This window comes from Cecembia rubra (assembly GCF_003014575.1).
Lineage (GTDB): Bacteria > Bacteroidota > Bacteroidia > Cytophagales > Cyclobacteriaceae > Cecembia_A > Cecembia_A rubra.
In genome coordinates, this window is sequence record NZ_PYGF01000012.1 from 1 (window position 1) to 115343 (window position 115343).

Annotated in this window: 82 protein-coding genes (1 of these 82 running past the window's edge); 48 read left to right on the top strand and 34 right to left on the bottom strand. The window is 40.8% G+C overall.

Annotation, left to right across the window (positions count from 1 at the left end; translation table 11 throughout):
• The first annotated feature begins 151 nt into the window (after window positions 1-151).
• Window positions 152-946, top strand: coding sequence for a hypothetical protein (locus CLV48_RS17025; RefSeq protein WP_106568500.1), 795 nt, complete (start codon window positions 152-154; stop codon window positions 944-946).
• A 24-nt stretch (window positions 947-970) separates the two neighbouring features.
• Window positions 971-3169 carry a peptidase domain-containing ABC transporter gene (locus tag CLV48_RS17030; RefSeq protein ID WP_106568591.1) on the top strand — a complete coding sequence of 733 codons (2199 nt, stop codon included), beginning with the start codon at window positions 971-973 and terminating at the stop codon, window positions 3167-3169.
• A gap of 119 nt (window positions 3170-3288) precedes the next feature.
• Here CLV48_RS17030 and CLV48_RS17035 read toward each other — a convergent pair whose 3' ends face one another.
• The 3 genes from CLV48_RS17035 to CLV48_RS17045 form a co-directional block, all read right to left on the bottom strand.
• Window positions 3289-4614 (bottom strand): FGGY-family carbohydrate kinase, encoded by a 1326-nt coding sequence (locus tag CLV48_RS17035; protein WP_106568501.1) that lies wholly within the window; start codon window positions 4612-4614, stop codon window positions 3289-3291.
• Between the two features lies 1 nt (window position 4615).
• Window positions 4616-5893, bottom strand: coding sequence for a sugar isomerase (locus CLV48_RS17040; protein ID WP_106568502.1), 1278 nt, complete (start codon window positions 5891-5893; stop codon window positions 4616-4618).
• A gap of 634 nt (window positions 5894-6527) precedes the next feature.
• Window positions 6528-8636, bottom strand: a complete 2109-nt coding sequence (locus CLV48_RS17045; RefSeq protein WP_106568503.1) for a bifunctional aldolase/short-chain dehydrogenase — start codon at window positions 8634-8636, stop codon at window positions 6528-6530.
• A gap of 155 nt (window positions 8637-8791) precedes the next feature.
• Here CLV48_RS17045 and CLV48_RS17050 point away from each other — a divergent pair, with 155 nt between their 5' ends.
• The 3 genes from CLV48_RS17050 to brnA all read left to right on the top strand — a co-directional run bounded on the left by CLV48_RS17050 (window position 8792) and on the right by brnA (window position 10373).
• Entirely contained in the window at window positions 8792-9823 is a 1032-nt protein-coding gene (locus tag CLV48_RS17050; RefSeq protein ID WP_106568504.1) for a GntR family transcriptional regulator, read from the top strand.
• A gap of 78 nt (window positions 9824-9901) precedes the next feature.
• Complete coding sequence (locus CLV48_RS17055; RefSeq protein WP_106568505.1) at window positions 9902-10162, top strand: BrnT family toxin; 261 nt, start codon at window positions 9902-9904, stop codon at window positions 10160-10162.
• Window positions 10134-10373, top strand: coding sequence for a type II toxin-antitoxin system BrnA family antitoxin (gene brnA / locus CLV48_RS17060; protein WP_211299966.1), 240 nt, complete (start codon window positions 10134-10136; stop codon window positions 10371-10373). Before CLV48_RS17055 ends, brnA begins: the two co-directional genes overlap by 29 nt.
• 375 nt (window positions 10374-10748) lie before the next feature.
• On the opposite strand, the gene CLV48_RS17065 is transcribed toward brnA, so the two are convergent.
• The 8 genes from CLV48_RS17065 to CLV48_RS17100 all read right to left on the bottom strand — a co-directional run bounded on the left by CLV48_RS17065 (window position 10749) and on the right by CLV48_RS17100 (window position 23088).
• Entirely contained in the window at window positions 10749-11909 is a 1161-nt protein-coding gene (locus CLV48_RS17065) for a Gfo/Idh/MocA family protein (RefSeq protein ID WP_106568506.1), read from the bottom strand.
• A gap of 104 nt (window positions 11910-12013) precedes the next feature.
• On the bottom strand, window positions 12014-13045 hold the full coding sequence (locus CLV48_RS17070) for a TIM barrel protein (protein WP_106568507.1): 1032 nt from the start codon (window positions 13043-13045) through the stop codon (window positions 12014-12016).
• 217 nt (window positions 13046-13262) lie between these two features.
• Window positions 13263-14471, bottom strand: coding sequence for a cupin domain-containing protein (locus CLV48_RS17075; protein ID WP_106568508.1), 1209 nt, complete (start codon window positions 14469-14471; stop codon window positions 13263-13265).
• A gap of 20 nt (window positions 14472-14491) precedes the next feature.
• Window positions 14492-15574, bottom strand: coding sequence for an aldose 1-epimerase family protein (locus tag CLV48_RS17080; protein ID WP_106568509.1), 1083 nt, complete (start codon window positions 15572-15574; stop codon window positions 14492-14494).
• A gap of 3 nt (window positions 15575-15577) precedes the next feature.
• Complete coding sequence (locus CLV48_RS17085; protein WP_106568510.1) at window positions 15578-16351, bottom strand: 3-keto-disaccharide hydrolase; 774 nt, start codon at window positions 16349-16351, stop codon at window positions 15578-15580.
• 200 nt (window positions 16352-16551) lie between these two features.
• The gene (locus tag CLV48_RS17090; protein ID WP_106568511.1) at window positions 16552-19209 is read right to left on the bottom strand and encodes a c-type cytochrome; all 2658 of its coding nucleotides are present in this window, start codon (window positions 19207-19209) and stop codon (window positions 16552-16554) included.
• A 37-nt stretch (window positions 19210-19246) separates the two neighbouring features.
• Complete coding sequence (locus tag CLV48_RS17095; RefSeq protein WP_106568512.1) at window positions 19247-20677, bottom strand: DUF1501 domain-containing protein; 1431 nt, start codon at window positions 20675-20677, stop codon at window positions 19247-19249.
• A 26-nt stretch (window positions 20678-20703) separates the two neighbouring features.
• Complete coding sequence (locus tag CLV48_RS17100) at window positions 20704-23088, bottom strand: DUF1549 domain-containing protein (protein WP_106568513.1); 2385 nt, start codon at window positions 23086-23088, stop codon at window positions 20704-20706.
• 394 nt (window positions 23089-23482) lie between these two features.
• Here CLV48_RS17100 and CLV48_RS17105 point away from each other — a divergent pair, with 394 nt between their 5' ends.
• Window positions 23483-26650: a PVC-type heme-binding CxxCH protein gene (locus CLV48_RS17105; RefSeq protein WP_106568514.1), complete on the top strand. Its 3168-nt coding sequence runs from the start codon at window positions 23483-23485 to the stop codon at window positions 26648-26650.
• A gap of 161 nt (window positions 26651-26811) precedes the next feature.
• Here CLV48_RS17105 and CLV48_RS17110 read toward each other — a convergent pair whose 3' ends face one another.
• Both CLV48_RS17110 and CLV48_RS17115 read right to left on the bottom strand, forming a co-directional pair.
• Window positions 26812-27663, bottom strand: a complete 852-nt coding sequence (locus CLV48_RS17110; protein WP_106568515.1) for a sugar phosphate isomerase/epimerase family protein — start codon at window positions 27661-27663, stop codon at window positions 26812-26814.
• A 124-nt stretch (window positions 27664-27787) separates the two neighbouring features.
• Window positions 27788-28825: a ThuA domain-containing protein gene (locus tag CLV48_RS17115; RefSeq protein WP_106568516.1), complete on the bottom strand. Its 1038-nt coding sequence runs from the start codon at window positions 28823-28825 to the stop codon at window positions 27788-27790.
• Between the two features lie 161 nt (window positions 28826-28986).
• On the opposite strand from CLV48_RS17115, the gene CLV48_RS17120 reads away from it, so the two are divergent.
• The 13 genes from CLV48_RS17120 to CLV48_RS17180 all read left to right on the top strand — a co-directional run bounded on the left by CLV48_RS17120 (window position 28987) and on the right by CLV48_RS17180 (window position 52735).
• The gene (locus CLV48_RS17120) at window positions 28987-30393 is read left to right on the top strand and encodes a sugar porter family MFS transporter (RefSeq protein ID WP_106568517.1); all 1407 of its coding nucleotides are present in this window, start codon (window positions 28987-28989) and stop codon (window positions 30391-30393) included.
• Between the two features lie 146 nt (window positions 30394-30539).
• Complete coding sequence (locus tag CLV48_RS17125) at window positions 30540-31940, top strand: purine-cytosine permease family protein (RefSeq protein ID WP_106568518.1); 1401 nt, start codon at window positions 30540-30542, stop codon at window positions 31938-31940.
• Between the two features lie 445 nt (window positions 31941-32385).
• Window positions 32386-34056, top strand: coding sequence for a ribulokinase (locus tag CLV48_RS17130; protein ID WP_106568519.1), 1671 nt, complete (start codon window positions 32386-32388; stop codon window positions 34054-34056).
• 126 nt (window positions 34057-34182) lie between these two features.
• Window positions 34183-34881 (top strand): L-ribulose-5-phosphate 4-epimerase, encoded by a 699-nt coding sequence (locus tag CLV48_RS17135; protein WP_106568520.1) that lies wholly within the window; start codon window positions 34183-34185, stop codon window positions 34879-34881.
• Between the two features lie 735 nt (window positions 34882-35616).
• On the top strand, window positions 35617-36939 hold the full coding sequence (locus CLV48_RS17140) for an endo-alpha-N-acetylgalactosaminidase family protein (protein ID WP_170069047.1): 1323 nt from the start codon (window positions 35617-35619) through the stop codon (window positions 36937-36939).
• Between the two features lie 438 nt (window positions 36940-37377).
• Window positions 37378-40608, top strand: coding sequence for a SusC/RagA family TonB-linked outer membrane protein (locus tag CLV48_RS17145; RefSeq protein WP_106568593.1), 3231 nt, complete (start codon window positions 37378-37380; stop codon window positions 40606-40608).
• 20 nt (window positions 40609-40628) lie between these two features.
• Window positions 40629-42272: a SusD/RagB family nutrient-binding outer membrane lipoprotein gene (locus tag CLV48_RS17150; RefSeq protein WP_106568522.1), complete on the top strand. Its 1644-nt coding sequence runs from the start codon at window positions 40629-40631 to the stop codon at window positions 42270-42272.
• A 20-nt stretch (window positions 42273-42292) separates the two neighbouring features.
• Window positions 42293-42880, top strand: coding sequence for a hypothetical protein (locus CLV48_RS17155; RefSeq protein WP_106568523.1), 588 nt, complete (start codon window positions 42293-42295; stop codon window positions 42878-42880).
• A gap of 302 nt (window positions 42881-43182) precedes the next feature.
• A complete protein-coding gene (locus CLV48_RS17160) occupies window positions 43183-44925 on the top strand; it encodes a hypothetical protein (protein ID WP_245889596.1) in 1743 nt (580 codons plus the stop codon).
• 159 nt (window positions 44926-45084) lie between these two features.
• Window positions 45085-47814 (top strand): DUF6797 domain-containing protein, encoded by a 2730-nt coding sequence (locus CLV48_RS17165; protein ID WP_106568524.1) that lies wholly within the window; start codon window positions 45085-45087, stop codon window positions 47812-47814.
• A 179-nt stretch (window positions 47815-47993) separates the two neighbouring features.
• Window positions 47994-48875: a sulfite exporter TauE/SafE family protein gene (locus CLV48_RS17170; RefSeq protein ID WP_106568525.1), complete on the top strand. Its 882-nt coding sequence runs from the start codon at window positions 47994-47996 to the stop codon at window positions 48873-48875.
• A 348-nt stretch (window positions 48876-49223) separates the two neighbouring features.
• Window positions 49224-50570 carry a M24 family metallopeptidase gene (locus CLV48_RS17175; protein WP_170069048.1) on the top strand — a complete coding sequence of 449 codons (1347 nt, stop codon included), beginning with the start codon at window positions 49224-49226 and terminating at the stop codon, window positions 50568-50570.
• Window positions 50571-50599: 29 nt separating this feature from the next.
• Window positions 50600-52735: a M1 family metallopeptidase gene (locus CLV48_RS17180; RefSeq protein ID WP_245889597.1), complete on the top strand. Its 2136-nt coding sequence runs from the start codon at window positions 50600-50602 to the stop codon at window positions 52733-52735.
• Between the two features lie 26 nt (window positions 52736-52761).
• Here the strand turns inward: CLV48_RS17180 and CLV48_RS17185 are convergent, their stop codons facing one another.
• Window positions 52762-54330 carry an L-serine ammonia-lyase, iron-sulfur-dependent, subunit alpha gene (locus CLV48_RS17185; protein WP_106568527.1) on the bottom strand — a complete coding sequence of 523 codons (1569 nt, stop codon included), beginning with the start codon at window positions 54328-54330 and terminating at the stop codon, window positions 52762-52764.
• 150 nt (window positions 54331-54480) lie between these two features.
• Between CLV48_RS17185 and CLV48_RS17190 the strand changes: the two genes are divergently transcribed.
• The 6 genes from CLV48_RS17190 (at window position 54481) to CLV48_RS17215 (ending at window position 60456) form a co-directional block, all read left to right on the top strand.
• Entirely contained in the window at window positions 54481-55407 is a 927-nt protein-coding gene (locus tag CLV48_RS17190) for an AraC family transcriptional regulator (protein ID WP_146140116.1), read from the top strand.
• A gap of 356 nt (window positions 55408-55763) precedes the next feature.
• On the top strand, window positions 55764-56012 hold the full coding sequence (locus tag CLV48_RS17195) for a hypothetical protein (RefSeq protein ID WP_146140117.1): 249 nt from the start codon (window positions 55764-55766) through the stop codon (window positions 56010-56012).
• A gap of 131 nt (window positions 56013-56143) precedes the next feature.
• Complete coding sequence (locus CLV48_RS17200; protein WP_106568530.1) at window positions 56144-57061, top strand: dihydrodipicolinate synthase family protein; 918 nt, start codon at window positions 56144-56146, stop codon at window positions 57059-57061.
• A 78-nt stretch (window positions 57062-57139) separates the two neighbouring features.
• Entirely contained in the window at window positions 57140-58525 is a 1386-nt protein-coding gene (locus CLV48_RS17205) for an aminopeptidase P family protein (protein WP_106568531.1), read from the top strand.
• Between the two features lie 26 nt (window positions 58526-58551).
• Window positions 58552-59376, top strand: a complete 825-nt coding sequence (locus tag CLV48_RS17210) for a sugar phosphate isomerase/epimerase family protein (RefSeq protein ID WP_106568532.1) — start codon at window positions 58552-58554, stop codon at window positions 59374-59376.
• Between the two features lie 270 nt (window positions 59377-59646).
• The gene (locus CLV48_RS17215) at window positions 59647-60456 is read left to right on the top strand and encodes an alpha/beta fold hydrolase (protein ID WP_106568533.1); all 810 of its coding nucleotides are present in this window, start codon (window positions 59647-59649) and stop codon (window positions 60454-60456) included.
• Here CLV48_RS17215 and CLV48_RS17220 read toward each other — a convergent pair.
• From CLV48_RS17220 to CLV48_RS17285, 14 genes are all read right to left on the bottom strand, one after another.
• The gene (locus tag CLV48_RS17220; protein WP_106568534.1) at window positions 60446-61840 is read right to left on the bottom strand and encodes a sulfatase family protein; all 1395 of its coding nucleotides are present in this window, start codon (window positions 61838-61840) and stop codon (window positions 60446-60448) included. The two genes, CLV48_RS17215 and CLV48_RS17220, sit on opposite strands and share 11 nt — an antisense overlap.
• Before the next feature lie 61 nt (window positions 61841-61901).
• Window positions 61902-62753, bottom strand: coding sequence for a sugar phosphate isomerase/epimerase family protein (locus CLV48_RS17225; protein ID WP_106568535.1), 852 nt, complete (start codon window positions 62751-62753; stop codon window positions 61902-61904).
• 124 nt (window positions 62754-62877) lie between these two features.
• Window positions 62878-63930: a ThuA domain-containing protein gene (locus tag CLV48_RS17230; protein ID WP_106568536.1), complete on the bottom strand. Its 1053-nt coding sequence runs from the start codon at window positions 63928-63930 to the stop codon at window positions 62878-62880.
• Between the two features lie 260 nt (window positions 63931-64190).
• On the bottom strand, window positions 64191-65243 hold the full coding sequence (locus tag CLV48_RS17235; RefSeq protein ID WP_106568537.1) for a proline iminopeptidase-family hydrolase: 1053 nt from the start codon (window positions 65241-65243) through the stop codon (window positions 64191-64193).
• Window positions 65244-65358: 115 nt separating this feature from the next.
• Window positions 65359-66222 (bottom strand): RnfABCDGE type electron transport complex subunit B, encoded by an 864-nt coding sequence (locus tag CLV48_RS17240; protein ID WP_106568538.1) that lies wholly within the window; start codon window positions 66220-66222, stop codon window positions 65359-65361.
• Window positions 66223-66606: 384 nt separating this feature from the next.
• The gene (locus CLV48_RS17245) at window positions 66607-67464 is read right to left on the bottom strand and encodes a ferredoxin reductase domain-containing protein (protein ID WP_106568539.1); all 858 of its coding nucleotides are present in this window, start codon (window positions 67462-67464) and stop codon (window positions 66607-66609) included.
• Between the two features lie 29 nt (window positions 67465-67493).
• Window positions 67494-67685, bottom strand: coding sequence for a hypothetical protein (locus tag CLV48_RS17250; protein WP_106568540.1), 192 nt, complete (start codon window positions 67683-67685; stop codon window positions 67494-67496).
• A 7-nt stretch (window positions 67686-67692) separates the two neighbouring features.
• The gene (locus CLV48_RS17255; protein WP_106568541.1) at window positions 67693-68271 is read right to left on the bottom strand and encodes an electron transport complex protein RnfA; all 579 of its coding nucleotides are present in this window, start codon (window positions 68269-68271) and stop codon (window positions 67693-67695) included.
• Window positions 68268-68909, bottom strand: coding sequence for an electron transport complex subunit RsxE (rsxE, locus tag CLV48_RS17260; RefSeq protein WP_106568542.1), 642 nt, complete (start codon window positions 68907-68909; stop codon window positions 68268-68270). The genes CLV48_RS17255 and rsxE overlap by 4 nt, the downstream gene beginning before the upstream one ends.
• 1 nt (window position 68910) lies before the next feature.
• Window positions 68911-69600, bottom strand: coding sequence for an RnfABCDGE type electron transport complex subunit G (locus CLV48_RS17265; RefSeq protein ID WP_106568543.1), 690 nt, complete (start codon window positions 69598-69600; stop codon window positions 68911-68913).
• Entirely contained in the window at window positions 69597-70610 is a 1014-nt protein-coding gene (locus tag CLV48_RS17270; protein WP_106568544.1) for an RnfABCDGE type electron transport complex subunit D, read from the bottom strand. The genes CLV48_RS17265 and CLV48_RS17270 overlap by 4 nt, the downstream gene beginning before the upstream one ends.
• Window positions 70603-71973 (bottom strand): electron transport complex subunit RsxC, encoded by a 1371-nt coding sequence (gene rsxC, locus CLV48_RS17275; protein WP_245889598.1) that lies wholly within the window; start codon window positions 71971-71973, stop codon window positions 70603-70605. The genes CLV48_RS17270 and rsxC overlap by 8 nt, the downstream gene beginning before the upstream one ends.
• Window positions 71957-76864, bottom strand: a complete 4908-nt coding sequence (locus CLV48_RS17280) for a 2-oxoacid:acceptor oxidoreductase family protein (RefSeq protein WP_106568545.1) — start codon at window positions 76862-76864, stop codon at window positions 71957-71959. The genes rsxC and CLV48_RS17280 overlap by 17 nt, the downstream gene beginning before the upstream one ends.
• A gap of 127 nt (window positions 76865-76991) precedes the next feature.
• Window positions 76992-77354 carry a HEPN domain-containing protein gene (locus CLV48_RS17285; RefSeq protein ID WP_106568546.1) on the bottom strand — a complete coding sequence of 121 codons (363 nt, stop codon included), beginning with the start codon at window positions 77352-77354 and terminating at the stop codon, window positions 76992-76994.
• Window positions 77355-77707: 353 nt separating this feature from the next.
• Here CLV48_RS17285 and CLV48_RS17290 point away from each other — a divergent pair, with 353 nt between their 5' ends.
• The 17 genes from CLV48_RS17290 (at window position 77708) to CLV48_RS17365 (ending at window position 101188) form a co-directional block, all read left to right on the top strand.
• On the top strand, window positions 77708-80374 hold the full coding sequence (locus CLV48_RS17290; protein WP_106568547.1) for an alpha-L-rhamnosidase N-terminal domain-containing protein: 2667 nt from the start codon (window positions 77708-77710) through the stop codon (window positions 80372-80374).
• Between the two features lie 300 nt (window positions 80375-80674).
• A complete protein-coding gene (locus CLV48_RS20790; protein WP_106568548.1) occupies window positions 80675-83887 on the top strand; it encodes a sensor histidine kinase in 3213 nt (1070 codons plus the stop codon).
• Window positions 83888-83940: 53 nt separating this feature from the next.
• Window positions 83941-84321, top strand: coding sequence for a GxxExxY protein (locus CLV48_RS17300; RefSeq protein ID WP_106568549.1), 381 nt, complete (start codon window positions 83941-83943; stop codon window positions 84319-84321).
• Window positions 84318-84464 carry a cell wall metabolism sensor histidine kinase WalK gene (locus CLV48_RS20400; RefSeq protein WP_146140118.1) on the top strand — a complete coding sequence of 49 codons (147 nt, stop codon included), beginning with the start codon at window positions 84318-84320 and terminating at the stop codon, window positions 84462-84464. Before CLV48_RS17300 ends, CLV48_RS20400 begins: the two co-directional genes overlap by 4 nt.
• 16 nt (window positions 84465-84480) lie before the next feature.
• Window positions 84481-87690, top strand: a complete 3210-nt coding sequence (locus tag CLV48_RS17305) for an ATP-binding protein (protein ID WP_170069049.1) — start codon at window positions 84481-84483, stop codon at window positions 87688-87690.
• A gap of 168 nt (window positions 87691-87858) precedes the next feature.
• Window positions 87859-89637: a patatin-like phospholipase family protein gene (locus CLV48_RS17310; RefSeq protein ID WP_106568551.1), complete on the top strand. Its 1779-nt coding sequence runs from the start codon at window positions 87859-87861 to the stop codon at window positions 89635-89637.
• Window positions 89638-89811: 174 nt separating this feature from the next.
• Window positions 89812-91227: a DUF1593 domain-containing protein gene (locus tag CLV48_RS17315; RefSeq protein ID WP_106568552.1), complete on the top strand. Its 1416-nt coding sequence runs from the start codon at window positions 89812-89814 to the stop codon at window positions 91225-91227.
• Between the two features lie 8 nt (window positions 91228-91235).
• Window positions 91236-92342, top strand: coding sequence for an acyltransferase family protein (locus CLV48_RS17320; protein WP_106568553.1), 1107 nt, complete (start codon window positions 91236-91238; stop codon window positions 92340-92342).
• A 28-nt stretch (window positions 92343-92370) separates the two neighbouring features.
• The gene (locus CLV48_RS17325; RefSeq protein ID WP_245889599.1) at window positions 92371-93357 is read left to right on the top strand and encodes an alpha/beta hydrolase; all 987 of its coding nucleotides are present in this window, start codon (window positions 92371-92373) and stop codon (window positions 93355-93357) included.
• 79 nt (window positions 93358-93436) lie between these two features.
• Window positions 93437-94051: a DUF4230 domain-containing protein gene (locus CLV48_RS17330; RefSeq protein ID WP_106568554.1), complete on the top strand. Its 615-nt coding sequence runs from the start codon at window positions 93437-93439 to the stop codon at window positions 94049-94051.
• 2 nt (window positions 94052-94053) lie between these two features.
• Window positions 94054-94443, top strand: coding sequence for a hypothetical protein (locus CLV48_RS17335; protein WP_106568555.1), 390 nt, complete (start codon window positions 94054-94056; stop codon window positions 94441-94443).
• 216 nt (window positions 94444-94659) lie between these two features.
• A complete protein-coding gene (locus CLV48_RS17340) occupies window positions 94660-94950 on the top strand; it encodes an acetylxylan esterase (protein ID WP_342748307.1) in 291 nt (96 codons plus the stop codon).
• 242 nt (window positions 94951-95192) lie between these two features.
• Entirely contained in the window at window positions 95193-96389 is a 1197-nt protein-coding gene (locus CLV48_RS17345) for a DUF5009 domain-containing protein (RefSeq protein ID WP_106568557.1), read from the top strand.
• 17 nt (window positions 96390-96406) lie between these two features.
• Complete coding sequence (locus tag CLV48_RS17350) at window positions 96407-97543, top strand: family 20 glycosylhydrolase (protein ID WP_106568597.1); 1137 nt, start codon at window positions 96407-96409, stop codon at window positions 97541-97543.
• 36 nt (window positions 97544-97579) lie between these two features.
• Entirely contained in the window at window positions 97580-99040 is a 1461-nt protein-coding gene (locus CLV48_RS17355; RefSeq protein WP_106568558.1) for an arylsulfatase, read from the top strand.
• A 25-nt stretch (window positions 99041-99065) separates the two neighbouring features.
• The gene (locus tag CLV48_RS17360) at window positions 99066-99518 is read left to right on the top strand and encodes a nuclear transport factor 2 family protein (protein ID WP_106568559.1); all 453 of its coding nucleotides are present in this window, start codon (window positions 99066-99068) and stop codon (window positions 99516-99518) included.
• 143 nt (window positions 99519-99661) lie between these two features.
• Window positions 99662-101188 (top strand): DUF1593 domain-containing protein, encoded by a 1527-nt coding sequence (locus CLV48_RS17365; protein ID WP_106568598.1) that lies wholly within the window; start codon window positions 99662-99664, stop codon window positions 101186-101188.
• Here the strand turns inward: CLV48_RS17365 and CLV48_RS17370 are convergent, their stop codons facing one another.
• Both CLV48_RS17370 and CLV48_RS17375 read right to left on the bottom strand, forming a co-directional pair.
• A complete protein-coding gene (locus CLV48_RS17370) occupies window positions 101189-102523 on the bottom strand; it encodes a Gfo/Idh/MocA family protein (RefSeq protein ID WP_106568560.1) in 1335 nt (444 codons plus the stop codon).
• Between the two features lie 228 nt (window positions 102524-102751).
• Window positions 102752-103132 carry a VOC family protein gene (locus tag CLV48_RS17375; protein WP_106568561.1) on the bottom strand — a complete coding sequence of 127 codons (381 nt, stop codon included), beginning with the start codon at window positions 103130-103132 and terminating at the stop codon, window positions 102752-102754.
• Between the two features lie 74 nt (window positions 103133-103206).
• Between CLV48_RS17375 and CLV48_RS17380 the strand changes: the two genes are divergently transcribed.
• On the top strand, window positions 103207-104226 hold the full coding sequence (locus tag CLV48_RS17380) for a Gfo/Idh/MocA family protein (protein WP_106568562.1): 1020 nt from the start codon (window positions 103207-103209) through the stop codon (window positions 104224-104226).
• 562 nt (window positions 104227-104788) lie between these two features.
• Here the strand turns inward: CLV48_RS17380 and CLV48_RS17385 are convergent.
• Genes CLV48_RS17385 through CLV48_RS17395 form a run of 3 tightly spaced genes read right to left on the bottom strand, consistent with a single transcriptional unit; the run spans window position 104789 to window position 109495 of the window.
• Window positions 104789-106660 (bottom strand): 6-phosphogluconolactonase, encoded by a 1872-nt coding sequence (locus CLV48_RS17385; protein ID WP_106568563.1) that lies wholly within the window; start codon window positions 106658-106660, stop codon window positions 104789-104791.
• 6 nt (window positions 106661-106666) lie between these two features.
• The gene (locus CLV48_RS17390) at window positions 106667-108127 is read right to left on the bottom strand and encodes a sodium:solute symporter family protein (RefSeq protein WP_106568564.1); all 1461 of its coding nucleotides are present in this window, start codon (window positions 108125-108127) and stop codon (window positions 106667-106669) included.
• 15 nt (window positions 108128-108142) lie between these two features.
• Window positions 108143-109495 (bottom strand): Gfo/Idh/MocA family protein, encoded by a 1353-nt coding sequence (locus tag CLV48_RS17395; RefSeq protein ID WP_106568565.1) that lies wholly within the window; start codon window positions 109493-109495, stop codon window positions 108143-108145.
• Window positions 109496-109786: 291 nt separating this feature from the next.
• Between CLV48_RS17395 and CLV48_RS17400 the strand changes: the two genes are divergently transcribed.
• Both CLV48_RS17400 and CLV48_RS17405 read left to right on the top strand, forming a co-directional pair.
• Window positions 109787-111073 (top strand): Gfo/Idh/MocA family protein, encoded by a 1287-nt coding sequence (locus tag CLV48_RS17400; protein WP_106568566.1) that lies wholly within the window; start codon window positions 109787-109789, stop codon window positions 111071-111073.
• A gap of 27 nt (window positions 111074-111100) precedes the next feature.
• Complete coding sequence (locus tag CLV48_RS17405; RefSeq protein WP_106568567.1) at window positions 111101-111841, top strand: 3-keto-disaccharide hydrolase; 741 nt, start codon at window positions 111101-111103, stop codon at window positions 111839-111841.
• Window positions 111842-112135: 294 nt separating this feature from the next.
• Here CLV48_RS17405 and CLV48_RS17410 read toward each other — a convergent pair whose 3' ends face one another.
• Window positions 112136-113182 carry a twin-arginine translocation signal domain-containing protein gene (locus tag CLV48_RS17410; RefSeq protein WP_106568568.1) on the bottom strand — a complete coding sequence of 349 codons (1047 nt, stop codon included), beginning with the start codon at window positions 113180-113182 and terminating at the stop codon, window positions 112136-112138.
• Window positions 113183-113309: 127 nt separating this feature from the next.
• Between CLV48_RS17410 and CLV48_RS17415 the strand changes: the two genes are divergently transcribed.
• From CLV48_RS17415 to CLV48_RS17425, 3 genes are all read left to right on the top strand, one after another.
• On the top strand, window positions 113310-114146 hold the full coding sequence (locus CLV48_RS17415) for a sugar phosphate isomerase/epimerase family protein (RefSeq protein ID WP_106568569.1): 837 nt from the start codon (window positions 113310-113312) through the stop codon (window positions 114144-114146).
• A 138-nt stretch (window positions 114147-114284) separates the two neighbouring features.
• The gene (locus CLV48_RS17420; RefSeq protein WP_106568570.1) at window positions 114285-114911 is read left to right on the top strand and encodes a 7-carboxy-7-deazaguanine synthase QueE; all 627 of its coding nucleotides are present in this window, start codon (window positions 114285-114287) and stop codon (window positions 114909-114911) included.
• Between the two features lie 4 nt (window positions 114912-114915).
• A protein-coding gene (locus CLV48_RS17425; RefSeq protein ID WP_106568571.1) for an OmpA family protein crosses the window boundary here: on the top strand, window positions 114916-115343 show its start. 1489 nt of this gene lie beyond the right edge of the window; 428 of the gene's 1917 nt are visible here — the first part of the coding sequence; it begins with the start codon at window positions 114916-114918; its stop codon lies beyond the right edge, outside the window.

Here is a 115343-nt window from a genome sequence, read left to right on the forward strand (position 1 = left end):
CTTTTTTCATTTTTGCAATCTGTGTGTTAAAGGTAAGAAATTGTCTGCAAACAGATCGGGTATTCGCCTACCGCGGGTTCCTCAAATTCCCCGTGCGATTTCTTCTAAATCACACAGAGAATTTCGAGGTATAACTTTAACTTCGTAAGTAGTGAAACCAACTTACACAGTTTTTGTCATAGTCCCTAAAAAAAATAACTACTGCTCCTTAGCAATAAATATAAGTGGTTTCATTCTTTATCCTGGCAAGGCCTTTTTTTATTACCACTGCACTGAAAATTATGAAGAGGCAATTCATCTTCTTAAGGACTCAATATATAGCCTTAACAATATTAAAGAACAAGGTTTCCCAGAAATGCTTTTAGGATCTATTGATCAATATATAAACATTTGTCGGGTTCTCATAAAACAGGGTAAAATTTCTGAAGGTTTGGTTGAACTTTCTCGGCTTTTACAGTACTTATTCAAAGCTGAAAGTAATACTAAATTTTGTAATCTTGGAGATTTAAGTTGTATTATAAAATTAGATTTTGATGAAAGAATTGCGATGATAGAATATGCAACTGATGTATTCATTGATAAGTGCTATAAGTCGAAGATTGATTTGGAGGATAAATTAAATTTACTTAAAGAAAATATTGGGCAAGGTTTAAATAATAATCCCTATTTCAACAATTACTATGGAGTTTTGGATTTCATTACTAATGATAGTTTAGACATCAATTTAGCTGACAATCCGGATTTTACGAGTTTGATATTAGACTTATACATTCTTCCTAATACTCTTCAATTTACTTTTTTGTCTAAGGTAAATACCATCTTTCAAGATACTGATATAAATAATTTTTTCATGCAATTTTCAAAGGATAAACTTGGGTTAGGAGTATTATTATCACAGGAAACTCAAACTCACTTTTACCCTGAGTCTCCAATTAGATCTTTATAAAGTTCTTTATAATGAATGCAGATTATGAAATTACCATTTTATCATCAACTAGACTCTTTTGATTGCGGGCCAACATGCCTAAAGATAATTTCAGAATATTACGGAAGAAGGTTAGAATTGGAGGAACTGAGGGAAAAATCATTTATAACTAAAGAAGGTGTCAGCCTTCTAGGTGTTAGTCAAGCAGCTGAAAAAATTGGATTTAGGACTTTGATTGTAAAAACGGATACAGAGACGTTAATAGAGGAGTGTCCACTTCCAGCAATCTTACATTGGAATGAAGATCATTTTATAGTTCTCTATTCAATCAAGAAAAAAAAAGGAAATAAGAACGAATTTATTATCGCAGATCCAGCACATGGAATTTATAGGATCGATGAAAGAACATTCAAAAACTCTTGGTTAGGAAATGATTCAACGAAAGGCATTTGTCTTTTACTTGAACCGAAGTCTAACTTTTATAATATAAAAAAGCCAGATCTTATAATTAGAAAATGGGCAGGTTTACTCCACTATCTTCGCCCGTTTAAAAAGCAAATTATCAGGGTAGCAGTATTTATTTCAGTTTCGACACTAATTGCATTCACGTTTCCTTTCATTACTCAGTACCTTATAGATGAAGGAGTAATGAAAAAAAATTATAACATTGTGATGTTGTTGATAGCTTCTCAATTAATCTTATTTGGTACAAGTAGTACCCTTAACGTCATTAGAAGTAGATTATTAATAAATGTAAATGCTAAAATAAGTCTCCATATTGTTTCCGATTTTTTAAAAAAATTATTGAGTCTTCCAATAAAATTTTTTGATAGTAAATCAGTAGGCGATGTATCGCAAAGAATAGTTGATCACCATCGGATAGAAACGTTTTTAACAGGAGACCTGATAAATTCATTTTTCTCTTTAATTCACATAGTCATTTTATCCATAATTCTTTACTACTATGGCATATTGATTGGAATAATATTCACTATTTTTAGCCTACTTGGAATATTTTGGATTTTCTTATTTCAGAAAAAAAGAAAGCAACTTGATTATATTAGGTTTAATCGAAGTAAAATAACCCAAGAAAAGCTTCACGAATTAATCTATGGAATTCAAGAAATTAAATTATACGGGAACGAAGAAACAAAGCGTTGGGAGTGGGAATATATTCAACAGAAGCTTTATGGACTAAATATAAAGAGTCTTATTTTAGAACAATGGCAACAATCAGGATTCATTTTCATGACTCATTTAAAAAATATTATTATTCTTTATTTTGTTTCATTAAAAGTAATGGAAGATAGTTTAAGCATTGGTATTATGCTTAGTATTTCTTACATAATAGGGCAGACCAATGCGCCTCTGGAACAATTAGTGGATTTCTTTAAGTCTGGTCAAAATGCAAATTTAAGTCTAGAAAGGATGCTTGAAGTTCAGAATAAAGAAAGTGAAAACAATTCCGGGGAAATTGCTGAAAATAAAAAAGACATTTTGTTGAGGAATGGTGAAATAAAATTAGAAAATGTTTCATTTCAATATAATGGTCCAAAATCATCATTTGTGCTAAAGAATTTTGATTTAACAATATATAAGGGAAAGGTTACTGCAATTGTTGGGGCAAGTGGAAGTGGAAAAACCACGTTGCTTAAATTATTGCTTGGGTTCTATGCACCTATTGAGGGAAAGATTACTATTAACGGGTTTACAATCGATGAATTAGGTCCAGCCTGGTGGAGAAGCCAATGTGCAACCGTTATGCAAGAAGGGTATATATTTTATGATACGATTGAGCGAAATATAGCATTTGACGGTAAAGAAATAGACTATAATCGGTTTAATCAGGCGACTGAAATATGTAATTTACACGAATTTGTAGATTTGCTACCTATGGGATTTAAAACAAGAATTGGCACTAATGGAATGGGGCTGAGTGGAGGTCAAAAGCAAAGGATATTAATTGCCAGAGCAATTTATAAAAATCCTTCATTCCTTTTTTTTGATGAAGCCACAAGTAGTTTGGATGCCAATAATGAAAAATCAATTATTTCAAAAATGAAAACTTATTTAAAAGATAAGACCGTCATTATAATTGCACATCGTTTAAGCACAGTGAAAAATGCAGATCAAATCATTGTATTGGATAAAGGAAAAATTAAAGAGTCTGGAACCCATAATCAATTGATAAAAAACAGAAATATATATTATGAATTAGTTAGTAATCAATTAGATATAATATGAATGAGAATTTAATGATATCATTTTGAATATTAGACTAAAGATTTGAAATAAAAATTTATCAAATAGTTTTTGTAAACAAAATAAACTTATACTGACATTTTTTTTAATAAAATTAAACCTTATAAATTCACCAACATCCCTGCCCCCAATGCCGTCCCCAAAGCAAAGTCCGTAGTTTCAATTGCTATACCTGGTAGTTTATCCCTTAGCATCTCCACAAAAATAGGATTGGCATTGAAGCCCCCGTCGATATAGAGTTTTTTGACTGAGGTGCTGCCATTCAGGACCAGGGAAAGGGATGCCACTTGCAGGTCAGTGAGTTCATGGATAAAGCTGTAATAGGCATCTTCGAAATCTGCAAAACCTTTCCAATCGGTTGCTGCTGCCTGCGTCAAGCCATAAACTTCCGGTTTGAGGTATTCAAACCTAAACCGTTTGTGGGTTTTAGATTTGGCTATATCGTAGCGCTCCTTTTCAAAAGATAATGCTTTGTAATAGCCTTTTTCCAGTTGGAAATGCACATAGAGTTTTTCGATTTGCACCTTATGCTCTTCTCCTATAAACAGCCTACTGATTTTGATGGGTCTTCCTTCCTTGCTGAGAAAGTGCAGGCAGTCCTTGCGGAGCTCGTCCAAAGTCAAAGTGGCATCATTAAAAGGATTGATGCTGATTGCCCAGGTACCTGTGGACAATAGGGCAAATGGTTCGGTATTAGTGGTCAGATATGGCAATAATGCGGAGGAAGAATCATGTACTCCCACGCCTATACTCATGCTGTGCTGGTCAAAGGTCTTGGGAAAACTGGTCGTAGTGTCCACCACCTCTGGTAATATTTTGTCTATCCCTTCGGCTTTGACCCAGTGATGATATTCTCCTTTGGCAAAATCCCATAAGCCTGTATGACAGCCTATGCTCGTATATTCTGATACTGCTTTTCCCGTAAAAAGAAATGAAAAGTACTGGGGAAGGTGAAGGCTGCGGTGGATTTTCTTAAAGATTTCCGGTTTGGCGTACTTCAACCAGTACAGCTGCAGACCGGAATTCAACATGCCCAAGGCAGGAGAAGAGGTTTCCTGGCTGAACTTTTCAGCTGGACCGTATTTGGAATAAAACTGTTCTAAAATATTCTCCGGATACTTTTTCAGGTAATTGTACAGGGGTGCGACCGGATTTCCCATTTGGTCAATATGCACAAAAGAAGCCCCGTAGGTGGTGAAATTGAGTTTGACGATAAGAAACTGTGGCAGGTCCAAAGCTTCTTTCAAGGTTTGTCTGACCCATTGGGTCAATGCCTGAATGGATTCACAATCTTCACCGTCTTCATCCTGTATATAATCCAGGCGATGATACACCTTATAGACTTCCTTCAATTCCTGGTCAAAGAGAAAGAACTTCTTATTGGTCTTTCCAATATCAAATATGGCAGTTACTTTGATGGGTTCCATGTTACAATCCGCTGGCTTTACTGTCTTTGCCTCTTTCTTTGATCAGCGTTTCCCTGACTTTCAGTTCCCGATAGCTATGAATGGGGGTAATGGCCCCTCCGCTTTGGCGGATAGATTCTCTTACCAAAGGTCTGATGTCAGTTCTAAATGCCTCCTGTAGGATTTCCTGAGCTAAGGCCACATCATGTGAAGCTTGTGCAGCATGCAGGGCATTTTGATCCACGATCAAAGCTTGGGCATAAGCCAGTTTGATGGCTTCTCCGGATTGCAACAAGTCCTCCAAAGGATCTTTCAGGTTGTGGCTGGCATCAATCATCCAAGCTGGGGCAGGATTGGAAGTTTCTTTGAAACCAGCTACCAGTTCATTGAAAATCAGGAAGAGTTGGTAAGGTTTGATGCTGCCCACAGTCAGGTCATCGTCACCGTATTTGGAGTCGTTAAAGTGAAAGCCTCCCAATTTGCCCTCTGTCATCAAGGTGGCAACAATCTGCTCGATATTGGTATTAGGCAGGTGATGGCCCAGATCTACTAAAGTAAAAGCTTTGTCCCCCAGTTTATTGGCCAACAGAAAGGAAGTGCCCCAATCCTGTATGACCGTGCTATAAAAATAGGGTTCATAAGGTTTGTACTCTACGAGCATTCTCCAATCTGAAGGGAGTTCTTTGTAAATTTCCTGTAAAGACTCATTGGTGTTTTGCAGGGCTTTGCGGAAACTGTGTTGTCCGGGAAAGGATGACCCATCCGCCAACCAAACTGTAAGGGCCTTTGAACCCAGTTTTTCACCAATTCGGATCACTTCTTTGTTATGTTCAATAGCAAGTTCCCGGATGGCTTTGTCATGATTGGCCAGAGAGCCGAATTTATAGGACAGGTTTTGGTCTGCCTGATCCTGAAAGGTGTTGGAATTGACCGCATCAAAACCGATTCCCACATCTGAAGCTGCTTGGAGGATAGCATCATAGTCCTGAGGTATATCCCATGGGATATGGAGGGAAACCGAATCACTGGACCTATTCAGTGCATGAAGGATGCCGATATCCTGTATTTTTTGGATCAGGGTAGTGGGTTCTCCACCTCCCGAAAAACGTCCAAAACGTGTACCTCCAGTGCCCAAAGCCCATGAAGGGATGGCGATCTGGAAGTCTTGCAGCTTTTTGATAAGCTGTTCTACATCAAGGCCTTTTTTCTCCAGATTTTCCGTAAGGAAGTTGAATTCCCTGGCATGGGAGATTTCTCTGGTTTTATTGGTGGATTGGATATGGTCGGTGGTTATTCTCATAATTTCTTTAACACAAAGGCACTGAGGCACAAAGTGGAGTTGGGTTGTTGTTTTTTATGGCCACAAAGGCACGAAGGCACAAAGTGAAATAGGTTATTGTTTTTATAGCCACAAAGGTACGAAGGCACAAAGTGGATTAGGTTATGGTTTTTTATAGCCACAAAGGCACGAAGGCACAAAGTGGATTATGGTTTTTGTTTTTTGCCACAAAGACACCAAGGCACGAAGCGGAGATTATTTTGATGATAATTTAAGGAATAAATGTGAAATAGACCTCTCTTTGTCATTTCGAAGGAAGTGAGAAATCTAATTCTTCTTCAAAGGCGAATAGACCTCTCCTTCGTCCCCGCCTGCAGCGGGCAGGCCCGCCTGAACGGAACGGGCAGGGAGGTGACAAGGCAAACGGCTTAACATTAGCTAACCCATAACTGATATATAGCTAATTGCTTTAACCTTTCTTTGTGTCTTAGTGCCTTTGTGGCTATTACTCTAAGCGCCTTTCCGCCTTCGCGTGAGACTTAAAATGACAAGACAAAGATCTTAGCATTAGCTTGCCTGTTTTCAATGGATAGCTACTGGTAATTATTCTCCCCTTTGTGTCTTAGTGCCTTTGTGGCAATAATCCTATGCGCCTTTACCGCACAAATGCCGCAGCCACGCCCCCATCCACATTCAATATATTCCCCGTGGACTTGGACAGTAAGCCACTGACAAAGGCAAACACCCCATTGGCCAGATCCTTGGTGCTGATGATTTCATTCATCAAGGTTCGCTTGGCGTAGTAAGCCGGCAATTCCTCTACGGTTACGCCATATGCTTTTGCCCGGCCTTCAGCCCATTTGCCTTCCCATATTTTAGAACCTTCAATCACCGCATCAGGGTTGACCACATTGACCCGGATTTTATCAGGACCGAGTTCTGCAGCCAGTAACCTGGACATGTGGATCTGGGCAGCTTTGGCTGTGCCATAGCCCACATTGTTTGGTCCGGAAACCAATGCATTTTTAGAAGCAATATTGATGATGTCTCCACCCAATCCTTGGGCTCTCATGACGGCCACTCCGGCTTGGGAAACTTTGAACTGACCCTTGACCAGGACATCATTGAGCAAATCCCAGTCAGCCTCTGTTGTGTCGGCCAAAGATTTGCTGATGGCCAATCCGGCGCAGTTGACGATGATGTCAACTCCGCCGAAGGCCAAACAGGCTTCCTTATAGGCTTGAGCAATCGTATCATTGTCCAGCACATCGAGTTTGACGGCGATGGCGGCATCTTTTCCAAAATCTTTTCTGGCATTGGTCAGACGATCCTCGTCTATATCAGAAATCACTACGCAGGCACCCTCTGCCGCGAATTTATCCGCGATGGCCTTACCAATTCCTCCCGCACTTCCGGTGATCAAAGCCACTTTTCTGGAAAGGGCTTTTTCTTTGGGCATGCGTTGGAGTTTGGCTTCTTCGAGCAACCAATACTCAATATCAAAAGCTTCCTGAAGCGGTAAAGAGACATATTCCGATACAGCCTCTGCTCCCCGCATCACGTTGATTGCGTTGATATAAAATTCAGAAGCTACACGAGAAGTCTGCTTATCCTTGGCATAGGAAAACATTCCCACTCCAGGCCAAAGGATAATCACCGGGTTCGGGTCACGTATAGCAGGACTGTTGGAGCGTTTGTGTTTTTCGTAATAGCCTTTGTATCCTTCCCTGTATTGGGCAAAAAGCTTTTCTATATGGCCTTTCAAAGCAGCTAGGTCAGATAAATCCTGATCGGCAGTTAAATCCAATACCAATGGGGCAATTTTGGTCCTTAGAAAGTGGTCAGGGCAAGAGGTACCCAATGGTGCCAGTTTTTCCAGATCATGGGAATTGATAAACTGCAGCACAGTCTCAGAATCATTGAAAGTGCCCACCATGCGGTTATAGCTGGAAGCCAATCCGCGCAATAAGGGAGCTATTTTGGCTGCCTGATCTTTCCTTTGATCCGGTTCCAGCGCTTTTATTTTCTCACCCCCGAACACAGGTCTCTTTTTGCCGTAATTGGCTTCGAGGTAAGCGGAAGCTTTTTCGATCACCTCCAAGCTGTTGATATAGCATTCATAAGCAGTATCTCCCCAGGTGAAAAGCCCATGTCCGCCCAGCATGATGCCTCGGATACCCGGATTGGCCTCCAATGCATCTCTCAATTGCAATCCCAGATCAAAGCCTGGTCTTTGCCAAGGCACCCAGGCAATCTGTCCTTCAAAAAGTTCTTGCGTGATTTTCTCTCCATCTTTGGATGCCGCGATGGCAATGGCTGCATCGGGATGCAGGTGATCGATATGTTTGAAGGGTAAAAAGGCATGTAAAGGCGTATCAATAGAAGGGGCCTTGGAGTCCAGGTCGTAGATGCAGTGGTTGAAAAGTCCTACCATCTCATCTTCATGCTCAATCCCCCGGTAAATTCCTTCCAGAGCGCGCAGCTTGTCCACATAGAGCCCGGCTAAACCGGCTTTGGTAAGGGTTCCTATATCTCCGCCGGAACCTTTTACCCACATGACTTCCACCTCTTTTCCGGTCAGGGGGTCTTTTTCTATAGTTTTACAGGATGTATTTCCTCCTCCGTAATTGGTGATTCTTAAGTCAGCGCCCAAAATATTGGATCGATATATCAATAAAGCAACTTCGTCATTGCCCAAGGCTGCGGCATTTTCATCGTCCCATAGATAGGACACGTGGTTAAAGGTTTCTTGTGTATTCTTCATGAGTTGTATAGGGAATCAAATTTCAAGTTTCAATCAAATATACCTTTCTCAATAAGATCTCCTATCCTGTACTATACTGATTTGCTCTTTACAACATTCCATTTGTTTAAATTGTATTTTGTGCCAATCTTAGCCTTTCCCAAACCCAGAAAAATATGCAGCTTGACTTAGACATTGACGAAAGCTCAAGTATTCCAAAATACATTCAAATTGTAAAGGCAATCAAAGGAATGATTGTCAGTGGCGTATTAAATTATGGGGATAAGATTCCCTCAATCAATAACCTGAGTGCGGATTATTATTTATCGAGGGATACGGTAGAAAAGGCTTATTCCATTCTCAAAAAACAGGGCATTATAGAATCTGTACGGGGAAAAGGCTATTACATTTGCCATCATTCCAATTTATCAAAATACAAAATCCTCCTGCTTTTTAATAAATTAAGTGCCTATAAAAAGGAGATCTTCAATTCGTTCCTTATAGCCATGGAAGACCGAGCGGATATTTTTTTCCATATCCATCATTGTGAGTATGATTTATTGAAAAAAATTCTTGAACAAAGGAAAGAGGAGTATGATTTTTTTGTTATCATGCCCCATTTCAAAAAAGATTGTGAGCCCAAAGCCATCGATCTGATCAATTCCCTACCGAAAGAAAAGTTGATTCTATTGGACAATAATTTTGATGAAATTAGGGGTTGTTTCGGTAGTGTTTTTCAGGATTTCAAGCAGGATATTTATAATGCGTTGAAACAACTCCATTCCAAATTGTTGAAATATGAAAAATTGATTTTGGTATTTCCTTTTCATTCTAATTATCCCTATCCTGAAAATATTCTCTTGGGATTTAAAAAGTATGCTGTGGAGGCAGGTTTGGAATATAAAATCATTTCAGAAGTAGATGCGTCCCTTACCATTCAGGATAAAGAAGCCTATATTATTATCGAAGAAAATGACCTGGTTAACCTCATCAAGATTGCCCGGCGTAGCAAAGGATTGAAAATCGGAAAAAACATCGGGGTCTTGTCCTACAATGAAACACCTCTCAAAGAAGTATTGGAAAAAGGGATTACCGTGATCAGTACGGATTTTGCAAAAATGGGCAAACTGACCGCTGAAATGATTTTAACGAGGCAGGGCAAGCAAATCAAAAATGATTTTAAGGTAATTGAAAGGGAGTCTTTGTAGCATTTACTAGAAAATTATAACAGATAATTGTTTAAAAATTAAACACTTTTTAATTAATTTCAGTATACTTTATGAAATATGTTTGAATTTGATATCCAAAAAAGCAAAGCCAACAAAATTAAGCACGGGATAGACTTTGATGAGGCAAAAAGTCTATGGAAAGATCCAAACAGAACGATAATTGAGGCAAAAACAGTAGATGAGAAGCGTTACTTATTGATTGCTAAACTAGAAGTTGCTATTTGGACTGCGGTCTTTACTTACCGAAATGATTTAGTAAGAATAATATCAGTTAGAAAATCTAGAGAAAATGAAAAAGCGATCTATTACAGCAGCTGAATTTGATGAGAAATTTGAAAAAGGAGAAGATATAACTTCGTACCTTAAACTCGATAAAGTTATCAAGCCTGGGCTAAAAGCAAGGAGAGTAAGTGTTGATTTTCCTGAATGGATGGTCGATGACTTAGATCGAGAAGCTCAAAAATTAGGGATAACGCGTCAAAGTCTTATCAAAGTTTTTATCTCAGAAAAACTAAAGGAAGTTCAATAAATAATATTGGTGCTTTTCAATTTTAAACCTGCCATGTTTTCAGTTTCCAATCCAATTAGCATGGAAATTGGCATGCTGAAACTTGGCAGGTTTCTTTTATTTTATATTTCGTGGAGGACATTTTTCTACTATATTTCCACATTATTTCAATGTCCTTATCTCAACTTTTCATTTAACCCGAATTATGCATTAGGGTTCGTAGTGAGAGGTTAAAACACAAAAGAATCAAGCATTTAGCGAATGAAGCATAGTCATCTCTATGTTGAACGAGCTAAATGCAGTGAAACGATTGATTATGTCCGCCGCGGCGGATGACCTCGTAATAGAAATTCTAATGCATATTTCGGGTTCAAACGTTTATTAATGTAGGCAAAATTATCCTTTCCAGGTAACCCCGGTATCCTTCCAACTTTTAGATGCTGCGGAATCGAGTACTGCCTGACAGACTTTTTGGGTTTCATAGGCATCCTGAAAGGTTGGTGCGCAAGGTTCACCTGTCTGAAGACTCAGGAAAAAGTCCGCAGCCTGATGGATAAAGGAATGCTCATAACCGATGGAAGTTCCGGGAATCCACCACCTGTTCATATAAGGTTGTTCACCTTCTGTTATATGGACTTTTCTCCAACCCCTTATTCTTGATTCGTCTTTGTGATCGAAGATTTCCAGCCAGTTCATGTCATGAAGGTCCCAACGGATAGAGGCATGTTCACCATTGATTTCAAAGGTGTATAAAGCCTTATGCCCCCGTGCATACCTTGTAGCTTCGAAAAGTCCCAAAGAACCATTGTCAAAATGACAATGAAATACGCAGGCGTCATCAATACCTACTTTTTGGACCTTTCCACTTCCTTGATGGACCCGTTCTTTGATAAATGTTTCTGTCATCGCAGAAACATCCTTGATACCTCCGTTCAGCCACATGGCAGTATCAATGCAATGGGCCAGCAGATCACCCGTTACCCCCGATCCTGCTGCATCCACATCCAATCTCCAAAGGGCATCCCCACCTTGTGGCAGCTCGGGATTAATGGTCCAATCCTGCAGGAAATTGGCCCTGTAATGGAAAATCTTACCCAGTTTTCCTGAATCCACCAATTGTTTGGCTAAGGTCACTGCGGGTACCCTGCGGTAGTTGTACCAAACGGTATTTTTTACCCCGGCTTCTTCCACCGCTTTGACCATGGCTTCGCCTTCTTCCAAAGTTCTGGAAAGGGGTTTTTCACAAAGTATCATCTTTCCTGCTTTGGCTGCTGCTATGGCAATTTCCGCATGGGTATCATTTGGTGTACAGATATCCACTGCATCAATATCATCCCGTGCGATGAGTTTTTTCCATTCTGTTTCATAAGAAACATAACCCCATTGCTCTGCGAAGGCCTTGACTTTGTCTTCCCTTCTGGCACAGACCACCTGTAGTACAGGCATGTATTCAAATTCGGAAAAGAAGTCCGGTATTCTTTTATAGGCATTGGTATGGATCCTGCCCATTAATCCCGTACCTATCAATCCTATTCGTATTGGTTTTTTATTGCTCATTTTTTTTAGATTTTAGATGTGAGACATAAGATTTGAGACCAAAAAAGTGTTTTCCTTTAGTCTCTCATCTTGTTTCTTGCTTCTTGTTTCTTGTTTCTATAATCTTAACTATTCCATCCATGCGCTTCCCTAACTTTTATCAAGGCTGCGAGGATGTCATTCCAGGTTTGTTGCTTTTCCATGACAGCATTGGGGAACATGCAGCCATCCCAACAAATGTGTTGCATGGCTTTGGTAAGATTCCCATTTTCATCCCTCAACCAATAACCGGCATCGTGGGTAATGTCGAGCAAGCCATTGGGATCTGTGGCCTGGCAGTGGCGGCCTGTTTTGTCATGAGAGCCCGAACCAAAAACAGTTCCGTCATTCTGGGCGACATGAAAATCTATGGTCCATGGACGGAGCGCATCAGTTACTGTTTTTAAAGCAGATTTGATGGCTTCCCGATCATTTTTGTCAAAATCAGCCGGAAGAATTCTATGTTCAGGCGCATTATATCCAAGGGTATACAAAAAGGTATGGGACATGTCTGCCTGGAAGCCAATGTTTTTCCTGTCCACCATTTCCAATAGCTCCACCATGTGTTTCCAGCTGTGCATACCTCCCCAACAGATTTCCCCCTCTGCTGCCAATCGCTCTCCATAATCGGCAGCAACATCACAGGCTTCACGGAAAGTCTGTGCTATCAGTTTGCTATTGCCTTTAGGATCCTTTGCCCAGTCAGAAACTCCGGATGCCGAATCAATCCGCACCACGCCATAGTGCCTAACCCCCAGTTCATTCAGCCGCTTGGCAATGGCACAAGACTTCTTGACCATTTCCACAAAAGTCTTTATTTGATCCGTACTTCCCATGGCTGATCCTGCCCAAATGGGCGCAACCAGTGAGCCGATATTGAGCTTGTGCTTGGAAACTTTATCCGCCAATTTTTTGATGTCATCATCCGACATGTCAATGTTGAGATGGGGATCCAGTAAGCCGATATCGACGCCGTCAAATTTTACTCCGTCTACTTCTGCAGCAGCCGTCATTTCCAATAAAGTATCAAAAGGGATGACAGGTTCTGAATCAGGACCTTTGCCCACTATGCCTGGCCAGGTCGCATTATGGATTTTGGGATAATTGTTTTGTGACATGGTTATTTTGGTATTATGATAATTGAGTTTTTGGGTATTGGTTATTAGTTGATTTAGTTATTGGTTAAATGGTCAAGGGACGCTGTTTTGATATTGGGATATTAAGATATTTGATATTGGTGCTGAAATTGACCTTAAATCCCAAGGACAGCAAAACGCCTCGATCTCTCTGTTCTTGTCTCTAGTCTAATATCTCGCATCTAAATTCTCGTCTCTATCATTCTACTTTCAGATCCGGGTTATTCGGGCCAAAGTGCTTCAGCATCACAATAGGGTCTGTTTTGGAAGGATTGCTGATCCTGACACCTGCTTTGGCAGCCTTTTCAGAAACAAAGTATTCATCATGGGTGAGTTGCCCATATCGGATCAATGCCGGGGTTTCTACATCCCATACTCCCATTTTCCCATGTCCCTGCATCATGATCATCCCATAGGCAGCATTGTCTGTAATGGTGACGGTCTGACCGGGCAATACCGTAAGTTCTTTAGCGCTGTAATCATGTGAACGGTAACAGATCCATTTTTCTTCAAATCCTTGGGACTCCATCCAAGCCTGATCATAAACCGGCTTGGGAAGCATGAAATGGTTGTCAAGGATATTTGGATTGGTATTCAGTTCCCAATCGATAACCTCTACCAAGAGGTCATAATCCCCGACTCTGTCCTTGGGTGTACCATTCCAGAGCAATTCTTCAGGAATAATCGCCTCATTGACCAAGGACTGGTACATGGCGAAAATATCCGAAGCCTTCTGTGGTTCGTAGGTACAAAGGCTACCTGGGGCATGCAGCATACCTGGAGGCACATCCCATCCGGTACCTGGCTCCAACTTAAAGGCTTGTGAATAATTGGTAATCTTATTGTCTCCTTTATTGAAATTCATCAAACATTCTTTGATCTGCGCTTTGGTGGTGCCAGGCGCAATCCCAAAAAAGGTATATGGAAAGTCTCCTCCATGATTGTTGAGCTGCGGAGGAAAGTAGTAGGCTTCTGGTTTCCCCTTCTGACCTGTCATAGCAGCATATTCATCGTTGTGGTGAATGTGGTGTGGCAGGGGGCCCATATTGTCAAAAAATTTGGAGTACATGGGCCAGCTTTTGTGTTCTTCCCAAATCCTTTCCCCGATGATTTCCCCTTTCAGTTCATCAATAGCGTCTTTCAATAAAAAGAGCTTTTCATCAGCTCCATCCTTATAAACAATATGGCTCAAGCCTTCATTTTTGCCGGTCAATAAACCGTTTTGTGCAGGAGTAGTGGAAGAAAGCCATCTTTCATCGATACCCCCTCTCACTCCGCCTAAGACATAATAATCATCGGGATGCAGTTTTATCCTTCTGCCTGGAACACAAAAAGATCGTGGTACCCAGGTCGGTGTCAATCGGAGAATTCCCTCCCCTTGTTCTAGTGCTTTTTTAGCCAAACTCATGATAATGCGGGTTATTTTGGTTAATGGTTATTGATTTTTAATAAATTTTCCAGATCATCCATTTCTGTAATGACCTTTAATTCAAGATCGTAGTTTCTTTTTTCCCCAGGGGCCAACTCAATCAAAGTACCCTCAGTTCTGGCTTTTGCCTGCCCAATTGGAGGATTGGTCGCAGGTTCCAAAGCGGTAACATACTCCCCTTTGCCCCAATGCTGCCAATTGATCAGCCATGGTAATTGAAGGGTATTGAACTTTATGGACAATCCCAGACTCAACTTTTCATTAATAAAACCACAAATGGCTGTGCCATTTGCCTCCCCATGAGGCTTGATAAAAGCCACATCTTCCCCAAATCCTGCATGTGCATCCATGGGATCAGGACATGTTTTAAAATTATTGGAAGCGTTGAAAATCCTATTGTTTGGATCTTTATCCATGGACTCCCATTGGCCTTTCCAAATAATTTCTGTGCCTTTATCAATCAAAGGATAGCCACAATTGATATGATACAATAGCATATGTGGGGCAGGAGTATTGCCTACATTGGTGACTTCATCATGAACCTTTAGGTAGTTTTCTCCAAGCGTTCCGGAAATGGTTCTTTTCAATTCCAGTTGAGGACCAAACGTGGTGGTCTCCCTGATAAGTCCTGTCATGCCCAAATTTAGGTCACCATTCCTAACATCTGGTTGCTTGACAGAAATAAGCTCCGCCGCAAGGTTACTGTGATTTCCATGAAGACCTCTTGTTCCATTTTGATCAGACTCAGGACCACCAATATGGGAGAGGCCACAAGTAGTTAATAATCCACCGGCAAAGGTTCTCAGCCAATCAATGCCTTGATTGGAAAAAGGCTGGGGATGCAACACTCCAGCATGGCTGATCCATGCCAAGCTGCTGGCATTGAAAAAGGCATCTACGATGTCCATTCCTCGGTCCAGGACGATTTTGTACCGTAATCCCCCGCCAGTATTCACCCAAGCGATCCTTACTCCTTTGCCAGGTCCATTATCCAATACAGAAGTCTCGATTCCACCCAACTGGCAAGGGTTTGAGATTTTATTCTTGGAAAAATAGATCAAAGGATTGGAGGAGTTTTCCATAGTTTATTTCTCTTTGATGTAAATGTTCTTAAAAGCTACTTGCATGGGTGGGCCTACATGAACCTGAAATCCTAAGAAACCCTCAAAACTTCGGTTGACAAGGTCTTCATCCACTACTTCACTCATCAAAATACCATTGACAAAATGTTGTAGGTGATTGCCTTTGATCACCAAGTGCATTTGATTCCAATCTTCTGCTTTGATTAGGTTTTTCAATGAATCACGGTCTCCCAGTTCTTTGGTGAGTTCAAGACCACGCCACGCATTTCTTTCCACAAAGTCCCTGATTTCACCAGGAGGATCTTGGGGATTGATTTTGGTTTGCTGCCCTCGGTAAGCCAAGGTAGTTCTTTTCCTCTCCTCATAATTCTGTCCTGTATAGGTGTTTTTACCGTCTATATCCGCCTGATAGCCCCTCAATGCAAAAGGAATATCCTCCAACCTTTCACTTCTGTAATTGATTCCGGAATTACCATTTTCCGTGATTTTAAAATCTACTTTTAATTCGAAATCCCTTGGTTCTCCTCCTTTCCAAATTAAAAAGGTATTGGATTTCAAATCTGTTTCAGCAGTTAATTCACCGATAAGCAATCCATCCTCTACCCTCCAAATGTCCGGATCCCCTTCCCAGCCTTCCATACTTTGGCTATCAAAAATGGATATAAAGCCATCATCATCTTCCTCCTTACCAGATGCAGAAGTTTTCTCTTGTCTACAAGCGGTAAAGCTGATTATTACAAGAATGAACAGGTACTTTAAATAGCTAAAATCTTTCATAGTCTGTTTTTTATAAATCAAGTACCAATAACATAATCAAACGTCACACTGACTGAAGCGAAAGCCTGCCCCGATCCTTTCGGGGGGTCTATTATCATATGGGAGATTCTTCGACTCCGCAAGCTCCGCTCAGCATGATGTTTCAATCGCTGTCATTTCCTTTTCTGTATATTTTCCAAAATGTTAAAATCTCATAATGACTATTGATATACTTCATGGTTTGGATTGCCACCTGAAATCAAATAAGCCATCAAGTCTTTTAATTCCTCTTCATTCAGCCGGTTGATCAATCCGGGCATCATTACTGAAATTTCTGAAAGTTTTTTCCTTGTAACCTCTTTCTTGGGGATTTCCCTGATGTTTTGAGAGTCAAAGGGGTTTTGGGAAATGTAGTATTTTTCTTTGTCCTCGGAGGTCAACTTGCCCAAAACTGAACTCCCGTCAGACAGGTAGAAAATAGTGGCAGCATATTGGTCACTGATGACCGCATTGGGATTGATGGTGGATTCCAAAATATCTTTAGGAGAAAAGCGTGTGCCCAATTGGGTAAGGTCTGGTCCTACCACACCACCCTCACCTTGCATGGTATGACAGGATTGACAAAGGGTGGCTGCATACATGGCTTTGCCTCTGACCAGGTCTCGGCCTTTCAGATCATCCATTAGGGCCAAAGCTTCATCCACTTTCCAGTTTCTGCCGGGCCCCTGTGGCTGAATTGCTGAAACCACAAGATCGTTACCACTGCCAGTCAGTAGGGCGGCTCCTGACATCTCATTGTAATGGTCAAAATCAGCAGGGCTGACTTTACTCAAAGCCATTTTTCTGGCCCTGTCTATAAAGCCTACATAACTTCTGCCTCCTTTGTATTGGAAGGCATCATGGATCCAAGTGAAATAAGCCTCTCTCAATTCTGGAGTCCATCCCACTTTGGCAGCACCCAAAACAGTGGCATAATAAGATTGTTGGGCAGGGGGCACATTGGCCAGCATATCCGCAATGTCAAGGCCGTACTGTGGGTTTCTTAAAATCAGGTCTGAGGAAGAAGTAAATGTTTTTTGGTAGTCAAGATCGTCCTTTGCTACCCTGAGTTGGGCCACTATTTTCTCCACCGCCTCAGGTGCTTCTATATGCACCAAAACTTTACTGAGCGACCTGTCAAGGTTATTGTTGCCAGATGGAAACTTAGGGGTCAGGATTGTAGCTAACTGAGACTTCATTGCATTGGAGGGCATGCCTTGTCTGAACAAGCTCAATTCAAGGGCTCTGAGCATATTCAGCTGATCAGAAGAGGATAATTGTTCGAAATCTAAGGCCATAAGTGCTTCCAAAATCCTGTTTTGAAGTTTTTTGTCTCCTTGACGGATAAGGGCAATCATGGATTGGATCAAGGTGCTTGGATCTTTTTCACTCAAAGCCTTTTCCTGCCATTCACTGACGGGTTGGTGCTCTATGGCAATGCGTGCTGCATATTGGATAAACCTATCCCCATCTTTTAAATAGGGCCAAGCTGTCTCAATTGCTTCTGCTTTTGGTCCACCGCTGTGATAGGCTTCCAACATCCTTCTGGTTTGATGTGCTTCAGGTAAAGCAGGGGGAGATGTCTTGATTGAGCCCGAATCATCTACTTTTCCTGTATAATACACCCGGTAGACATCTGATTCCAATCTCCTGCCACCTGTCATAAAATACATGGCACCATCAGGGCCTATGGCTCCGTCTGTAAGCGGAAGGGGAGAACCAGAAATAAATTCCTCTGCAGTGGCGGAATAAGTAGCTCCTGAGGGTTCCAGGAAAACGGCATAAATGATACCAAAACTCCAGTCAAAAGCAAAAAGGGCTTTCCTGTACTTTTCCGGGAAATTTGATCCTGTACCAAACATCACATTGGTAGGCGAACCCTGCCCAATGTTTAAAGTGGCAGGCAAATTATCAGGGTATTCGGGAGACCACTTTTGATTTCCTGTTCTCCATCCAAATTCACTGCCACTGGTGACATGGCAAATACGGGTGGGTCTGTACCAAGGCATTCCAAAATCCCATTCCATATCCGAATCATAGGTAAATAGGTCACCTGCTTCATTGAAGGCGATGTCATAAGCATTTCTAAAGCCTGCACTGATCAATTCCCAGTTTTTTCCATCCGGATCAATTTTGGCAATCCAACCTCCAGGCGCCATCCGGTTGTTGGCATGTCCCCTTGGGTCCTTGATCACAGGAAAAAGATTGTCCTCATCCCAAACTTTGGGAAGCCGGTAAGCATCCATTTCAGGAACATCCACATGATTGCCGGCAACCAGATAGATAGATTGTCCATCAGGAAATACAACCATACTGTGCGGGCCATGTTCACCTGGTTCACCCTCCAAAGATTTTATCAAAGTGATTTTGTCATATTGGTCATCACCATTGCTGTCCTGAAGGCGATAAAGTCCAGTTCCTTTATCAAAAGCATCATTGGCATTGTGGTTTACCATTACATAAAGACTGTTGAAGGCGTACAAAACTCCTTGAGCGTAACCCATCCCCAACTTGTTTTCATCCGTTCCTACTTTGAGTTTTTCGACTTTTGGACTCAGGTCTTCTGCACCGATGGCCGGGATTTCAAGCCGGTATAGTGCGCCATACTGATCAGTTGCAATCATCCGCCCTTTATGATCAAAAGTTACCCCTACCCAGGAACCCTGTTCGTTTTCTCCCGGACTGTAAATGTGTTCAGCCTTAAATCCCGAAGGAAGTTTAAGTTTAGCCAACTTTGGGTCAAGGGGAGCAGCATCTTCTTCCTTTTTTCCGCAGGAAAAAAGAACTCCTAAAGTGAGCAGTAGCGTGATGGATTTTAAAATTGAACTTTTTGTTAACATAGGGATTGGTCTTTGGGGTATTATTAAGTTTTTATTTTTAAGTTTTCAAAAGCTCATATTCCACCTTTCCATGTCCGTCTGGGGTGGTGTAAAATGGTCTTTTTTCAATCATATAATGGGTGTCCGGTGGAATGCCCAGGGCATGGTAAATGGTCTGGTGGATGCGCTCTATTTTGATCGGTTTTTCTATTGTTTTGCAAGGTCTTTCATCTGCTGTTTTGCCGTATACATGTCCTCTTTTTATACCCCCACCGAACATCAGGATAGAACAGCCATCGGTAAAATGCCTGTGCATACCGTAATTCTTCATGTCTTCGATGATTTCGGGCACATCCACTTGGTCCTGAACCTTTAGATCAGGCCTACCTTCGGTCAGCATATCCCGGCTGAATTCACTGGCCACAATCACCAAAGTCCTTTCCAATCTCCCACTTTCATCCAGGTCCTTGATCAATTGCGCAATAGGTGCATCTATTAATTTTTTCATGTCTTTCAACCGGGTATGGCCGTTGTCATGGGTGTCCCAACCAATAAAGGGCTCATATTCTGTGGTTACGCTGATGAATCTCGCACCTTGGTTGACCAGCCTTTTGGCCAATAGGCAGCCTAAGCCAAATTTGCCAGTGTTATAAATGTCATAGCTTTCTTCCGGCTCTTGGCTAAGATCAAAGGCTTTAGCTTCCGGAGAATTCAGAAGGATGTAGGCCTGCTCCATGGATCTTTTCAGGGATTCTTTTTGGTAATCACTCCCAAATTCTCCCATAGGGCTTTCCTTGATCAGATTTTCATACAATTGGTTCCTTGCCTCAAACCGATGAAGGGACATGCCTACGGGAGGCCGCACACTTTCAAGGCCTGAGATAGGGTCGGGAATCAGAAACGGACCAAATTCAGATCCCAGAAACCCTGCACTGTGAAATGCCTTGAGTTCTTCTCCTTCTCCAACTGTAAATCTTTGACCTATATTGATAAAAGGTGGGATTACTGGGTTCAAGGGCCCCAATTCTTTGGCAATCCAGGAACCTATATGGGGCACCACCACAGATTGAGGTGGTTCATAGCAGGTATGCCAATGGTATTGGTGTCGGGTATGGAGGATATGTCCTAAATCTGCGGCCACATAAGACCTTATCAAAGTACCTCGGTCTATGATTTTTCCGATGGATTCCAATCCCTCAGAAAAATGGATGCCATCCAATACGGTAGGAACAGCCGGGAAAGTACTGAGCACCTCGCTGGAATGCATCCCTTTACGGAAGGCAGTATGTTTTTTAGGGTCGAATGTTTCTGTATGCGCCATTCCACCAGCCATAAATAGCAGAATGACACTATCAGCAGTGGAAGGAATGGAGATATTGGATTGACAGGATGAAAGCAAACCTGAAAGAGGAGACCCCATGGCCATTGTAGCCATGGCCGCGGCGCTTGTTTTCTTTAAAAAATCTCTCCTCTTCAAATGCGAATTCATGTGGTTTAATAGTTTTGATTTTTCATCTAGTAAATTATCTGAAATTCAGGAAGTAACAATACCGCCCAAAAAAAATCCTGAATTTGTTCTGCTCCAGGCTGATCCCCCAAGGCATCTTTTGCGATTTTCAGTTCTTTTTGACTGGGTTTTCTAAGTAGTACTTTCCGATAAAATTCCTCTGTTATCAATTCTCCATTTCCGTATGTATCCTTCCATAAGACAGCTCCTTTTTCAAGTACTTCATATAGCCTTTCCCCGTTGGTCAATTCCAAAGCTTGAAGGAGACTGGCCTGAGAGTCCCTTGAAGTGGTCACTATTTCCCTATTGGGTCTGCCCATTGCTGTAAGAAAACTGTTATTGGCCACCAAGGAAGCTCTTACAAAAGCTGGAGGAGACTGTTCATTTTTAGCTAATTGGAATGGGTTGAATTTTAACTCTTGCTCTTCAAAAAGGGGATAAATGATCTGGCTTACAGCATCAGCAAACTGTTCTGCTGTCATTCTTCTTCTGGTCATGCCAGTAAAGATGTAATCTTCTGCCACTAATAAATCAGGACTTTTTACGCCCAAGGAAGCAGATTGATAAATTTTAGAGGTAGCGATCAGGTGGATCAAAGCTTTTAGATCATATCCTGTATCCTCAAATTCTGAAGCCAACCAATCCAATAAATCCTGGCTCCAAGGGGCATTGTCCATTTCATCTACCGGTTCTACCAATCCCCTTCCTATGAGTTGCTTCCATACCCTGTTGACAATGGTTCTGTACATTCTTCCATTGGCCGGCTGTACCAGTTTTTCTGAAAGTTGGCGGAGTTTTTCAGTTCTCGAAGCCAAACTGTCTATTTCTCCCAGTTCTTCCCATAGGATTTTTGTGGAAGCCATCTTTCCTGTGGGCTGTTCACAGCGGCTGACTTCTAAGGTGGTGTCTGCAAAAATATTGGCAAAGGCATAGGCCTGATCCAATTTCCAGTCTGAAATAAAGCTGTCATGGCAGGAGGCGCATTTGAGGTTCAGCCCCAAAATCACCTGTCCGACATTTTGGGCCGCCTGCATTTCGGTTCTTTGACTGGCATTGACAGTTCCCCTCCACCGGATGCCTTCTATAAATCCCTTGGATTTTTCATCTGGATGGAGCAGTTCTTTGACAAAAACATCGTAGGGGTTGTTGTTCAAAAGAGATTGGAACAACCAATCCGTGATGTTGTACCTTCCATTGGTGATGTAACCGGTTCCAGTGTAGTCATTTCTCAGGTGGTCATTCCAAAAGGTCAGCCAATGCATGGCATAATCCTCATTTCTGCTGAGCAATTGGGTTACCAAATTGGCTCTTTTGTCGGGATTTGGATCTTTTGTAAAGGCATCCAAGGCTTCAGGACTTGGCAGGAGTCCAATGAGGTCAAGATAAATTCTTTTCAAAAAAGTCTTATCGTCGATGGTTTGAGGCCATTTTAATCTTTTTTCCTGAAAATACTCATTGACAAACAGGTCTACTGGGTTTGTCAACCCACTTGCGCCTTTTGGCAGAGCGGGTTTCCGAGGAGCCAAGTCGGCAACCCTGTAAATGCTTGGCTGGGCAGCATTTTCCGGCCAAGGGGCTCCTTTTTCTACCCATAATGTCAGCAAGGCAATTTCCTGTTTGCTTAAGGGGTTAGCTTTAGAAGGCATTACCTCTTTGTGGTTTTTGGGGAGAGTTATTCTCCTGATCAGCTCGCTTTGATTTGGGGCTCCGGCCACTATGACTGCTCCTGATTCTCCACCTTTAAATACAAGTTCTTTGGAATCTAACCTTAAATCTCCCTCGATCTTAGCCCCACTATGGCACTTATAGCAATTATGGGCGAGAATGGTCCTTACTTCACCAATTAATTTAAGTTCTGCCTCTGAGGAAAGTGTACCTGTTTCTGATTGGTAATGGGCTAAATCAAAATTACCGGGTTGGTAAGGAGACATACCATGATTCCAAGGCAAGGTGCTGCTCAGGTAATCTTCTCCATGGGTCAAAGAAGCACCCATATGACCTGTGAGTATGACGCCAAAAGTAGTTAGGAACAGCACTCCCCTGTAAAGCTTAATGTTTTGCAGCTTTTGTTTTAATTCGATTTGCCTCCAAAACCATAACAAAACCAGGCTTATTCCGGCTGTAATAAATCCGAAAAGCTGGTGTTGATCCAATAAATCACCTGAAATATCTTCATTTTCGGCCAACTGCCATCCAAAAAATGCGGCAATCAATGCTGAAAAGACGCCACCAAGAAGGATGGCATTGATGCCAGGCCTCAATTTAGATTGGTATTTTCCAATGGTGAAGATTTCCAGAAAAGCAGCAAAAATAAGTAGGGCAATTGGAAAATGGACTACCAATGGATGTAGCCTTCCCAGGAATTGCCAAAACCAGAAAATTTCTGCCATCATAGGTTATTGTGGGCTATTTATTTAAAAACAGGAAGAGAAGAGTCAATATATAATTTTCTAAATTTTTATACAAACAACTGTCCTGTACCTACCTGTATGATGGGAAACTAGATGTTATTTTGTTTTTTGTACAATTCCCAAAATGTTAAAATCTTAGTGTGACGGTTCTGTTAATCTGTCATAGTTATGAAGCTAGAAGCCTTTTGAAACTTCTTTTAACCCTTTTTCATAATTTTTTTAAGATTTCATGGTAAATACTTAAATTCCAAAATGGTATATTGTCGCTTAAAAATAAAGTAGAATACAAGATGTCTTTGGAACGTTTGGGCGAAATTATATCCTGTCAACTTTAAGCTTAGCTCAATTACCTATTAAAAATTCTTGATCATAGAGAATGAGAAACCCTTTGATAACCCCTGCCAGAAAATTGCTGAAGACCCTTGCAATTATTGTTTTCATAATTCCTGTTTTCCAATGCTCCCAAAAAGATGGGCTAAAGTTTAAAAAAGGCGATCATATCATCCTTATTGGGAATAATCTTGGTTCCAGAATGATGGATTATGGCCTTTTTGAAACGGAAATGCATGTCCGATACCCAGATAGCCTGCTGTATATCAGGAATATGTGCGATGGAGGCAATACTCCCGGTTTCAGACCACATTCGGGCAGGATTTCTCCATGGGCTTTTCCAGGTGCTGAAGATTTTCAGACAGAGTTTGCTAATTTTTCAGACAGTCAGGGGCATTATGAGACTCCGGATGAGTGGTTGTATAGGCACAAGGCTGATGTCATTCTTGCATTTTTTGGATACAATGAGTCTTTCCAGGGTGAAGAAGGGCTGGAAAATTACAAAGCAGAATTGGATGCCTTTATCAAACATACCTTACGACAAAATTATAACGGAAATACCCCACCCCAATTGGCCATTATTTCCCCCATTGCATTTGAAGATTTATCTTCCATGAAAGATCTGCCCAATGGAGTAAAAGAAAACAAAAACCTTGAAATGTACACCAATGCCATGAAGGAAGTTGCCGGGAACAACAAGGTTTTCTTTGTAGATGCTTTCAATCCGTCCAAAAAATGGTATGCTTCTTCCAATCAGCCTTTAACCATCGACGGTTCCCAGTTGAATGAGGAAGGCTACAGGAAATTGGCAGGTTTACTGGCTGACGAGGTGTTTGGAAAAGCTAAGAAAAATGCGGAGAAACATAGGGCTTTGATCCATGAGATGGTTATGGAGAAAAACTGGATGTGGCACAATGACTATAAAATTCCAAATGGTGTCCATGTATATGGAAGGAGGTATAAGCCTTTTGGTCCTGACAATTATCCTGCTGAGTTGGAGAAAATCAGGCAGATGACCGCCATCAGGGATGAGGCCATCTGGATGGCTGCGAGAGGAGAAAGGATGGACCTTGCTGTTGCTGATAAAAAAACCATTGAATTGCCTCCCGTTGAAACTAATTACAATCCTCAGCACAATGGGAACATGAAATATCTTTATGGGCAGGATGCATTGGATCAATTGACTGTACCGGAAGGATATAAAATAGAACTTTTCGCTTCTGAGGTGGAGTTTCCGGATTTGGCCAATCCGGTGCAGATGAGTTTTGATAATAAGGGTAGGCTGTGGATAGCAACCTGTCCCAGTTACCCTCATTACAAACCAGGTGATAAAAAGCCAAATGATAAAATCATCATTTTGGAAGATACTGATAAAGATGGAAAGGCTGATAAGCAGACCGTTTTTGCGGAAGGCCTCCATCTTCCTATGGGATTTGAAATAGCACCGGAGGGGGTTTATGTTTCGCAGGGCACCCATCTTAAAATTCTCATAGATACCGATGGGGATGACCGTGCGGATAAATTGGAAATTTTGCTCAGCGGTTTTGATGACCACGACACCCACCATGTGATTTCTGCCTTTGCGGCAGATCCTTCCGGGGCGATTTATATGGGAGAGGGAGTATTTCTTCACTCCAATGTGGAGACTTCCTATGGGACTGTGCGGGCTACTAATGGAGGATTTTTCAGGTATAATCCTGCCAGACACCACTTAGAAAGGACTGCGCAATTGCCTATTCCCAATCCATGGGGCATCGCTTTTGACGAATGGGGGCAGAATTTTTTTGCAGAAACATCCGGTCCAGATGTGATGTGGATGATGCCCGGCTCCGTTTTGCCAAGATATGGAGAAGCAACCCATAAATCATACAATTTGATCGAAGATTCCCATAGGGTTAGGCCTACTTCTGGATTGGAATTTGTATCAAGCAGGCATTTCCCTGATGAGGTTCAAGGGGATCTATTAATCAATAATACCATTGGTTTTTTGGGTATGAAACAACATGCCATAGAAGACGATGGAACCGGATATAAGACCCGACATAGGTTGGATCTGGTAAAAGGCAATGACAAAAATTTCCGTCCGGTTGATATGGAATTTGCTCCCGATGGGTCGCTTTATTTTATAGATTGGCACAATGTGCTGATAGGCCATATGCAGCACAATGCCAGAGATCCTTTGAGGGACCATGTTCACGGAAGGGTCTACCGCATTACCTATCCTTCCAGGCCTTTGGTGGAACCTGCAAAAATAAATGGTGCCAGTATACCGGAACTTTTGGATAATCTGAAATTACCGGAATTCAGGACAAGGTACAGAACCAGAAGGGAGTTAAGGGGTAGGGATGCCGATCAGGTTTTGAAAGGCATAACAACCTGGACCTCAAACTTAGATAAAAATGATCCAAAGTACGAAGCTTACCTTTTGGAAGCGCTTTGGGTGAGTTGGGGTCTCAACAAGGTGGAGCAGCGTTTGCTTAAGCAACTGCTTCAGGCAAATGATTTTAGGGTCAGGGCTGCAGCGGTAAGGGTATTGAGATATTCGGGACATCAGGTAAAAGATCAGGCAGAGTTATTGATGCAGGCAGTGAAGGATCCACATGGACGGGTCAGACTGGAAGCGATAGTGGCGGCATCCTGGTTGTCCAAAGAAAAAGGATTGCCTATTTTAGCTGAGGCAGAAAAAATGCCTTTGGACAATTGGATGGTTCATGCTCATGAGGCCGCTGTTGCACATATCAACGGGGTCTCCGTAAGGGAGAAGAAAGAGGAGGATATCAAATCCAACCTTAAAGGTGGAGATTTGGAATTGTTCCTAATTGGGAAAGAAATTTATAATAGGGACGGATTTTGTTCTACCTGTCATCAGCCCGACGGAAGAGGTCTTTCCGCCTCATTATTTCCACCTATTGTTGGTACACCGTGGGTTTTGGGGAGTGAGGAACGCTTGATCAAATTGGTGCTGAAAGGGCTGATGGGACCCATAGAAGTATTGGGAAGGGAATATCCAGGGCAGGTACCCATGACTCCTTATGAGGGCATGCTCAATGACAATGAGATTGCCGCAGTATTAACCTTTGTCCGGAATTCATTTGGAAACCAGGCTTCACCTATCCGTCCGGAAAAAGTGAAAGAAGTTAGGGCTTCAATTGTTGATAAAAAAGGTTTCTATTCTCCGGCAGAGTTATTGAAAATGCACCCAATGGAAAAATAAGATACCAAAAGCAAGACTTGAGTATTAAGAAGCAAGAATCAAGAAACAAGACAAATGGAGAAGTTAAAAGGCGGATTTTGGAAGAGTGACAGGTTGTCATTCTAGGTAAGGAAAGATCATCTCCTTGATCCATCCTTTTCCTTCTATGGAGTATTACCTATCTACAACCCATGTTTTGCCATCATTTTCTTGATATGGGCAAACCCATTTTCAGCCATATCCCAGGGTTCTGAAAATTGTCTCCAAACCCCGATGGCATTGGCAAAGTCAGGGTCATTCCGTGTAAATCCTTCAATGGTAAGCCATCCCTGGTAATTGATTTCAGCTAAGGCTGCGAATGTTTCATCCCAGAGCACATGTCCCGAACCGGGTGTTCCCCTGTCGTTTTCGCTGATATGGAAATGGGCCAAACGGGGACCGATGCTTCTGATGGCATCACCCATTTTTTTTTCCTCCATATTGGCATGGTGGGTATCAAACATGGCTTTTACATTGGGGTGGTTGACTTTGCCCAATAAATGCCCCAATTGCTCCATGGTGTTGCATAGATAGCATTCGAATCGGTTGAGGGCCTCTGGGGTCAGCAGGATTCCTGCCTGCGCCGCATAATCTCCTGCCTGATGGAGCATTTCGGCACTTCTTTCATACTCTGCTTCCTGTGGGGCAGCTTTAGAAAAAGTGGCAAAGGCAGAGTGAATGGGGCCGCATAAGACCTGCGAACCCAGATCATGTGAGCGGTCAATGGTCCATTTGATCTTTTCCAGCCCTTTTTGCCGAACAGCTGCATCAGCACTGATCAGGTTTTCTTCCGGACTTAAGACAGAGACCGTGGTAACTTCCAAACCAATTTCCCTGCAATAGTTTCCTATGTTTTTATAAGCTGCTTCATCGGGAGAGCCCACAAAAAATTCGGCCCCATCATATCCGATTTTTTTGAGTCTGTCCAGGATAGGTTTGAGCTCATCTGACATGTTGGCCGACCAGGCCAGGACATTGAATCCGATTTTGTTCATTGGTTATTTTGGTTTATTTGTTCATCATGAAGTATGGGCCTTAAACTCAATCTTTTGAATACCAAGGTTGTATTCTAGCGCAAGTCTTAAGTCTAGCGTCTAGCGTCTAGCGTCTTGTATCTATTTACTTGAAATCCTCCACCTTCATTCCTTTTCTGAATGTTCCAAATCCAAACATGGATGGTTCGTATTTTCCTACAATAGAGACATTCATATCTGCTATAATTTTATCCGGCATATCGAGGGCCCAAAAAGCAGCATTGACGATCAATCTTCGCAGGTCTTCACTGACCAGGTCAACGGAAGCTCCCATAGTCGTGGTGAAGACTTTTCCTTTCTTTCCCCCTTCAATCTGGTAATCCTTGGTCCAGGCCATAGGCATAATGGATTTTTCCCAGTTGACTGGAGACTCGGGGTTCATTCCCGAAGTGGGCACGCCATAGATCAGTACTTCTGCATCTTTGGGGATGTTTTTCACAGTATATACGTCAGATGCAGCCCAAATGTCCTTCACCCCTCTAAGGATTGGGTGGTCCTGCTGCTGGGCAATCCCATCAATCAATGCCCTTGCTCCTTCTGTACCGTGGTCACCATGATGGGCCACCCAGGTTTCTCCGAGTATTTGTTGACCGAAACCGCCTTCCCATCCTATTTCTGCATTCCTCCAATGGTATTTGGCAAAAGGACTGTTTTTGTTTTTTTCATAATGGAAAGCATGGGTAGCTGTCCGCATCCCTATAATAGGCTTCCCTGCCAATATGTAATTATGGAAATGTTGTGTTTGCTCATCGGGCAATTCCCTGAATCTGGTCAGTAGAATCATCAGATCTGCTTTTTCCAAATGTTCGAGACCAGGAATGTTATTTTGGTAAGAAGGCACAATATGGCCCGATTCAGGCTCTATAGGAAATAGCACGGTACAGGTAAATCCATAATGTTGGGCCAGCAATTTACCCAGCATGGGCATGGCTTCTTCAGAACGGTATTCGTCGTCCCCGCTTACCAGTACAATGTGCCTGCCCTTTCCAGGCCCTTCTTTTCCTTCAAATCTGAGCCAGGTTTTTCCATCCTGTGCTTGACAAGTGTTAATTGTGAATATGAAAAAGGCCAAGTTGAGCAGCAGGTGGACCTTAAAAGAGAGGATAATTTTGAACGGGTTCATGTCTTGTATTTGGAACAGGCAATTAAATTATTTTTAAAAGGTTGATAAAAAAAGTTTTGCGGTATTATTTTCATAAAAACTTGCCAAAACCATTATATTGCTTCAGTTCTGCCAAATTATAGTGTTTATAAAACCTGTTCAATAGCTTAAACTTCTGATTTGTGGCCACCGAAATTAAGTACAATCAAAGATACATTTGGTTAATCAGTCTCACCGCCGCTTTGGGTGGATTTCTTTTCGGCTATGATTGGGTAGTCATCGGTGGGGCTAAGCCTTTTTATGAACCTTATTTCAATATCACACTACCCAGTCAGCAAGGTTGGGGAACCAGTTCTGCTTTGGTTGGCTGTATGATTGGAGCTGCATTGTGCATATGGGTAAGTGACAAATTTGGAAGAAAGCGGCTTTTGATCTTTGCCGGTTTGCTGTTTTCGGTCTCAGCGCTGGGCACAGCTTGGTCATATAGCTTTTGGTGGTTTAATTTTTACAGGATAATGGGCGGTGTGGCGATGGGAATTGCCCTGAATCTTTCTCCTCTCTACATTGCAGAAATTGCACCACCTGAAAAAAGAGGCATGCTTGTTACCTTTAATCAGCTCTTGGTGATGATTGGGGTCTTATTGGCGCAACTGATCAACTGGCAGATATCCTTAATCGATAATGAACTTTCGGATACGGCCACATTCGAGCAGATTGCCTCTAGTTGGGCAGGTAATTATGCATGGAGGTGGATGTTTGCTGCTGAGTTTGTCCCTGCCTTTCTCTTTTTTGTGTTGATGTTCTTTGTCCCTGAAAGTGCCCGATGGTTGGTTAAGAATAAAGAAGTTCAAAAAGCCAGAGAAATTCTGACCAAGATAGGCGGGGAGTTTTATGCAGAATTATCTATTTCTGAAATCAATGCCACACTTTCAAAGGAAAATCTTTCTAGGGTTAACCTAAAAGAACTATTCCAAAGAAACATCTTGAAATTTATAGCCATCGGAGTCTTTCTGTCTTTTCTACAGCAGTGGAGCGGGGTGAATGTAATCATCTATTATGCTGCAGATATTTTTCAGGCAGCAGGTTATACTTTGAAGCAGATGATGCTGAATATCGTAGTGATCGGTTCGGTCATGGTACTTTCGGTGTTCATCACCATTTTCACAGTGGATAAATTTGGAAGGAAGAAATTATTGCTTATCGGTACTTCCACCATGGCCTTTCTGTATCTGCTGATAGGATTGACTTTTTATCAAGACATAGGAGGGGCAATCGTAGTATTCTTGGTCTTGACAAATGTGATGTTTTACTCTTTCACCCTTGCACCATTGCTTTGGGTGGTCCTTTCAGAGATTTTCCCGACAAGGGTGAGAGGGGCTGCCATGTCCATTGCAGCCTTGGCACATTGGGTGGGTAATTTTACGCTGACTTTCAGTTTTCCTACCATCAAAGAAAATCTGGGCTGGGCCAATAATTTCTGGCTTTATGGGTTGATTTGTTTGCTTGGATTTTTTGTATTGAAATGGGTCTTACCGGAAACCAAAGGAAAAACATTGGAGGAAATTGAAAAGCAGTTTATCAATAAATGAGAATATATCGATTGACTTGATATTTTTTAATTTTTGATGTGCATATCGGAAAAATTCTGATAATCCCCATGCTTGGAAACAGGACAATACAGGACAGCAATCTTCCCTGAAATTTTGTATTTTCCAATCCAAACCCAAAGCAACTTATGGAAAATAGTACAGCCATCCAAGAAAGCCTATCGGTAAGTGAATTTGAACGCCAACCTGTGCCTTCTTCCCAATTCAAAGACTGGAGGAAATTTTTGGGCATGTATGCGGGAGAACATGCCGCTGGAACAGAGTTTGTCATAGGACCTCTTTTCCTAACAGCCGGCGTATCAGCTTTTGACCTGATAGTTGGATTGTTGCTGGGCAATTTTCTTGCAGTCCTGACCTGGAGGTATATTACGACGCCCATTGCTACTGCAGAAAGATTGACCCTTTATTACAAATTGGAGAAAATTGCTGGGAGAAAGCTGGTTACAGGATATAACCTTGCCAATGGCCTTTTATTCTGTTTTTTGGCAGGAGCCATGATCACTGTTTCGGCTACAGCTGTGGGTATTCCTTTCAATATGCCCATGCCTGCTTTGACGGACACTACTCCTAACAGCCTTTCCTGGGTTTTGGTGGTATTGGGCGTGGGGGCTGTAATTTCCATTGTCGCTGCCAAAGGTTACGATGCTGTTTCGAAATTTTCCAATATCTCCGCACCCTGGATGGTCATTGTGTTTTTGATTGCGGGAATAGTGGCTGCCAAAAGATTGGGTGTTGAGAGTTTGTCCGATCTTTGGGCAGTTTGGGGCACAGGTTCAGAGCCATTTCCAGGACAGATCAAGTTTACCTTTTGGCATGTGCTGTTTTTTGCCTGGTTCTGCAATGCTGCCATGCATTTGGGCATGTCAGACCTCTCTGTATTGCGCTATGCGGATAAAAATTCTGTGGGCTGGACCACTGCTGCGGGGATGTATGTAGGACACTTTATGGCCTGGATTTCTGCTTGCCTGATGTTCGCCTTGTATCTGAAGAGTCCGGAAGCCGCCGCCATATTTGCCAGTGGTGGGGTGCCTCCTGTGGCTCCGGGACCCTTGGCTTATGAAGTCGTGGGCATTGCAGGTTTGATCTGTGTGTTAGTAGCAGGCTGGACTACGGCAAATCCTACGATTTACAGAGCTGGATTGGCTTTTCAGGCTATTTTTCCTAAAAGTTCTACGGTAAAGGTCACTTTGGTGACCGGTGGTATTGCTACCATTGCAGGTTTGTTCCCAGCTTTTGCCATGAAGTTGCTGGATTTTGTGGCAGTATATGGGTTTATCTTGGCACCAATTGGGGCTGTGATTTTCTTCGAGCATTATTTGGCAGGCAGGTTGGGCTTGGTCAAAAATTATGCATCCGCTAATGGCATTACTTTCAACGCAGCAGTTTTATTGGCATGGCTGATCAGTATGGCAGTTTTTTATAGCCTATCTGTTTACCAAGGGGTATTTCTTTCTTTCTTTACCTTACCGGCCTGGATTGCCTGTGGTGTTTTGTACTTATTGTTCAGTAAAATCTTCCAGAAATCATAAAAAATTAAACTTTGCAATTCATATTATTAAATTGACAATATTTCAATAATTTTTGAAACAAAAGAGTGTTGGGATATTGAGGTTCCTGAATATTAGCTTATTAAGTTGCTGTTTTAAAACTGAAAAATGAACTTCTGTTTTGAAAAAAAAATGAATTCAGTGCATGTTTTTGTGTCAAAGTCAAATGATGATATTGTCAATATTTGTATTGAGAATATCCATCCTTACAAGATAATTGACCCAGACATCTTGTAGAGGGGCATATAAGCAAGTACCGTAAATGTGGAATATGTAACAGGACCTTTTATCAATTCCCATAGTCCTTTGGAGAAGAATGATATAGATATAAGGTCCGCTATCCTAGATTTTAAACTGAATATGGACTAATTAAAAAATCGCAATACCTGTATCCCAGTATTGAAGGTGAGGGTGAAACCAAAATAAAATGAAAGATCAATTTGTTATAGGACTTGACTATGGAACTGATTCTGTAAGGGCAGTTTTGGTCAATGCTTCAAACGGAGAATGTTTGGCGAGTCAATTATACTGGTATCCAAGGTGGAAGCAAGGGAAATTCTGCAATGCAGTAGCCAATCAATTCAGGCAACATCCTTTAGATCATTTGGAAGGTTTAGAATTCACTATAAAGAGAGTTTTAGGGCAATCCAAAATCCAAGCAGAACAGGTTAAAGGTATTTGTGTGGACACAACCGGTTCTTCACCCTTGCCTGTTGATAAGAGGGGTCAGTCTTTGGCACTCAATCCTAATTTTTTTGAAAACCCCAATGCGATGATGGTTTTATGGAAAGATCACACTGCAATTAGTGAAGCGAATGAAATCAATAGAATAGTAAAGTCTTGGGGAGGGGAAGATTATACCAAATATGAAGGAGGGATTTATTCATCTGAGTGGTTTTGGGCCAAGATCCTGCATATAGTAAGAACGGATGAGTCTGTTAAGAATGAAGCATTTTCATGGATGGAGCATTGCGATTACCTAACCGGTCAATTGATTGGCTGCTCAGATCCACTTAAACTTAAAAGAAGCCGGTGTGCTGCAGGCCATAAAGCCTTATGGCATCCCAGCTGGGGAGGTCTCCCTTCAAAGGAATTTTTATCACAATTTGACCCCTACCTTGCCACTCTTTCTGAAAGATTGTATACGGAAACCTATACTTCTGATGAGGTAGCTGGTAATCTCTCTGCAGAATGGGCTGAAAAGCTTGGATTATCCACAGATGTAGTAGTAGCAGTGGGAACATTTGATGCCCATGCAGGAGCAGTGGGTGGACAGATTTCAGAAAATACTCTCGTTAAAGTAATGGGTACTTCGACCTGTGATATTATGGTGTCTAGTAAGGAGCAGTTGGGAGAAAAATTGATAAGTGGGATTTGTGGGCAAGTAGATGGATCTGTTATCCCCGGGACCATTGGATTGGAAGCAGGACAATCAGGTTTTGGTGATGTATTGGCTTGGTTTAAAAATTTAATTGTCAAACCAACCGCTGATTTGATCCAAAAACGGTCCTATTTGAATGCAGACCAAAAAGCGGATCTGATCAGGGAATTGGAAGAAGAGTTGATCGTATACCTTTCCAATGAAGCCCTTAAGATTCCTGTGGAGGAATCAAGCATAATCGCATTGGATTGGATCAATGGAAGAAGAACACCTGACGCAAACCAAACACTTAAAGGTGCTATCAAAAACCTGAATATGGGTTCAGATGCTGTAAGGGTTTTCAAATCCTTGGTAGAGTCTATCTGTTTTGGTTCGAAATGTATTGTGGATAGGTTTTCCGAAGAAGGGGTGAAAATAGAAAATGTAATCGGTTTAGGAGGAGTGGCCAAGAAGTCAGAACTGGTTATGCAGACTATGGCAGATGTGCTTAATATGCCTATCAAGGTGGCCACATCTGAGCAGGCACCTGCACTTGGTGCAGCCATGTATGCGGCAGTAGCTGCAGGTATCCATTTGGATACCCAAACTGCGATTTTGGCCATGGGCAATGGTTTTGACAAAGTATATCAACCCATTTCGAAGCATGTTCCAATCTATGAAAAACTATATAAGGAATACCTAAAGTTTGGGGAAAAGATAGAGCACGGTAATGTCTGAGGCAAAAATGATATTCTGAATGTGATGGGTTTTTCTTAGACATGGCCAAAATATGTGCTTATATTTCCTTCCTTTCTCAAATAGGTGTTTTAACCTCCATTATTCAAATCAAAAAACTTTACCACTATGTACGAAAAGCTTAAAGAATCCTGCTACAGAGCCAACATGCAACTTCCAAGATTAGGTCTGGTAGTATATACTTTTGGTAATGTCAGTGAAGTAGATCGGGAAATGGGGGTTTTTGCCATTAAACCAAGTGGCATTCCTTATGAAGAATTAAGGGTCGAAGACATCGTTATTGTTGATTTCAACAATAATATCGTCGAAGGGAAAATGCGCCCTTCATCCGATACAAAAACCCATGCTTTCTTGTATAAGCATTGGAAAAATATTGGAGGAATCTGTCATACCCATTCTACTTATGCGGTTTCTTGGGCTCAAGCCATTAAGGATATTCCCATTTTTGGCACTACGCATGCAGACCATTTGACAACAGATATTCCCTGCGCCTCTCCTATGGTTGACAGCCTCATTGAAGGAGATTATGAACACAATACCGGACAGCAGATCATTGATTGTTTTTTGGAGAAAAACATTGATCCATCTGCGATTGAAATGGTATTGGTAGGGAGTCATGGACCATTTACTTGGGGAAAAGACGCCTCAAAAGCAGTATACAACAGTAGGGTTTTGGAGGAAATAGCAAAAATGGCCTTTTTGACACTTCAGATCAACCCACAAGCTCCTAGGTTGAAAGAGGCATTGATTCGTAAGCATTATGATCGTAAGCATGGAGCAAATGCCTATTATGGCCAAGGCTGTTGATAGTTTTTCGGGTTATACTGATCCGGGATAATGCGGTGCTATTCTTATTTTTTGCGATGCGACACCCAAGCTTGTTCTTCATTATAATAGAGATTAGTCCCTGCTGTTCCTGAGTTAAGCTTAGAAATCAAATGGAACTGAACTTGGAAATTATTTGATTCATTGTAAAATGAACTTGGATTGTTCTTGTCCTTTCAATAAATGCTTCTTGGTTATTATTAATTATTGGTAACATAATAAAGTAAATGGGTAATATGTTGGATAGTAAGGGACTTGCCTGTAATTAACTTTGCTTCATCAAGTTTCGCAAGCTTATCTGTAAACGACAAATTGCAGCAGATCTTAGGTTGGAATCCTGGTATAGGTAATTTTTTAAATTTCAATTGTACAAATAGTGCCAACAAAATTGTGGATTAACATATAATTCATACTATAATTTGAAAATCTCAAATATCAGATAGGCTTATGAAAAGCGTATTTACATCGGTCTTCAACCTGTTTATAAAAAATAAAAAGACCACTTTTCGGTTTCTAAAGAATCACTTCTTATTACCTAGTCTTCTGTTGATATGTTTACTAATTCAAAAACCTGTTAATGGTTTTGATTTAGCTGTGGTTCGGATTGAATCAGAATATAAGGGGAATCAGAGTTCATATGGTGATACCATATTTGCCGAGAAAACCAAGCCTAAAAAAATCATCAATTGGAGTCATGCATATCACCAAACACTGACGATGAAAATTCTTCTTGCTGGAGATGCTTACACAGGAAAACAAAAACGGTTTGATGTGGGCCCAGGTGAAGTGAAGCTAAATTGCGAACAGGCACTTGATGTTATACGCAGAGTTGATAACCTGACTTTAGGTATACCGAAAATAATTTACCTGGTTGGATGGCAATACTACGGTCACGACTCTAAATATCCGGCATGGTTTGAAGGAAATGAAAGGATAAAACGTCCGCAGGATGCAAATGCTTTGGAAAGCATTAAATGGCTGATGAATGAAGCCCGGAATTATAATACCACCGTAAGCCTCCACATCAATATGAGTGATGCTTATGAGGATAGCCCGTTATGGGATGTTTACCTGCAAAACGACATCATTTCTAAAAATAAAGATGGAAGCCTGAGATTAGGAAGGTGGGGATATCCGATAAGTTATGCAAAAGAATGGGAAACCGGTTTTGCACAAAAACGAATTGATAGTTTGTGTAATCTATTGCCATTGAAAGAAGCCGGAACTGTGCATATAGACGCATTTTATACTGATTCACCTTTTTTTCAGCAACAGCCCATCAGTCCATTTCTGAATTTTACTATCAGTGATGAAGCTGAAGCGCAACGGAAAATTTTTATTTATTGGGATTCGAAAGGCATCGACGTGACCAGCGAACACATCTTTTTATCCAGGGAAAAATTCTATGAATTCAATTTTGTTCCAAATTGGCGAAGAGCAGCTTTTGAAGGTTATCAGCCTATGGCTTGGCATTTTTATCAGTCAAGTCCTGAATTATATATGAGGTGGCCAGCTTCCTATTTTTGCGGTGGAGTAGAATTTAATGGTGACTTTGGGAAATTGTTTGGAAGCAGTATGCATGGAGAAAATATTATTAACAAGGATGCAAAATCACTTTCCGGTTTTTCAAGCCAATTTTTTTCAAATACTGCAATCTGGTATTTTTTAAACAGGCTTGATCGCCTCTACTATGTAAAAGGTGAGAATTACCAACTCGTTCAATTTTCTGATAATGTGAGAACTTTTCTTTCAGAGGGGAATTATATCGTAAAAAAAGGTGAAATGATACTCATGGAAGATAACAATGTTTTTGTTCCGGCTCTATGGATTGAAAAACCTTCGATTGTTGCCTATAGCCTGGACGGGTATTTAGATAGAGAATGGCTTCTTCCTGATACCTGGAAGAAATTTGATAAAGTGGATATTTATCAAATTACAATGGAAGGTAATCAACTGATTGAAAAAGGCAGAGAGACAAAAAATGGAATAGTGCAGTTATCCTTAGAAAAGGATATGGCCGTTTTAATTACTCCTTTTTAAAGACACCTATAAATAAAGAAACAAATCTGGGTAATTCAGTTGCTAAGGAGCAGGAAGCCAATTTTAAGCTTTACTTCGAAATTCAAGTAAATTTCAGTGGACAATAAATACTTCCTATTGTCTGCACAAAGGATTAAATGAGTTAATTTAATGTACTTTTTGGTTCAGATTTCTTCTATTTTATGTCAAGGGTCTTATTGTTTACCTGTTTTTGATTCTTGAAAGGAAAACATCTTTTTTTTAATAGACCCCTGTTTGCTTGTCCTAAGATTCAACAAGGTCTAATTATTTACCTTACTTTTTTGCCCTCTTTTTCAGGATTTATTTAACATGTTAATAAAGCACATTATTTGGATAAAATGGTTGAGCCAACCTCTTTTTTATTCTAGATAAATTTGGTTGTATAAAAATCTTACCAACAACCTAAAAAAATACCTAATGAGAAAAGTATTACTCTTGATTATTGCGCTAATCACCATGACCCTAAGTACTGAAGTGTCGGCGCAACAACGGGTAATTACCGGGAAGGTAATTTCCCAAGAAGATGGGCAGGGTCTACCTGGCGCATCCATTCTTGTGAAGGGCACCACAGTGGGAACTACCACAAATTTGGATGGATCTTATTCCATTAATGTGCCTGCAAATAATAATGTCCTGGTAATTTCTTTTATCGGTTTAAAAACGGTGGAAGAAAATATTGGTTCCAGGTCTGTTATCAATGTCACGCTTATTCCAGATGCTTCTCAGTTATCTGAAATAGTAGTTACTGCTATCGGTATAGAAAGAGAAAAGAAGGCTTTAGGTTATGGAGTTACCACACTAGGAGAGGAGCTGATCGAAAACAGACCAGAAGCTGACATCGCTAGGGTATTGCAGGGTAAAGTTGCGGGGGTGAACATCACCGCTACAAATGGCATGTCTGGATCTGGAACCAATATCATTATCAGGGGTTATTCTTCTGTTACAGGTTCTAATCAGCCACTGTTTGTTGTAGATGGAGTTCCTTTTAATACTAACACCAATGCTACAAACGGGTTTAGTACTGGGGGCGCAATTACCTCTAGCCGGTTCTTGGATATTGATCCCAATAATATCGAAACTGTAAACGTGTTGAAAGGGCTTTCTGCAACCGTGCTATATGGAGATCAGGGTAGAAATGGGGTAATCTTGATTACTACAAAATCTGGCAGCAAAAATAGAAAACCAGCTGAAATTACCTTAAATCAATCTTTTTTTGGCAATCAGGCAGCTTCTTTACCAAATTTTAGCGACCTATATGGAAATGGATTTCAACAAAATATACCGCCCCCTTTCTTCTTCGGCAACTGGGGAGGTAGACTGGATCAAGGCAGAACCCATCCGCATCCAATTGCAGCATCTAATTTACCCAGTATTAGAAATGCTTTTCCGCAATTTTTCGTTCCTAATGCAGACGGTACACCCTCCACAACACCAATTGATTATGAATACAAAGCCTATGATGATATAAGCAAAGTATATTTCAGGACTGGATTAGTGTCCAATACTTCCCTAATGGTTTCAGGTGCTTCTGATCGGTCAAGTTATTCTGCATCTTTTGGGTATACAAACGAGGAAGGTTTCCTTCCCGGGAACAATCTGGAAAAATTCAATTTTGGTTTGGGGATAAATGCGGCCGTTAACGATAAATTTTCAATTAACTCATCTTTTACTTTTGCCATTACGGATTTGGTTTCCCCACCTGTTAATGCTGCCTTTGGATCAAGTGCAAGCGGAGGAATCCCTTCTGTATTTGCCAATTTGTATTACACACCGCGTTCAATTGATCTAGCGAACCTTCCTTTCGAAAATCCGATTGACGGAAGCAACGTTTACTACAGGAGTAACAATGATCAGATGAATCCTTTTTGGATTTCAAAGAACTTAATTGATGCCTCTAATGTCAAGCGGTTTTTCAATTCAACTTCGCTGAATTATGATTTTAATGATAATTTTTCTGTGACATACAGAATTGGTTTGGACACTTATTCTGAGTCTAGGGAAAGTAGATACAATAAAGGTGGTGGAGGGGCAGTGAGTACCTTGATCAACAGCGGATTATATAGAACTGTGGAAATTCAAAATACCATTTGGAATCAGGATTTGATTTTGAATTATAAAAATCAACTTTCCGAAAAAATTGGTTATTCTGCTTTGTTGGGAGGTAATATTCGTAACGATTTTTATAAGCAGGTTGGGTTGGTATCTACCGGACAGTTAGCTTTCAATCTTTTCAATCACGGCAACTTTCTTCAGGCGTCATCTAGAGATCCTTTAACAGGAGGCAATTTACAATTTCAGCAGGAGGAGACTAGGATGGGAGTCTATGCCAACGTTACATTGGATTACAGTAACTTCCTTTTCCTGAACCTTTCAGCAAGAAATGATTGGACCTCTACCGTTGAAGTTGAAAATAGAAGGATCCTATATCCTGGAGCTTCTGTTTCATTCTTGCCTTCACAGGCATTCAATTGGAATACATCCACTTTCAATGATTTGAAATTGAGATTCGGTTATGGTACCTCAGCAGGTTTCCCACGACCATATAGTACTAGAAATTTTCTTGACCAAAATGCAAGGGCTTTCCTAAATAGTGCTGGCACTTTGGTTCAAAGGCAAACTTTGAACCCAAACCTTGGGAATCCAAATTTACGTCCTGAGCTCCATCAAGAGCTTGAATTGGGAGTAGAATCAACCATGCTCAATAATAAATTGAGAATAGATCTTTCCCTTTATGAGAAAAATACCAAGGATTTGATTACTTCAGCGCCTATTGATCCATCTTCAGGTTTTACCAGAAGTTCGATCAATATCGGAAATATCAGAACAAGAGGGATTGAATTCCAGGCAACTGCCACACCTGTAAGTACCCCTTCTGGGTTTTCATGGGAGTCCATTGTGAATTTCGGCTTATATAGAAGTATGACCATGGAATTGGCAGATGGATTAAATGAAATTGTGGTTGCTGGTTTTACGGATTTAGGAAATTTCGCCATACCTGGTCGTCCCTTTAATATCATCAAAGGCCAGGGTATTGTAAGGGATGAGAATTCAGGAGAAAAAGTAGTTTTACCTAACGGGACGTATCAGCCTACAGCAGTACCTGTAGAATTGGGTGATCCTAATCCTATGTGGACAGGCTCTTGGATTAATACTTTCAGGTACAAAGGGTTCTTTTTCAACTATATGTTGGAATACAGACATAAAGGAACTATTGTCAGCCATACTATAGTGTCAACTTTGAACAGGGGAGTGACTGTAGATCCTGTTGTAGACAGAGAGTATAGTTTGATTCTCCCAGGGGTTAAGCAGGATGGTACTCCTAATGATATTCAGATATCTGCCACCGACTATTTCAATCAATATGGAGCTAATCCGGAACCACGTGCCTTTGACGGTTCTACTATTAGATTAAGAGAGCTTTCTTTAGGATATGATATACCTTTAAGTTTGATTTCCAAGACTCCCTTCAATAGAGCCTCTATTGCTTTAAGTGGAACAAATTTATGGTTTAGAGCTTTGAATTTCCCCCCCAATCAGAACTTTGATACGGACATTTTGGGTCTTGGGGTTGGTAACGGTTTAGGTTTAGAATTCGTTACCGGACCGAGTTCTAGAAGATTTGGTGGTACTTTGACACTTACATTCTAATCCCCAAAAACAATACTACAATGATAAGAAAAATATATAGCCTATTTATCGCCTTAAGTCTTATGGTGGTAAGTTCTTGTGATTTGGATCTGCTGGATAACCCAAATGCGGTGACCGCTGATACGGCAAATTTAAATCTTGTTCTGAACAGTATCCAACTTGATTTTGTCTCCTTTTATCATACTTCAAGCGTCAACGGCATGAGGCTTACAAGAATTGCAAATCAAGGTAACATTAATTACGAGAATGCATATGTACCTGTTAATTTTAATGGCTTATGGATCACTACCTATTCAGGTATTCTGAATGATATCAAATTCCTGGAGCCGTTGGCTGAAAATGCCAATTTCAGAAGACATTTAGGTATTGCAAGGGTGATCAAAGCATATGTTTTGATGACCATGGTGGATTATTTTGATGCAATACCTTATTCCCAGGCACTAGATCCTACTAATTTTAACCCAACCTTAGATCCAGGGCCACAGGTTTATGCAGTCGCTTTGGAAGCTTTGAGACTTGCAAGGGCAGATTTTGCTGCCCCCAGTTTAGGGACGCCACAGGACAATTTCTATGGAGGTGTTTATGCCAATTGGATAAAATTGATCAATTCCCTGGAATTGAAATATCATTTAAATCGTAAGCTCATAGACCCTTCAGGTAGTGCTTCTGCCATCAATGCCTTGATTGCTGCAAATAATTTCATAGAGCCTGGTCAGGAGTTTGTATTCAGGTATGGCACCAATTTGACAGATCCGGATTCCCGTCATCCAAATTTTGCCAATCAATATCAGCCAGGAGGCGGTGGTGATTACCAGTCTAACTGGTACATGTATAATCTAACAGAATCCAAAGGATTTGATGACCCTAGGGCACGTTTCTATTTTTACAGACAGCAATTGACTAATCCAACACTACGGCAAGATCTCCAATGTATTGGAGAATTTCCCCCTGCACATTATCAAGCTGGCCAATTTCCTTTTTGCCTTCCTGGAACCAGAGGTTATTGGGGTAGAGACCACCTGAATAATAATGCTATACCGCCGGATGGTTTGAAAAGAACTGCCTATGGTGTATATCCGGCAGGTGGCAGGTTTGATAACGATGCTGCTGAATCAATAACTCCTACTTCAGGTGCCGGTGGGGCAGGTATCCAACCTATAATGCTTCCAGCATACATTGACTTTATGTTGGCAGAAGCTGCACTTACCATACCTGGTGTTGGAGGAGATCCGAAAGCTTTAATGCTTAGGGGAATTAAAAAATCCATGGATTATGTCAGAGCTTTTAGTGTCTCTACTTCTCAAGCTGGAGCCATCAATAGCTTTCAAAATTTAAATGAATTTAATACAAGAGTTACAGCCTATAATGATTATGTAGCAGCTGAATACGATGCAGCAACTACTAATAGGAAGATGCATGTGATTGCCAGGGAATATTGGTTGTCTTTATTTGGTAATGGAAATGAATCCAATAACCTTTATAAAAGAACCGGACAGCCTGATGGTATGCAGCCTGGTCTAGATGTGAATTTTGGAGATTTTCCGAGGTCTTTCCTCTATCCAAATGTTGTTGTTGCCACCAATCCCAATATTCCGCAAAAGGCATCACAAAGGTTACGGGTATTCTGGGACACTAATCCTGAAGGTAATGGTTGGGTTTATTAATCTTTAAATCAAAGAAATATATGAAAATCATAAAAAAAATATTTGTGAAGTTGTTGACACTGGTTGTACTATTCACATCCTGCACTGATTTTGTTGATCCTGTACTACCATATAAGGATTTTAATTTAGCGGTTTATTTGAGAACAATCTCAAGAACAAGTACTTCTTTCAATTCCTCCAATTTAGCTGATTCAAAATTCAATATTACAGTGGAAGCAGTTGATCCAGAGGGAGGAAGAACAGTGGAATCTGTTGAGGTTAGGGTCAGACATAGGAGGTCAGTTGTAGGAGGTGGCTTTATATTTACCCCTGCTGCCGGGGCAAATAACCTTGTAAATGATGTATTGATTAAAACACTTACTTTAGCCGATTTCCAACCAAACAATGAATCAAGATTTTTAAGAGCTGGAATTCAGTTTACAGCTCTTGAGGCTTTATCTGCATTAGGTTTATCAGAAAATCAGATAAATGTGGGAGATAATTTTGAGGTTAGATTAAAATTAAGGGACAAATTTGGAAGGGTATTTAATGACATAAACGCCGGTGCAAGCATAAAAAATGAGGTGTTTTATGCATCTCCATTCTTATATATTGTTCCTGTAAATTGACCTTCTGAGTTGTACTGAGAATATTTCGGATAAATAATCAGGTAAAATTTTCTCATATACATGTAGTTGATAGGGTTGTAAGTTATGAAAGGGGGGAAAGCCCCCCCTTCATTAAAGCTTCCTATCCTGGATTTGTTTAGGGTAAAGTGTCAGAATAGCAAATGGCGCATGAGGGATAATCCAAGTGGTGTTTTTAAATTGTAATAACCAAATTTTCATCTAAAAACAGAATATCCTGGAACCGAAATAATACTTTATCTTTAAAAAGTAGCTTTTTCTTGAGTTCTTGTCCAATATCTATTATGAAAAATAAGAGAAGAGTTCTAATATTTAGTTATAACACATTTATTTTGGTCATAGGTATTCTCATGGTACAGTCAATTCCTGTTGGAGGAATTGTTGACCAAAAGATGGAACTAGTAACTGAAACTTCTAATGGACTACATGGATATTTGGGGTATAAAACACCTAGGAGACCGGATGGATTTGGAGCTGGTATAGGGTTTTATACAGCTGTTTGGCCTTTATTAGAACAGCCTTTAGAGGGATTTCAGATTGGCCTACCAGGAAATTGGATCACTCCGGATAACCCCAATAATAAAGATATACCCTGTTGCCCTGAGGGTACAATTGCAAGAACCTGGGAAGAAAGAGGTCCAACCTGGTCCAGTGTCTTTCAAACTCAGGAAGGTGGCTTGGGATTTTGGAGAGGTAACCGGTACCATTATGGTTTTCCAAAGTTCAGCATGAACGGAGTTCCTGACTGTTATAATTCAGAAATCGCCTCCCCAGGCTGGCCGTTTTTCTATAGAGCAGAGGCTTTGCCGGATGACCAATTGGGCATAGCCCAACTCAGCAACCGAATTCTTGTTCCACCGGATGGGATTACATTTGATGGTAACCTTGAAGGAAGGTTTCTGGGATATAGCCATATGGCCCTTCCTCTTACAGAGGAAAAACCTGGCCCTCCTCCCACGGGAAACCAAAGTTGGACACTGTTTTTAAATGCAGAAAATTTTAAAGGACCTGTCGCTTTTTATATCCCCGAAATGTGGTCAAGGCTTTCCAAAATCTACCCCGCCATTGAAGGAATGGGGTTGGATACTAGGGAAGGGATAATGGCAGGTGGAGGAGCAATGGAAATCAATACTGTACCCGCATTTGAGTTAAAGGACAAAAATGGTGACCTGTACATAAAAATACCTCAATTGCAATTTCCTCTGAATGAAAATGGGGTTTCTATTCTCGTTCAAGATGTAACCTATTATTCCAAAGCGGCTCTTTTCAACCACATATTGGAATGGAAAAAAAACGGTAAAGCCTATTCAGGAAAATTTGACGAAGCACATACCTGGAAACCTTCCCTAGAACCAAGGCCATTTTCCTTAGACCAAGGAGCCAGCCTTAATCACGGTGGAGAAAAACTTAAAGGAATTGAAGATGTATTTCAAATTGTCATCACAGATTCCAATGCTTTTGGACTGGAATGGAAGGAAAATTCCGTCTCCCAAGTAGGACGTTTCCCCCAATATTTCAAAAAAGTTGGAGATCAGCGGGTGGCAGTAAATCCAGAAACAGTACCCAAAGAACTTCGGGACAAAGAGTTCCCCGCGGCTGGTTCAGAAAAATATTATATTAATTGGAGAAACGTAAATGAAGTGGTGGAGGGAAATTTTATAATAAATAAAAGCCTGCCCTACACTTCACCAACAACTGGTGCCTGGGCAAACCCTGGGCCTGCTACCCAAACTTTCACAGTTCTTTTGAAAGATGGCTCAAAAGTGACTTATCGTTGGTATAAATTTATAGATCAGCCCTGTTTCCAGTCTTTGGGTTGGACAAAAGAAGCAAAGGAGTCTTTACAGAAATTTGTGGAACAAATCCACAGATCATGGACTATAGATCAAGAATACATGGCTCCTCCAAGTACCGGTAGTCTTGTTGCTATTGACCCCGTTCTTATTGTATCCCCTCCACCTGGTATGGAATATGGTTATGTTCCCATTGTGGTAAGGCAGGAGAGTAATTTGATAACCTCAAGGTAAATTAATCCTTGGAATGACAATTCAAATCCTAGAATAGATAAAAAAATCCTAATAGTTTAAAAATGATAGATATTCAGAAACAATTAAATTTCCCTGACTGGTTGTCTCATTTTTAAAAATACTTAAAGTCATACAGGCTAAAAAAACATAAGCTTTAAAATGAATAAAATTTACTTCAGTTTAAGTACTCTTTTGATTTTCTCTTTGTTTATCGGATGCAAACCAAGTCCATCTAATCAAGAGGCCGAAACACCTATAGGATTTACACTTCAGGAAGCAGACCTTCCGGACTATGAAAAAGATTTGGATCATAAGGGTCTCCTCCTTGCATTAGGTGACCGATATGGTGAATCCATCCGCACAGGTGAACATATTTACAATAACATCTGCTTTAATTGTCACGGGAATAAGGAACAGGAAGGATCCATGCCCAATGCATTTAAATTCTGGGAAGATAAATTTAAAGTTGGGAATGACCCATATTCAATTTACCAGACCTTAACACGGGGCTATGGATCTATGCCTCCACAGATCAATTTAACTCCAGTGGAAAAGTATGATATCATCAATTATATAAGGGAGGCTTTTATCCAAAAAGATAATCCTGATCAATTTATTGAAATAGATTCTACTTATCTGGCAAGTTTGCCTTCTGGCACGAACAAAGGACCAACTCCCAAAGAATTTAAGCCTTGGGCAGAGATGGATTATGGTAACTTTTTGATCAATACTTATGAATTGGTGGGGCTAAATGCACCTCCAAGGGAACGTTCCTCAGGCCCGATTCAGCCTTTAAAAGATGAAAATTTGGTTAACCAGAATTTTGCTTATAAAGGTATTGCAGTAAGGTTGGATGAAGGAGAGGGTGGTGTTGCGGCAGGAAGTGCCTGGATGATGTTTGACCATGACCTTATGAGGGTTGCCGGAGCTTGGACAGGTGAAGGTTTTATTGATTGGGAAGCCATTTTATTTAACGGGAAACATAATATTTCCCCAAGAACTGTTGGAGATCTTCATTTTTCAAATCCTGTAGGGCCTGCCTGGGCTAACCCGGCAACTGGAAAATTTGATGATCCACGCTTTTTGGCTAGGGATAAAAGACGGTTTGGCCCACTCCCAAGGGAATGGGCGCATTATAAAGGCCTTTACCAATTCAAGGATCGGGTAATTATTTCCTATACGGTGGGAGGTGCCAAAGTTCTGGAAACATTTGGACTCGAAACTGTGGAAAATCAACCTGTTTTTACAAGAACATTGAATATTTCTCCGGCTGATAAATCGCTGAAAATGCGGGTAGCTCCAACTGGAACGTCTGTTGCTTTAGTGGGTGAAGGTGCTGTTTTGAGAGAAGAGAATGGATTTACCATTATGCAAACCTCTGCTGCCCAAAATCTAAAAATCAAAATACTGATAGGGAAATCCGGAATGAAGGGGCTTGAGCAATATGCAAAAGTCTCAAATCCTGCCGAATCATTAGAATCCATGATCAAAGGAGGCCCTGCAAGGTATCCGCAAAAATTAACTACAGAAATCATCACTGGAAAACAAGATGGGCCATTTCAGGTGGATATTATGAATCCACCATTTGATAGCCCTTGGAAAAATGAGTTTAGGCTGAGTGGTCTTGACTTTTTCAAAGATTCCAACAAAGGAGTGATTTGCTCTACGGATGGAGATGTTTGGCTTGTAGAAGGGTTTATAAAAAATTCCGGTAATCTTACATGGCAACGTATAGCTTCAGGTTTATTTCAGCCACTTGGAATTAAAGTGGTCAAAGAGGAGATTTTTGTAATCTGTAGGGATCAGCTCGTCCGGTTGCATGATTTTAACGGAGACAGGGAAACAGATTTTTACGAGAGTTTTAATAATGATCATCAGGTTACTGATCACTTTCATGAATTTGCAATGGGGCTTCAGACCGATAAAGAGGGGAATTTTTATTATGCAAAAAGTGCTCGTCATGCAAGAGAAGCCTTGATTCCTCAGCATGGAACCTTGATTAAAGTCAGTAAAGATGGATTGAAGACCGAAATAATTGCTACGGGTTTCAGAGCAGCAAACGGAGTATGTATCAACCCTGATGGTACTTTTATTGTGACAGACCAAGAAGGTCACTGGAATCCGATGAACCGGATAAACTGGGTTAAAAAGGGTGGATTTTATGGGAATATGTTTGGATACAATCCACCAGCAGATAGTACAGAAAACGGAATGGAACTTCCGCTGGTTTGGGTGGAAAGAGAAAGAGATCAGTCACCTTCCGAACTGCTCTGGGTGGATAGTAAAAAGTGGGGTGCTCTCAATGGGAAGCTGCTGAATTTGTCTTACGGTTATGGGAAACTTTTTGTTGTTCCTTTTGAGAAAATAGGGGATCAGGTTCAGGGGGGTATATTTGAATTGCCTATCCCGAGATTTTCTACAGGTGTCATGAGAGGCAGATTCAATCCTGGAGATGAACAATTATACCTTTGTGGCTTGTCTGCCTGGGGCTCCACACAACCACAACTGGGAGGTCTTTACAGGATAAGGAAAGTTGATCAACCAATAGTTATTCCAGTTGATATTCATGCAACAAAAACCGGCATGCATTTGAGTTTTACTGACAAACTTGACGAAAGAAGTGTTGAAGATGTAAGTCATTATACTGTAAAAACCTGGGATCTGCTCCGCTCAAGAAAATACGGATCCAAACATTACAATGAAAAAACTTTGCAAGTGACCAAGGCTGAATTGGACAAGGACAAGAAAACCATCAAACTGACCATCCCGGATATTAAGCCAACATGGGTAATGGAAATCCAATACCAGATTAAGGATGATCGGGGAAATACCAGAGAGGGATTAGTCCAGAATACAATCCATCAGCTAGGTCCAGACCCTGTTCAATAGTTAGTATCTTTTGTATTCTTATATGTGATCACGGTCCGCTAAATATGAATAAATTCAGCATTAATTCAATATAATCATAGGAAATAACCTCATTTAAATAAGGGTTATAGTGGCTTGATTGAAGAAAAATTTAGGAACAGTTTGTTTTGACCTGTCTTATTAAAACTAATGGAAAAACAATGAGTAATATTTTAAAGGTTGTTCTGGGGCTTATGACAGGTACGTTTGGCTTCTATTATTTTGCTGATGTTTTTAGAAACAGGAAAATGTTTTCCGCTAAACCATGGTCAGGTCTTTTGACAACCGGATTTATCACCAACTTCTTCGATACCCTGGGGATTGGGAGTTTTGCCCAGCAAACTGCGATTTTTAAATTCTTCAAACTAATTGATGACCGCTTGATTCCAGGTACAATGAATGTGGGTAATACCATTCCTGTTGTCATGCAGGCATTTATTTTTATGACAGTGGTTGAAGTGGATCCCATTACGCTGGTCACCATGTCAACAGCTGCACCCTTAGGCGCATTATTGGGTGCCGGTATTGTATCCCAAATGTCGCGCCGGGGGATACAGATAGGATTAGGGTGTGGTTTATTGGCCGTGGCCTTGATCATTATCGCCGGCTTTTTAGACTTGATGCCTGTTGGAGGTGAGGCGATTGGTCTTAGGGGTTGGAAACTTGCCGTTATTGTGGGAATGAGTTTTGTTTTTGGAGCCTTGCAAACCATAGGGGTAGGATTTTATGCTCCCTGTATGGCAATGGTGTATGCTCTCGGTATGCATCCACTCACTGCATTCCCTATTATGATGACTGCCACTGCTATGCTGATGGCAGCAGGAGGAGCAAACTTTGTCAGAAAGGGAGCCTACGACCGGAAAGTTGCCTTTTCCTTAACCATTGCCGGGGCCGCTGGTGTGATACTGGCCGCTTATGTGGTCAAATCCTTACCCCTATTGGTTTTGAAATGGGTGGTGCTATTTATAGTACTATATACTTCAGGATGGATGTTTCTTTCAGCTAGACGAAATGTGCTAAAGACTAAAGTAAGAGTTAATTAAAGTAGGATTATATCGGGTCCAAATAGCCTTAATTGTACTTGTTCCACGACATCACATAAGGATCAGGGACAAGTCGCTAATATATCATCTTTTTTGGTTAAGATGCTTGAATTGTAAGCCGTTCAAATTCTGTAAATTAGGTCTTTGATAGTAAATTGGCTTTATTCAGGTTAAGTTGTCATTCAGGATGTATTTGTTTTAATCTTCCAAATGACTGCTTAAATATTCTAACTTATTGATGATAAAATCGAAAATGGTACAAGTGATATTCAAAAGGATGATTATCATTCCGAGCTTCCAAAGCTAATCCTAACTATTATGTGGCAACTGAAAAACAAGTATAAACACATGAAAATTCCTTTAATTCTTACATTGCTTCTATTCCTGGTGGTTAGTGGACTTCAGGCACAATTGATATTTGAAAAAGATGAATACCGGAATCGTAGGGAAAAACTTATGGATAGGATCCCTGATGGAATCGCCATCATCAGAGGAGCATCTGAATCACTCTCAGGTTTAGCATTTACCCAGTATAACAATATGATGTATTTTGCCGGGGTGGAGATTCCTGATGCCATCCTTATCGTGGATGGAGAAAAGAGGGAAAGCACCCTGTTTTTTACCATAGATGAGGACCATGCTGACAGCGAAAATATTTCCCTGGACCTAGTGAGAGAGCCTGTAAAGATCACAGGAATAGAGCACTACCGGCCCTACGAGGATTTTTCTGAAACGCTAAAAAACCGGCTTACAAAAACCACAGTCATATATACGCCATTCAGCCCTGAGGAGTATATAGGAGAAAATTCCATGGAGAAATTTGCAACTTTCAAACGCAATATAACAGATAACGAATGGGATGGCCGGCTGACCAGGGAAATGCAGTTTGTAGCGGTGTTAAATCAGCGATTCCCCGAAAATCAGGTTTCGAATTGCACCCCTTTTATCTGGGAACTTAGAAAGTTCAAATCAAAGGCAGAAATTGATCTGATCCGTAAGGCGGCCCAACTTTCTGTGGAGGCGCATAAGGCGGTTATGAAGGCTACAAGACCCGGCGTGCCGGAAGTTGAATTGGCAGCACTTTTCCAGCAGGTTTCAATGAAAGGAGGAGCCAAGGGTTTGGCCTTCGGCACCATTATTATGTCGGACAAAAACCACGCCTATGGGCATTATATGAAATATGATCGCATATTGGGAGAGAAAGACTTCATAATTCTTGATGGCGGGGCCAATGTATCCTATTATGCATCCGATGTTTCGACAACTTTCCCCGCAAGTGGAAAGTTTACCGAAACACAGCGGGAGATTTACGAACTGGGTCTTTTTATCAGGGAGATATGCCAAAGTATGTACCGCCCGGGGATTTCATTGACTGAGATCGGTGCCGAAGTGAAAAAGGAACTGGAAAAATTGGGGTTTGATACCAGTGAACCTCGGTTCAATCTGTGGATTCGGGACGGTGGATATAACCATAGCATTGGCATGGCTGTTCATGACCGGATGCATACCTTCGATCGGAGAGAACCGCTCCAACCCGGGTTTGTCTTTGCCTGTGACATCATGGGCATGGCGGATGATGTCACAGGCATTCGTATCGAAGATACCGTGGTGATTACAGAAGACGGTTGTGAAATTCTTTCTTCAGGACTGCCCCGGACAGTAGACGAAATAGAGGCGTTCATGAAGAATAATTAATGAGAAATCCAATTTTATAAGAAGAATCCATGAAGCGTCTTGTTGTTTTTCTTTTGCTGTTATCTGCTCATTTAGGACTAGTTGGCCAACAGATTGATATCTACCGAAGGCCGGTGAAGCTTGAACCGGATAGGGATTTCGACGCTCTCCATTACAAAGTTATTCTTGATGTAGATGTTCAGGAAAAGCAATTGACAGGACAGAATACCATCACCTTAACACCACTGAGAAGCGACCTGAATAGCGTGACTTTGGATGCGGTTTCTCTGGTAGTAAGCGATGTCCTCGACAGCAAGGGCTTACCGCTTTCTTTTAAACAGGGCAACAATAAACTGAATATAGACTTCTCGCGCTCCTATTCTCATAGAGATACCGTAACCTTTACAGTTAAGTACTTTCTCAAACAACAGGTTTCAGGTCTAAAATTTATTGATCAAACTGAAACCAATCCATTTCAGGTTTCTTCTGATTGCTGGCCTAATCAGGCCAGGCAGTGGATTCCCTGTTACGACTATCCCCACGACAAAGTAACTCAGGAAATGATCGTTACTGTTGACAATAACCTTAAAGTACTGTCAAATGGAGAGTTGATTGGAATTTCCGAAGGTCCTGAAAAAGGAAAACACACTTACCATTGGAAGCAAAGCAAGCCGCATTCCACTTATCTTATCAATCTGAGTATAGCAGCTTACACTGTTATTGAAGACTCTTTGGGTGATTTACCGGTAAGCTACTGGGTCTATCCACGCCACGAGCAGGATGCTAAAAGATCATTCGCCAAGACGCCTTATATGATAGATTTTTTTAACAGGATATATGGGTATGATTATCCCTGGGAAAAGTATGACCAAGTGATTTCAGCGCATCAGGGAGGAGGTGCCGAAGCTACATCTGCATCTTTGCTGGGAGAGGGTGCCGTAACAACGAGACAAGAAGAAATTGACTTTTCATTTGAGGGTATTATTGCCCATGAGATTGCCCACCAATGGTGGGGAGACCTCGTTACCTGCAGAAGCTGGGAGCATACCTGGATAAATGAAAGTTTTGCTACCTATTCTGATTATTTGTACAAGCGATTTGATTGGGGTGAGGATGAAGCGGCACTTGACTTGGTGAGAAAACAAGGTGCCTACCTGCGTGAGGCGCATAACAGCTATATGCGACCCATCGTCTTTACCCAGTATGAAAATCCCGGGCAGAACTTTGACAGCCATACTTATCCCAAAGGGGCTGCCGTTTTGCATATGCTTCGGTTTCTATTGGGAGACCAAACCTTTTTCAGAGTGATCAGTGAATTTTTGCATCGTTTTGAATTTCAGGTAGTAAGTACACAGGATTTCATGCAGTGTGCCAAAGATGTGAGTGGTATGAATCTGGACTGGTTTTTTGAGCAGTTTCTGTTTAAACCAGGCCATGCCGTATTTGAGGTTGCCAAGCATTGGGATGAAACAACCATGACCCTATCCTTAGAAATAAAACAGACCCAGGACAAATGGGAGCATGTACCCATCTACCGTATACCCGTTCAAATTGGGTTTTACCATCAAGATGAAAAAAGGGTGGAAAAAGTATGGTTAAATGAATCTTTGGAAAAATTTGAATTCAAATTAGATAAAGCGCCATTGTTGGTTCGCTTTGATGAAGGCAACTACCTGCTCAAAGAATTGACCTATCCTCAATCCGAGGAAGAGCTTTTGTTTCAGGCTGAAAATGACGACATGACTGGAAGGTTATGGGCAATTGACCAATTGAAGGCCTTCCACGATTCACCAAAAACAATTCAGAAATGGACGGAACTTGCCAAGCAGGACGAATTTTGGGCCGTAAGGGAGGCAGCGGTGAAGCGTCTGTCTGAATTTCATAGAAGCAGCAGTAAAGCTGTTTTTTTAGAGACTTGCAGAGATCGAAACTCCAAGGTCAGGGCAGCATCCATCACCGCCTTGGGAAAAATGAAGGATCCGGCCATGTTAGGTAACTTCAAGAAAATTTACGAAACAGATGAAAGCTATTTGGTAAAGGCACAGGCGCTGATTGCCATTGGTGAAACCGGTAATTCTACTCAGCTGCGTTTTCTCAGTGAAGCGGCCAAGGTAAGGTCTCCGCGCAATACATTAAAGAACGCTGCAGAGCAGGCGATGGAGCTGATAAAAAATCCAAACCCCTAGGCTGAAATGAATAGCTTTTCGATTTTTCAGCAACTCTTATAAAAATGCTTTTGAGTAAGTTTTGCTTCAATTTCTTTGGCTGCTTTAGTAATGGAGAGGCCTCCAAGATTGGTACATCTTAAGGTATTGGGAATGCTTTTTCCCACTTCATACATGGTCTCAATTACTTGATCCAAAGGAATCAAATGGTCATAATCTGCCAAAGCCATGTTGGCACAAGAAAGAGCATTGGAAGCTGCCATTACATTTCTGTTCAGACAGGGTGCTTCAACCCTGTTCCCAATGGGGTCACAGATCATTCCCAAAGAACTCTGCAATGCCATAGAAGCAGCGGATATACTTTGATTTATGTTTCCTCCAGCCAAATGAACAATCGCAGCTGCTGCCATTGTAGCACCCGACCCACATTCTGCCTGACATCCGCCAACCTCAGCCGCAAATGTGGAATGTGCCGCTATGAAAACACCAATTAATCCTGCAATAAGCAATGCTTTTACGGTTTCTTCATCCGAAAGCCCCAAGGAGTCGGCCACTCCAAGTACTGCACCAGGCATTGCGCCACAAGACCCTGCTGTTGGCGCTGCTACAATTACTCCCATGGAACTTTTCACTTCCATGATCGCAGATACATACATGATTATTCTATTTAATGTATCTCCATCAATTAGTTTTTTATCTTCCATCATGGATTTGAATTTCACTGATTGAGGCCCTAAAATCCTGTCCTCAAATTTTGTCCCTTTTAAGCCAGTTTCAACTGCATTCTTCAAAATAATCCGGATATCGTTCATTTTGGTAAGCACTTCCTCTTCGGAAATACTTCCGCGCATACTTTCATACTTCACTGCCAGTTCCCAAAGACTCAAATTTTTGTCTTGATTATAGCTGAGCATCTCCTCACAGGTTATAAATGGAACCGTCGTGTTTTTCCCTGTAAGTATTGGCAAAACGGGCTTGATTTGCTTGATTGAAGTAACTCCTTCAATTTCATTAAGATCTTCAAGAATGGTCTTATCCAATAGAGCCTGACTTTTTAGGACAATGAAATTCTTTTCACTGGTATGGATTTCAACACCATCTTCCAGTTTTGCTTTTTCTAAATAATCAATCACTTTCTGTAAATCATAAGTGTAGATCAAAGTGACAAAAGAATCTCCTGCAAGTGCAACTTTGTTTCCATCAATTTCAATCACTTCTATCATTCCTCCCCCTGTAGAAATCGCAATTACTTGGTGCGTCTCCCATGGATTATTTAAAGTGATTTGATAGGTATTCGGATGCTCTGCATGAATATCTTTGATTTCGATGTTTACCTTTATTCCTGCTGCACCGATATGAATTTCAGAATTTACCAATCGTTCGTCATAAGCTTCCCAACCCAAAAATCCACCAAATAAACCCATATCTGAACCTTGATCTTTATGGGTGGTAGCCAATGAACCATTTGGATCGAACTCTATATTTATGTGTGAAATTCTACCATCCATAAGGTCATGGCAGATTCTACCAATTCTAAGGGAAGCAGCGCAATGTGAACTAGAGGGGCCTCTCATTACAGGGCCAATCACATCATTAAAAATACTTGGATAGCTCATTATTTTCTTGGTTTTTTCTTATTTATAAATGTATCAATTTAAGCGAAGTTGCTTAATATTTAATTTTAACATTTATGTATACTATCTTAACAATTAATGATTTTTTAGTGTGCTTTATTTGCTAATGTTCTTTCTTTTTTAGTAAATTATTTGACAAATATCATAAACCACAAAATTATTATGCAACCTTTACATTTTAAAGTTCCGAGACTTAAGGATGAAACAATCCGGGTGGAATGTTGGGAATTGGATAATTTTTTTGAACCTATACACTACCATGAAGAATTTCAAATCACATTAATTCAAGAGGGTGATGGATCACTTTTTGTTGCTGAGAGTATTGTTGATTTTAAAAAAGATGATGTTTATCTATTCGGTAAAAATTTACCACATGTATTCAGGAATAATGAATACTTTCTTCAAAATGGTATTAATAAAAGAGCAAAAGCAATTTCTGTATTTTTCAATCAAGATGTTTTAAAAAGCTCATTGAGTGATATCCCTGAATCCTATAATCTTCAAAAGTTATTAGATTATTCAGTTTATGGAATTAAAGTTTCAGAATCAAGAAAAACACTTATTTGTGAAAAACTTAAAGAACTGACAAAGAAAAATGCTTTCGAAAAGTATTTAGGTTTATTGGATATACTTGAATGTGTTTCAAGTGATACTAAATTGAATTTCATTTCTTCCTTGGGGGTACCAATCAAATCAGTTCAGGAAAATTTACCCAAAATAAATTTAGTTTTTGATTATGTGAGAAACAATTACACCGAAAAAATCACCTTAGAACAAATTGCTGAAATGGTTAACATGTCTCCAACTGCCTTTTGTAGGTACTTTAAATACAAAAGCCAAAAGACATTTTCACGCTTTTTGATTGAAGTTAGGATAGCAAATGCATGTAGGCTTATGTTGCAGAATGACTTTAACACCGCTGAATCTTGTTATAATTCTGGATACAACAATTTATCCAATTTTCACAAGCATTTTAAAAGTATTACAGGAATGACCCCTTTGGAATTCAAAAGCAAAATTTTAAATAAGGAAATTAAGCATTTGGAGAAAATGGTTTAGCGGTTTAATCCCAACCAGGTGTTGAAAAAAGACACTTTTAATAAAACTTTCCACAAACATTTTTTTCATAGGGTTAAAATATCATATCATTTAGCTAAAATGATTTAGTAGAATTTGTTTTTGCGCATAATACCTTTATACTTTATTATATGATTTCTTAGAAAGGATAAGAGGAGGTTTGTTTAAATGGAATTTAAAATTTGACTCGATTATTTTAAAAAGAAGAAATGAGGTATACTGCTTCTGTTTTTTTTATGTGCTTTAATGGGAATTTATTTTCTCCAACAGCACAGACTTTGAAGGAAATTTATAAGAATGGTGTGTTCAGCCTGAATCGATTTGGACCAATCCGATGGATGAAATATACAAAAGGATATTCTGGTATTGAAAAAAGCAATAATCTTAAAGAAGGTATTATAGTCAGGGATGATACGCTTTCAGTAGGTATATTAATATTAATTTTTGCTGAGGTATTTATTCGATTTTGGAAAAACAAACCTTTGACTGTGGCAGATTATAATTGGACTGAAAATTACAACAAACAATTTTCAGTGATGTCCCATCTTATGCTTTCCTATGGAGTTAATGAATTAGAAATAACTTAGCTTCATTTCAATGGGACGATGAAAACCTATTTGTTAAGAAGTTTACTGCCCAACTTAAAATAGATGCTTACGGTATAAAACAAAAAATGAATTATTGAATAACCCAGTATTTAAAACCAAAAGGAAAAGTTATGATTAATTGGAATGGAGTTTTCCCAGCTATAACCACAAAATTTACATCTGATGATCAGCTCGATATAAAGACCTTTCAATCTAATATCCAAATCCAAATGCAGGCAGGCGTGCATGGTATTATTTTAGGAGGAAGTCTAGGTGAGGCAAGTACTTTGAAAAGCTCCGAAAAAGAATCATTGGTAAAGGCTACATTGGAAGTGGTAGGAGATAGAATTCCTGTTGTTATGACTATTGCTGAGCAATCTACCAAAGAAGCTCTTGAGGCTGTTTCTGTTGCAAAAGATAGTGGTATTAAAGGATTTATGGTCCTTCCTCCTATGAGGTACAAAGCTGATGATAGAGAAACTGTTACTTTTTTTAAGAAAATTGCAAAATCGACAGATCTTCCTATCATGATTTATAATAATCCAATTGATTATAAGATTTTGGTTACTCTGGATATGTTTGGGGAATTGGAAGAATTTAAAAATATCCAGGCAGTGAAGGAATCGACAAGGGATTTATCCCTGATAACCAAAATGATCAACCGGTTTGGTGAAAGATTTAAAATTCTTTGTGGAGTTGATCCTTTGGCATATGAAAGTTTGGCCTTGGGTGCAAATGGCTGGGTTGCTGGATTGGTTTGTGCATTTCCTTATGAAACAATCGCGATATACGAATTGATGCAGCAAGGTAGGTATTTGGAGGCTTTGAAGATTTATCGATGGTTTTTTCCTCTATTAGAACTGGATATCCATCCGAAATTAGTACAATATATTAAATTAGCTGAAGCTGAAGTTGGCTTAGGAACGGAGTATGTCAGGGAACCTAGGTTGCAACTAACTGGAGAAGAAAGGGAAAATATATTGCAGATAATCCAAGAGTCACTTTCCTCAAGACCAAGTTTGCCTAATTTGAATAAAATCCCCATATAATTTCTTTTACTTTCAAAAGTAACGACGATAAAGTCTTTGGGAATTAGATTTTAATTTGCTAATATTTTAAAATAATCTATGAAATTATTTTCCAAAGAATCTTATAAAGGACGAAGGGATCAATTAAAGAAAAAAATTGGCTCCGGAGTCTTATTGTTTTTAGGGAATGAAGAAAGCAGTATTAACTTCAAAGACAATTGGTATCCTTTTAGGCAAGACAGTACTTTTCTATACTTTTTCGGATTGGATTTGCCAGGACTCGCCGCCATCATCGATATTGATCAGAACTTAGAGATTATTTTCGGAGATAATTTAACAACTGAAGAATCAATTTGGCAAGGGGACCATACTCCTATTTTGGATTTGGCAAATGCTGTTGGAGTTGGAATAGCAAAATCAAAAAGGGAAATACCTTCTTACTTGGCTTCATTTAAGAATAGGGTAATCCATTGCCTTCCTCCTTACAGGCCTGAAAATAGACAGAAATTGGCTATTTGGATGGCGAAAAGTCTGATGGAAATTGATTCCTTAGTGTCAGAGGATTTTATAAAGGCTGTGGTATCATTAAGATCGATCAAGTCACAAGAGGAAATCCAGGAAATAACCAAGGCAGTGAGCGTCAGTGTTAGCATGCATAAAAAATTAATGCATGAAGCTAAAGCCGGAATGAGAGAATACGAACTTCTTGGATTGGTTACAGGAGAAGCGCTTTCCTTAGGGGGCAATGTGTCTTTTCCTCCTATAATCACTACCAATGGTCAAATTCTTCATAACCACAATTATTCCAATATTTTGATGGAAGGGAAAATGCTCTTGGGGGATTTTGGTGCGGAGTCAAATATGCATTATGCGGGTGACATAACTCGGACTATTCCGATTGGGGCTAGATTTTCTGATAATCAAAGGGAAATATATCAAATTGTATATAATTCTTATAAAGAAGCAGTAGCAGTACTTAAACCCGGTATAAAGTTTAGGGATATTCATCTTCTTGCCTGTAAAAAACTGGCAGAGGGATTAAAGGATCTTGGTATCATGAAAGGAAATTTGGATGATGCAGTAAATCAGGGAGCCCATGCATTGTTTTTCCAATGCGGCCTTGGACACATGATGGGATTGGATGTCCATGATATGGAAGATTTGGGAGAGGAATACGTTGGATATACTGATGAAATTAAAAAGAGTAAGCAATTTGGTCTGAAGTCACTTCGTTTGGGAAAAGAACTTGAAAAGGGATTTGTTATTACAATCGAACCCGGAATTTATTTTATCCCCCAACTTATTGAGAAGTGGAAGTCTGAATCTTTGCATAAAGATTATATTAATTATGAAAAAGTGGAGGATTATAAAGATTTTGGGGGGATTCGGGTGGAAGATGGTTATCTTATAACCGATAATGGTTCAAAGCTTTTAGGAGAACCTTTAGAAATAGAAATCAAAGATGTGGAGCAGCTTAGTAAATAAAATTCAAGCCAATAAAAATTTAAACCATGAAAAACCTACCATTCAAATTCGGTGCTGAGGTCTATACCTGGTACATGAACAATAACGGCGAAACCTACAAAGATCAATTGGGACATATGATTGAGATTATTTCCAAGGCTGGGTTTACCGGGATTCAGCCCATTTTTACCTGGATGGGAAAATTAAGTGATCCGGTTTTGCTAGAGGAGAAGTTGAAGGAACAGGGGATAGAACTGGCAGCTGTGGCCTTGGCTTTGGATTGGAACGGAACTGAAGAAACAGCTGAAGAGAAAAAAGTAGCTGACAATGCCATTGACCTGTTGAAGAGGTTTCCCGGCTCGGTACTTTGCACGGTTCAGATTCCTACAGGTCGCCATGATTTGGTCCAAAGGAGAAAAAACCTCATCAATATCGTAAATACGGTTTCCCAAAGAGCAAAAGAAATCGGAGTTGAAAGCAGTTTTCATCCCAATTCACCGCACACTTCCATTACCCGGACTGAGGAAGATTACAAAGTGATTTTGGAAGGACTAGATCATTCCGTGACCGGATGGTGCCCTGACGTTGGCCATATCATCAATGGAGGTATGGACCCTTTGGCCAAAATGAAAGAATACCAATCCATCATCAACCATATTCATTATAAAGATTGGGATGGAAATCCTGAGTTTACCCTGATGGGCAATGGTAAAGTAGACTTTTTGGGTATTACCCAATGGCTCAAGGATATCGGATTTGGGGGTTGGATTATCTGTGAGGATGAAGGGGAGGAAGCCTTGGAAGATCCCGATTTCGTAACCCTTCATGATGGGAAATGGGTGAATGATGTTTTGGTAAAAGGGTTGAGGTAGAAGATTGAAGCGAGAGATTAGAGCTAAGAAACAAGAAACAAGAAACAAGAATCAAGAAAGAAGATAGAAATCGAGAATCAAAAGATTACAGATAAGAGCCTAGGAACAAGAGTCAAGACTTGGAGAAATTAGGAATTAAGAATGAAAAATGTCGTATTTGGAACCCCACCAAAGACAAAGGAAAGAATACCTATGTTCATCATTCAAAACCTCTGTATACCTCTTTCTTCATTATTTATACATCATTGTCAATTCTTAATTCTTTAAAAAATGCCAACAATAAACTCAAACGGAACAAACATCTACTTTGAAGAAAGGGGTTCAGGAGAGCCTTTGCTATTGATAATGGGAATTACTGCACCAGGGGCAGTTTGGGAAAAGCATGTGGAAGATTGGGAAAAATCCTTCCGCTGTATTCTATTGGACAACAGGGGTGTAGGAAAATCCGACAAACCTGCAGGTCCTTACACTTCCCTGCAAATGGCTGAAGACTGTATTGCAGTACTGGATCATTTGGGTCTGGAATCGGTAAAAGTTGTAGGGGTATCGATGGGCAGCATTATCGCCCAACAACTAGCAGTCCACTTCCCCAAAAGGATCAAAGCCATGGTGCTGATGTGCCCTTGGGCACGTTGTGACAATACGGCTAAGGCCATATTCCAACATATGATGGACTGTAAGGCAAGGTTAAAACCAGAAGAATTCAGCGTTTATATTCAGTTATTGATTTTTTCAAAAAGTTCCTGGGATAATGAGGAATTCCATACAGGGCTGATAGAGGACCGGAAAAAAGCAGCCATGGATCCTAATCCCCAACCTTTAATCGGTCTGGAAGGGCAGGCTGCTGCCTGTATCAATCATGCTGTTTTGGAGCAACTGGAGTCTGTTACTTGTCCAGTTTTTGTGCTTGGAGGGGAGGAAGATATCTTTACTCCGGTTTGGATGACCAAAGAAGTAGCAGGTGCAATTCCAAATTCTAAATTACATATCTACCCAAAAAGCGGCCATGCGTTTCATTGGGAGAATCTGGAGGATTTTAATGAGAGGGTGAGGGAATGGTTAAAAAATCCTAATGGATAATAGGGGACTGTTTTTTCAAATCCTTCACCCTTATCTCAAATTCCTTTTTTAATTCCAGCAATTGATTACGAAATGCAGGATTAAAGGCAAGGTTGTTTTTTTCCAATGGGTCTGATTCTAAATGATACAATTCCTCATGTTGGGGATCATTGATATAGCGGAAATATTTCCATTTTTCAGCCCTTAACCCTTCACTTGGAGGAATGATGTCCACCTGCCATAGGTGTTCGCAAATGAAATATTCCCGATTAAATTCAGGAAGGTTTTCTTTCAAAAAACCAGCTAAACTTAAGCCTTGCCATAGTTTCGGAATCTCAAGACCCGCCAGATCAAAAATTGTTGGGGCTATATCAATATTCAACACCATGTCTTTTACTTTTCTGCTTTGATTTGATCTTGGATCATGTATAATCAATGGAATCCGAAGGGAGTTGTCATACATCAACCATTTCCCTGCCAACTGACGCTCTCCCAAAAAATAGCCGTTGTCACTGGTCAAAATGATGATGGTGTTCTGATCTTTCCCCTGATTTACCAACTCCTCCCTTATGAGTTTAATTTCCTGATCGATTTCTGAAATCATCCGGTAATACCCTTTCATGCTTCTTTGGTATTTTTCTTGGGTGTCAAATCTCCAATACCACCGGGTTCGATTTTCACCTTCCCTTACATAGGAAGGTTGTGCTTCAAAATACTCCTGACTGGTTAAGGGAGCCTCAGGAAACAAAATTGATTCATATAAAGAATCGAATTCCCGATTCCAATAATATTGCTCTTCTGCCGGATCATGGGCATGAGGGGCACTAAAGCTTATGGAAAGCATGAATGGTTTATCCTCAGGAACTTGTTGGATAAATTCAATGGCCTTATGGCCGGTATATCTGGTCAAATGGACGGTATCACTGCCAATTGTTTTATAAAAGTAACCACGCCTGTCTTTGTAGCGGTCCAACCTATCGTAATTTTCTCCAACCTCAAATAAGGATTCAAAACCTGAATAATTAATGCCAAATTTGCCAAAAAAACCAGTGTGATAGCCACTACCTTTCATTAATTCAGGATAAGATTGATCGATAAATTGTTGCTTGATTTCTCCCTGCCCAAAAGTATACCCGTGCGTTCTTTCATAAGTTCCCGTTAAAATGCTTGCCCTGCTGGCTGCACAGATGGGTGTGGTCACAAAAGCATTTTCAAAAAATATACCTTCTTTGGCCAATCTGTCCATTTCGGGTGTATGGATGAATTCATTTCCTGCAAAACCCAAAGCATCCCACCTTTGATCATCCGTCAAAATAAAGATAATATTTGGCCTGTTTTCCTGAGAAAAACATTGAAATCCTAGGTGGAGGAATGCTAAAATGGATAATGAAATGAATTTTATCATTTTTTGGGCAGGTGTTACTTTTGGATTTGTAGCATATGCGCGTTAAGGCAAATAATTCAATCTACAACCCATGTTTTGCCATCATTTTCTTGATATGGGCAAACCCATTTTCAGCCATATCCCAGGGTTCTGAAAATTGTCTCCAAACCCCGATGGCATTGGCAAAGTCAGGGTCATTCCTTGTAAATCCTTCAATGGTAAGCCATCCCTGGTAATTGATTTCAGCTAAGGCTGCGAATGTTTCATCCCAGGGCACATGTCCCGAACCGGGTGTTCCCCTGTCGTTTTCGCTGATATGGAAATGGGCCAAACGGGGACCGATGCTTCTGATGGCATCACCCATTTTTTTTTCCTCCATATTGGCATGATGGGTATCAAACATGGCTTTTACATTGGGGTGGTTGACTTTGCCCAATAAATGCCCCAATTGCTCCATGGTGTTGCATAGATAGCATTCGAATCGGTTGAGGGCCTCTGGGGTCAGCAGGATTCCTGCCTGCGCCGCATAATCTCCTGCCTGATGGAGCATTTCGGCACTTCTTTCATACTCTGCTTCCTGTGGGGCAGCTTTAGAAAAAGTGGCAAAGGCAGAGTGAATGGGGCCGCATAAGACCTGCGAACCCAGATCATGTGAGCGGTCAATGGTCCATTTGATCTTTTCCAGCCCTTTTTGCCGAACAGCTGCATCAGCACTGATCAGGTTTTCTTCCGGACTTAAGACAGAGACCGTGGTAACTTCCAAACCAATTTCCCTGCAATAGTTTCCTATGTTTTTATAAGCTGCTTCATCGGGAGAGCCCACAAAAAATTCGGCCCCATCATATCCGATTTTTTTGAGTCTGTCCAGGATAGGTTTGAGCTCATCTGACATGTTGGCCGACCAGGCCAGGACATTGAATCCGATTTTGTTCATTGGTTATTTTGGTTTATTTGTTCATCATGAAGTATGGGCCTTAAACTCAATCTTTTGAATACCAAGGTTGTATTCTAGCGCAAGTCTTAAGTCTAGCGTCTAGCGTCTAGCGTCTTGTATCTATTTACTTGAAATCCTCCACCTTCATTCCTTTTCTGAATGTTCCAAATCCAAACATGGATGGTTCGTATTTTCCTACAATAGAGACATTCATATCTGCTATAATTTTATCCGGCATATCGAGGGCCCAAAAAGCAGCATTGACGATCAATCTTCGCAGGTCTTCACTGACCAGGTCAACGGAAGCTCCCATAGTCGTGGTGAAGACTTTTCCTTTCTTTCCCCCTTCAATCTGGTAATCCTTGGTCCAGGCCATAGGCATAATGGATTTTTCCCAGTTGACTGGAGACTCGGGGTTCATTCCCGAAGTGGGCACGCCATAGATCAGTACTTCTGCATCTTTGGGGATGTTTTTCACAGTATATACGTCAGATGCAGCCCAAATGTCCTTCACCCCTCTAAGGATTGGGTGGTCCTGCTGCTGGGCAATCCCATCAATCAATGCCCTTGCTCCTTCTGTACCGTGGTCACCATGATGGGCCACCCAGGTTTCTCCGAGTATTTGTTGACCGAAACCGCCTTCCCATCCTATTTCTGCATTCCTCCAATGGTATTTGGCAAAAGGACTGTTTTTGTTTTTTTCATAATGGAAAGCATGGGTAGCTGTCCGCATCCCTATAATAGGCTTCCCTGCCAATATGTAATTATGGAAATGTTGTGTTTGCTCATCGGGCAATTCCCTGAATCTGGTCAGTAGAATCATCAGATCTGCTTTTTCCAAATGTTCGAGACCAGGAATGTTATTTTGGTAAGAAGGCACAATATGGCCCGATTCAGGCTCTATAGGAAATAGCACGGTACAGGTAAATCCATAATGTTGGGCCAGCAATTTACCCAACATGGGCATGGCTTCTTCAGAACGGTATTCGTCGTCCCCGCTTACCAGTACGATGTGTCTGCCCTTTCCAGGCCCTTCTTTTCCTTCAAATCTGAGCCAGGTTTTTCCATCCTGTGCTTGACAAGCTATTTTAATGAAGAATTGAATTAAAATAAAAAAAAGCAAATAATGCCTATTTAAAATATTATTGTACCTAGAGGAAAAAGGTTTATTGGACATTGATTTTAAGGTTAAGATGAGAAATTAGATTAATTACTTATTCAAAATATACCTTGAAAACCTATTTGATAAAAGTGAATTTTGCAAGTTTTGGATCTTTATTCAAAAAAAGCTAACAAAAGATATAGAATTGAAAAAATACCATTTATTTTTCAGCGAATAATTCCATCCTAAAGGAAATTTCCAATCCTAAAATTTTATTTCCTTACCAATTCCTTTTGTGGCTTTGTTGAGAAGGATTCGCTGAGGTTTTTTTTTCTTTAAAAATTCCCTTTATCCACATCTTTGATAAATTTGATCAGTCCCTCAAAGAAAACTTTTTGGTCATCATATTGACTCAAATGGCTTCCATCCGGGCAAAAAAGGTAACGGCCATTTTGTACCTCCGAAGCCATCCACTCCATATGAGCAGGATCCATGGTATCATGCCCGGCGCCTATTACCAGGGTAGGGACTTTTATGTTTTTGAGGTCAGCCCTTCTGTCCCAGCCTTTTAAAGTTGCCCCAGCTGTGATTCCAAATTCTGAATGCCCTTGCATGTACACATAGACGTTAGGGTTGACATGCTTTAGGGAGCGCATAACTGCCTCAGGCCACTCTTCCAAAGGCATCCTTAAGACATGGTATTGGTAATGGTGCTCGAGCAGCAATTCCTCATACCTTGGATTATCAAAATCTTCATTTTCTTCGATTTGCATGATTTCTGCAAAGACTTCTGCGGGCATTTGTGGCCCCAATACCTCCTTGGCGTACTTTTCATATTCATCCAGGCTGGACATCATATTGGAAATCACAAGGCCTTTTAGGTTATCTTGATGCTTGAAAGCATATTCCATGGCCAGCATACCGCCCCAGGATTGTCCGTAGAGGTAAAAATTATCCTTATTGAGTCCCAAGGCCTTTCTTACTTGTTCTACTTCATCTACAAAGCGGTCGATGGTCCAAAGAGACTGATCCTCTGGTTGGTCTGAATAATAAGAGCCCAGCTGATCATAGTAAATGTATTCGATTCCTTCTGATGGGAAATAGCCATCAAAGCAGGAATACAGTTCGTGGGTCATCCCGGGTCCTCCGTGCAGGAGCAGAACCTTCATGGTAGGATTATTGCCCACCCTTTTAGTCCATACCCTGAATTCTCCTTTTGGAGTTTGGATTGGGACCATGCGGATACCACCTTCAAATTGGTCGTCCCTGTTGGAAAAGTCCAGGTAAGATGCAGCCACTTGGCTGTCTTCCGCATGCTTTTGGTCTGTCTGAGAACAGGATTGTGCAAAGAAAGCAAAAAGGGAAAGAATGATCAGATGTTTTTTCATAGAAGAAAGGGACTAAATGATACTGACAAAAGCTGTTGAATATAAGCAAAGCCCTGATTTTATACAAATTGAATCTTCCGCTAAGGAAACAGAGCCCGGTTGGGATTAAAAATGATCAGCTTTCTCCCAACATCTTTTTGCCCTTTCGGATGATTTTTTTGGCTTCGACACCTTTCACCACATTTCCATTGTTTTCCAACCAAACTATGGCTCCGGTAGGACATCTTTGAATAGGAACCTGGGTGTTATGGTTTTTGGAATAATCAATCAGGGGCAGATTATTGGCCATGGTAATAAGGTTTGGTGCATCCATAGCACATTTGCCACAAGCAGTGCAGCCCACTTCGCAATCATCCAGTATTGCATCACCTGCTTCCAGGCTTTTACAGGCTACCCAAAGTCTATGGCTAACCGGATGAAGGGAGAACAGGTCTTTTGGGCAGACTTCCACACAATCTCCGCAGGCAGTGCATTTGGCTTCATCTACTACAGGAAGGCCGAATTCATTCATAGATATGGCATCGAAATCACAGACCCTTTCGCAATCCCCTTTCCCCAAACAGCCCCAGGCACAGCCCTTGGAACCCCCTGATACCAATGCTTCTGCTCTACAGGTGCCCAGTCCCTCATATTTTGCCCGATTGATGGCGACATTAAGCCCTCCGGCACATGATAATCGGGCCACCTGTTTTTCTTCAGAGCCGGCATCAACACCAAGATAACTAGCTATGGCATTTCTTCCGTCTTCACTGCTGACCGTACACTTTCCTGGTAGCATATCGCCTTTGACCAAAGCTTCTGCAAAAGGCCTGCAACCAGGATACCCACATGCACCGCAGTTGGCATGGGGAAGCATACCTTCCACTACATCTATGCGGGGATCTTCATATACATAAAGCTTCTTGTTGGCGATAGTCAGCATCAAGGCCAATAAGAGTGTCAATCCTCCCAAGGTCAGTAAGGCAATAAGTATGGTCATGATGGGTTATGCTTTTGTTTAATCAGATTTTAGTTAGATAATGTACCATGTACATAGAGGCAAGAGACAAGAGACAAGAATCAAGAAACAAGAGACAAGAATCAAGATTACACTCAGCACTTTTTCATCTTTCATCTCCTAAGTTCAACCCCTTCAGGGTTGATCGAACCTAGAAAGGTTGTGGTTTTCTTGATCCTGGGTTGCACCCAGGGCTACTGAAAAGTTTAACCACTTAGTGGTTATCAGTACATTTCAGGTTTCTTTTAGTCATATAAATCTTAATTGGTGCAATTTGCTCTTATTGATTCTTTGTCCTATTGTCTTGCATCTTGACTCTTTTCTTTTGTTTCTAGAATCTCGCTTCTCGCTTCTAGAATCTCGCTTCTAATAAATAACTTCAGCCCATTTTTTTCCGGCAATCAGTTCTGCTTTTCTGTTCTCCCATTTTTCCTTGGAGCCCATGATATTGATAAAAGCCTTATTGAGGTTTTCTTTTACTTTTTCATAACCTGCGATATAGATGTAGGTATTGGCATAGGATAACATTTCCAATATTTCTTCTGCCCTGGATTCAATAGCCTCATCCAGCATAATGGGATCATTCCAATGTGGACGGGGGCTAAGGGCATGAAAGGCTTCAAAGGTGGCCTTGTCATAATAATTGGTCAGGTCTCCGTCTTTGTCATTGAGGTAAAGCAATTCCAGTCCACTTTTCGCTCCATAGAATAAGCGGATTTTGCCCTTCCAATCCTTTTCCTGACTATAGATATGCTTGATAAATGCCCGGAATGGAGCAATGCCTGTTCCCATGCCTATCAGGATCATATTGGCATTTTTTTCTTCCGGAACTTTAAATGGGAGCTCAAAAGGACCAGTAATGTTGATTTCATCTCCAACCCTCCTGTCGCAGAGGTAATTGGAACTTACCCCATTATACAGCTCACCACTGAATTCATCTACATAATTGCAGCGTTTGACCAACATGGTTATTTGGGTGTGGCCATTTTGGGTAGCTGGCAAGTCGGCCACACTGTATAAACGATGGTGAAATTCATTGCCAAAATCACTGCTATGTTTCACCAAAACACCGAAGCTTTGGTCCACTTTGCACTTGAATGCAGGATCTTCCACCTCAAGGATGATTTCCCTTATTTCTTCCTTATTGGTGGGCGTGAGGCGATGGGTCTGCTTCACCCTGGCCTTGTATTGCTGCTTGGTATTGAGATCTGATAAATAAGACATAGCAATAGTATTTTAGGTTAATGATTTTTTTACCTCGATTTTTCTTTTTTGCAAACTTTTGTGCAACCGCAATTGCCGCAACTCCTTCTTTCAGCCAAAACATCCTCATCTGAAATGTTTTCCGAAAAGGTATTCCTCCAAAGGGACTGTACCCCAACCCAGGCCAACATCATGGCGACTATAGCTCCGATTCCGATTATATAGCTGATAATATTTTCCATCCATTTTTTATCCTAATCCCGAAAATCCCATGAATGTCAATGATAAGATTCCAGCAACCAATAAGGTGAGGGCAGTTCCTTTTACCACATTGGGTACTTCGGCAAATTCCAGCTGTTCCCTGATTCCCGCCATCAGAATCAGCGCCAGCGTAAATCCTGTACCTGCACCCAATGCATAGATCAGACTTTGGGAAAGACTGTAAGCCTTACTTGTCTGGAATAAAGCCAATCCCAAAATTGCGCAGTTGGTTGTAATCAAGGGCAGGAATATCCCCAAGGCCCTGAATAGGGCAGGACTCATCTTTTTGATAAACATTTCCACCAATTGAACTGTGGAGGCGATGACCACGATATAACTGATGAGCTGCAGGAATGGAGCATTGATAGCTACCAACAGGGCATGAATTCCAAAAGCACAGAGGGAACTGATCAGCATCACAAAGGTTACCGCACCTCCCATTTTGGTAGCGGTTTCCATTTTACCGGAAACGCCAAGGAAGGGACAGATTCCCAAGAAATAGGCCAGCACAAAGTTGTTGACCAGACTGGCATTGATAAATATGCTCCAATAAGTTTCTGTGTTCATACTTGTGCTTTTTTAGATTTGAAGAAATTGAACAGTAACAGCCACAGCGCCAAGGTGAAAAATCCACCTGCTGGCAGGATCATGATGATCCATTCCTGAAATGATCCGGGAAAGACTTCAATATTGAACAGGGTTCCATTGCCAAGTAACTCCCTTACTGCACCCAGACAAAACAAGGCGAATACGAAACCCAATCCCATACCCAAGGCATCCATGATAGACTTGCCAATGTTGTTTTTAGAAGCAAAGGCTTCCGCTCTACTCAGGATCAGGCAATTGACAACGATCAGCGAAATAAATGCCCCTAAGTTTTTGTGCAGATCCACGCTGATGGCCTGAATGGCATAATCCACAATGGTCACGAAGGTGGCAATGATCAGGATGAAGGAAGCTATCCTTACTTGTTTTGGAATAAAGTTCCGCAGGGATGCTACCAATATATTCGACATCAGAAGGACAAATGCAGTAGCCAGTCCCATGGCAAGGGCATTTTGGGCAGTATTGGAAACAGCCAAAACGGGGCACATGCCCAATACCTGTACAAATACCGGATTTTCACGCCAAAGCCCTTTGATGAATTCATCTGTCGAGCTTGGTGTATTTTTCAGTTCCGTATTTTTTGTTATCCCAGTACTCATTTTAATCCAGTTTAAATTTTTCCAATTGACTGTATATCAGAGGAATCATTATGGAGGAGCTTTCTCCGATAATATGGCCGATCGCCCGAGAGGAAATGGTGGCACCTGTTATGCCATCTACTTCCCAAGGATTTGCTTTACTTCCCTGCTTTACAGGGGCTACTTTATTCTCAATCCTTGTCAAATCTTCTGATAATGCCACCGAGAGGGCATTGAAATTGGAAAGGAAATTTTCATCTTTTTCAATCTTATCCCCCAATCCGGGTGTTTCCTTGCTTTCCAATACATACATGCCAACTACCGTTTGGGTGTAGGGATTGTAGCCGTACAAAATCCGGATGACATCCGCATAACCTTGTCCGCTTGCCTCAATGGCTATTCCTTTCAAGCTGCCATCATCTCCAAAACCTGCATAAACCAATTTTTTGCTTCGGTCTTTCCCATCTGAGTGGATAAAAATCCCATCATTATCCAATTCAAATATTCTCGTTTTGGATATGCCTGGTATTACCTTGAACACTGCCTGTTCAAGAGCTTCCGCTTTAAGCCTTTCTATCCGCTCTTTTGTCCCTTCGTAGGTCAATACAATCAGTAAGGCACAGAATACGCCTATCCCTACCATGGCAGTCAGCATTTTTTTACTCCCTTGGGAGCTGTCTATTGGGGAGGGTATGGTCTTTTTTTGGCTCATTTTGTCAATTTTTTAGTGCCATAGACCTTTGGTCTGATCATTTTGTCAATTTGTGGGCTGAGGGCATTGCCCAATAAGATGGCATACATGACCCCTTCTGGCAGGCCGCCCCAAATCCTGATGACAACCACCAGGATACCGATGAAGGCCCCATAGATCCACACTCCCAAAGGCGTGATGGGAGAGCCTACCATATCCGTGGCCATAAATACCGCACCCAACATCAGACCACCTGAGAAAAGCATAAAGAGGGGGGAGGGGTAAACCTGATTGTCAAGGAGAAATAAGAGTCCGCTAAGGATAAAGACTGTGCTAAGTATGGCTACCGGAATCCTCCAGTTCATCATGTTTCGGTAGATCAAATAGATTCCGCCCAATAGAATTATCCAAGCGCAGGTTTCCCCGGTTGAACCGCTGGTAAGACCCAGGGCAAGGTCTGAAGTACTGGCAGTTACTTTATCAAATTTGAATGCTGAAAGTGGGGTAGCACCTGAAATCCCATCTACAATAGGTTCTGCAAAGGGCAGAGCTAGAACAGATTTGGAAATACTGAAGAATCTGTCTTCCAAAAAAGAGGGATGCCAGGTGGTAATGGCTACAGGGAAAGCCGCCTGAAGGAAGGCACGGCCGACCAGTGCGGGATTAAAGGCATTATATCCCAATCCTCCAAAGACAAATTTCCCCAAACCTATTGCCAGAACGGCACCGAGGAAAGCCATCCAAAGGGGGAAAATCGGAGGTAAAGTCAAACCCAAAAGAATGCCTGTTATCACCGCAGACCAATCGGAGATGGTGCTTTCCCTTTTGGACCAGCTACAAAGCAGGTGTTCAGTGAGCAAACAACCAAAGACAGAAGTTGCAATGACCAAGAGCGCATTGATCCCAAAAGCATACACAGAGAAAAGGACAACAGGTAGCAGGGCATAGACCACATTTTTCATAATGAGGTCCGTGCTGACATCCTTTTTGATGTGAGGGGAGGAACTGATATGTAGGGTCTTGCTAAGCATTTGTTTTTTGTTGGATGTTGGCTTTCCTTTTTCGGATAATTCCTTTGGACAAGCGGAAATATTGAACCAAAGGGATATTGGAAGGGCAGACATAGGAGCATGAACCACATTCAAAGCAATCCATCAGATTGTACTCTTCGGCCATGGAGTCGTATGCTTCAAATTTGGCCAAGATCCCAAGCTTCGAAGGATTCAGGAATATGGGGCAGGCATCCACACAGGCGCCACATTTGATGCAGGGATAGATTTTGTCAGTTTTTTTAACATCATTGTCCCCAAAAACCACAATTCCGGAGGTTCCCTTGACAATGGAAATATCCAAACTTGAGGCAGAGACTCCCATCATAGGGCCTCCCATAAATACTTCACTGATATTTTTACTTGCGCCAACCTGTTCCAATACATAGCGGAGAGGTGTACCTATAGGGATAAGATAATTCCCTTTTTTACTGATGGCCGGACCGGTAATGGTAATGACCCTTTCCTGAATGCCTTGACCGTGAGGTAATAACCTCCCGATCTCCGCGGTTGTGGCGACGTTGACAACTACTGTGTTTACATCGATGGGTAAGCCTCCGGAAGGCACCTCTTTCCCAATGATTGCTGTAATCAGCATTTTCTCAGCGCCCTGCGGATATTTCACAGGAACTACCTGAACCCTAACGGGTAAATCTTGAGGAATTTTACCGACCAAATGGTCAGCGGCATCCTGTTTGTTGGCTTCAATGCCAATGACCACTTCTTTGGCTCCTGTTGCTTTCAACAGGTACCTTATTCCCATGAAGATATCATCTGCCTGCTCTAACATCACCCGGTGATCGGTAGTGAGATAGGGCTCGCATTCAATCCCATTGATAAGCAGGTACTCACATTTTTTTCCCTCCGGGATTTTGAGTTTCACATGTGTTGGAAAAGCTGCACCGCCCAATCCCACTATTCCGGCATCCTGAATTCCCCGGAGGATTTCTTCAGGACTGGCAGAAAGAGGAATGGGTTTGCCTTCTATTGTTTCCTGTCCGGAAAAGGGAAAGGGCTCCAGATAGATTCCTTGCACCATCTGACCTGAAATAACGGGAACATTGGCGATTTTTCTTACCTTACCCGATACAGGGGAATGCATGGGAACTGACATATAGCCATTGGCTTTGGCCAGTAATTGGCCCCTTGCTACTTCCTGTCCTTCCCTCACAATGATTTGAGAAGGATTTCCTATATGCTGTTGCATGGGTAGAATAATAAGGGGAGCAAATGGAAATTGCCGGATGGGCAATCTATTTGTCTCCTCCTTATTTTCAGGGGGATGTACGCCATGCTTGAAGGTATTTTTAGCCAAGTTGAACATGGGATCAATTGAATTTTTCACCTCTTTTGATCCATTTTTCCATATCTGCACCGGTTTTGTCTGCAGGTACTCCAGGATGGATAACCCCGGCGGTACATTTTTCGGCTGCTTTTACCAGGTCGGAGTAAGGGCCAGCTTGGGGATCTTTGATATAGGCTTTCTTATCGTTGTTATAGGCGAAAATATTGGAATTGAGCTTGATGCATTCATCGCAGGAAGTGCAGAATTCTGTTTCCAGCCAAGGTGAAATAACTTCTCCATTAGATGTAGGAGCTGGAATTTGGGAAATTACTTGACTGTTTTCTTCCAGTGCAAGGTCCATGATGCCTGTACCATTATCCCCTGCCAACTTCATCAGGCCTTTTGCAATTCTACCTACCACTTCGGCCCTAACCTTGCTTTCCAGATCTTCAACCGGTGCTGCTTTTTCCGCTTTCACTCCGGCAATCGCTTTTAGCATAATCCAGAAATCACGGCGTTCTTCACAGGAATGCACCATGGTTTTGGAGACCAACACCCTTGTCAGGTGCTGTTTCCTGTCAACTGCCCAGATGAAGGGGAATTTTCCCTCTCTTTCAGATTCTTCTAATTCCAGGAATTCTTCCAGAACTACCATGTTTTCATTCCATGTATCTCTTGGCGCATTGCGGAAATGTTTCCTGAATCGTGCTTCTGTCAAGGCAAAGTCAGCAAAGGTCATGGCCACCTCCATGCTTTTCTGACGGCCGTTTTCAAGGTATTTGAGTTCGTAGGTAGGCCATAATTTATCCATGGCTGGATTGCCTTCCAGATCAAATGCCTCCTGAGGAGTAACTCCTCGATCGGGATTATACCGGAACAAAGGATAGGCGCGTGACTCTATTGCCAGCTTGGCCTGATGTGCACCTAGATCATCCGCCACACCGTGTTCTGGCTGGCAGGTAGTATACAAATTGAAAAGGGCAGGTCTTCTGGTCATCAGACCATCAATGAATCCTTCGATCATATGGCTTGTATTCGCCAAAGTGGATTGCATCACATAGGTATTTCTGTGTGCCATGGCAATTAGCCCTATTTCTTTTCTTGGCTCGGGCTTTCCTTTCCATACTTTACCAAACTGCGCCATGTCAGATACCTGTCCTATAAAGCCTGAGGTACAGGCCTGTCCGCCGGTATTGGAATACACCTGAGTGTCTACCACCACTACTTTGATTGGCTTGCCGGAAGCCATCATTCGGGAAAGATTTTGGAAGCCGATATCATACATGGCACCATCTCCGCCCAAGGCGACTACAGGAGGGCATAATTTCCATTCTTCATCTGTAAACTGTTCCCAGTTGAAGTAGGTAAAAAATTCTTTATGTTCCCTGGATTTGTAATTCCCTTTCAGTTCCATTTCTGCTTTTCGGATCAGTTTGAAACCATCAGCCATTTTGGCCATATGGCCTTCAAAAATACCCATAGCCAAAGAAGTGCTATCCTGGAAAAGATGGTTGGCCCAAGGGAAAGGATAAGGGTTATAAGGATAAGTACTGCCCCATACAGAAGTACAACCTGTGGCATTTGTCATGCCCATAGTAGAACGTCCCTTGTTGGTTGTTCCATTGGTGTATTTCCATAATAAATGTTTCAATCCTGCCAGCAATTGAGTGATCTCACTTAGCCATTCCTGATCTATTGGTTCAGATCCATTTTCAGATTCCAAACGGCTGGCGATTGAGGACATGGTCAGGTCGCTTCCCTTCATCTCGGATACAATCTTCGACATCAGGTTGGCATCCATCACATTCATGCTTTTCATGAGTTTTAATTGGATATGTTTTTCCAGCTTTTCAACCAAATCCTGGAGGTAAGCCACATGTTTTTCAACCCTGGGCAACATCAATGACTCTACCGTTGCGATGAAAAGATGGACCACTGATTTTTCAGAACAACCCAAGCAGGCCCCATCTCCGCTGGCAAAACTTTGATAGGCATTCTTGTCCAGAAGGATGGTTTCCAGCGGGCCTATTTTTTCTTCAAGGTTGTCTATACGCTGATATTTTTTAGGGGTATTGGGCAAATCAGACCAAACACTCCATTCTTCCCGGAGACGTGCTACAGATTCATCGGTCTGCTTGACAATCCTCAAAGCATCATCATCACAGACTGCTACGCATTCCATACAACCTTTACAGGTGGTAGGGTTGACAGTGATACTAAACAAGCCCCCACTTCCTGGTTGTTTCTTCTCATTTAGGTCATAATAGGGTCTGGTAAGTGCAAATTGGAAATCTCCCAATTCTTCCCTGAACCAATTCAGTTCCATACTCAATAGAGAATCTTTTTTCTCTTGGCTGATCATCTCATCTATGGCTTCATTGATCAGGTTATTTACCGTGGCTTCACCATGAGGTTCATTAAAAAGGTTCCTGACCCTTGGCTCCAGTTGTTTCACGGCTTTGGGTAAAAACTCGAGTTTGTCATGTTTTCTTTTTACCCTCTTCAAAATGGTGTCCAATACATCGGATAATTCGCTGACCAATCCAGGGATAGCTGTATCAGGGCAGACCGTATAGCAGTTGCCGCAAGCAGTACAGTTATTGGCAATCCACTCAGGGTGTTCAAAGCGTATACCTGTCATATCCCTGAAAAGAGAAGATGCTGCAGGCATCACGCTCAGCCCAATAAAAGGATCGGTCAAGTTGTCATTGCCCTGGCCGGTTTGGTAGAAATTGCCTGTTTGCTCCCAAAAACGGTGGATATCGCTGAGTTTGGATCCAGATACCGGACTGTCTTTGAGCATGGATGGGATAGGGGGAGTGGCATGGCCATTGCTTTTTTCTGTTTGGAGGCCCAGAACTTTATTTTTGATTTCATGGACTTCATCAAATCCACGTTTCACCACCCGCATATTGTCATCAACCACCCTTTGGCCTTTGCTGCCAAACTTGTGCTGTAATTGTTCTTCAATGGCTTTGAGTAAAGCTTCATCACTCAAGCCTGCCTTTTCCATAAGTGGTGATGCGGCAAAAAAAGCACCTTGGAAGGCAATACCCTGCATCCTTAGCTGAAGTTCTGGATCGGTGGCCTCTTCTCTGGCTATTTTAAAACCATCTACATAATAGATTCGGATATCATTTTCAATGATTAATTTCTGATAGTGCTTTGGAATATCAGCCCAAACTTCATCTGCAGTTTTCTTCTCACTCTGAATAATGAAAGTACCACCGTTTTTGAGACCCGCCAGGGCATTGGTATGCTTGAATACATTTGGGTCAGGTGACAGTACTACATCTACGAAGTAGTATTCGCAGTTGATATTGATAGGTTCCGGGGCAGCTGCAAGGTAATAGGTCGTAGGCTGTCCTTTCTTTTCCGAACCGTATTTTGGATTGGCCTTTATATCATAACCCAAAAGGTCGAACAAGGTCATGGCGAGGTTTTTTCCGGTGGTAATTGCTCCCCAACCTCCTATGGAATGGAACCTGACGGTGATGGCGCCTTTTGGCATGAGGTTGGGATTTTCTGAACCATGTACAGCCAGGTCTTTTACCATAGGATAAGCATCCTGAATGATTTCTTGGTGTGCTCTTTGTTTTGGAGAAAAGGCATTTTTTCTAATGAAATCAATGGATAGATAGAACTGTTTTTTGTGTTTGCCGTCCGGGAGCATGTTTTCAATAGCTCCAATGATGCCTTCAGGTTGTAAGTCCCTGCTGCCCATTCCAAAAGAACCCGAATAAAGAGGAGGCATATCATTGGTGGAATAAGAGGCTAATTCTGGGTATGGTTTGTCTTTCTTGTAATTGCCATTTTCCAGGCATTTGGTAATGACTGACCGGGTTTCCCTCATTATTGGCGCATCTTCTGCCAAAGGCTGATCCAATCTTTCCAAGATGGTGACTCCTTTTCTGCCTTTCAAAATATGGCCGAGAAGATCTGCAGGAAAAGGCCTGAACATTACCAAGTCTACCACCCCTACTTTTATTCCTCTGGTTTTTCTTAAGTAATCCACTACAGCCTCAGCACTGGAAACCACACTTCCCTGACCGAGTATGAGGTAATCTGCATCTTCTGTCTTATAAGTCATTACCCGATTGTATCTCCTTCCGGTCAGTTGGTAATATTCTTCAAAGGCCTGATCGGTAAGCTCTTTGATATGGTCAAAAAAGAACGGCCTTTGCGCAGCTACACTCTGCATATAGGAATCCTGATTTTGAACAATTCCTGCCATCATAGGATTGTCCACATCCCATAATTCGGGGATTCTACGGCGTTTTTCCCCGTAGATGATTCTTTGGGCCGGAGTTGGTGTATCGATGATATCATCTGGACGGCCTAAATATTCCTTGATGAGTTCGCGTTCAGGAAGTAAGAGGGACTCAATAAGGTGAGTAGTCAGGAAACCATCCTGTGCAATTACCCCGGGATTCAGGGCCAATTCGGCGATCCTGTGTGCAATGATATTGAGGTCGGCTACATGTTGGGCCTTTTTGGCGAAAAGTTGGAAAAATCCGGTATCGTCTATGGCATGGTAATCATCATGACCAGCATGGACATTCAGTGTGGATTTGGTGATAGCCCTAGCGCCAATATTGAGTACATAAGTCAATCTTTTTCCAACGGCGGCATATAAGGACTCGTGCATATAAGCAATGCCTTGCCCGGATGAAAAATTGGTAGACCGAAGACCTGTCATGGATAATCCAGCTGTCACTGCCGCTGCTGCATGCTCTCCCTCTGGCTCGATGAAAATCAAAGGCCTATCTGATATATTCAAGTGACCTTTTGCAGCTTCTTCAGCCCAATATTCTCCCATTTGGGTGGAAGGTGTGATAGGATAGGCCCCTGCAGCATCTGATGACTCCCTTTCACACATGATGGCAACAGTGTTTCCATCCATTGCTACCCTTACTCCAGGGTATTTGAATGTTTGATTTTTATTTTCCATGACAGTTTTTGTTGTCTGATTGAAGTAAATGGAATTTTGAGCTGTTTTTCATTGAAAAAAACAGCTTTCGAGGGAATGAGGATATGCTTTGTTTTTTTTCAAAATGGTCAAAAAACATGAGCTCTGATCAGCTTAATCCGACCAAAACCCTTGTTTGTTTGGCTGTTTTGATGAACTCCATGGCAGTATGTAAGTTGACCATCAACCTATCGGCATGATCTTCATCCATCAAATGACCGAGATCGAGTTCATTAAATTTTGCATCTATTTTTCGGCATTGATTGAGCAGTTCCTTTATAGAAGTGGAATTTTGGATGTGTACACCATGGTTGTTCAGAAATCCTGTCAGATATTTTTCAATGGCTTTGTAGGCATGCTTACAGACATTATAATGTACTACATCTTCTTCTGGTCTGCACAATTCTTCCTGAGCGATATTTAACATTTCTTCAGCTTCAGAAATTGTGGAGTGTGATTTTATGAAGTTCATGGCCGGAGTTATTTTTTTGAGCGTAAGATTCCATCATTTTCGGTCAAGTTATCCAGATAAGTGCTTAAAAATCATGACTCAAATCATTATTTACCATGATTTACATCAAGGGGAAAAGGTTTGACAAGTGCAATTAAAAAAATCGGAATTTTTATAACTATCAATGTTAAATATGGAGAATTATGAGAAATCCAAAGTCAAGTCCAGTCATGGATGTGTGAATCCGTAATTGAAAGCTATAATCACATCCAAATTCCCATATCCTGAATTCTGAAGTTTAAAAAGCAGAAAAGTTTTTCTAACTTTTATTGCCATATAAAGAAGTCAGTTTAAACTCTATAAAAATCAGTGACATGAATAAACTTAGCAGGCGGGGATTTTTAGGCTTTGTTTCCAGTGCGGGAGTTTTTGGTTTTTTGCCAACTACTGTTTCTACGGCTGCTGAGCCGGTGAGAAAGATGGCTTTAAATGCAGGAAGGATTCAATTTGAACCCTTTCAACTTCCCAAGAAAAAGGAACTTGACCTTTCACCTGCGGCATGGATCTGGTATCCGGCTGAGCGGATATTGCCTAATTCTTTTTTCCATTTTAGGAGGGTAATTCAAATTGGAAAAGCCATCAAATCTGCCAAAGGATGGATTTTGGGTGAGAGCAGGTACCTGTTGTTTCTCAATGGACAAAGGATCCAATATGGGCCTGCACCAGCTGATCCAAGATATTCTGAAGCGGATCCTGTAGATTTTTCCAAGGAATTAAAAGTGGGAGAAAATGTTATTGGAGCCACTATAGTTTACTTTGGGTTTGGAGATGGCGCCTGGCCTGTAGGGAAGGCAGGATTTATTTTTTATCTGGAACTGGAATTTGAGGATGGGCAAAATGAACTTTTGGTGAGTGATGAGAAATGGTCCGTTCAACAGGCAAAAAGTTGGCCGGCAGGGAAGTATAAGCGCTGGTACCTACGGGCATTGCAGGAAGAATTCGATAACAGGCTTTATCCTATGGGCTGGAATGATTCTGGTTTTCAGGAGGACCGCACTTGGAAAAAAGCAAAAGTATTTTCTAGGGATGGCAATAAAACTGCCCTAAGTTCTTCCATTTCTGACTATCTGTATGACAGTGGAGGAAACAGAAACACCCAATTGAGGAGACGATCTGTTCCCATGATTTTGGAAAAAAACATTGCTACTTTAAGGTTAAAAGAAGCACATACAATCCACTGGAACAGCAATATTGAAGAATATTTTGATTTTAAGACCGAAAACTCCTTTGAAATGGGTGAGATTCTGGAAGGGTTTTCTGAACAAAGCAGTATCTGGGTTTTTGAAGCCCCAAAAGACGTAAACCAAAGTCTTGTGCTGTCTTTTGCATTGGAAGAACAGGTGATCGGTTGGCCATTTTTTACCGTTGAGTGCAGTGAAGGTACAGTTATAGAAATGATGGTCCAACAAGGGCATGAATTATTGAAAAACGGAGGGCCCGCGCTGATCAATAATAATTTCAATTCTTGGACAAGGTTTATTTGTAAAGGAGGTGAAAATAAACTTATGACTTTTGATTTTGAGAGTGTGAAGTGGATTCAACTTCATATTCATAAGGCAATAGGAGCGATAAAAATCAGTAATGTGGGATTACTCAGAAGGGTATATGATTTCCCTTTTCAGCCACTTTTACAAACTTCTCATTCGGGTTTCAATAAACTATTGAGTGCCTGTATCAATACAGTTTGGAACAACAGCCATGAAACCATAGTGGATTGCGTCGGAAGGGAAAGACAGCAATACAGCGGCGATATTGGGCATATTGTCCATGCGCTGCATTTTGGTTTTGGAGAAAGCAGGCTTCCCCACAGGTTTGTGGATACTTACAGTCAGGGGATTACTTTGGATGGTTTTTTCATGGACAGTTGGCCAGCCTATGACCGCTTAAACAGATTGGCTCAAAGGCAGCTTGACCTTACCCCTTGGGGTGTACTTTTAGACCATAGCGTAGGTTTCTGTTTCGATTGTTGGCATCATTATCTGTACACCGGCAAAAAAGAAGACCTGGAGGAGGCTTTCCCAAGGTTGTTGCGCTTTTATCAATTGATCAAAAATTCCATTGCAGAAGACGGTCTGCTTCCCGTGGAAAATTTGGGTGTCAATGCCATATGGATGGACACGGATTCCTACAAAGCGACCAGGGACAAGCAATGCGCTTATAACCTGTACGTTGCAGCCATGCTTAAGCAGGCCCTGTCAACTTTGGCAGGAGAATTTGGGCTTCTTGACTTACAGAAAGAAATGCTTGACCTTTCATATCACCTGGCCCAAAAGGTCGAAGAAAAGTTCTTTCTACCCGGGGAGAATATTTTGATTGTCAACTTGCCTTGGATTAAAGAAGATGGGGAAATGAGAACATGTGAAAGGTCTTTGGCCCACTGGGTGTTGGGAGGTTTTGTACCTGAAAGTGCGAAAGCGACAGTTTTAAAGGAGTTGACCTCCCGGCCAAGTAGATTGGGAAGGTGTTATCCGGCCAATGTCATTTGGCCTTATTGGACCTTGGCTGCTTTGGGGAATACGGAGGTGATAATCCAAGATTTTGATCAAAGGTGGACCCCTATGCTCTCTGTCAGGGAAAACAATACCATCCAGGAACATTGGCATGCTGAAAAAGATACACAGAACCAATTGAGTCATGCGGGTATAGCACCTTTTTTTGCTGCATATATGTGTTTTGCGGGAATTCAAGTACTTCAACCAGGGGGGACATTGATACAAGTCAGGCCCCAATTGGCAACATTGGAACAGTTACAACTGACTTACCATACTTCCCAAGGCCCCGTGGAATTTGATTGCAGAGGTAAAAGAGGAAAAAGAAAGTTAAGGTTAAAGCTACCTCTGGGAGTGCAGGCACATCTGATTCTACCCGAAAAGGATAAATTGCCAAAGGGTGCCAGGCAAATTGGTTCTCCTGATAAGGGCTTGGTTGCTTTCTTCTTGGAAGGAGGAAAGGATTGGGAATTTGATGTATTGTTTGTGTGAATAGTTTGAAGATTATCAGAATATTACTTAAATTGAAGTGGTTCAAGTAAAATATTCTCCTTTAATGTCCACTTCTATGAAAATATTCATTTTTCAAAAGCCTTCATGGCCATTTTCATTTTTCAATACAGAAAAAATATACCATCCGGATTCTTAAAACAATCTAACATTTAAGCCCCTGCAGCTTATCACAGACAATACCTTTTTACCAAAAGGAAAGGAGTGATGATGCATTTTTCGGTCCATTTCAGGGTGTATCACATTTTAGATTAAACAGGCTCAAAGCTATAATTTACTTCTATGTCCCATCAACTACATAAAATTTCACTTTTTCTATTTCTCAGCTTTTGGTTAAATGCACCATTAATCCTATTTGCTCAATCTTCTCTTGAATCCGTGGGCAAACTTCCACTTACCACTTATCTACCTGAAGACTATAATGGACAGCCAAGGGTATTAACAAGTGTGCAAAGTGATGATGGATTGATGTATTTTGGATTGGATTATGGACTTTTGGAATATGACGGGGTTTCCTGGAGGCCGGTTTTGGGAGATGATGCTTCGATTATTATCAGGACCTTGGCAAAGGACCCATCAGGAAGAATTTTTTATGGTGGACAGGATAGATTTGGGTATTTGGAATTGGACCCTTTTGGGGTTACCCGTTCGGTTTCATTATTCCATCTGATCCCTGAGGATTTTCTTCCCGTTTCAGATTTTTGGACCATTCATTTTATGGATGGATTCATTTTTCTTCAATCCAGGAAATACCTGTTCAGATTGGAGCTGGAGGCAGATTTTTCTTTGAAATCTTTGAAGACCTGGACTGCTGAGACGGGTTTTGGATATGCCTTCCTTCAGAACAGCACAATTTTTCTCCATCAAATTGAAAAGGGCTTATACAAGTTGGATGGGGATGAAATAGTCTTGGTTCCAGGAACAGAAGTTTTGGGAAGGGACAGGCTTTTGGTCATGCAGCCTTTTCCGGGAGCTTCCCAGCCTAGCTATTTGCTTGGCAGTTTCACTTCGGGATTTTATGTGATGGACAGGGAGGGACTTAGACCCTTCCCAAGCCAGATTGATCCTTTTCTGGAAAAAGGAGCTATTCTTTACAGAGGTTTATTGCTGGAGGATGGAAATTATGCATTGGCATTTCTTGGAGTAGGGGTGGTGATCATGAATCCTAAAGGTGAAATCATCAGAAGGATTAATTCAGAGCATGGACTTCAATCAGATACCGTTTTCGGTATTTATCCGGATCAATCCAAAGGACTGTGGATTATTACTGAAAATGGAATGGCAAGGGCAGATGTCGGTTCACCGGTACTTACGTATGGCAAGGATGAGGGTGTTAATTTTTCAGTCATTTCAATTCTCAAAAAAGGGCAGGAAATGTATTTGGGAACAAGAAATGGTTTACTTCGATTTGATCCCCTATCCAACAAATTTAAGGTAGTTCCTGAGATAAACAGTTTGGAAGTGTTAGGGATAAGGGTAGATGGAGAGGACATTATTGTAGCAGGACAACAATTGAATGTTTTGAGGGATGGAAAGGTAATTTCTTTGGAGAACCCTAAGAGTGGAACAAGGCCCATCTATACGCTAATCCCGAAAGATAATCCGAATATGCTTTATGTAGCCACAAGTACGGGGCTTTCGGTTTACAGCAGAGGTTTGTCGTCTAAAACGCCTTGGGAATATGTAGGGGATGTGCCCGGTATTGATAGATTTATATTTCATTTTTTCGAAGATAAGGATGGCGACATTTGGACCCCCGGACTGGGCGTTTTTTTTCAATTCTCTCCGAAAGAAAAAGGTCTACGATATATGGATTTGGAAGACCATAAGGTAAAAAGTTTTGATATAGGCCAGGAAGCTGGTTTTTATATGATCGATGGTGAAATTTACCTTTTCAATGCTGAGGGTATGCAGAAATTTTCCAAGTCAGAGGGAAGATTTGTAAAGGCCAAAGAGTTCGAGGCAGTAGAGGGCAAGATGATTGATTTCAATGAATCATCATTTGGGAGGGTCTGGATAGAGACAAAAGAAGGAAAGGTTTTACTTAATCGCTTGGCAGATGGTACTTACGAGGAAGATAAGACTCCAAGTGCCATTAATTCTTATTTGTCCCTGTACAATTTCCTGGATGAGGATGGCATTATATGGTTTGGTACAACTAAGGGGCTGGTTCGTTTTGATCCCAAAAAAGATAACCAAGCTGACAAACCGTTTTTTACTTTGCTCAGGAGGATCGAAACCAAAACAGATACCTTGGAACTTGTTGCCTATGGAAGGAATAAAAATATTTCAGCGAGAGAACTTAAGGCCAACTCACTGAGATTTGAATTTGCCGCCCCTTTCTTTGAGGATGAAAAGAAGACGAGGTATCAGACTTTTCTGGAAGGTTTTGATGCCGATTGGGTGGATTGGACTGAAAACAAATTCAAGGAGTATACAAACCTGTCACCAGGAGAATACACCTTTCATGTACGGGCAATGGCCCACACGGGAAGAATCAGTGAAGAGGCTTCCTATTCATTTGTGGTCCTGCCACCTTGGTATGCTACCTGGTGGGCTTATCTGATCTATGCTTTATTGATAGGGGGCATCATTACTGCAATAATCAAATGGCGCTCTAAGAAACTCAAGGCTGAAAACCGAATCCTGGAAGAGCGGGTCAATGAGAGAACTGCTGCACTGGAGAAATCCTTGGCTGAACTCAAATCTGCACAGGCCCAACTGATCCAATCCGAGAAAATGGCTTCTCTAGGTGAACTCACAGCAGGTATCGCCCATGAGATCCAGAACCCGTTGAATTTTGTGAATAATTTTTCTGAGTTGAACAAAGAATTGGTTTTGGAGGCCAAAGAAGAACTTGGAAAAGGAAATATAGATGAGGCTAAAAATATATTGGGAGATATAGTGGAAAACTCTGAAAAGATCAACCACCATGGAAAGCGGGCAGAATCCATTGTCAAAGGCATGTTGCAGCACAGCCGCACTGGATCAGGGAAAAAGGAGCTTACCGATCTTAATATCCTGGCTGATGAGTACCTAAGGTTGTCTTATCATGGATTGAGGGCCAAGGACAAATCATTCCAATCGGACTTTAAAGTTGACCTAGATCCCAATGTGCCCAAGTTAGAAGTAATGCCACAGGATATCGGCCGGGTATTTTTGAACCTGATCAACAATGCCTTCTACACAGTAAACCAAAAACGGAAGAAATCACAGGAGCAGGGAGAAGGATCATTTAAACCTTTGGTAACCGTAAAGACCAAGAAATTAAAAGGTGACATAGAAATCACAGTTATGGACAATGGAGATGGAATACCGGAATCCATCAAATCCAAAATCTTCCAACCTTTCTTTACGACCAAGCCTACCGGACAAGGAACAGGTTTAGGTTTGAGTTTGAGCTATGATATCGTGAAGGCGCATGGAGGGGAGATTAGTGTGGAAAGTAAGGAGGGTGAGGGAACGGTGTTTATCATTCAGTTGCCTCTTGTCTGAATCACGGATCAGCCGGATTAAAAGATTACACGGATTATTTTAATTGAGTAATTATGGATGAAAAGCTAAAATACAAAACCATAACAGAGAAAATTATAGGTGCTTCTTTTGAAGTTCATAAGTTTTTGGGTAATGGTTTTCAGGAAGTTATTTACCAGAGGGCATTGGCTTGGGAACTGGAAAAGGCTGACTTATCCTATGCTAGAGAAATAGAACAGGAAATATTTTATAAAGAACTGAAAGAACCAATCGGAACCAGAAGAGCAGATTTTGTGGTGGAAGAAAAGGTGTTAGTTGAATTAAAAGCGGTCATTCAATTGGAAGGTGTTCATTTAGCCCAAGTATTGAATTACTTGAAAGCATACAGATTAGAGGTTGGATTGCTAATAAATTTCGGAAGCAAGAGCCTAACATTTAAACGACTTGTATTATGAAAATAAAATCCGAGAAATCCATTAATCCTTATAAATCTGTGGTTCAGACGATTTATGATATCGTGAAGGCGCATGGAGGGGAGATTAGTGTTGAATTCCAAGAAGGACTAGGAACCACATTTAATATAAGTTTACCGATTTGAATTTTAAACAATGACTATGCATACCATCAAAATCATATTTTCGCTCTTAATCACTTTTCTGTGGCTCCAAACTCCCGGTTTCCTCTCCGCCCAGTCCATCTACGAACAGGTAGGAAGGCTTCCTATCACTACTTATACCACCGAGGAGTATGGTGGATATCCAACTGTTTTGGCCACCATACAGAGTGAGGATGGACTGATGTATTTTGGAGCAACAGGAGGAATGTATGAATATGACGGGGTTTCTTGGCGTTCTATTTTTAATATCAGGGATTATGTAACCGTAAGAAGTCTGACAAAGGACAGCAAGGGAAGAATTTTTTATGGGGGCGATGATTTTGGCTTTCTGGAAGTTGACGAAAACGGTGAAGCGAGGGCAGTTTCACTCTTTCACCTAATTCCTGAGGAACTGAAATCAGGGCAAACCATCGTTGAAATCCTATTTTTGAATGAATTTATTCTACTTCGAAGTCCGAATTACCTTATCAGATTGGAATTGGGGGAAGATTTCAGCTTAAAATCCCTAAAATCATGGCAGTCAGAAACACGATTTGGAAAAAGTTTTTTGGCTGGCAATCAAATTTATGTCCGTTATCTAGATCGAGGTTTATTCCTATTGGAAGGTGAGGAATTAACCTTGATCCCAGGTACAGAAATATTTGGAAAAGAGGCAGTAAGTATCATGCTTCCTTATCCTGAAAAGAATAGCAATACCATACTTCTTGGTGGTCCGAACACGGGGTTTTACTTTTTTGAAAAAGGAACTTTCACAAAGTTTCCCACCGAAGTAGACCTACTGATCCAAGAGGGAAATCAACTTTACGGTGCGATATCCCATCAGGGTAACTATATCCTCAGCGTCATTGGAGTGGGAGTAGTGATCATGAATCCCAAAGGAGAAATACTCAAAAAAATAGGATCTGACCAAGGCCTGCATTCAGATGTGGTAACGAGTGTCTACCTTGATAAAAACAATGGCCTTTGGGTAACAACGGAGGACGGTATGGCCAGGATAGCCATAGATTCTCCGATTCTTATTTTTGGAAAAGACTTGGGGATCAATTCAGCAGTTCGTTCCATCGAAAAAAAAGGGGATGAACTCTATTTAGGGACCAATACTGGTTTGATCAAATTTGATGCGATTGAAAAGGAATTCAAAGCAGGCCTGGAAAACGAGAATTCAGAAATTTTTGGATTGTTGGATGATGGGGATAATTTGATTGTTCCTGGAAGGAATTTAAATGTAATTCGAGATGGTAAAGCCATTCGTTTGGATTTTCCACAAGATGGGAGCTTGGCACGAACTGCAATTATCCCAAAAGACAACCCCAATATCCTATTAGTCGGAACCACCTTAGGGCTTCTTCTCTACGAAAAGGGCCTTTCCAAACAATTCCCATGGGAATTAAGGGGAAAAGTTCCTGGAATAGGCCCAATCAGCAACCACTTTTTTGAAGGAAAAGATGGAAAAATCTTTACAAGTGGTCAAGGAAAACTATATGCACTGGAAATAGAGGTAAAGGGGGTGGAACCCATTGGGAATCAGATCATCAAACCGACTGTTTTAGATGTAGACCCTTCGGGTTCTTTTTCCATGATTGATGGAGATTTTTATATAACTTCCCCTCAAGGCATGCAGAAGTATTCCCCCGGGGAGGGGAAATTTGTAGCTACGGAGGACTTTAGTGCAGTGGAGAATGATCTGTATGATTTCACCCAATTCAAATCAGGCATTATCTGGTATGAATCCTTAGATAAAAAGAAGAATATCCTAAAACGGAATAAAGAAGGGAAATTTGTTAAGGACGAGAGAACCAATTCCATAGCACCTTATTTATCTCAAGTGGATTTTATTGACGAGGACAGCATCCTGTGGTTTGGATCTCCGAAAGGCTTGATCCGCTACGACCCTAAAAAGGACAATCAGACCGATAAGGAATTTTTCACCCTGATCCGACGAATCGAAACCAAGACCGATACGATTCCTCTGCCTTTTTATGGAAGAAAAAAGGATATGCCTGCTTTAGAAAGAAAAGAGAATTCCTACCGCTTTGAGTTTGCGGCTCCCTATTTCGAAGATGAAAAGAAAACCAAATATCAAACCTACTTGGAGGGATTTGAGGCAGATTGGGTGGACTGGAATGATAACAAATTCAAGGAGTATACAAACCTGTCACCAGGAGAATACACCTTCAGAGTAAGAGCCATGGCCCATACGGGAAGAATCAGTGAAGAGGCTTCCTATTCTTTTGTGGTCCTACCACCTTGGTATGCTACCTGGTGGGCTTATCTGATCTATGCTTTATTGATAGGGGGCATCATTACTGCAATAATCAAATGGCGCTCCCGTAAACTCCAAGCTGAAAACCGCATCCTGGAAGAGCGGGTGAACGAACGAACGGCTGAATTGGAAAAATCTTTGACCGAACTCAAGGCCACCCAAGCCCAACTCATCCAATCCGAAAAGATGGCCTCCCTCGGCGAACTCACTGCTGGCATTGCCCATGAGATTCAGAATCCGTTGAATTTTGTGAATAATTTTTCGGAGGTCAGCGAAGAATTAATTGAAGAGATCCAAGAATTGAGACACAAGAAGCAAGAGACAAGACACAAGACTGAAGAAGATGAGATTTTGGAGGATGTCAAGAAGAATTTAGAAAAAATCAAATACCACGGCAAGAGGGCCGAATCCATTGTCAAAGGCATGCTGCAGCACAGTCGCACGGGATCAGGTAATAAAGAGCTTACCGACCTCAATGACCTGGCAGATGAATACCTGCGCTTGTCCTACCATGGCCTGAGGGCTAAAGATAAATCCTTCCAAGCTGATTTTAAAGCCGAACTGGATCCCGAACTTCCCAAATTGGAAGTGATGCCTCAGGATATAGGTCGTGTGCTGCTCAATCTGATTAACAATGCCTTTCAGGCTGTGAATAATGAGGAATTAAAAATGATGAATGAGGGATTCAAGCCTCTGGTAACCGTCTCCACCAAAAAACTTGGGAATAAAATCGAGATTTCTGTCAAAGACAACGGTCCAGGTATCCCCGATGCCATCAAGGACAAAATCTTCCAGCCATTCTTTACCACCAAGCCAACTGGTCAGGGAACAGGACTAGGGCTTAGTCTGAGCTATGACATTGTGAAAGCACATGGAGGAACTCTAGAAGTAGAATCTATCCCCGGTCAGTTTACCCAGTTTGTTGTCACGCTACCCATTGAGTGAAAATTTTCATCAACCTCGTATGAAGCGTCTTTATGAAAACAAAGTCCTCCTTGCCATGTAAAGTAAATGGTTTGATTTTCAAAAAAAAAATAGGATGCCTGATTGAAATTCTTATTGAAATAGAGGGGATTATTCTTTAAGTTACAGAATTAATTAAACAGTAGAAACTTGGACCCAAACATTAGCCATAACCCCCATAACCGAGCCATCCTGGTCAAGCTATTAGGAGAACTTGATGAAGAAGTATTGACGCAAATTCTGGAAAAAGGCAAAGCCATAGAACTTGATACAGGAAGTTTTTTATTCCACCAAGGGGATCTTGACAATTCAATTTATATCGTTCTTTCAGGAAGATTTAGGGCTTTGGCCACACAGTCAGATGGACATCTGCATGCCTTAGGGGATATAGGTGAAGGCGAGCCTATTGGTGAATTTGCATTGTTTATGGGCGAGCCAAGGTCTGCTAGCGTAGTGGCTATTCGTAAGTCTGTCGTATTGGAACTGAAAGAAAACGAATACTTGGAGATAGTGGCCAAGTTTCCTGCTTTTTCTACAAAACTGACCCGCTTTGTGGTAAACCGGCTACGTAGAAATGTGCTTCAGCAACACTTAGAGGCCCCTGCCAAAAACATTGCGGTTATAAATCTACAATCAGAAAATGATATTTCTGAATACACGGATGCTATCAAGGCCCAGTTTGAATCTTTGAATGTCAGTATCCAGATTTTGGACCATGATTCCCATGCTGAAATGGAATTGCAACAAGTATATGATGCATTGGAACAACATGAGGGACTGAATTTTTTGGTCTGTAACGATGAAGATCTTGACTGGTCACGTAGATGTATTATTTATGCCGATTTGGTAGTTTTGGCTTCTGATTTTTATGCGGACAGTAAGATTCATGAGATAGAACGTCATCTGGACTTATATTCACAGAACATCCTCAATAAAAAAATCTATTTGCTCCTGCTTCACCCCGAGGAGGCTAAGTTTCCGGAGAATACACGGCGTTGGTTTGAAGATAGAAAGATTGACCTGCACATTCATTACCGAAAGCATCATGGGCCGGACATTAGGAGGTTTGCCAGGATTCTTTCCAATAAGGCCATTGGACTGGTGCTGGGGGGGGGAGGAGCTAAGGGTTTTGCCCATTTGGGTGTGATTAAATCACTTTATGACAATGGAGTTGAAATTGATTTTCTGGGAGGAACCAGTGCAGGTGCCCTTTATGGACTTACGGCCTCTTTCTGTGATTTTGACCGGAAAATGATTGACTTCTATAGCCATGACTCGGCAAGTAGCAAGTTGACAAAAAATGATTTTACTATCCCCTTAATTTCTATCATGTCGGGTAAAAAAATGACCAATTACCTAAAAAAGATGATGGGCAATACCCATTTGGAAGATTTTTGGGTGGGCAGTTATTGTGTTTCTACTAATTATTCCAACGCTTCTGCAAAAGTTCATGAAAGAGGTTTGGCCTGGAAACAAATAGAAGCCAGTATAGCCATACCAGGGATTTATCCACCCGTAGTTATTGATAAGGAGCTTCATGTGGATGGAGGGGTTGTTGATAATCTTCCCATAGAGACTATGTACAATTACCCCGTTCAACATATAATAGCCATTTCTCTCACACAGCTTAGGTCACAACCTGTTGATTTTGATGAGACCCCTTCTGCATCTAAACTCCTTTTGAGCAAAATAACGGGAAAGAAGAAATTCAGGATTCCGGGTATTGCCTCCATATTGGTCAATTCCCTTACTTTGAACAGCAGGCAAAAACAGGAAATGACAAAATCAGGAGTGGAATTATACCTGGAATTGGACCTTAAGGGAATTGGAATGTTGGATGATACCCGCTGGAGAGAAATTGTTCAGAAGGGATATGACCAAATGAAAAATGCTTTGGAGAATTTTCCAGAGGAAAAAAGATTCTGGTAGGTAAGTGATCCCTACCACCAAAACTACATCTAGTCAAATTTCTTAAGTATTGGTTAGAATATTTGTATTCCAATAGGATTAGACGAATCCCTAAGATCCAACCTTTGAGTATTTTACTGTAAATGATTACCTTGAAGGAGTACAGTTAATTGAACATCTTGATTCCTTAGGCCTATGAAAAATATCATACTTCCAATTTTGTTCCTGTTTTCCCAGGTAATCTTTGCACAAACAAATCTGACTTTTGAAGAGCCTGTCAAACAACGGGTCCTGGTGCTAACCGATATAACCAACGAGCCCGATGACCAACAGTCATTGGTCCGGTTTCTTGTTTATGCCAATGAATACGATATTGAAGGAATCATAGCCACAACCTCTACCCATCTTAGAAATCAAACCAAAAAGGATAAAATTGAGGAGCTTGTCAGGAATTATGGTCAGGTAAAATCCATACTTGACATACATGCCAATGAATATCCATCTATGGAGTATCTGTTGAGCATTACGTCAATACATTTGCCGCTATTTAGTATGGAAGGAGTAGGGGAAGGGAAGGATTCTCCAGGTTCCGAACTGCTGATTAAAGCAGTGGATAAATCGGATGACAGGCCTCTTTGGGTCTCAGTCTGGGGCGGGGCCAACTGTCTTGCCCAGGCTTTATGGAAAGTCAAAAACACCAGACCGGATGCGGAGGTCAGTAAATTTGTAGAAAAAATCAGGGTATATGCCATTTCAGATCAGGATTTTTCTGGTCAATGGATCAGACAAAATTTCCCTGGGATTTTCTATATTGTAGATGCCAGTGCAGGAGATAATTGGAGGGAATATTATAAAGCGACTTGGACTGGGATTGGAGGAGATGTGTTTTATAAGAATGGGCCAGGATGGCATCATGAATTGGTTGAAAATCAATGGCTGATAGAAAACATTGCTAAAAACCATGGTCCACTTGGTGCATTGTACCCACCTTTGGATTACATCATGGAGGGTGATACTCCGTCTTTTTTTGGACTGATTCAAAATGGTTTGGCTTGGTATAAAAGTCCCGCTTGGGGCGGTTGGGCAGGTCGCTATGAATGGTTTAAATCTCTTGGCGAAGTTGATAAGATATGGACTTCATCAGTATACACCCAAGATGAAGTGGTTTTACCTGATGGAAGTATATATGCTTCAAACCAGGCTACGATCTGGAGATGGAGAAAGGCCTTTCAGCATGATTTCGCTGCAAGGATGGACTGGAATATAGCAGAAAGGTATAAGGATGCCAATCACAACCCCATATTAGTACTCAATGGAAACGAAGGAAAGGCTTTTGGAAAGGGAAAAGTTAAAGCAGGAGACTATGTAAGGTTATCTTCTAAAGGAACCTACGACCCAGATGGAGATCAATTAAGATACAAATGGTGGGTGTATAGGGAGGCTGGAAATTTCAATGGAAAATTGGAGTTTCACAATCCTTTTGGAGAAGAACTTGTCTTTCAAATGCCCCAATTGGGTTCAGGCCAGGAGTTACACATTATTTTGGAGGTTGAGGACAGCGGTACTCCAAGTCTATTCAGTTACAGAAGAATTATCCTGACTCATCCCTAAGGGCTATTATGTCACATCATTCCCAAGTATCATCTCTACGCTTGGTTTCCTTAGATGCGTACCGGGGTTTGACCATGTTCTTATTGATAGCAGAAGCTGCCTTAGTGTATGAAACTTTATTGGAGGCATTTCCTTTAGATAGTTTTGCCCATGCTTTTTTCACACAGTTTACCCACCATCCATGGAATGGGCTGAGGTTTTGGGATCTGATCCAACCCTTTTTCATGTTTATTGTAGGTGTTGCCATGCCTTTTTCACTTAACAAAAGACTGGCAATAGAAGGGAATAGCACCAAGGTCACACAGCATATTTTGAGACGTTGCCTGCTGCTTTTCCTTTTTGGCACCGGACTTCATTGTATCTATAGCCAGAAGTTGGTGTTTGAATTATGGAATGTTCTTACCCAACTCTCATTTACAATTTTATTGACTTATTTTTTGATGAGGAATTCTATCAAATTTCAACTTGGGGTTACTTTTGGTCTATTGATCCTTACTGAATTGCTTTACAGGATTTATGCACCGGTATCTCCATTTGTCATGGGGGAAAATTTTGGATCCTATGTCGATATGTTCTTGATGGGAAAAATCAATAGTGGGGGCTGGGTGGCCATCAACTGTATTCCTACAGCTGCCCATACCATTTGGGGAGCATTGTGTGGAAACTTATTACTTTCCTCTAAAAAAGATCAGAAGAAAATTAAAATACTATTGATCGCTGGTACAATAGGTTTGCTTCTTGGTTATGGACTCGATCTTTTGGGGATTACGCCTATTATCAAAAGGATCAGCACGAGTGCATTTGTATTGGCATCTGGGGGTTGGGCTTTGATTGCCTTGGCCTTTTTTTATTGGTTGGTGGATATAAAAAAGCAACAGTCTTGGGCTTGGGCTTTTGTGATTGTTGGGATGAATCCTATTTTTATCTATTTGTTTGCGGAAGTTCTTGGTCACCGCTGGTTATTCGGATTTGTCAGGATTTTCACCATAGGTTTTTTAGAACCAATAGGGTTTTCGGAGGCTTTTCTAGGAATTCTGACCGCATTGTTGACCTTAGGGGCCATGTGGTATTTGTGTTACTTCTTGTACAAAAAGCGGATTTTCTTCAAGATTTGAGGTTAGGGAAAATTCAGCTTTCTCTCGAATGAAAATTCTAAATTTCCCAAGTGAATCATTTATGGACCATGGTTTGAATGAACCAATTAATGTATTAGATTTCAGTATGAAAAAAATTCTGTCTTTTGTTCTTATCGCTTTTTTACCTGGCTTAATTTCAGCACAAACAGTTTATCCACTTTATGGGGATCAAGCCATTCCTAATTCCATTGATGTGCCAGATGAAGAAAAATCAGAAATAGGGGATTATGGCATCTTGCGAATCAGCAAAGTAAGCAAACCGACACTGACAGTATATTTACCTGAAAAGGGAAAGGCAACTGGACATGGAGTTATCATATGCCCGGGAGGAGGATATTGGATATTGGCAGCAAGACATGAAGGTTCGGATGTAGCAGAGGAATTTACCAAAAGAGGAATTACGGCTTTTGTGCTGAAATACCGTCTACCAAGCGATATTACCATGATCGACAAAACGATTGGTCCTCTTCAAGATGCTCAAAGGGCCATCCAGATGGTGAGAGAAAATGCTAATGAATGGAATGTGAATCCAGATCAGGTGGGGATTTTGGGATTTTCAGCAGGGGGACATTTGGCTTCAACTGCCGGCACCCATTTTGAAACAGCAGAGATAAATAATCCAAAAAACACCAGTCTAAGGCCAGATTTTATGGTTTTGGTTTATCCTGTAATCAGTTTCGATCCATCTATTGGGCACAGTGGTTCAGCTAAAAATCTTTTAGGAGATCATCCAAGCCAGGAAATCCTAGATAAGTTTTCCAATGATAAACAAGTGAGTGCAAATACTCCTCCAACTTACCTTGTCCACGCCAAAGATGATCGGGTGAGCATCCAAAATTCATATGTATTCGAAAATTCACTTAAACAAAATGCAGTTACTGTTGAAGCCACTTATTTTGAAACTGGTGGGCATGGTTTTGGTATGGTCAACCCCCAATCAGATATCCTGTGGATGGATCAGGTAGAGGCTTGGATCAAGCGGCTATTTCATTGATTGAAAGTGTGGCTTTTGATTGTTGGATTGGATACAATCTTTATTTTTACCAAATTGGACATAACTAGTCATAAACTGGATGAAGAGATTTATAGCAGGATTTATAGCAGCGGCATTGATTTTTGTAGGTGTTTGGTTGTTGCTGGATAAAAAGGAAAGTAAGGAGGAATTAAAAGAAAGCTCTGCAATGATCCAGCAGCAGATTCAACAGGTAGGTAAATTGATAGTGACAGAGGGATACTTCTCACAGGTATTTACCTTCAAAAACTCCCAAAATCTATTCCTGAACCTGTTTACTTCCGATAAAAAAGCATTGGTAGTGGCTAATGCTAAAGTTACAGTGGAATATGATCTCAGGGCTTTGGAAACTGAGCTGGATTTGGATAATAAGACTGTAATTTTGAAAAGGATCCCAGAACCGGTGATCAATATTTATCCGGATATTGAATACTATGATGTGACCCAAGATTACTTCAATAAGTTTGGAGCTGCAGATTACAATAAAATCAAAAACACAGTCAATGCCCGTATCAGGGAAAAAGTCAATCAATCAAATCTTATGGATAATAGCAGGGAAAGGTTGATGGCTGAATTGGCCAATCTTTTTGTACTGACCAAGTCACTGGGTTGGACCTTAAAATACAATGAAGTAATTATTGAAAATGAGGAACAAATGAAAAATTTAAGAAGGTAGTAATGAGAGCAGGTTTTGATACAAGGATGCTTTTGGTTTTTGGTTTGGCTTTTTTGGTAGCAGCTTTGACCAATTGGACTGTCCCCTATGAAGACTTGGGTCTCATGGAAGATGGTTCTGCCTTGCGCTGGGCTTTTTATGCTGCTGTCCTCAGTCTTATCTCCCATTTTCGACACAATCAATTATCAGGAAAGGTGGCCATATGGATTGCAATGGGATTTGTGACTGCAGTCATTTTGAGGATTGTGTTTGACATTTTCAATGATAGCTCCACGCATAATCTTTGGCCCTTCGAAGTGGTATTGGCCTTAGGGATCACATTTGCCCCGGCATTTGTAGTGGGGTTGGTTTTTAAGGTGGTGCAAAGAACTTTAAAGGGAGAAAATCACTGAATTTTAGCTAGGTTTGAGTAATTTAAACTGTTTATCTCAAACCCGAATTCCTATGTCAACTGCGAAAAGAAAGTCAATCGTTTTAATCATTTATTTTTTATTTGTTCACCTTACCTATGGGCAAATTCCAAGGCAGTTTATCCTGCATTAAGTGACCATACAGGATATCTGAATGGGAGAGCGGGAGGGTGGCCACATGTTTTCACCGGTCAGAATTTGGTTTACTACAAAAGACCTGAGGTAATTGAAACCCTTACTTATTATGATGCGGTCAATTTTGCACGGATTTTAAATACCCCTGGTTTTTATACCTGGGGTTTCAATGATGAAGTCAGCCCTCCCACTTCTTATTATGCGGCCTATAATCAAATCAAGTCCCCCAAGGAACTTTTTTTGGTGCTTGAAACAGGGCATTGGACTTATCCGGAGCAGCAAAAAAAGATTGATGATTGGCTTTTTGGAAAATTTTTATGCATGCTAAAAATAGGCCTTACCAAAATTTCTTAGGATACTTTTTTATCATTTCTTGGGATGCAATTAGATATTGCATTCCTTGATTTTTCATTTTGGGAACAACCGTGAAATTCCAGGAAAAGGTTAATCATTTAGGATGTTAAGTTGTGAAATGATTGTTCCACTTGGTTTCAGCGAAAATTTTTCAGTAATTATGCCTAATTTATTCTGCTTTAAATTTTGTTTTTGAGAAAAAATCATATTTTTATTTTTTGTTGCTCTTTCAAGAACGTTCTATGACACAATCACCTTTGTCATCCAGGATTTATTCCATAGATATTTTCAGGGCCATCACTATGTTGTTGATGATTTTTGTCAATGACCTATGGACGCTGAAAGATGTCCCTCAATGGCTTGGTCATGCAGAAGCCGGAATAGATGGTATGGGTTTGGCAGATGTGGTTTTTCCAGCTTTTTTGGTGATCGTTGGCTTATCAATTCCATTCGCTATTTCCAAGAGAATTCAAAAGGGGGAAAGCCTTAATGATACATTAAAACATATTTTTTTCAGGACTTTGGCTTTATTGACAATGGGGCTATTTCATGTCAATCTGGAAAATTACAATGCTGCAGATTCATCTCTGCCAAAGTCTGTTTGGCAGATTCTGATGACTGTTGCATTTTTTATGATTTGGCTGGATTATTCCTCCTATCTGAATAAAAGAAGGAATAATATAATTCAGATTTCCGGTGTCCTGATCTTAGGCCTACTTGCTTATTTATATGTAGGAGGAAGTCCTGAAAACCCCACTTGGATGAAATTCCATTGGTGGGGTATCCTTGGCTTGATAGGCTGGGCTTATTTCATTGCTTCATTGATTTATTTGGCTTTCAGGGAAAAACTCCCTGTATATTTTGCATTTTTCTTATTCTTCATTTTTTTCAATTCTGCGGAAAAACTTGGGTGGTTAAGCTTCCTTGATTCAATTAAACCGTATTTCTGGATTTCCGGGAATGGTTCAAATCCCGCATTCTCAATGGCAGGAGTCATCATTGGGCTTTATTACAAAAATTACCTTGCACATGGAAAGTACAAAAATTACTGGTTGGTACTCTGTGCTTCGGCTGGAGCTTTGATTTTATTTGGACTTTGGACGAGACCGTTTTGGGGAATCCATAAAATTGGTGCATCGCCATCTTGGGTGGCTATTTGTACAGGGATAAGCTTCTTGGTTTTAGCTTTTATGATCTGGTTGGTTGATAGAAGGGGAAAGTTCTCTTGGTTCGAAACCATCAAACCCGCAGGTACGAGTACTTTGACTTGCTATTTACTACCTTATATTCACTATGCTTTGTACTCTATGGTGGGAATAGTGCTGCCCTTGTATTTGAGAACAGGAGCGATAGGTATAGTAAAATCCCTTTTTTATGCTTTAGTCATCATCTGGATTACCGGACTATTGGAAAAACAAAAAATATGTCTCAAAATTTAACCCAAGACTTAATCCCTATGAAAAAGCTCATCTCCTTTATAGTATTCTTACTGGTTTTAATTTGGCAGCCAAAGGCGTCATTTGGATTTGTCGCTGAAGTTTCAGATAATCTTCCAATCAAAGGTCTAGCTATTGCAGCTCCTAAATCATCAGAGTTAGTCCGGTTTGTCAGTTTTATCCATGAGGAACTTGGTCCAAGAAATATCAATACCCTGGTTTTAAGGGTTGATTATAACTATCAATTTGAAAGTCATCCTGAACTCAGGGATGAGGATGCATTGAGCAAAAATGATGTCAAGAAGTTGGTTGCTGCTGGACGACAACACGGAATAAAAATCATTCCACAAATCAATCTTTTGGGGCATCAGTCTTGGGCCGGTACGATTGGGAACTTATTGAAGATTTATCCTGAATTTGATGAAACCCCCCATGTACAGATGCCGGAGGTTTATCAATGGCCAAATCCTGATGGCTTATATTGTAAAAGTTACTGCCCACAGCATCCTGGAGTACACAAAGTAGTGTTTGCTTTAATGGATGAAATTGTTGAGGTTTTTGAAACTGATGCTTTCCATGCAGGGATGGATGAGGTTTTTTACATTGGGGATGACAAATGCCCAAGGTGTCAGGGCTTGGATAAAGCAGAGCTTTTTGCAGGAGAAGTTACCAAAATCAGAAACCATTTGGCTTTAAAAGACAGGAAGCTTTGGATTTGGGGCGATCGTTTGATTGATGGTAAAACAACAGGCATTGGTTTGTGGGAAGGTAGCTACAATAATACCCACCGAGCCGTGGACTTGATTCCAAAAGACGTAGTCATCAATGATTGGCATTATGAGAAACCTGTCGGTACACCGGTCTATTTTGCAATGAAAGGGTTTAATGTGATCAGTTGTGCTTGGAGAAAACCAAATGTTGGTGTAAGTCATGTGGAGGACATGTTTCTTTTCAGGAAAAACAATACAGAAGTTATGAAGGATAGGTTTGCTGGAGTAATGCTTACTGTATGGTCTGGGGTTACTCCATTCCTGGATGGATTTGACGCCTTTAAAAAGGATCCCAACAAAACCATGACTGAAGAGGAATTGAACAATCCTTGGGTGACTTTTGTGCGGATGTTTGACCGATTGGACCAAATTTCAAAGGGGGGATGATAGTTTTTTCTTAATGAATACTTAAAAAAAAATCAAATGAATAAAAGCATATTGAATGTTTTGTTGCTATTGTCAGGCACTGCAATTTTTTCATGTTCAAATAAGGAGATTAAGGGCAATCAGAGGGAAAAAGAACCATTGCCTAACGTCATCTTCATCCTTGCCGACGACCTTGGTTACGGGGATTTGGGCTTTTTGGGCCAGAAGATAATTGAAACTCCGAATCTGGACAGGTTGGCTGACGAAGGGTTGTTTTTTTCCAATCATTATTCAGGAGCTACAGTTTGTGCCCCTTCCCGATCTGCTTTGATGACTGGACTGCATACTGGGCGAACCCCAATAAGAGGAAATTTTGAAATCCAGCCAGAAGGACAATATCCATTGCCGGATTCTTTATTGACCCTTCCTAAGCTTTTTAAAAATGCAGGATATGTTACAGGAGCTTTTGGGAAATGGGGTTTGGGCTTCGTAGGAACAGAAGGTGATCCAAATCATCAGGGGTTTGACCGCTTTTTTGGTTACAATTGTCAGCGCATTGCCCACCGATATTATCCGGAATATTTATGGGATAATAACCAAAAAGTAATTCTTCCTGGTAATGATTGGACCCAAAAAATTACTTATGCACCAGACATCATACACCAAAAATCATTGGACTTTATTGAGGAAAATTCCAAAAATCCATTCTTTATGTTTGTTCCAATGGTAATGCCACATGCGGAACTTGCCGCTCCTGAGGGGGAATTATTGGAGTATTACAGAGGAAAAATTGGAGAAGAGGTACCCCATTCTGCACCTGTTGGATGGGATTATGGAGATGATCCAATCAATATTCCAGGGTACCAATCGAATGTCTGGCCTAAGGCGAGCTATGCAGCCATGGTAGGACTTTTGGATAAACAAGTAGGCGAAATCCTCAGGAAATTAGATGAGCTTGGGCTTACCGAGAACACGATTATCATTTTTTCCTCAGATAATGGCCCACATGTAGAGGGAGGGAATGACCCTGATTTTTTCAATAGTAATGGGGTTTTCCGCGGATTTAAACGAGACCTTTATGAAGGTGGCATCAGGATTCCAATGATCATGAAGTGGCCTAATGTTATACAGCCTGGGCGTAAAACAGATCATATTTCTGCATTTTGGGACTTCCTACCGACATTTGCAGAAATTTTGGGAGAAGATATCCCTGGAAATTTAGACGGAATATCATTTTTGCCAACAATCAATGGGGAATCAGGTCAACAGAGTCATAAGTACCTTTATTGGGAATTTCATGAGTTAGGTGGAAGGCAGGCCATCAGAAAAGGGGATTGGAAGGCAATAAAATATGGAGTAAAAAGCAATCCCAATGCCCCCATTGAACTGTATAATTTGGGATTAGATCCTGCAGAATCTCAGGATTTGGCTATGTCGCAGCCTGATATAGTTCTTGAGATGGATAAATTATTTATGGAGGCCCGAGTGCCTAATCCGGTATTCAGGTTTATTGAGTAAATCACCATATTTAAAACCAAGGAACATGAAAAAACAATGGATCATTTTACCAATTTCCTTTCTCATTTCTATTTTAGTCTCTGCACAAACAATGCAAGAGAAAGAAATAATTGAACTTGATCTGGCTTGGGAAAAAGCACTCTTAGAGTCTGATGTGGCATTTTTAGAAAATATTCTGGCTGATGATTTTATTTGGGTCCATAATCATGCTGGATTGATAGACGGAAAGTCTGCCGTGGTTTCCAGAGCAAAAAGAATTCAACAGGGCCAGGATGACAATACCAAAGGAAGAGTTTCTAAGGATCAAAAGGCCATCATAATGGGTAAAACTGCAGTGGTGAGTGGTTTTACAGTCGTAGAACGTGGGCCAAGTCTTACCACTTACCATTTCATGAGAACTTATGTCAAAGTGAAGAAAGGTTTTAAACTATTGGCAAACCAAACAATGGCTATTCCTGATGAAGATGAATTGAAATAAATTGTATAATCCATTTTATTTCTTTTAGAGGGGGGGCTACTTAAATTGATTTTGCCATTGGGAAAATTCAAAAAAAGATGTGCCGGAAAACCCTGAATACATTTAATCAATATCCTAAATTGAATCACCTAATCTTTACATTCATGAGAAAACCATTAAGCTTTCTGGCTATTGTGGTTCTGGCTTTACTCTTTAATTATTGTACTTTTAAAGATAATGCAGAAAAAATACAACCGGTAACAAAATCCAGAACCATAGTCACAACTGATGGTGAGGTGGATGATGTAGATTCTTTCATTCGCATGTTGCTTTATTCCAATGAATTTGATCTGGAGGGCTTAATTTACAGTAGTTCTCAATGGCATTACAAAGGAGATGGTAAAGGGACTCTTTTTATTTCAGAATTGCAGAATACAGCTGAAAGGTACGGGGAAAGGACAGAACTTCGCTGGCCCGGCACTACTTGGATGCAGGAACTCATATCAAAGTACGCTGAAGTTTATCCTAACCTCCAAAAGCATGCTAAAGGATATCCAAGTCCTGAAAAGCTACTCAATTTGGTGAAAGTTGGAAATATAGAATTTGAAGGTGAGATGGAAAAGGATTCTGAAGGTTCTGAATGGATCAAAATGGTCCTTCTGGATGATGATCCAAGACCCCTTTACCTGCAGGTATGGGGTGGCACCAATACCATCGCACGTGCATTGAAATCTATACAAGTGGAATATGAAGGTAGAGCTGATTGGGAAAGCATTTACAGGAAGATTTCAGATAAAGCAATCATTTATACTGTACTGGACCAAGATGCAAGTTATACCAAATATATAGCGCCAAACTGGCCAGATATAAAAGTAATTTATAATTCAGACCAGTTTTGGTGCTTTGCCTACCCTTGGTCTCAAAGGGTCCCGGAAGGCCTGAAGTATTACCTTTCAGGTGAATTTTTCAAGGAATATATTCTTTTTGACAAAGGGCCATTGATGGCCAGGTATTTTACTTGGGGAGATGGTCGACAGATTGACAATGACCCTGAACATGATCATGGTGATTTGGAAGTCATGGCTAAATATGAAAGGAACCAATTTGACTTTATTTCCGAAGGGGATTCGCCAGCATTTTTTTATTTATTGGATGTGGGATTAAGAAATCAAGAAAACCCAAGTTTTGGAGGCTGGGGTGGAAGATTTATCCAATCGGAAACACATCCTAACCGTTGGGAAGATGGGAAGCAAGTCACAGATTATAATCCCTATACCCAAAAAGAGGATCCCACTTTTCCTCAGACACGGTGGATCAAAGAGATTCAAAATGATTTTGCAGCTAGGGCAGCATGGTGTGTAAAAAATTATGAGGAAGCAAACCATGCTCCTTATGTTTGGTTAGTACATCCGATGAATCTTAACGCTAAAATAGGCCAAAAAGTAACATTGGAATGTAGAGCCCAAGACCCAGATGGGGACCAATTGAATTATCTTTGGTGGCAGTACCTTGAGCCTGGGACCCTCAAAGCTTTTGTTCAGATCCAAAATGCAGAAAAGCCCAAAGCTTCATTCATCATTCCAGATGAATCCAAAATAGGAGATACGATTCACATAATTTTGGAAGTCGAAGACGATGGATATCCTTCTTTGACAAGATATCAGCGGGTGGTTGTGACTGTAATTCCTTAATTATTTTGGAATTTTTGGAAGTTCCCATGGAGACCGATAACGTGGCAAGATTAACTCATCGGCCATTTTGTTGTTTTTAAATTTTTGCAGCTGGTCATCCCATTCCAAAACACTCTCCCCAATCCTTCCTGAGATATTTGGGATATGCGCATACAAGGCAGCTATTCTGCCGATTTCAGGAGGACAAATGGGGGTTTTTCTGGATTTTACACAATTAATAAAATCCTCTACATGGACATTATGTGATTCTTTTCCTTCCAAGTAAGATAAAGATTCAGTTTTTGGTTCTTTTTTGTCATTGTCCCATTCAGGGTAGACTTCAAAACTCCTTCTGTCCGCCACAATGGTTCCTTTTTCACCGATAAATGCCAGACCATAAGCTTTTCCATAAGGCCCCTGTTGAATACCACCTAACATATCCCATTGGATAGTAAATTCATCATGAGGATATAAGACAGACATGCTGTCAAAAGTTTCTCTATGGCGGATGTCTGTGGAACTATTTGAAGCTTGTGTAATTACTTTATTTGGGGCCTTTGGTGCGGCCATTGCCCAAATCCCTATATCCAATAAATGCACTCCCCAATCGGACATAAGTCCGCCTCCATAATCCCAAAAATGCCTCCAGCTTCCATGAAAGCGGTTCTTGTTGAATGGCCTTTCAGCAGCAGGCCCCAGCCAAAAATCGTAATCTACACCTTTTGGAATTGCAGAGTCTTCTGCCGGAATTGCTCCAGTTCCATAATTAAAATTGGACCAGATATTCACTTTGCGGATTTTCCCAATCTTCCCTTCTTTTATTAACCGGATAGGTTCAATGAATGTATATCCGCTCCGTTGTTGCTGTCCTACCTGTACAACCCGATTGTAATAATTGGCGGCATCTACCATGATTTTACTTTCCCCAATACTATTGGACAAGGGTTTTTCTACATACACATCCTTCCCCGCCTGACAGGCATATACCATTTGAAGACAGTGCCAATGGTCGGGAGTTCCAATAATAACAGCATCTATAGTTTTATTTTCCAGTAATTTACGGAAGTCAGTATATTGTGCAGGATGTTGACTGTATTGATCTAATATCTCCTTAGTCCGTCTATCCAGCACATTTTGATCTACATCACAGATAGCAACACAGTTTACCCCAGGTATATTAAGGTGATGCTTTAGTATGCTGAAACCATGTCCATTGCAACCAATAAGTGCAATATTTACTTGATCACTAGGTGCAATATTTTTCCCCCATGCCAGCTTGGGACCAATTGAAAAAGCTCCAATAGCCAATGTAGAAAGGGAAGTTTTTTGAATAAATTTTCTTCTAGAATGATGCATGACTGAGATAAGGGTTGTTATTTTTTGGAAAGTTTTTTGAATGAAAATAAAACAAAATCCTTCAAAATCAGCATTCTTGATTGATGGATTGAACTATCATGAGTAGTATTATATCAACAGCTTTTAGAAAGACTTCCACTCTTACATTTGAATTCCGGTGCTGACTCCATAAAAAACCATTTCGGAAAACCCGCAGACCATTTTTATAAAATTACTCTTGTTCTTCCCTCATTTCAAGGAATGTAGGGCAATCCTATTTCCTTCCGTATCCAAAAACAAAGCCATATAACCTATTTCATCTGAGATCAAGGTTTTGCTCTGTAACACTTTCCCCCCTGCATTGGGTATGCGCTCGAGTTCCTGGTTGACATCTAAAGATGAGAAATATACAAGGGCTCCCCTTTCACTGGGCTGATAATATTCTTCATTTTTAACCAAACTGCCCCCAGCCCCACCTATTTCATGATTCCAGGGAAACCAAGCCATATCTATAGGCCCCATTTGGTGTCTTTCCAATTTGCATTCAAAGATTACTTCATAAAATGACATGGCCCTTTCCATATCAATTACTGGTATTTCGAACCAGCCGACAGTTACATGGTTTTTCATAGTAAATTGGGTTTAGAGAATAAATTTAAGTAGATTCAGCAGTATAACCCGATAAAAAAGCACGATTTAATTTCATGAAGGAAAAATTACCAAAAAGCAGGAGGGAATTTATCAAAATTGCCTCAATAACCACTTTGGGTTTAAATGTATTAGGGAGTCAAAATCCTGTAATGGCTTCAAAACAAGTTGGAAAAAGAGTTGGTATCATAGGTTTGGACACTTCTCACAGCATTGCATTTACCAAAGTTTTGAATGGACATAGGCATTCAGGCGAATATCTAGGCTACTATGTAGTTGCGGCATATCCGCATGGAAGCAAAATTATCCCATCCAGTAAGGATAGGATTCCAGGATATACAGAGGATATTCAAAAAATGGGTGTCAGGATTGTAGGATCTATTGCCGAACTATTGGAGCAGGTAGATGTGGTTTTGTTGGAGACCAATGATGGAAATCTGCATCTGGAACAGGCTTTGGAAGTATTTAAAGCTGGTAAAAGAATGTTTATAGATAAACCTATTACTGCCTCTTATTCAGATGCGGTGAAGATTTTTCAAGCCAGTTCGGAATTTGGGATTCCAGTTTTTTCATCTTCTTCTTTACGTTTTGTTAAAGGGATCGAGAATATTGACAAAAGCAAGGTTTTAGGAGCAGATACCTTCAGCCCTGCTACTATTGAGCCTTCCCATCCTGATTTGTATTGGTATGGAATTCACGGAGTGGAAACTTTGTACACCGTCATGGGTATAGGATGTGAATCTGTGGTGAGGATAAATACTAATGATACAGATATAGTAGTCGGAACTTGGAAAGATGGAAGGATAGGGACATTTAGAGGTACTCGATCAGGGAAGCATGATTATGGAGGCACTGTTTTTACAACTGAAAGTAATATAGTTTTGGGCCCCTATTCAGGTTACGAGGCATTGCTAATTGAAATTGTAAAATACTTTGAAACCGGAATTGTTCCTGTACAGCCTGAAGAAACTCTTGAAATATTGGCATTTATGGAAGCAGCGGATGAAAGTAAAAAGTTAAATGGTAAAAGGGTTTTCTTGGATGAATTAACTTCAATAAAAAGATCTAGGAATTAATCCTTCCTTGAGTAATGTTATTTCCTAGGCTTGAATTGAAAAAGTGTAACCTTGAACTTTTTAAAGTTAACTTCCTTGAGCGCAAAAAGACCAATTTCCATTATTTCCTTTAATCTGCTTCTGCAATTTTTTCGGAGATTATTGTCAGCGGATTGGATAATAGCAGAACTTTTGATGAGTTTTTTCTTTCTTTTCGAATAAGTTAATTCCTCCTTTTTAGAATGGGCAACATATTCTGTTCACTTTCTATTGCACGATGATCTGAATAGGAAAGATGGGACTTGGTGGATTATGGACCTAAAGAAGTAAATACATCTACTTCCTCCTTCGGTTGTTTTAGCTTGCGCTTCAAGATTCTTAATCCCAAACCTAACCCGCTTCCCCCATCATTTTTTCAGTAGAGGCTATTTAACTGTTTTTTCCTTTTGCATTTCTGATTTCAGAATGCTCTTATTTGATGGAAGTATAATATGTTGAAGCAGAAGGATTATTCGCAACCATTCAATACATCTTATTTTAGATAGAAAAATTATATTATGTGGGCTTTATTACTCTTTAGCATTCAGAGATTTACAAGTGTACCCTGTTTGATGACTTTTTGAATTTGGAGTCGTTTTTCAATACTGAAGTTAAAAATTACAGTATCATTTGTGGGCTTTAGTCCTACAAAATATAAAGGTACAGTTGAGGCCATCTTCCAGGCCTCAGAAATATCGGTAATTTTTTCTTTAACCAGGTATTCAATTCCATCTAATAGACTTTTTGCTGCGCCTGCCAACAGGCCATTTCCATATTTCATGGATAAGCGACCATTTTCTTCGAGAATAATTTCTTCCCCAATCGGGCTTTGGTATGCTCCTGGCTCCATTCCGCAAAATTTGGTACTGTCACTTATCAAGAAGGCTTTTTCTTTTTTGATTTTTAGGACCGCTTTTAAGAAGGAAGGATCCAAATGAAAACCATCGGCTATCAGACTGGTATATAAATCTTCCTGTACTAATTGGTCCCATAAGATATTTGGATGTCTGTGTAGCATCATGGGGACAGCATTTCCCAAATGGGTGGAAAGAGTTGCTCCTGATGTTACAGCATTAGTTATATCCGAATAAGTTGCACTCGAATGCCCGATAGCAGTTAAAATCCCCTCTTCTTTACATCTTTTGATTAATTCTATTGCTCCTTCCAATTCAGGCGCTAAAGTGATGAGTTTGATTCGTCCTCCACTGGCCTTTTGAAATTTTTCAACTAATTTCCAAGAGGGTTTTTGAATGTATTTTTCAGGATGGGCGCCTTTTGCCCCTTCAAAGGAAGAAATGAATGGTCCTTCCAAGTGAATTCCCAAAATGCAGGAATTGATCAGGGGATCAATTTGGCAAGCCCTATGAATAATTTTGAGATTTTTTTCCACAGTTTGCGGGTCATTGGTAATCATTGTAGGAAAGAAACCCGTCACTCCTTTTTTTAATAGGGCATTTATTGCTTGTCGGATAGAGTGTTCGGTCAGTTCCATTTCGTTGAAATCAATTCCGGCGATTCCATTGACTTGCAGGTCTATAAGTCCTGGTCCGCAAAAAGGGAATTGTATTGATGCATGGTCAGGAATTGAGATTGCTGTCATCCGCATCTCTTGCATTTCATTCAAAATACAGAGTTTCCTGGAAATGATATCCATTAAAAATTGTGTTTCCTGAGGTTTTCCAATCTCAAAAGCAGGTAGGGCATTTTTGTCAGTAAATAAATGACAGTTCCAATGGCCCCGCAATATAGTGGCCGGACAATGCTCATCAACAGTGCCATGAATGGTTTGGTAAACAGCCTCTTTTTTTCGTGTTCCAGGAACCACACAGCATATAAAATCTGCATTCAATAATGCTGGAACTGTTAATGTAATCGCATGGGTAGGTACAGAATCAAAGCTTTCAAAACAGCCGTCATTTACCTGTTGCTGCCTGCAGTATTCATCCAGCTCTACTTCCTTGACCAATAGGTTGTCATTAAAATCTGCTACAGGAGGGTCATTGAATGCTATATGTCCGTTTTCACCTATACCCAAACATACGATGTCAATTTTTTTTTCACTCAATAAACCTGAATACCTTTTGCATTCCTTCTCACTGGTATTGTTTCCATCAATCAGGTGTACCCGCTTCATTGGGACATGGTCAAAAAGAGCAGATTTCAAAAAATTTGAAAAAAGAGCAGTATGGCTATGGTCAAGACCAAGATATTCATCCATATGAAAAGCAACTATCTTTTCCCAGGGGATAATCGGAGAATTTCTGAGGTAATTCAAAAACTCATTTTGTGAAGGAGCAGCAGCAAAGACCATCCGGATTTCATCTTTTTGTCCGGCAAGTTCAATGATGTGTTTTTCCACCAACTTTCCGGAAGCTTCACCCATTTTTGCTCTATTTGGATAGACTTTTACCTGCATAATTATTTAATTGTTTCTCAAAATAGAAAACATCTGGTTTACTTTTTCTGGGATCTCTCTTTTTGGAAGGAAACCTATTGTCACATAGGTGATAAAAGAAACCAATAATGGAAGACTGACCTGAACTGCCAGGTTTCCGATTTCCACATTTTTTGTAAATATAAATGCAAGCAGACCAGTCAGGATGGAAGAAATAGCTGCGGCTGATCCACATTTTTTAAATGTCGGAACCAGGCCCAAAAGCAAAGGAATGGCAATTGGACCTACCAGGGCTCCAAACCAGGAGATAATCAAGCCTAAAACTCCTCCAAAGTATTCATATTGCAAAGCTACCAAGATGGTCAAAGTGGTGAAGACAAAGGTGACTGTTCTCGCTGTCTTCAAGGAGTTTGGATAGATTTTTTTGGAAATATTTGGAAGGATGTCCCTGTTGATTACTGCTGCTATGGTATTAATATCTGAAGAAGTCATTGACATGGTGTTGGCAAAGAGAGAAGCAATTACCAAGCCTACCAAACCAGATGGAAGTAACAGTAGGGTAAGTTCTCCATATGACTGGCCAGGATCAGCTAGGTCAGGGAGGAGTATTGGTGCAGCCCACATAGGGAAAAATAGAATCAAAGGCCAAATTAGATATAGCCATCCAGATAATCTTGCTGCTTTTATGACTTGATGCTCAGAAGGACTAGAAATGTAGCGGGTGGCCAGGTTCCATTGGCCTCCATTGTAGGATAAAAAATTGATGAATAGGAAAGCAAGTGCAAACCCGACGGTGTAAGGGTCATTGAAAATTTGACTGTTACCCGTAGGCAATTGACCCCAAAGGTTAGAAAGAGTCGACAAGCCATCGAGGTGCATCAATACCGCAATAAACATAACAATCCCTGCCAAAAGCTGAACGATGAACTGGGCAAAATCTGTTATGACTACTGCCCAAAGTCCTCCAAAAGTAATATACAAGAGTGAGATACCTCCAGATACAAGAATGCCAACCGATAGGCTCATTCCTGTAAATACATTCAATAGGATGGCAATGGAAGCCCATTTGGCACCAATATCAAACAACTTGAGCATTACTCCAGACCATGCCATTAGTTGTTGGGTAAAAAGATTGTATCTTATTTTTAAAAATTCCAAAGGGGATTGAATATGGAAAGACTTTCTCAGCTTCATCCAAAGAATAGGGAATTTTTTGGCACTGACCAAAATACCAATGCCAATAGTAAATGCCCACCAGAAATAAACAGAAATTCCATGGGTATAAGCCAAAGCGGCATAAGCTACAAATACCGCCCCGCTGTATCCGGATACATGGTGTGAAATACCGGACAACCACCAAGGGAGATTTCCTCCAGCTACGAAATAGTCTTCGGAATTCTTATTTCTATAATAGGCATAAACCCCTATTGCCAACATCAGTAAGAAAAACAAACTGATAATAATCAGATCAAGATGGCTAAGCTTCATAGTTTAGAAGAATTGCTATACAATTGGTTCCCATCCTGGCTGATATTGCCTTGACCAATATTGCTGTGCCTCAGGATTATTGAGGATATGACCTGTTTTAGAGTCTATGTCCAAAGTTTTGCCTAATCGTTGTGAAATATTTCCTAACTGCACCAAAAGTGTACTTGTTTGACCCCCAGTGATATCTGCAGCAAGTGGGGTTCCTTTTCTGATGGCATCAAACATGTTTTGGATGTGGATGCTGTCAAGTTCATGGGTTGGATCGGATAAGTTTCTAGGATCCACAGGTCTATTGTATCGGACTTCTTTGACCACCTTGTTCTGTCGATCCAAAATACTGTAATTATTTCCTCCATCGATTTTGATGGCTCCCTCTTCTCCATAGAAAATCACGCCTACACTGGAACCTTCTATATTTAGACCATTGCAGCTTCTTCCTTCCCAAGTGATAAGGCTCTTGTTTTCAAATTCCAAGTTGATAATCTGGGTATCTGGTGTCTCCCAATCATCCTGATAATGATATCGTCCACCAGCTGAACTCACTTTACTTGGATATTCCACTTGCAAGCCCCATCTAGCCAAATCCACCATGTGGGTACCATTGTTTAAGGCCTCTCCAGTTCCCCAATTCCAAAACCAATGCCAGTTGTAATGAATGATGTTATCTCGGAAATCTTCCCGTGGGGCAGGTCCTTGCCACAGTTCGTAATCAAGATGTTTGGGCACCTGAACTTTTTTACCAATTCCTATGGGCGACCTGTTGTTGGTATACCAAGTTTTGGCCATATATGGTCTTCCAATAACTCCTGCATGCAATTCCTTGATGGCTTCTGCAACATTGGGCCAGGACCTTCTTTGGTTACCCATTTGAATGATCCTTTTATATTTGGCTGTAGCCAGTAATAGCAATTCTCCCTCATGGGGGTTATGACTTGCGGGTTTTTCCAGATATACATCTTTTTCTGCTTTACAGGCGAGTATTGCTGCAGGTGCATGCCAATGGTCAGGAGCAGCCACTACCAATATATCCATTTCTTTGTCTTCCAGACTTTTTCTGAAGTCCTTTGTGTTTTTGGGTTTTTGCTTTTGAACAGCTGAAACTGACTGAATGCACTTTTCAGCTGCAATGCTGTCCACATCACAAACATGTAGTACTTCAGAATTTGGTTGGGAGGCAAAATTTAAAGCTAGGGCTAATCCTCGGCTATTGACGCCCATAACAGCTACTTTGATTCGCTCATTGGCTCCTAGGATATTTTTATAACTTTTTGCACTGAAGGCAGGCAATACACCACCTAAATTTATTGCGGTTGCCAATCCAAGTGATTTCCTGATGAATTCTCTTCTGGAGTCTTTATTTTTTTTCATAGTGCTGCTGGATGAACTTAGTTTACTTCGATCCGAAGAAGGGGTGAGCATAGATTTTCCATCAATATATTAATTTACTCATTTTGTTTGGCGAAAATTTTGTTAATCGGGCGTATCTTAATTTAAAAATTTGAATTATTAAGAATTGTTCAAAATTTCTCCTTTGATGTAAATCATTTTTGATTTACCGTTTTCAAGCCCTAATTTTCAACAAGTTGCAAGAGTCAGTGGATTACCTATTTGACATCAATTTCCAATGCGAAGTATTTTATAGCTTAAGTCAATACCCTTATGAACCAAAGAAGAAGCTTTCTAAAATCAACAGGAACTGCCATAGTTGGAACTGCAGTCCTGCCCATGGCATTTATCAATCACCCTGTAAAAGCCACCTTTGACCGAGTTTTGAAAGTTGGGCTGATTGGTTGTGGAGGAAGGGGAACAGGTGCTGCAGCCCAGGCACTTAAGGCCGACCCTGATGCAGTATTGACATGTATGGCTGATATTTTTCCGGATTACCTAAAAGAATCATACGATAACCTCATGATGTTCAATCCTAATCAGGTTAAAGTAGATAAAGCACATCAGTTTATAGGCTTTGATGCCTACAGAAAGGTTTTGGATTCGGATGTGGACGTTGTAATATTGACTACACCTCCTGCATTTAGACCCCATCATTTTGTTGAAGCGGTAGCTGCAGGGAAGCATGTCTTTTGTGAGAAGCCAGTTGCAGTAGATGCTCCAGGTGTCCGGGCAGTATTGGAAGCAGCTAAAAAAGCCAAGGAGAAAGGGTTATCTGTGGTTTCAGGTTTTACCTATCGCTATGATTTTCCCAAAAGAGCTCTTTTTGAAAAGATCTCCAAGGGGGAAATTGGTGAAGTCAGGTCTATTTTGACTGTGAGGAACGGTGGAGGACTTTGGTATAAAGAAAGAAAGCCTAACTGGACAGAAATGGAATACCAGTTGAGGAATTGGTATTACTATGATTGGTTATCCGGTGATTACATTGTGGAGATGATGGTGCATAGTTTGGATTTGATGTCATGGGCTTTAGATGGGCAATTGCCTGTCAGGGTTACTGCCACAGGAGGAAGGCAGGCAAGAACAGAATCAAAATGGGGGAATATTTATGATCATTTCGCTATTGAATATGAATACCCAAACGGTGTCAAAGGGGTACATTTCAGTAGGCAGCAACAAGGTAGTTCCAATACCAATAGAGCGGAGATAATCGGGAGGGAAGGAGATGCCTTCATTGATATCGGTAGGCAAATCCATGCCATCAGTGGCAGTAATACATGGAACTATGAAGGTGAAAAAAACAATCCTTATGAAACCCAGCATGAGGAATTGTTTACTGCCATCCGGAAGGGACAGCCGATCAATGAAGGGGAGTTGATGGCCAATAGTACCATGCTGGCTATCATAGGAAGGATGGCTGCATATAGTGGTCAGACCATTTCTTGGCAAGATGCGATGAGTTCCAATTTGACCTTGGGCCCCAAAATGGAAGATTATGACTGGGATTTGGTATGGCCTGTTACACCTGTGGCAGTGCCAGGCGTTTCCAAAGTTTTGTAATAAAATGATGAATTCAATTCAGTTGTAATGAAAAAAATACTTTTACAATTTGCCTTGATAGCTTTTGCGTTGAAGGTTCCAGCACAAGGTTATTTATTTGAATTTGGTACAGTAAGGGGATTGGAAGCATTGGTTGCATCAAATGCTCCAGAAGAAGTTCCTATCAAATGGTTTGATGTCAATACCGGCAAGGATTCCTGGTATTTTGAAGGAGATGAGCTGGTGTGTCAAGGATTGCCTATTGGGGTAATCCGCTCTGAGAAGCAATACCAAAATTTCATCATGCATATCGAATGGAAGCATATGGAGGCAGGTGGTAATTCAGGGACATTTGTCTGGAGCAGTGCTGTTCCCGGAGATAACAGGTTGCCTGATGGAGTTGAAGTTCAAATGTTGGAATTGGATTGGGTAAATCAGAATAAAAAGGATGGTATTTTGCCACCTATCGCCTATGTCCATGGCGAATTGTTTGGTGTTGGAGGGGTGGAGACCGTACCTGATAACCCAAGAGGTAGCCGTAGTAAATCCATTGAAAACCGTTGTTTGGGAAAAGGGGAGTGGAATACCTATGTGGTAGTTTGTCTGGACGGGGTAATTAAATTGTCCGTTAACGGGAAATTTGTAAATGGTATCAGTCAGTCTACTCAAAGAAAAGGTTATATCTGTTTGGAAGCAGAAGGATCTCCCATCCACTTCCGGAATCTTAGGATTACAGAATTACCACACGGGGTTATTTCAGAAGATCAAATTGCGGATTTGATCCAATGATATTTAAATATATTTTTAGTTTAAATTTGGTGATTATATTGAGCTGGATAAAAATTAGCAGTATCAAAACATTGCAGTTTTAATAAATAGTTATCCAAATTTATTTACCGAATATATTATTGGTCTTCAATTAGCTCATTGTGATTTAACGATCATATCGCATTATTTGACCAAAAATACACAAGGCTATCAAGTAGATAAGCTTATTTGTTCCCAAAATCAAATCAATTTTTTTGGAAAGTTTCGAGAAATTTAAGTGAAGAGATAGGTTAATTTTTTTACCAAAGGCTAATTCTATTTACGTATTAGTTTGATTGGATAGCTTTTATTAGCATTCCATTGGCAAACATAAATATTTTCATCCTGGTCGATGCACACATCGTGGCAATGCTTAAAAATTGTTTCTTGTTGGACCATAAGCTGTAATTCTCCATCAATGTATTTTGGAGCTGTACCACCTGGATTGGAAACCACTTTATTGTTTTCATCCAGAATAGTTACAAAGCCCGAATTGTCCATTTGTTCAAGGTATTTTTTTCTGGACCAACATACACCTGCATATAGGTGCATTCCATGAATTACCGGTCTACAGACAAAGGCTCCCGGAAGAAAAATTGTTTCAAGATAATGGCCATCCAATGTGAATCTTTTGAATGAATTATGCCCTCTTGAGGTACAAAGTAGCGTAGGGACACCATCTTTTCTTTGGTCAACTGCTATACCATGAACAGTTTTGAATTGATGGTCTTCATGCCCATTACCGCCAAACATTCTGATGAATTGGCCATTTCTGTCGTATTGAAGCACAAATTGGGAACCGTATCCATCGGTAATGTATAGGTCTCCATTTGGTGCTACTACAGTTTCAGTAGGTGAGTAACCCATACCCTCAGAATAGATTCCTTGGCTTTTGGGATTTGGAATTTCGGTAATTATTTTTCCGTTTAGGCTGGTTTTGATCACCCTTCCCCCGTTGTCTACTATCCAAAGAAACTCTTCTTCACCTTCTTTTACCAAAGAAAGCCCATGTGCCGCATTGAGGTTCAAAGTCCAGGAGTCCAAAATTTTCCCCGATTGGTTGTAAATGAGGATATTGTTTTTTGGTTCATCTGTGACCATGATGAGTCTTCCTTTTTTATCCATAACCATTTCATGACAGTTGTTGACCGGAAATTTGGAAGGATCTAATGAACCCCAGTTTAAGTCAACACTATAAGTGAAATCACCATGACCTATGATGGTGTCTTTGTTCAGATTGAAGGATGTAAGGGAAAATGTGCTCATAGCTAAGCCAGATAAGGCGGTTTGTTTAATAAAATCTCTCCGATTGATGCTAGTCATGGTGTTGTTTGGAAATTCAAAACAAAATATCTTAAAATTTAAGCAAAGTATAATGCCATTTGTAAAAAAATAAAGAATAGTACTGAAATATTTTGATTATTTTTAAGCACAAACCCAATAAAGACCTATGAAAAAAATCACAAAAATTCTAAGCTTAGGCTTAATTATGCTTTTGCCTGGAGCGTTGTTTGCCCAGGAAATTGCTCTTCAGCTCTATTCCCTTAGGAATGAGATGCGGGAAGATATGAAAGGCTCACATCAATTGATTGCTGACTGGGGCATAAAATATCTTGAAGGTGGTGGCACATATGGAATGGAGCAAGGTGCTTATAAATCTTTTATTTCTGGGTTGGGGCTTTCAGTAATAGCTGTAGGTGCAGATTTTAAGCAATTACAGGAGAATCCCCAAGCAATTATAGATAATGCAAAAGCTTATGGTGCTAAATATGCCACATGCTTTTGGATTCCTCATGAAAATGGAAAATTCAGCATCAAAGAGACTTTGGAAGCAGTAAAAGTCTTTAATGAAGCAGGGAAGATTTTGAAAGATGCAGGTATTACCCTTTGTTACCATCCCCATGGATATGAGTTCAAGCCTCATGGAAAGGGAGTGCTTTTTGATGAGCTGTTGAAGAATTCAAAAAACTATGCCTTCAATATGGATGTATATTGGGTGCAGATGGGCGGTGGAGATCCCTTGGCCATCATGAAAAAATATCCCAAGAAATTCCCATTGCTCCATTTGAAGGATAGGGCCCATGGTACCCCTGGTAGTACTGACGGTCGGGGAGATGTTGAAACCAATGTAGTATTAGGTACAGGAGATATAGATATAAGAGGGCTAATCAAACAGGCTAAGAAGGTAGGTACAAAGTATCTGATCATTGAAGATGAGTCTTCCAGATCGGTACAACAGATTCCACAAAGTGTTGATTTTATCAAGCAGGTTCTTTCAGAGAAATAAGTACTTGGACTTAATCCTAAAAAAAGCCCTCAGATTTTGAGGGTTTTTTTAGGATTTTTTTGCTGGAACTTTTTGTCTTACCTTTGCGGTCCAATTGAATAAATAGCGGTTCAATCACCCGCTCCAACAAAAATTGAAATGGATAAAACTCAAAAAATAAAGGAAGGATTGATGCTTCCTGTCATGGAAGCTTTTTATACGGTCCAAGGGGAAGGAATGCATACCGGTGTTCCTGCATATTTTATCAGGTTAGGAGGCTGTGATGTAGGATGCGTTTGGTGTGATGTTAAGGAATCTTGGGAAGCAGAGAAATGGCCGATATTAGGTATCGAGGAAATTGTTGATCATGCCCTTATTTATCCAGGTAGAATGGTGGTGATTACAGGAGGAGAACCTTTGATGTACAACCTGGATCCTTTAACTACATTACTTAAAGAAAGAGGTTTCTCTACCCATATTGAGACTTCTGGGGCCCATCCTTTTTCGGGCCACTTCGATTGGGTATGTTTTTCACCTAAGAAATTCAAAGCGCCCCATCCCTCAATTTATGAGAATGCAGATGAATTGAAGGTGGTCATCTTTCATAAGTCTGATTTTGATTTTGCAGAAAAACACGCTGCATTAGTAAAAGAGGATTGTAAAAAGCTGCTCCAACCCGAGTGGAGTAAGTCAAGTCAAGTGATGGGAGCCATTGTTGACTACGTAAAAACACATCCAAATTGGAAAATTTCCTTACAAACTCATAAATTTATGGATATTCCATAAAGACATGAGAATCACCCTACTTGTTTTGTTATTTTTATTAGTGCTTCAAAGACTTGATGCTCAGACATATTCTATAATTGATAACAGAGCAATCAAACTTCATGAACAGGGTGATGAGTTGGTAAAGAGCCGTAATTATGATGAAGCAATAGAAAAGTATAAGTTGTCTATACAGCGTGAGGCAAACTTTTTAGAATCCTATATCAAATGGGGAAGGCTCTTGCTTACCAAAGGAAATCATGAAGAAGCGCTGGCTGTGGTCAATAGGGGAGAGTCCAGAGCAGGAAAGGCTTCAACAAAGATTAAGGCTGACTTTTCATGGCTGAAATTGAATATTTACCTGGGGCAAGGGGCCTTTGAAAAAGCTATTGATGAATTTGATACCTCAAGTGAATTACTGGATGAGGCGTTTAAAAGGTCCCATGAGTACAA

Excerpts from the sequence above, each read along its gene's own strand:
- CLV48_RS17030 (WP_106568591.1), top strand. The coding sequence starts at position 971 with ATGAAATTACCATTTTATCATCAACTAGACTCTTTTGATTGCGGGCCA.
- CLV48_RS17035 (WP_106568501.1), bottom strand. The coding sequence starts at position 4,614 with ATGGAACCCATCAAAGTAACTGCCATATTTGATATTGGAAAGACCAAT.
- CLV48_RS17040 (WP_106568502.1), bottom strand. The coding sequence starts at position 5,893 with ATGAGAATAACCACCGACCATATCCAATCCACCAATAAAACCAGAGAA.
- CLV48_RS17045 (WP_106568503.1), bottom strand. The coding sequence starts at position 8,636 with ATGAAGAATACACAAGAAACCTTTAACCACGTGTCCTATCTATGGGAC.
- CLV48_RS17050 (WP_106568504.1), top strand. The coding sequence starts at position 8,792 with ATGCAGCTTGACTTAGACATTGACGAAAGCTCAAGTATTCCAAAATAC.
- CLV48_RS17055 (WP_106568505.1), top strand. The coding sequence starts at position 9,902 with ATGTTTGAATTTGATATCCAAAAAAGCAAAGCCAACAAAATTAAGCAC.
- brnA (WP_211299966.1), top strand. The coding sequence starts at position 10,134 with ATGAAAAAGCGATCTATTACAGCAGCTGAATTTGATGAGAAATTTGAA.
- CLV48_RS17065 (WP_106568506.1), bottom strand. The coding sequence starts at position 11,909 with ATGAGCAATAAAAAACCAATACGAATAGGATTGATAGGTACGGGATTA.
- CLV48_RS17070 (WP_106568507.1), bottom strand. The coding sequence starts at position 13,045 with ATGTCACAAAACAATTATCCCAAAATCCATAATGCGACCTGGCCAGGC.
- CLV48_RS17075 (WP_106568508.1), bottom strand. The coding sequence starts at position 14,471 with ATGAGTTTGGCTAAAAAAGCACTAGAACAAGGGGAGGGAATTCTCCGA.
- CLV48_RS17080 (WP_106568509.1), bottom strand. The coding sequence starts at position 15,574 with ATGGAAAACTCCTCCAATCCTTTGATCTATTTTTCCAAGAATAAAATC.
- CLV48_RS17085 (WP_106568510.1), bottom strand. The coding sequence starts at position 16,351 with ATGAAAGATTTTAGCTATTTAAAGTACCTGTTCATTCTTGTAATAATC.
- CLV48_RS17090 (WP_106568511.1), bottom strand. The coding sequence starts at position 19,209 with ATGTTAACAAAAAGTTCAATTTTAAAATCCATCACGCTACTGCTCACT.
- CLV48_RS17095 (WP_106568512.1), bottom strand. The coding sequence starts at position 20,677 with ATGAATTCGCATTTGAAGAGGAGAGATTTTTTAAAGAAAACAAGCGCC.
- CLV48_RS17100 (WP_106568513.1), bottom strand. The coding sequence starts at position 23,088 with ATGATGGCAGAAATTTTCTGGTTTTGGCAATTCCTGGGAAGGCTACAT.
- CLV48_RS17105 (WP_106568514.1), top strand. The coding sequence starts at position 23,483 with ATGAGAAACCCTTTGATAACCCCTGCCAGAAAATTGCTGAAGACCCTT.
- CLV48_RS17110 (WP_106568515.1), bottom strand. The coding sequence starts at position 27,663 with ATGAACAAAATCGGATTCAATGTCCTGGCCTGGTCGGCCAACATGTCA.
- CLV48_RS17115 (WP_106568516.1), bottom strand. The coding sequence starts at position 28,825 with ATGAACCCGTTCAAAATTATCCTCTCTTTTAAGGTCCACCTGCTGCTC.
- CLV48_RS17125 (WP_106568518.1), top strand. The coding sequence starts at position 30,540 with ATGGAAAATAGTACAGCCATCCAAGAAAGCCTATCGGTAAGTGAATTT.
- CLV48_RS17130 (WP_106568519.1), top strand. The coding sequence starts at position 32,386 with ATGAAAGATCAATTTGTTATAGGACTTGACTATGGAACTGATTCTGTA.
- CLV48_RS17135 (WP_106568520.1), top strand. The coding sequence starts at position 34,183 with ATGTACGAAAAGCTTAAAGAATCCTGCTACAGAGCCAACATGCAACTT.
- CLV48_RS17140 (WP_170069047.1), top strand. The coding sequence starts at position 35,617 with ATGAAAATTCTTCTTGCTGGAGATGCTTACACAGGAAAACAAAAACGG.
- CLV48_RS17145 (WP_106568593.1), top strand. The coding sequence starts at position 37,378 with ATGAGAAAAGTATTACTCTTGATTATTGCGCTAATCACCATGACCCTA.
- CLV48_RS17150 (WP_106568522.1), top strand. The coding sequence starts at position 40,629 with ATGATAAGAAAAATATATAGCCTATTTATCGCCTTAAGTCTTATGGTG.
- CLV48_RS17155 (WP_106568523.1), top strand. The coding sequence starts at position 42,293 with ATGAAAATCATAAAAAAAATATTTGTGAAGTTGTTGACACTGGTTGTA.
- CLV48_RS17160 (WP_245889596.1), top strand. The coding sequence starts at position 43,183 with ATGAAAAATAAGAGAAGAGTTCTAATATTTAGTTATAACACATTTATT.
- CLV48_RS17165 (WP_106568524.1), top strand. The coding sequence starts at position 45,085 with ATGAATAAAATTTACTTCAGTTTAAGTACTCTTTTGATTTTCTCTTTG.
- CLV48_RS17170 (WP_106568525.1), top strand. The coding sequence starts at position 47,994 with ATGAGTAATATTTTAAAGGTTGTTCTGGGGCTTATGACAGGTACGTTT.
- CLV48_RS17175 (WP_170069048.1), top strand. The coding sequence starts at position 49,224 with ATGAAAATTCCTTTAATTCTTACATTGCTTCTATTCCTGGTGGTTAGT.
- CLV48_RS17180 (WP_245889597.1), top strand. The coding sequence starts at position 50,600 with ATGAAGCGTCTTGTTGTTTTTCTTTTGCTGTTATCTGCTCATTTAGGA.
- CLV48_RS17185 (WP_106568527.1), bottom strand. The coding sequence starts at position 54,330 with ATGAGCTATCCAAGTATTTTTAATGATGTGATTGGCCCTGTAATGAGA.
- CLV48_RS17195 (WP_146140117.1), top strand. The coding sequence starts at position 55,764 with ATGAAATATACAAAAGGATATTCTGGTATTGAAAAAAGCAATAATCTT.
- CLV48_RS17200 (WP_106568530.1), top strand. The coding sequence starts at position 56,144 with ATGATTAATTGGAATGGAGTTTTCCCAGCTATAACCACAAAATTTACA.
- CLV48_RS17205 (WP_106568531.1), top strand. The coding sequence starts at position 57,140 with ATGAAATTATTTTCCAAAGAATCTTATAAAGGACGAAGGGATCAATTA.
- CLV48_RS17210 (WP_106568532.1), top strand. The coding sequence starts at position 58,552 with ATGAAAAACCTACCATTCAAATTCGGTGCTGAGGTCTATACCTGGTAC.
- CLV48_RS17215 (WP_106568533.1), top strand. The coding sequence starts at position 59,647 with ATGCCAACAATAAACTCAAACGGAACAAACATCTACTTTGAAGAAAGG.
- CLV48_RS17220 (WP_106568534.1), bottom strand. The coding sequence starts at position 61,840 with ATGATAAAATTCATTTCATTATCCATTTTAGCATTCCTCCACCTAGGA.
- CLV48_RS17225 (WP_106568535.1), bottom strand. The coding sequence starts at position 62,753 with ATGAACAAAATCGGATTCAATGTCCTGGCCTGGTCGGCCAACATGTCA.
- CLV48_RS17230 (WP_106568536.1), bottom strand. The coding sequence starts at position 63,930 with ATGTCCAATAAACCTTTTTCCTCTAGGTACAATAATATTTTAAATAGG.
- CLV48_RS17235 (WP_106568537.1), bottom strand. The coding sequence starts at position 65,243 with ATGAAAAAACATCTGATCATTCTTTCCCTTTTTGCTTTCTTTGCACAA.
- CLV48_RS17240 (WP_106568538.1), bottom strand. The coding sequence starts at position 66,222 with ATGACCATACTTATTGCCTTACTGACCTTGGGAGGATTGACACTCTTA.
- CLV48_RS17245 (WP_106568539.1), bottom strand. The coding sequence starts at position 67,464 with ATGTCTTATTTATCAGATCTCAATACCAAGCAGCAATACAAGGCCAGG.
- CLV48_RS17250 (WP_106568540.1), bottom strand. The coding sequence starts at position 67,685 with ATGGAAAATATTATCAGCTATATAATCGGAATCGGAGCTATAGTCGCC.
- CLV48_RS17255 (WP_106568541.1), bottom strand. The coding sequence starts at position 68,271 with ATGAACACAGAAACTTATTGGAGCATATTTATCAATGCCAGTCTGGTC.
- rsxE (WP_106568542.1), bottom strand. The coding sequence starts at position 68,909 with ATGAGTACTGGGATAACAAAAAATACGGAACTGAAAAATACACCAAGC.
- CLV48_RS17265 (WP_106568543.1), bottom strand. The coding sequence starts at position 69,600 with ATGAGCCAAAAAAAGACCATACCCTCCCCAATAGACAGCTCCCAAGGG.
- CLV48_RS17270 (WP_106568544.1), bottom strand. The coding sequence starts at position 70,610 with ATGCTTAGCAAGACCCTACATATCAGTTCCTCCCCTCACATCAAAAAG.
- CLV48_RS17280 (WP_106568545.1), bottom strand. The coding sequence starts at position 76,864 with ATGGAAAATAAAAATCAAACATTCAAATACCCTGGAGTAAGGGTAGCA.
- CLV48_RS17285 (WP_106568546.1), bottom strand. The coding sequence starts at position 77,354 with ATGAACTTCATAAAATCACACTCCACAATTTCTGAAGCTGAAGAAATG.
- CLV48_RS17290 (WP_106568547.1), top strand. The coding sequence starts at position 77,708 with ATGAATAAACTTAGCAGGCGGGGATTTTTAGGCTTTGTTTCCAGTGCG.
- CLV48_RS20790 (WP_106568548.1), top strand. The coding sequence starts at position 80,675 with ATGTCCCATCAACTACATAAAATTTCACTTTTTCTATTTCTCAGCTTT.
- CLV48_RS17300 (WP_106568549.1), top strand. The coding sequence starts at position 83,941 with ATGGATGAAAAGCTAAAATACAAAACCATAACAGAGAAAATTATAGGT.
- CLV48_RS20400 (WP_146140118.1), top strand. The coding sequence starts at position 84,318 with ATGAAAATAAAATCCGAGAAATCCATTAATCCTTATAAATCTGTGGTT.
- CLV48_RS17305 (WP_170069049.1), top strand. The coding sequence starts at position 84,481 with ATGCATACCATCAAAATCATATTTTCGCTCTTAATCACTTTTCTGTGG.
- CLV48_RS17315 (WP_106568552.1), top strand. The coding sequence starts at position 89,812 with ATGAAAAATATCATACTTCCAATTTTGTTCCTGTTTTCCCAGGTAATC.
- CLV48_RS17320 (WP_106568553.1), top strand. The coding sequence starts at position 91,236 with ATGTCACATCATTCCCAAGTATCATCTCTACGCTTGGTTTCCTTAGAT.
- CLV48_RS17325 (WP_245889599.1), top strand. The coding sequence starts at position 92,371 with ATGAAAATTCTAAATTTCCCAAGTGAATCATTTATGGACCATGGTTTG.
- CLV48_RS17330 (WP_106568554.1), top strand. The coding sequence starts at position 93,437 with ATGAAGAGATTTATAGCAGGATTTATAGCAGCGGCATTGATTTTTGTA.
- CLV48_RS17335 (WP_106568555.1), top strand. The coding sequence starts at position 94,054 with ATGAGAGCAGGTTTTGATACAAGGATGCTTTTGGTTTTTGGTTTGGCT.
- CLV48_RS17345 (WP_106568557.1), top strand. The coding sequence starts at position 95,193 with ATGACACAATCACCTTTGTCATCCAGGATTTATTCCATAGATATTTTC.
- CLV48_RS17350 (WP_106568597.1), top strand. The coding sequence starts at position 96,407 with ATGAAAAAGCTCATCTCCTTTATAGTATTCTTACTGGTTTTAATTTGG.
- CLV48_RS17355 (WP_106568558.1), top strand. The coding sequence starts at position 97,580 with ATGAATAAAAGCATATTGAATGTTTTGTTGCTATTGTCAGGCACTGCA.
- CLV48_RS17360 (WP_106568559.1), top strand. The coding sequence starts at position 99,066 with ATGAAAAAACAATGGATCATTTTACCAATTTCCTTTCTCATTTCTATT.
- CLV48_RS17365 (WP_106568598.1), top strand. The coding sequence starts at position 99,662 with ATGAGAAAACCATTAAGCTTTCTGGCTATTGTGGTTCTGGCTTTACTC.
- CLV48_RS17370 (WP_106568560.1), bottom strand. The coding sequence starts at position 102,523 with ATGCATCATTCTAGAAGAAAATTTATTCAAAAAACTTCCCTTTCTACA.
- CLV48_RS17375 (WP_106568561.1), bottom strand. The coding sequence starts at position 103,132 with ATGAAAAACCATGTAACTGTCGGCTGGTTCGAAATACCAGTAATTGAT.
- CLV48_RS17380 (WP_106568562.1), top strand. The coding sequence starts at position 103,207 with ATGAAGGAAAAATTACCAAAAAGCAGGAGGGAATTTATCAAAATTGCC.
- CLV48_RS17385 (WP_106568563.1), bottom strand. The coding sequence starts at position 106,660 with ATGCAGGTAAAAGTCTATCCAAATAGAGCAAAAATGGGTGAAGCTTCC.
- CLV48_RS17390 (WP_106568564.1), bottom strand. The coding sequence starts at position 108,127 with ATGAAGCTTAGCCATCTTGATCTGATTATTATCAGTTTGTTTTTCTTA.
- CLV48_RS17395 (WP_106568565.1), bottom strand. The coding sequence starts at position 109,495 with ATGAAAAAAAATAAAGACTCCAGAAGAGAATTCATCAGGAAATCACTT.
- CLV48_RS17400 (WP_106568566.1), top strand. The coding sequence starts at position 109,787 with ATGAACCAAAGAAGAAGCTTTCTAAAATCAACAGGAACTGCCATAGTT.
- CLV48_RS17405 (WP_106568567.1), top strand. The coding sequence starts at position 111,101 with ATGAAAAAAATACTTTTACAATTTGCCTTGATAGCTTTTGCGTTGAAG.
- CLV48_RS17410 (WP_106568568.1), bottom strand. The coding sequence starts at position 113,182 with ATGACTAGCATCAATCGGAGAGATTTTATTAAACAAACCGCCTTATCT.
- CLV48_RS17415 (WP_106568569.1), top strand. The coding sequence starts at position 113,310 with ATGAAAAAAATCACAAAAATTCTAAGCTTAGGCTTAATTATGCTTTTG.
- CLV48_RS17420 (WP_106568570.1), top strand. The coding sequence starts at position 114,285 with ATGGATAAAACTCAAAAAATAAAGGAAGGATTGATGCTTCCTGTCATG.